The 115,343-nt window shown below is 63.5% G+C and carries 92 protein-coding genes and 1 pseudogene (1 of these 93 running past the window's edge); 45 read left to right on the top strand and 48 right to left on the bottom strand.

The features are described 5' to 3' along the window. Nucleotides 1–1,154, top strand: partial view of an RCC1 domain-containing protein gene (locus CSQ85_RS09230; RefSeq protein WP_150383825.1) — the 3' portion only. The gene continues 5,701 nt to the left of window position 1, outside the view; 1,154 of the gene's 6,855 nt are visible here — the last part of the coding sequence; its start codon lies beyond the left edge, outside the window; it ends in the stop codon at nucleotides 1,152–1,154. Nucleotides 1,155–1,267: 113 nt separating this feature from the next. Here CSQ85_RS09230 and CSQ85_RS09225 read toward each other — a convergent pair whose 3' ends face one another. From CSQ85_RS09225 to CSQ85_RS09210, 4 genes are all read right to left on the bottom strand, one after another. Further along, nucleotides 1,268–2,473: a prealbumin-like fold domain-containing protein gene (locus CSQ85_RS09225; RefSeq protein WP_223846924.1), complete on the bottom strand. Its 1,206-nt coding sequence runs from the start codon at nucleotides 2,471–2,473 to the stop codon at nucleotides 1,268–1,270. Nucleotides 2,474–2,708: 235 nt separating this feature from the next. Then, complete coding sequence (locus CSQ85_RS09220) at nucleotides 2,709–5,105, bottom strand: prealbumin-like fold domain-containing protein (protein ID WP_150383823.1); 2,397 nt, start codon at nucleotides 5,103–5,105, stop codon at nucleotides 2,709–2,711. Then, nucleotides 4,996–5,769: a hypothetical protein gene (locus tag CSQ85_RS09215; protein ID WP_150383822.1), complete on the bottom strand. Its 774-nt coding sequence runs from the start codon at nucleotides 5,767–5,769 to the stop codon at nucleotides 4,996–4,998. Before CSQ85_RS09215 ends, CSQ85_RS09220 begins: the two co-directional genes overlap by 110 nt. Then, nucleotides 5,766–6,701 carry an HTH domain-containing protein gene (locus CSQ85_RS09210; protein WP_150383821.1) on the bottom strand — a complete coding sequence of 312 codons (936 nt, stop codon included), beginning with the start codon at nucleotides 6,699–6,701 and terminating at the stop codon, nucleotides 5,766–5,768. The genes CSQ85_RS09215 and CSQ85_RS09210 overlap by 4 nt, the downstream gene beginning before the upstream one ends. Before the next feature lie 234 nt (nucleotides 6,702–6,935). On the opposite strand from CSQ85_RS09210, the gene CSQ85_RS09205 reads away from it, so the two are divergent. Then, nucleotides 6,936–7,313 carry a hypothetical protein gene (locus CSQ85_RS09205; protein WP_150383820.1) on the top strand — a complete coding sequence of 126 codons (378 nt, stop codon included), beginning with the start codon at nucleotides 6,936–6,938 and terminating at the stop codon, nucleotides 7,311–7,313. Between the two features lie 21 nt (nucleotides 7,314–7,334). On the opposite strand, the gene CSQ85_RS09200 is transcribed toward CSQ85_RS09205, so the two are convergent. Together CSQ85_RS09200 and CSQ85_RS09195 are read right to left on the bottom strand one after the other, a co-directional pair. Beyond that, nucleotides 7,335–8,213 (bottom strand): DUF6710 family protein, encoded by an 879-nt coding sequence (locus CSQ85_RS09200; RefSeq protein ID WP_150383819.1) that lies wholly within the window; start codon nucleotides 8,211–8,213, stop codon nucleotides 7,335–7,337. Nucleotides 8,214–8,265: 52 nt separating this feature from the next. Continuing rightward, nucleotides 8,266–8,655 carry a hypothetical protein gene (locus tag CSQ85_RS09195; RefSeq protein ID WP_150383818.1) on the bottom strand — a complete coding sequence of 130 codons (390 nt, stop codon included), beginning with the start codon at nucleotides 8,653–8,655 and terminating at the stop codon, nucleotides 8,266–8,268. A gap of 488 nt (nucleotides 8,656–9,143) precedes the next feature. On the opposite strand from CSQ85_RS09195, the gene CSQ85_RS09190 reads away from it, so the two are divergent. Both CSQ85_RS09190 and CSQ85_RS09185 read left to right on the top strand, forming a co-directional pair. Beyond that, the gene (locus CSQ85_RS09190) at nucleotides 9,144–14,744 is read left to right on the top strand and encodes a hypothetical protein (RefSeq protein WP_150383817.1); all 5,601 of its coding nucleotides are present in this window, start codon (nucleotides 9,144–9,146) and stop codon (nucleotides 14,742–14,744) included. 8 nt (nucleotides 14,745–14,752) lie between these two features. Beyond that, on the top strand, nucleotides 14,753–15,328 hold the full coding sequence (locus CSQ85_RS09185; protein ID WP_150383816.1) for a DUF5067 domain-containing protein: 576 nt from the start codon (nucleotides 14,753–14,755) through the stop codon (nucleotides 15,326–15,328). Between the two features lie 101 nt (nucleotides 15,329–15,429). Here CSQ85_RS09185 and CSQ85_RS09180 read toward each other — a convergent pair whose 3' ends face one another. The 3 genes from CSQ85_RS09180 to dcm are packed head-to-tail and all read right to left on the bottom strand — an operon-like array spanning nucleotide 15,430 to nucleotide 18,710. Continuing rightward, a complete protein-coding gene (locus tag CSQ85_RS09180; protein WP_150383815.1) occupies nucleotides 15,430–16,062 on the bottom strand; it encodes a hypothetical protein in 633 nt (210 codons plus the stop codon). A 50-nt stretch (nucleotides 16,063–16,112) separates the two neighbouring features. Next, on the bottom strand, nucleotides 16,113–17,330 hold the full coding sequence (locus CSQ85_RS09175) for a type II restriction endonuclease (RefSeq protein WP_150383814.1): 1,218 nt from the start codon (nucleotides 17,328–17,330) through the stop codon (nucleotides 16,113–16,115). 45 nt (nucleotides 17,331–17,375) lie between these two features. Next, nucleotides 17,376–18,710, bottom strand: coding sequence for a DNA (cytosine-5-)-methyltransferase (gene dcm, locus CSQ85_RS09170; RefSeq protein WP_150383813.1), 1,335 nt, complete (start codon nucleotides 18,708–18,710; stop codon nucleotides 17,376–17,378). Nucleotides 18,711–18,852: 142 nt separating this feature from the next. Here dcm and CSQ85_RS09165 point away from each other — a divergent pair, with 142 nt between their 5' ends. The 4 genes from CSQ85_RS09165 to CSQ85_RS09150 are packed head-to-tail and all read left to right on the top strand — an operon-like array spanning nucleotide 18,853 to nucleotide 22,649. Further along, entirely contained in the window at nucleotides 18,853–19,062 is a 210-nt protein-coding gene (locus CSQ85_RS09165; protein WP_150383812.1) for a hypothetical protein, read from the top strand. Between the two features lie 4 nt (nucleotides 19,063–19,066). Next, nucleotides 19,067–20,980, top strand: coding sequence for a hypothetical protein (locus CSQ85_RS09160; protein WP_150383811.1), 1,914 nt, complete (start codon nucleotides 19,067–19,069; stop codon nucleotides 20,978–20,980). A gap of 2 nt (nucleotides 20,981–20,982) precedes the next feature. Next, a complete protein-coding gene (locus tag CSQ85_RS09155; RefSeq protein WP_150383810.1) occupies nucleotides 20,983–21,867 on the top strand; it encodes a hypothetical protein in 885 nt (294 codons plus the stop codon). After that, nucleotides 21,864–22,649 (top strand): DUF6339 family protein, encoded by a 786-nt coding sequence (locus CSQ85_RS09150; RefSeq protein ID WP_150383809.1) that lies wholly within the window; start codon nucleotides 21,864–21,866, stop codon nucleotides 22,647–22,649. The genes CSQ85_RS09155 and CSQ85_RS09150 overlap by 4 nt, the downstream gene beginning before the upstream one ends. A 163-nt stretch (nucleotides 22,650–22,812) precedes the next feature. Here CSQ85_RS09150 and CSQ85_RS09145 read toward each other — a convergent pair whose 3' ends face one another. The 3 genes from CSQ85_RS09145 to CSQ85_RS09135 all read right to left on the bottom strand — a co-directional run bounded on the left by CSQ85_RS09145 (nucleotide 22,813) and on the right by CSQ85_RS09135 (nucleotide 25,060). Further along, nucleotides 22,813–23,886, bottom strand: a complete 1,074-nt coding sequence (locus CSQ85_RS09145) for a DNA cytosine methyltransferase (protein ID WP_150383808.1) — start codon at nucleotides 23,884–23,886, stop codon at nucleotides 22,813–22,815. A 203-nt stretch (nucleotides 23,887–24,089) separates the two neighbouring features. Then, a complete protein-coding gene (locus CSQ85_RS09140; RefSeq protein ID WP_150383807.1) occupies nucleotides 24,090–24,548 on the bottom strand; it encodes a hypothetical protein in 459 nt (152 codons plus the stop codon). After that, nucleotides 24,545–25,060 (bottom strand): hypothetical protein, encoded by a 516-nt coding sequence (locus tag CSQ85_RS09135; RefSeq protein WP_150383806.1) that lies wholly within the window; start codon nucleotides 25,058–25,060, stop codon nucleotides 24,545–24,547. The genes CSQ85_RS09140 and CSQ85_RS09135 overlap by 4 nt, the downstream gene beginning before the upstream one ends. A 214-nt stretch (nucleotides 25,061–25,274) precedes the next feature. Here CSQ85_RS09135 and CSQ85_RS09130 point away from each other — a divergent pair, with 214 nt between their 5' ends. From CSQ85_RS09130 to CSQ85_RS09030, 22 genes are all read left to right on the top strand, one after another. Beyond that, nucleotides 25,275–27,482, top strand: coding sequence for a hypothetical protein (locus CSQ85_RS09130; protein ID WP_150383805.1), 2,208 nt, complete (start codon nucleotides 25,275–25,277; stop codon nucleotides 27,480–27,482). Between the two features lie 127 nt (nucleotides 27,483–27,609). Next, a complete protein-coding gene (locus CSQ85_RS09125; protein ID WP_150383804.1) occupies nucleotides 27,610–27,939 on the top strand; it encodes a hypothetical protein in 330 nt (109 codons plus the stop codon). Between the two features lie 128 nt (nucleotides 27,940–28,067). After that, entirely contained in the window at nucleotides 28,068–30,290 is a 2,223-nt protein-coding gene (locus CSQ85_RS09120; protein ID WP_223846923.1) for an ATP-binding protein, read from the top strand. A 2-nt stretch (nucleotides 30,291–30,292) separates the two neighbouring features. Then, a complete protein-coding gene (locus tag CSQ85_RS09115; protein ID WP_150383803.1) occupies nucleotides 30,293–32,260 on the top strand; it encodes a type IV secretory system conjugative DNA transfer family protein in 1,968 nt (655 codons plus the stop codon). Next, entirely contained in the window at nucleotides 32,257–33,642 is a 1,386-nt protein-coding gene (locus CSQ85_RS09110) for a hypothetical protein (RefSeq protein WP_150383802.1), read from the top strand. Before CSQ85_RS09115 ends, CSQ85_RS09110 begins: the two co-directional genes overlap by 4 nt. Beyond that, entirely contained in the window at nucleotides 33,642–34,913 is a 1,272-nt protein-coding gene (locus CSQ85_RS09105; protein ID WP_150383801.1) for a hypothetical protein, read from the top strand. Before CSQ85_RS09110 ends, CSQ85_RS09105 begins: the two co-directional genes overlap by 1 nt. A 44-nt stretch (nucleotides 34,914–34,957) precedes the next feature. Next, entirely contained in the window at nucleotides 34,958–35,791 is an 834-nt protein-coding gene (locus CSQ85_RS09100; protein ID WP_150383800.1) for a hypothetical protein, read from the top strand. Next, a complete protein-coding gene (locus CSQ85_RS09095; protein WP_150383799.1) occupies nucleotides 35,788–36,174 on the top strand; it encodes a hypothetical protein in 387 nt (128 codons plus the stop codon). The genes CSQ85_RS09100 and CSQ85_RS09095 overlap by 4 nt, the downstream gene beginning before the upstream one ends. 78 nt (nucleotides 36,175–36,252) lie before the next feature. Then, on the top strand, nucleotides 36,253–37,002 hold the full coding sequence (locus CSQ85_RS09090) for a CHAP domain-containing protein (RefSeq protein ID WP_150383798.1): 750 nt from the start codon (nucleotides 36,253–36,255) through the stop codon (nucleotides 37,000–37,002). 10 nt (nucleotides 37,003–37,012) lie between these two features. Beyond that, on the top strand, nucleotides 37,013–37,693 hold the full coding sequence (locus CSQ85_RS09085; RefSeq protein ID WP_150383797.1) for a C40 family peptidase: 681 nt from the start codon (nucleotides 37,013–37,015) through the stop codon (nucleotides 37,691–37,693). A gap of 11 nt (nucleotides 37,694–37,704) precedes the next feature. After that, a complete protein-coding gene (locus tag CSQ85_RS09080; protein ID WP_150383796.1) occupies nucleotides 37,705–38,865 on the top strand; it encodes a DUF805 domain-containing protein in 1,161 nt (386 codons plus the stop codon). Between the two features lie 13 nt (nucleotides 38,866–38,878). Next, nucleotides 38,879–39,769, top strand: a complete 891-nt coding sequence (locus CSQ85_RS09075) for an SPFH domain-containing protein (protein WP_150383795.1) — start codon at nucleotides 38,879–38,881, stop codon at nucleotides 39,767–39,769. 114 nt (nucleotides 39,770–39,883) lie between these two features. Beyond that, complete coding sequence (locus tag CSQ85_RS09070; protein WP_150383794.1) at nucleotides 39,884–40,744, top strand: DUF4190 domain-containing protein; 861 nt, start codon at nucleotides 39,884–39,886, stop codon at nucleotides 40,742–40,744. Between the two features lie 269 nt (nucleotides 40,745–41,013). Then, entirely contained in the window at nucleotides 41,014–41,646 is a 633-nt protein-coding gene (locus tag CSQ85_RS09065; RefSeq protein ID WP_150383793.1) for a hypothetical protein, read from the top strand. After that, entirely contained in the window at nucleotides 41,643–42,245 is a 603-nt protein-coding gene (locus tag CSQ85_RS09060) for a hypothetical protein (protein ID WP_150383792.1), read from the top strand. The genes CSQ85_RS09065 and CSQ85_RS09060 overlap by 4 nt, the downstream gene beginning before the upstream one ends. A 156-nt stretch (nucleotides 42,246–42,401) precedes the next feature. Continuing rightward, nucleotides 42,402–42,638 carry a hypothetical protein gene (locus tag CSQ85_RS13150; protein ID WP_190972988.1) on the top strand — a complete coding sequence of 79 codons (237 nt, stop codon included), beginning with the start codon at nucleotides 42,402–42,404 and terminating at the stop codon, nucleotides 42,636–42,638. 249 nt (nucleotides 42,639–42,887) lie between these two features. After that, a complete protein-coding gene (locus CSQ85_RS09055) occupies nucleotides 42,888–43,763 on the top strand; it encodes a PRD domain-containing protein (protein WP_190972987.1) in 876 nt (291 codons plus the stop codon). Between the two features lie 132 nt (nucleotides 43,764–43,895). Further along, nucleotides 43,896–45,824, top strand: a complete 1,929-nt coding sequence (locus CSQ85_RS09050) for a beta-glucoside-specific PTS transporter subunit IIABC (protein WP_190972986.1) — start codon at nucleotides 43,896–43,898, stop codon at nucleotides 45,822–45,824. A 74-nt stretch (nucleotides 45,825–45,898) separates the two neighbouring features. Then, the gene (locus CSQ85_RS09045) at nucleotides 45,899–47,356 is read left to right on the top strand and encodes a glycoside hydrolase family 1 protein (RefSeq protein ID WP_150383789.1); all 1,458 of its coding nucleotides are present in this window, start codon (nucleotides 45,899–45,901) and stop codon (nucleotides 47,354–47,356) included. A 78-nt stretch (nucleotides 47,357–47,434) separates the two neighbouring features. Further along, complete coding sequence (locus CSQ85_RS09040; RefSeq protein WP_150383788.1) at nucleotides 47,435–48,283, top strand: HAD family hydrolase; 849 nt, start codon at nucleotides 47,435–47,437, stop codon at nucleotides 48,281–48,283. Between the two features lie 213 nt (nucleotides 48,284–48,496). After that, a complete protein-coding gene (locus tag CSQ85_RS09035) occupies nucleotides 48,497–49,837 on the top strand; it encodes an ABC transporter substrate-binding protein (protein WP_150383787.1) in 1,341 nt (446 codons plus the stop codon). A 234-nt stretch (nucleotides 49,838–50,071) separates the two neighbouring features. Then, nucleotides 50,072–54,808: an RCC1 domain-containing protein gene (locus tag CSQ85_RS09030; RefSeq protein ID WP_150383786.1), complete on the top strand. Its 4,737-nt coding sequence runs from the start codon at nucleotides 50,072–50,074 to the stop codon at nucleotides 54,806–54,808. A gap of 33 nt (nucleotides 54,809–54,841) precedes the next feature. Here CSQ85_RS09030 and CSQ85_RS09025 read toward each other — a convergent pair whose 3' ends face one another. The 3 genes from CSQ85_RS09025 to CSQ85_RS09015 are packed head-to-tail and all read right to left on the bottom strand — an operon-like array spanning nucleotide 54,842 to nucleotide 58,631. Beyond that, a complete protein-coding gene (locus CSQ85_RS09025; RefSeq protein WP_150383785.1) occupies nucleotides 54,842–57,379 on the bottom strand; it encodes an HsdM family class I SAM-dependent methyltransferase in 2,538 nt (845 codons plus the stop codon). A 6-nt stretch (nucleotides 57,380–57,385) separates the two neighbouring features. Next, on the bottom strand, nucleotides 57,386–57,556 hold the full coding sequence (locus CSQ85_RS09020) for a type II toxin-antitoxin system RelB/DinJ family antitoxin (RefSeq protein ID WP_150383784.1): 171 nt from the start codon (nucleotides 57,554–57,556) through the stop codon (nucleotides 57,386–57,388). Between the two features lie 52 nt (nucleotides 57,557–57,608). Then, nucleotides 57,609–58,631 (bottom strand): IS1595 family transposase, encoded by a 1,023-nt coding sequence (locus tag CSQ85_RS09015; RefSeq protein ID WP_150383783.1) that lies wholly within the window; start codon nucleotides 58,629–58,631, stop codon nucleotides 57,609–57,611. Nucleotides 58,632–58,726: 95 nt separating this feature from the next. Here CSQ85_RS09015 and CSQ85_RS09010 point away from each other — a divergent pair, with 95 nt between their 5' ends. The 6 genes and pseudogenes from CSQ85_RS09010 to CSQ85_RS08990 all read left to right on the top strand — a co-directional run bounded on the left by CSQ85_RS09010 (nucleotide 58,727) and on the right by CSQ85_RS08990 (nucleotide 64,974). After that, the gene (locus tag CSQ85_RS09010; protein ID WP_150383782.1) at nucleotides 58,727–60,154 is read left to right on the top strand and encodes an RCC1 domain-containing protein; all 1,428 of its coding nucleotides are present in this window, start codon (nucleotides 58,727–58,729) and stop codon (nucleotides 60,152–60,154) included. 37 nt (nucleotides 60,155–60,191) lie between these two features. Further along, nucleotides 60,192–60,968, top strand: coding sequence for an SdrD B-like domain-containing protein (locus tag CSQ85_RS09005; protein WP_150383781.1), 777 nt, complete (start codon nucleotides 60,192–60,194; stop codon nucleotides 60,966–60,968). 252 nt (nucleotides 60,969–61,220) lie between these two features. After that, nucleotides 61,221–61,379: pseudogene (locus tag CSQ85_RS13645) on the top strand (hypothetical protein); the annotation flags it as partial. A 60-nt stretch (nucleotides 61,380–61,439) separates the two neighbouring features. Beyond that, nucleotides 61,440–62,063, top strand: coding sequence for a MurR/RpiR family transcriptional regulator (locus tag CSQ85_RS09000; RefSeq protein ID WP_223846925.1), 624 nt, complete (start codon nucleotides 61,440–61,442; stop codon nucleotides 62,061–62,063). A 73-nt stretch (nucleotides 62,064–62,136) separates the two neighbouring features. After that, entirely contained in the window at nucleotides 62,137–63,555 is a 1,419-nt protein-coding gene (locus CSQ85_RS08995) for a 6-phospho-beta-glucosidase (RefSeq protein ID WP_150383779.1), read from the top strand. A gap of 117 nt (nucleotides 63,556–63,672) precedes the next feature. Further along, nucleotides 63,673–64,974, top strand: a complete 1,302-nt coding sequence (locus CSQ85_RS08990) for a PTS sugar transporter subunit IIC (RefSeq protein ID WP_150383778.1) — start codon at nucleotides 63,673–63,675, stop codon at nucleotides 64,972–64,974. 114 nt (nucleotides 64,975–65,088) lie between these two features. On the opposite strand, the gene CSQ85_RS08985 is transcribed toward CSQ85_RS08990, so the two are convergent. From CSQ85_RS08985 to CSQ85_RS08965, 5 genes are all read right to left on the bottom strand, one after another. Next, nucleotides 65,089–65,826, bottom strand: a complete 738-nt coding sequence (locus CSQ85_RS08985) for an amino acid ABC transporter ATP-binding protein (protein WP_150383777.1) — start codon at nucleotides 65,824–65,826, stop codon at nucleotides 65,089–65,091. A gap of 37 nt (nucleotides 65,827–65,863) precedes the next feature. After that, nucleotides 65,864–66,571: an amino acid ABC transporter permease gene (locus tag CSQ85_RS08980; protein WP_150383776.1), complete on the bottom strand. Its 708-nt coding sequence runs from the start codon at nucleotides 66,569–66,571 to the stop codon at nucleotides 65,864–65,866. A gap of 1 nt (nucleotide 66,572) precedes the next feature. Further along, the gene (locus CSQ85_RS08975) at nucleotides 66,573–67,244 is read right to left on the bottom strand and encodes an amino acid ABC transporter permease (protein WP_223846922.1); all 672 of its coding nucleotides are present in this window, start codon (nucleotides 67,242–67,244) and stop codon (nucleotides 66,573–66,575) included. A gap of 36 nt (nucleotides 67,245–67,280) precedes the next feature. Next, on the bottom strand, nucleotides 67,281–68,141 hold the full coding sequence (locus CSQ85_RS08970; protein WP_190972982.1) for a transporter substrate-binding domain-containing protein: 861 nt from the start codon (nucleotides 68,139–68,141) through the stop codon (nucleotides 67,281–67,283). A gap of 114 nt (nucleotides 68,142–68,255) precedes the next feature. Further along, nucleotides 68,256–69,632 carry a lanthionine synthetase LanC family protein gene (locus CSQ85_RS08965; protein WP_190972981.1) on the bottom strand — a complete coding sequence of 459 codons (1,377 nt, stop codon included), beginning with the start codon at nucleotides 69,630–69,632 and terminating at the stop codon, nucleotides 68,256–68,258. Between the two features lie 226 nt (nucleotides 69,633–69,858). Between CSQ85_RS08965 and CSQ85_RS13145 the strand changes: the two genes are divergently transcribed. After that, entirely contained in the window at nucleotides 69,859–70,176 is a 318-nt protein-coding gene (locus CSQ85_RS13145) for a hypothetical protein (RefSeq protein WP_190972980.1), read from the top strand. 167 nt (nucleotides 70,177–70,343) lie between these two features. After that, nucleotides 70,344–71,393 carry a hypothetical protein gene (locus CSQ85_RS08960; RefSeq protein WP_150383772.1) on the top strand — a complete coding sequence of 350 codons (1,050 nt, stop codon included), beginning with the start codon at nucleotides 70,344–70,346 and terminating at the stop codon, nucleotides 71,391–71,393. 9 nt (nucleotides 71,394–71,402) lie between these two features. Here the strand turns inward: CSQ85_RS08960 and CSQ85_RS08955 are convergent, their stop codons facing one another. From CSQ85_RS08955 to CSQ85_RS08945, 3 genes are all read right to left on the bottom strand, one after another. Further along, complete coding sequence (locus tag CSQ85_RS08955) at nucleotides 71,403–71,822, bottom strand: hypothetical protein (protein WP_150383771.1); 420 nt, start codon at nucleotides 71,820–71,822, stop codon at nucleotides 71,403–71,405. A 171-nt stretch (nucleotides 71,823–71,993) separates the two neighbouring features. After that, the gene (locus CSQ85_RS08950) at nucleotides 71,994–72,809 is read right to left on the bottom strand and encodes an LOG family protein (protein ID WP_150383770.1); all 816 of its coding nucleotides are present in this window, start codon (nucleotides 72,807–72,809) and stop codon (nucleotides 71,994–71,996) included. Beyond that, the gene (locus CSQ85_RS08945) at nucleotides 72,806–75,127 is read right to left on the bottom strand and encodes a hypothetical protein (RefSeq protein WP_150383769.1); all 2,322 of its coding nucleotides are present in this window, start codon (nucleotides 75,125–75,127) and stop codon (nucleotides 72,806–72,808) included. Before CSQ85_RS08945 ends, CSQ85_RS08950 begins: the two co-directional genes overlap by 4 nt. 307 nt (nucleotides 75,128–75,434) lie before the next feature. On the opposite strand from CSQ85_RS08945, the gene CSQ85_RS08940 reads away from it, so the two are divergent. Beyond that, nucleotides 75,435–75,737, top strand: a complete 303-nt coding sequence (locus CSQ85_RS08940) for a hypothetical protein (RefSeq protein ID WP_190972979.1) — start codon at nucleotides 75,435–75,437, stop codon at nucleotides 75,735–75,737. A 75-nt stretch (nucleotides 75,738–75,812) separates the two neighbouring features. Here CSQ85_RS08940 and CSQ85_RS08935 read toward each other — a convergent pair whose 3' ends face one another. The 9 genes from CSQ85_RS08935 to CSQ85_RS08895 form a co-directional block, all read right to left on the bottom strand. Then, nucleotides 75,813–78,200 carry a hypothetical protein gene (locus tag CSQ85_RS08935; RefSeq protein ID WP_150383767.1) on the bottom strand — a complete coding sequence of 796 codons (2,388 nt, stop codon included), beginning with the start codon at nucleotides 78,198–78,200 and terminating at the stop codon, nucleotides 75,813–75,815. 167 nt (nucleotides 78,201–78,367) lie between these two features. After that, a complete protein-coding gene (locus tag CSQ85_RS08930) occupies nucleotides 78,368–78,940 on the bottom strand; it encodes a hypothetical protein (protein WP_150383766.1) in 573 nt (190 codons plus the stop codon). A gap of 149 nt (nucleotides 78,941–79,089) precedes the next feature. Continuing rightward, nucleotides 79,090–80,808, bottom strand: a complete 1,719-nt coding sequence (locus tag CSQ85_RS08925) for a hypothetical protein (RefSeq protein WP_150383765.1) — start codon at nucleotides 80,806–80,808, stop codon at nucleotides 79,090–79,092. A gap of 158 nt (nucleotides 80,809–80,966) precedes the next feature. Then, nucleotides 80,967–83,141: a hypothetical protein gene (locus CSQ85_RS08920; protein ID WP_150383764.1), complete on the bottom strand. Its 2,175-nt coding sequence runs from the start codon at nucleotides 83,139–83,141 to the stop codon at nucleotides 80,967–80,969. Nucleotides 83,142–83,308: 167 nt separating this feature from the next. Beyond that, entirely contained in the window at nucleotides 83,309–84,649 is a 1,341-nt protein-coding gene (locus tag CSQ85_RS08915; RefSeq protein WP_150383763.1) for a hypothetical protein, read from the bottom strand. Between the two features lie 161 nt (nucleotides 84,650–84,810). Continuing rightward, the gene (locus tag CSQ85_RS08910; protein WP_150383762.1) at nucleotides 84,811–86,511 is read right to left on the bottom strand and encodes a hypothetical protein; all 1,701 of its coding nucleotides are present in this window, start codon (nucleotides 86,509–86,511) and stop codon (nucleotides 84,811–84,813) included. Between the two features lie 202 nt (nucleotides 86,512–86,713). Then, on the bottom strand, nucleotides 86,714–88,567 hold the full coding sequence (locus tag CSQ85_RS08905; protein ID WP_150383761.1) for a hypothetical protein: 1,854 nt from the start codon (nucleotides 88,565–88,567) through the stop codon (nucleotides 86,714–86,716). 161 nt (nucleotides 88,568–88,728) lie between these two features. Continuing rightward, entirely contained in the window at nucleotides 88,729–90,084 is a 1,356-nt protein-coding gene (locus tag CSQ85_RS08900) for a hypothetical protein (protein ID WP_150383760.1), read from the bottom strand. A gap of 161 nt (nucleotides 90,085–90,245) precedes the next feature. Continuing rightward, complete coding sequence (locus CSQ85_RS08895) at nucleotides 90,246–91,811, bottom strand: hypothetical protein (RefSeq protein ID WP_150383759.1); 1,566 nt, start codon at nucleotides 91,809–91,811, stop codon at nucleotides 90,246–90,248. Nucleotides 91,812–91,988: 177 nt separating this feature from the next. Between CSQ85_RS08895 and CSQ85_RS08890 the strand changes: the two genes are divergently transcribed. The 6 genes from CSQ85_RS08890 to CSQ85_RS08870 all read left to right on the top strand — a co-directional run bounded on the left by CSQ85_RS08890 (nucleotide 91,989) and on the right by CSQ85_RS08870 (nucleotide 97,693). Then, nucleotides 91,989–92,567, top strand: coding sequence for a hypothetical protein (locus tag CSQ85_RS08890; RefSeq protein ID WP_190972978.1), 579 nt, complete (start codon nucleotides 91,989–91,991; stop codon nucleotides 92,565–92,567). Nucleotides 92,568–92,695: 128 nt separating this feature from the next. Beyond that, a complete protein-coding gene (locus tag CSQ85_RS08885) occupies nucleotides 92,696–94,366 on the top strand; it encodes an LPXTG cell wall anchor domain-containing protein (RefSeq protein ID WP_150383757.1) in 1,671 nt (556 codons plus the stop codon). 306 nt (nucleotides 94,367–94,672) lie between these two features. Continuing rightward, nucleotides 94,673–94,840 carry a hypothetical protein gene (locus tag CSQ85_RS13140; protein ID WP_190972977.1) on the top strand — a complete coding sequence of 56 codons (168 nt, stop codon included), beginning with the start codon at nucleotides 94,673–94,675 and terminating at the stop codon, nucleotides 94,838–94,840. Between the two features lie 13 nt (nucleotides 94,841–94,853). Continuing rightward, entirely contained in the window at nucleotides 94,854–95,369 is a 516-nt protein-coding gene (locus CSQ85_RS08880; RefSeq protein WP_150383756.1) for a hypothetical protein, read from the top strand. A 99-nt stretch (nucleotides 95,370–95,468) separates the two neighbouring features. After that, the gene (locus tag CSQ85_RS08875; RefSeq protein WP_190972976.1) at nucleotides 95,469–97,091 is read left to right on the top strand and encodes a helicase-related protein; all 1,623 of its coding nucleotides are present in this window, start codon (nucleotides 95,469–95,471) and stop codon (nucleotides 97,089–97,091) included. Between the two features lie 77 nt (nucleotides 97,092–97,168). Continuing rightward, nucleotides 97,169–97,693 (top strand): hypothetical protein, encoded by a 525-nt coding sequence (locus tag CSQ85_RS08870; RefSeq protein ID WP_150383754.1) that lies wholly within the window; start codon nucleotides 97,169–97,171, stop codon nucleotides 97,691–97,693. Between the two features lie 270 nt (nucleotides 97,694–97,963). Here CSQ85_RS08870 and CSQ85_RS08865 read toward each other — a convergent pair whose 3' ends face one another. The 16 genes from CSQ85_RS08865 to CSQ85_RS08795 all read right to left on the bottom strand — a co-directional run bounded on the left by CSQ85_RS08865 (nucleotide 97,964) and on the right by CSQ85_RS08795 (nucleotide 115,241). Then, entirely contained in the window at nucleotides 97,964–98,212 is a 249-nt protein-coding gene (locus tag CSQ85_RS08865; protein WP_150383753.1) for a hypothetical protein, read from the bottom strand. Between the two features lie 92 nt (nucleotides 98,213–98,304). Next, nucleotides 98,305–98,808 (bottom strand): DUF4234 domain-containing protein, encoded by a 504-nt coding sequence (locus CSQ85_RS08860; protein WP_150383752.1) that lies wholly within the window; start codon nucleotides 98,806–98,808, stop codon nucleotides 98,305–98,307. Between the two features lie 173 nt (nucleotides 98,809–98,981). Then, nucleotides 98,982–99,323, bottom strand: a complete 342-nt coding sequence (locus CSQ85_RS08855; RefSeq protein WP_150383751.1) for a hypothetical protein — start codon at nucleotides 99,321–99,323, stop codon at nucleotides 98,982–98,984. Further along, nucleotides 99,260–103,540 (bottom strand): MobF family relaxase, encoded by a 4,281-nt coding sequence (gene mobF, locus CSQ85_RS08850; RefSeq protein ID WP_190972975.1) that lies wholly within the window; start codon nucleotides 103,538–103,540, stop codon nucleotides 99,260–99,262. The genes CSQ85_RS08855 and mobF overlap by 64 nt, the downstream gene beginning before the upstream one ends. A gap of 2 nt (nucleotides 103,541–103,542) precedes the next feature. Beyond that, complete coding sequence (locus CSQ85_RS08845) at nucleotides 103,543–103,956, bottom strand: hypothetical protein (protein ID WP_150383749.1); 414 nt, start codon at nucleotides 103,954–103,956, stop codon at nucleotides 103,543–103,545. Nucleotides 103,957–104,060: 104 nt separating this feature from the next. After that, nucleotides 104,061–104,504 (bottom strand): hypothetical protein, encoded by a 444-nt coding sequence (locus CSQ85_RS08840; RefSeq protein ID WP_150383748.1) that lies wholly within the window; start codon nucleotides 104,502–104,504, stop codon nucleotides 104,061–104,063. Nucleotides 104,505–105,977: 1,473 nt separating this feature from the next. Then, entirely contained in the window at nucleotides 105,978–106,427 is a 450-nt protein-coding gene (locus CSQ85_RS08835; protein ID WP_150383747.1) for a hypothetical protein, read from the bottom strand. A gap of 399 nt (nucleotides 106,428–106,826) precedes the next feature. Then, nucleotides 106,827–107,270 (bottom strand): hypothetical protein, encoded by a 444-nt coding sequence (locus tag CSQ85_RS08830; protein WP_150383746.1) that lies wholly within the window; start codon nucleotides 107,268–107,270, stop codon nucleotides 106,827–106,829. A gap of 691 nt (nucleotides 107,271–107,961) precedes the next feature. Next, a complete protein-coding gene (locus tag CSQ85_RS08825) occupies nucleotides 107,962–108,510 on the bottom strand; it encodes a hypothetical protein (RefSeq protein WP_150383745.1) in 549 nt (182 codons plus the stop codon). Nucleotides 108,511–109,015: 505 nt separating this feature from the next. Further along, nucleotides 109,016–109,309 (bottom strand): hypothetical protein, encoded by a 294-nt coding sequence (locus tag CSQ85_RS08820; protein ID WP_150383744.1) that lies wholly within the window; start codon nucleotides 109,307–109,309, stop codon nucleotides 109,016–109,018. Nucleotides 109,310–109,983: 674 nt separating this feature from the next. Continuing rightward, entirely contained in the window at nucleotides 109,984–110,160 is a 177-nt protein-coding gene (locus CSQ85_RS13135; RefSeq protein WP_190972974.1) for a hypothetical protein, read from the bottom strand. A gap of 352 nt (nucleotides 110,161–110,512) precedes the next feature. Further along, nucleotides 110,513–110,911 (bottom strand): hypothetical protein, encoded by a 399-nt coding sequence (locus tag CSQ85_RS08815; protein WP_150383743.1) that lies wholly within the window; start codon nucleotides 110,909–110,911, stop codon nucleotides 110,513–110,515. A gap of 645 nt (nucleotides 110,912–111,556) precedes the next feature. Then, nucleotides 111,557–111,946 (bottom strand): hypothetical protein, encoded by a 390-nt coding sequence (locus tag CSQ85_RS08810; protein WP_150383742.1) that lies wholly within the window; start codon nucleotides 111,944–111,946, stop codon nucleotides 111,557–111,559. Nucleotides 111,947–112,400: 454 nt separating this feature from the next. Beyond that, entirely contained in the window at nucleotides 112,401–112,823 is a 423-nt protein-coding gene (locus CSQ85_RS08805; RefSeq protein WP_150383741.1) for a hypothetical protein, read from the bottom strand. A gap of 1,313 nt (nucleotides 112,824–114,136) precedes the next feature. Beyond that, nucleotides 114,137–114,589: a hypothetical protein gene (locus CSQ85_RS08800; RefSeq protein ID WP_150383740.1), complete on the bottom strand. Its 453-nt coding sequence runs from the start codon at nucleotides 114,587–114,589 to the stop codon at nucleotides 114,137–114,139. 409 nt (nucleotides 114,590–114,998) lie between these two features. After that, nucleotides 114,999–115,241 (bottom strand): hypothetical protein, encoded by a 243-nt coding sequence (locus tag CSQ85_RS08795; RefSeq protein WP_150383739.1) that lies wholly within the window; start codon nucleotides 115,239–115,241, stop codon nucleotides 114,999–115,001. Between the last annotated feature and the right edge of the window lie 102 nt (nucleotides 115,242–115,343).

Here is a 115,343-nt window from a genome sequence, read left to right as displayed (position 1 = left end):
CTGCTATAGCTGACTCTACCGTGCAACACTTCCCGGGTGTGTCCACGGATCCTACTGCTGTGCCGGTGGAGCCGGTGTCCACGACGAGTGATGGTTCGGATACGATTCGCGTGTACAACCTGCCGTACACGGTCAATCCCGGCGGGTACGTGATCTACCACTTCAACGGCACCGTCGACCGCACCACAGCCGAACAACTCATCCACAACCAGGCATGGTTCGACAGCCCCGACACCCCATACGCGGTAGCCTCGGGCGGCAAGATCACGCAGGGTGTCCCCCACGTGCTCGGCCGCACCACCACGGTCCCCGATAAGCCTGATGATGCGAAGCTCGACAGGAACTCGCATGATGTGACGGGCAACCAGTCGTGCATGACCGGCAGCGACTACAGCAAGCCGGACATGGAGCACTGGTTCAGCACCAGCGCCGAAGACTCCTGTGACCAGGTGGGCGCGGTCATCCCCGCCACCAGCAACACACCCGTGTTGGGTTCAATCAGCGGCCTGTACTGGAGGGACCTCAACAAGGACGGCATCCGACAGGACACCGAGACGGACCGGATCCCCGGTCAGCAGGTCATCCTCGAAGACACCAATGGCAAACAGCTCGCCACCACGGTCACCGACGGCAACGGCGAATACAAGTTCGACAAGTTGAAGCTCGACACGTACCGTGTCCGGTTCAGCCGTGTGACGCGAGCCGACTTCACCGAGGTCGACGCCAACGATCCCACCACGGCCACCGCAACGAACACGGATGGGTCGTCGACGGACTCGGACGCCGGCACGAGCGACGATGACTATGGTATGGGCACGCCCACCATCACCCTCACCACAGAGAACCGGAACAAGGAGCATGTCGATGCGGGCGTCCTGCCGGACAAACCCTACACGAGCATGCTGCCCTTCACCGGCGTGATCATCCTGCCCCTCGTGTTGTTGCTGTCCATCGGATTCCTCATCGGCGCGATCATTCTCCTACGCCAACCGAAGACCGGTGGTCATGATCCTTCACCCGAACTCACGTCCACGGTCCAATCGGACGATGACCCGTCCACGGGCACCATGGATGAACAGCCTGTCCCGGTTTCGACCGGAACAATCCAGCACCTTGAACCGGACGGTAAGGGAGGTGATCCTATAAGCAACTGACCGGACTCATTTTTCTTCCAAGGCAAACAGGGGGCGTCCCACACGAACCGTGTGGGACGCCCCCTGTCAATCACCACAACCTATCAAACTTCTGTCATGGCGATAGTCACTCGCTAGCGGAGCATGGCCTTCGTCCTACGAGACTTCACATACACCACACCCGCAGCGCCAGCCAACAACGCTGCAAGCGCGACGAACAAGGCGACACCCGCAGCACCGGTCTTTGGCAACTCAGTGGTATTCGTGATGTTCATGTACCGGTAGGTTCCATCATTCTTCTGATCCAACAGTTTCTTGTGATCTTCATCGCCGATGACCGTGATCGTGAGATTACCGTTGTTGTCGACCTTCACGTATAGGTTCGCCGCATATTCGGACAGGTACCCGTTGGGGGTCTTGGTTTCGACGACAATGTAGTCGGCGCCGTTCTTGATGCCGTTCAGATGGACGATACCGTCAGGGCCGGAGACGATCGGATCCTTGTTGACCTTGGTGACGTTTCCGGTCTTCAGCGCGTCGGTGGTGAAGTCCGCTTCGGTGGGTGCGTCGGCCTTGTTCCATTCGTACAGGTCAAACTCGGCGCCGGCCAGAGGCTTGTGGTTGTCGTCGGTCTTCTCGAACTGTCCGTTCGTCGGCGTGCAGTTGTTCTCATAGTTCTGCTTGACATCGACCGTGCCCTTGTCGCCGAGCGACACGAGAACCGTGCCCTCACCACCGGTAACGCCGGTCAGCAAGGTGCCCATGAGGATGGGGCTGATCTTGGTGTACGTGACCGGACAGTCGCCGGCAACCGTGTATTTGCCGCTCAGGTCGACGATCATATACAAGCCATCATGTTCCAGATTGAGCTTCAATTGGTTGCCGTCAAGCGTCTCGGTTTGCACGTTCGTGGTGGGGAGACCAGCTTGGGAAAGGGCGGTAATGAACGCGCGGAAATTCTTACTGGCCATCGCCTTTTCGCTCTGGGAGCCAAGCCATGTGAACGGGTCGGCGTTATCCTTCGTGGAGTCATAACCAAGAGCCTTGAAGGCTTCCATGACCTTCGCGTTGCTGGTGATGCCGGTTGCTGAGACGAGGCTGGTACCGGAGGCATTCGTCGAGTAATCGGCGAGCTTCACGTACGCGAACTGACGCAGATTGGTGCCATCGGTTGTTGTGAACTTGTTTGTATCGTCTACAGCGGCCTTGAACTCGTCACCCGGTTGGGTGACGCTGCTGCCGTTCAACACGACTTCCGTTGCGGATGGTGTTTGTTCCGCGTTGGCGGTGCCGGCGCCGATCATCATGCCACCGAGCAGTGTGGCCAGGGCGGCGATCATGGCGAATGGTTTCCTCATACGCATGAGGGGTTTCCTTCTTCCTGTTCCTTGTTGATTCCTGATTACTGATGTTTCCCTCACGGAACCGAGACCGCCGTCATCGGCGGCACGATCCCGCACAATCCATTAACTTGCGGCTTCCTTACCTCGGGTCTCCGGCATCCGCAGCCCGGAAGGGGTTGGCCGGGTGCCGGAGGCTCAGGATCATGGGTCGCCGGTGGCGTGGACCCGTCGGTCAGAGTTCCTCACGACGCCTCGCCCTCCCCGTGACCAGTCCGGCAGTGGTGGCCGCCAAAGCGAGCCCGCCGCCGACCACCAGCCAGTCCAATCCGGACCTGCCACCGGTGAACGGCAGGGCCGAGACCGGCGTCTTCGAATTCGGAACCGGATTACCCTCATCGAGAACGGAGTTCTGCTTGTTCTTGATGGAGATCCTTACGTCCGTGATCGTGTGCTGTCCTTCTTCGATCGTGAACGTGTAGGTCGTAGTCGACAACTCGTAGCCGGCCGGAGCCTTGGCCTCCTTGAGCTCGTAGGTTCCTGACGTGAGCCCGGTGACCTTGAACTCGCCTGCGACGGTATCCTGATCGGCGGCCTCGTTCTCCGGAGTCGTGCAACCTTCCGTCTCACAGTCAGACACCGTCCACGTCTCAGTCTGCGCACCCGCAGCTCCGGTCTTGGTGATCGTCCACTGGGAGCCGGCGAGCAGACCGTGGTCGGCGGCGTCGATCTTCGACCATGCCACGCCCATCACCTCATCGGTCATGTCACCACCCTTGCCGTCATTCCATGTAACCGTACGATCCTGGTTCACTGTCGCGATGGTGAACGTGCGGTCGGCAACCTTCCAATACCCGGCCGGCGCCGTCTCCTCATGAAGCGTGTACGAACCGTCAGGCCATGCGTTGGTGTCCGCGATGGGGATGTCGAACTCGCCCACAGCCGGATCAGTGTCATAGATGTTCGCGTCACATGTCGTCGAGACACAGTCGGAGACCGTGACGTTCACGTCCTTGTTGTTGACCTTGTGGGTGATGGTCCATGTGGTGTCGTGGAGACGCTTGCCTTCGGCGTTCTTGGTCCACGCCAAATGGCCTTCGATCGGCTTGTTGCCGATCGCGTTCGCGGTGGAGTCAAGCGGACCAAAATCGTCATTCGTCGTCCCCGTTTTGAGGGTGAGGGTCGGGGTGGGAGGCAACTGTCCGTCGGCACCCTTCTCGATCGTGAACGTGTACACGTTCCTAGTGGAGTGGTATCCGGCGGGCGGGGTCTTCTCCGTCAACTCGTACGTGCCGAGAGCGAGGTTCTCCACACCCAGACCGCCCGCGAGCGGGTTGTTGTCACGTTTGCCGTTGTCCACGATGTCCACCGACCACTTCTCAGTCGTACCATCGGTGACCTTGTGCCAGCAGTCCTCGGAGACTTCCCCGTCCGAGACGGCCGGGCAGTCGGCGGGGCGCATGTCCGGATCGTTGTACGGGGTATCGCCATCGTAGGTGAGGGTCCATGTGGAGCCCGCGAGCGGCTTGTCCGTATCGGGCTTGCCGTCGACAGTCACCGAGGTCTTGCTCCACTCCATGGAATACGGGGTGTCGAAGATCACGACACCATCCGAACCGAACGCGCCACCCGACAGACGCGCCTGATTCTTGGTCATGGTCACGCGGGCGCCATTCCTCGCGCCATTCTTTGCGTCATCGTTGACGACCTTGGCCTTCAGACCCACGCCCGTACGGATCCACGTATGCGTCGCGTCATCATCCACGTCTGTTTTGGCCTGCAACTGGAGCAGCTTGCCGGTCGTCGGGATGTGCGACACATCAAGCGCGCCCGTCGTGTCCTCGGTGGCGAGCACCGCCCTGATGCCCTGCCGTTTCAAGTTCGCGGTGGGAATCCATGAATCATGGTATCCGGAGGATTCGCGCAACGGCACGTTATCCCACTGCCAGGTGACCGCGGCCTTCGAACGGTCGGTGAACCACGTATCCAACAACAGGAACTGATTCGAGGAGACACCAAGCCACCCGTTCGCCCACTTCCAGTACGGGTTCATGATCGCCAGATCCGAACCAGCCTGTGTCGTGTTCGCGCCCGAGTCGGTGGGGATCTTCGACTGGCCGTTGTCGGGGTTGCCGTCGATGTCGGGCTTTGTGTGGTTGTCGAAGAGGGCGATGTTGCCGCCCTTGGACGCGGCCGAGTTGCCCGACGGGCAGAACCACAGGCCACCGCCGAAATGACCCGCCGTGTTCTCGAAGGCGACCGCCTTCCCCACATACGTGGTCGACCCATCCTCCGTGTAGATCGCACCACCCAAGTACCCGGACTTGTTGTTCTGGTAGTCGCCGCCGATGATGTACGCCTCGCCCTTGTCGAAGAAGATCGCGCCACCAGCGCCGCCCTTGCCGAGTTTACCGTCCGTGAGCTCTTGGACGAGGGCCTGATTGTTGATGAACTTCGGCTTGCCCTCCGTGTCGTTCTTCACGTGCAGTTCGCCTGTGGCCCAGATCGCGCCGCCACCCGAACTATAGCTCCGCAAACTCAACGGGTCGGCCTCGGCGTGGTTGCCATCGAACGTGACGTTGCCGCCCCAGACGGTGAGCTTGCCGTTGGATACGATCGCGCCGCCGTTCATCGTTGCGGTGTTGTTTTTTGAACATGCCGCCGGTAATGGTCGTCGAACCGGACGCCTGATGGATGACGCCGCCGTTCGTGGCCCTGTTGCCCGTGAACGTGCCGCCCTTCACCGTGACTGTGCCGCCCGCGTTGTAGACCAGCGTGCCCATGTCGTGGTCTTTGCTGCCGGTCGTGTCGTTGTCCGTGTACGTGCCGCCATCCACGGTCAGCTTGCCATTCCTCTGCACGTAGACGAGGAACCTTTTGGACTGCTTGAACGAGAACTTGTCCGTGAGCGTCAAGGACGCGCTCGGGAACACGTTGAGGATCGCATCGCCGTTCTGGCCGGAGGTCAGCGCGCCCGTGTCGGAATTCGCGTCCACAGTAGAGTCCAGTGTCTTCGACCCTTTCACACGAATCGGGTCATTATTCTCCGCCTTAATCGGCGAGGTGATCGTCACCGAACCACTCGCATCTGCCTGAAGACACGTGGACAGCGCATCCCACTTGGTCACGTGCGCGCAATCCACGCCATCCGCAACGACCGGGGCGTCAACCGCATCCGTCCCAGTGCTCGTGTCCCCGTCCGCGCCGTTGGCGGGCATGGCGGCCGCCGCGCACAACGCGGCCGCGACCGCCATGCCGGCCGCGCCCTTCAGTACGCGCTTCCAATCGATGCTCATGCACATGCCTCTTCCCTCAAGTCCCTCAAGTTCTTCGGTGTTGTTTCCTGTGTGTCGTGTATGTCCATGACGGTGTTGTTGTCGATGGGTTCATCCGCTGTCAGGCCGAGGCGTTGTCGCAGGATCCGGTTCTCGCGTCGCAATAGGTTGTTGCGGCGGGCCAGCCGGTCGACCATGTGGGCCAGTGTCTCCATGTCGGGTGCCTGTCGGTCGGTCAAACCCATGCCGGTGTCGAGGTCGTGACGTCCGGTCTGGCGTCTCCAACGGTTGACGCCGCCCCGTTCGGTCTCGACCGGCTCCCCGTACGGGAAGAACCGTTCGTCGTCGGGATCGTCGCCCAGGTCCGTCGTGGTTTTGGCCCTCCAGCGGGCGAACGCGCGTTCGATGCGTTTCTTGCCCACGATCTCGGGGCCGAGCCCGGCCTTGCGGAACAGGTCGGTCGGATGCGCGCCTTTGAGGTAACGGCGCATGCACGCCTTGCGGAACCCTTCCGTGTAGCGGATGCGGTTCGGTCCCACGCCCGCCACCGCCGGCAACGAGCCCAAATAGGCGACTTGCTCGGGGGTGAACGTCTCCTCGTCCACCGGATATGCATCCAAGGGCGCGGGCCGGAGTGGTTCCGTACCTGTCTCGGGTGCGATGGCGAGGATCCGGTCGGCGTCCCGTCTCCAGTTGCGGAACGCTAGGGCGATGCGTGACCTACCGATGATCTCCGGGTCGAGTCCCGCCTCACGGAACAGGCTCGTGGGATGTTCGCCGGCCATGCTACGCCGCAGGCAGGCGGCTTTGAACGCGGGCTTGTAGGTGATGCGGTGCGCGTCCGCGCGTTCGACCGCGTCCAGACTCTCGAGGTAGGCGATCCGTTCCGGGGTGAACGAGATACCGGGATGCCGTTGACGGACTCTGACTTGGCTTGTGGACGCCTCCGGCATGAACACCTCCTCGCTGCGCCGTTGAAGACACGACCCCGGCAGACGGCCACCATGGTTCGTGAACGCTCACAACACACGACATGCAAATCCTTTAGGGTCACACAAAGGAATACCCCCCCCCCGTGGTGTTTGTCAAATCGGTGGGAAACGTCAGGTTACCGGGTTGTGTGTCATGGTCCATGGTCCGGGATGGGACGTGTCCGTGCCGGCCGGTGGCGGGTATGGTGTGGAGGCATGTCCGAGATGCTCCTGACGGCCGTGTTCCCCGATGAACAGTCGGCCCATGCATGGGCGGAGGCCGTGCGTGCCGTAGGACTCGAACCGCCTCGCATGCGGTTCACCGTCCAGGGGCGTGGGAAACGTAACGGGCCGAAACTGGCCCGATGGTTGGCCGCGCATCCCGGCTGGCATGCGATCGGCGAGGCCGCGAACCGTCGGGCCGCGCTCAAGGCCGCGTACAAGATCACCTCCGGCGTGCGGCGAGGGTTCGAACTCGGCGGCTACGAGGCCCGGGTCCGACAGGTCAAAGGCACATGGCTGGTGGAGGCGAGGGCCGTGCCGAAACGGCCTGCGGTCGCGGACGACGCGGCCAGCATGCGCCCGCTCTTCTGAACAGTCCCGGTCTCCAACAGGTCAATTGACCGTGATGCCATGGAAATTGACCGGATGCCTGGCCTTGGCGATTTCCTGTCCGATGATGTACAGGGCGGCCAGACGACGGTCCGGCGCCGGCGCGTACGGTTCCCCGCTATCCCAGTGGTAGCCGTCCTCGTCGTACTCGACATGGTCGAAGATGCTCGGCATGCTCGCTCTCGGGTGCGGGATGTCGATGACGGTGGTGGGGGTCACTTTCCCGACGCCGTTCAGGATGTTCGCGATGGTCGCATGATTGCCGCCTTCGACCACGATCGTCACGCCGAACGGCAACAGCAGCGTTTCGGAAGCCGCCGGCGCCTGACTGTTGCTACCGATGGCCGGGTTGGTCAATGCCTTCAACAGCTGTTCGTCGTTCCATGGGCATGCGATCACGGGATCCGCATACGGCCGGATGGGATATTTCATGAGAGTCGGGTATTTTTCCGTGACGGTTTTCAATTGTCGATTGTTGCTCGAATCCGATGCGGTCGTGAATTCCATCGCCCCGAAGTCGATGCCGTTGATTTTCGGGGTGCCTCCGTTGCCGGGTTGTGTTGACGTGTCCGGGATGATCCATTGCAGCAGATCCTTTTCCCCGAACGTATTCACGACGGCCCCATATGAGTCGGATTGGGTTCCTTCGGTTGTCTGCATATTGTAGAGGATCGCTGCGATGGCGTATTCGGCTTGGATGGATCGGGCGAACGCGTTCACCAGCGCGTAGACCGGATGCGTGCACGGCGTCGACGCGTGGGTTTTGTCGAGCACTTCCCTCGCTGTCTTCCTGAGCGTGTCGGCCTGTTCGTCCGTCAGGATGTTCGCCTTGTCCGGCCTGCCGTCGCCGCAGAGTTTTCCTATGAGTTCGCTGAAGCCCATGTTGCTATTCCTTTCCTTGGATTCCTTTTGTCGAGGGGGTTGTCGTGGTCGTTCAATCACACAGTTGGACATCGCGGGCGAGGACCTGGATCGCGTCGGTCGGATGTTCGCACCACCATGCGGGGTCGCCGATGCGCAGGATCCGGGATTCCAGGTACCGGTAGGCGTCGCGCTCGTTCACGCTCGTCGCATGCCGGGCGAGACCGCGCGCCTGTTCCAGGGTGCGGCGTCGGATCAGCTCTGCCCTGCCCTTGAGCATCGGATCATCACCCCACAAGGGACGGAAACCGTCATGGTCCGTGGTGGCGGGGTCGTTGGCTATGCACATGGCGCACCGGCTGTGCTCGATCCGTTTGACCCGCGCGTCCACGACCCGGTACGGTCCGTCGATGCTGATCCGTTCCCCGTGTCCGCAGGAGTGCATGATGTTCCGGTACGCCATAACCCTCAACCCCTAAAGTAGAACGTTTGTTCGAATATTGGTGGTTTGATTATGCGTCACGGGGGCGACCCTCCCCCACCGTTGCAACCGGACGCACGTTAAGGTGTGCGACGTGCGAGGGCGTGTCAACCGGCCGCAGCCACTGTGTCCCACCTTCTTCACTGTCGTGTTCCAAGACGTGACCGCCCACCTGCCTCACGGTCGCTCTCCTATTCCCTGATGCCATGCCGATCTCCGTTGGCTTCCTGGCGTGGAGGCTGGTCCGGTATCGGTGTCGGTTTCCCACGGGGCGGGTGTCGGTGATGGAAATCCGTCCCGCCCCGGGACGGTGGATACAACCCATCCGGGCTCACGCTCCCGGTATCGACATCGGTTTCGTCCGATACCGGGAGCGGGTCCCGGACGAGGCGTGTCCGATCGGCTTTCCACCCTCGACACCTCAGACAAGACGAGCGTTCATACGGGTGGGGGAAGGAACAACGAGGAGAATGATCGGGAAACGGTTCCCTGTGGTCATGACCGCAGGACTGCTGTCCATTTGCATGACCGCCGCCATGGCCGTCACACCGGCGACAGCAGCCACGTCAACGCCGCAATCCAATGTGACGGCTGCCGCCGTGACGCAGTCGAAGTACAGCATCGATGATCTGAGGAATATCGTGCCGTTCTATGAGTATTACAGCGGTCCGAACATGGACAAGATCTACCATTTCGACGGGTTCGACTACAGGAACCCCGGCCCCTGGTACATGCCCGACGGCGACACGCATGCCGGCATCCAGTCCGGCATCCCCGCCGGATGGAGTCAGAAGCTCTACTCCGACGGTGACGTGCACGTCGACCTCATCGCCCCCGACGGCACCAAGATCATCACCTACACATTCAAAGTCCGCACCTACTCGTTGAACCAGGACCAGTTGAAGTCGACGTTGGTGACGGTGGACGACAAGGTGTGGAATGGTTGGAAGCCGTTGGAGAAGACGTCGTACGACATGCGCAAGGAGTATCCGAACGGTGCGCGGATCCGGTTCGGCGCGATCCCGCGCGGTTGGACCGTGACGGTGAGTAACACGGAGTATAACGGTATTCCGTTCGCGAACGTCACGTTCAAGGCCAAGGATGGTGACACGTCGGTCGCGTCGAAGGATTACACGTTCATGGGCGCGACGGTCGCGGAACCCGGCTTGGGCAATCTGGCCGGCGTGAAGGCGTACCGTGACGGCAAGCCAGTGTCCGGGTTCTCGTATCTGACCGCGGATTATAAGGCGGATCGTGGCGGCGACTACACGATGGATGGTGTGCCTGACGGGTGGACGATGACGTCGAAGCGTACCTTGTATCGGCGTGAGTTCACGTATACGAGTGGTGATGGCAAGTATTCGCGTACGTTCACGTTTGATACGCCGGTCGCGACGCGTACGTTGATCGTGCCTGGTTGGGCGGGCGCGGAGAAGGCGCCGGCGGATCTGATCGGCAAGTATCCGGAGTCGACCGGGTTCGCCGAGTTGACCGCCCCGGACAAGTTCACGTGGCGTCTGGCCGACGCGCATGGTGGCGCGGACGCGATTCCCGCGGTCACGTCCACGGACATGCCTCAGGAGTTGAAGGTGTTCACCGTGTACCAGAAGCCGGATGGTTCGCGTGCGACCGCCGAGGAGTCGATCCCCCGTTTGAAGGATCCGTCGTCGATGGAGACCGGTATGGCCGACCCGTTGACGGGCTCCCGTTGGGATTCGACCTTGTGGGCGTACCGGTCCGCGGATGCGAGCGTCGACATGGGTCAGTCGAAGAAGGTCATGGTCGAGGCTCGTACCGTGACCGTGAACGGCTTGATCTACCCGTTGACCCGGGATTCAGGGACGGGCGTGTGGTCGGGCAAGGCCGTCCTGTCCCGGACGCCGATCCCGGACAGGCTGACCGTGAGCGTGCTGAACAACAGCAAGCTCGACTCGTACCAGTTGACGCGTACCGCGCAGACCGCGAGCACCGTGACGTATACGGGCGAGGGCCATGACACGACCGTGACCGCGGTCGCCGACGTGCCACAGGACGCGGGCAGCACGATGACCGTGACCCTGACCGGCGCGGCCGCCGACCCGTTGCAAGCGTTGAGCACGGTCACCGCGAAGGTCGACGGCAAGCCGGTGCCCGGGTTCGACCCGGTCAAGGGCGGCACGTTCAAACTGCCGGCCGGCATGACCGGGACGGTCACGCTCGACGGCATCCCCAGCTCGTGGAAGGCGCAGACCCAGGATGGGTTGTCGTTCACGTTGACCGACGGGACGAACACGGTTACGTACACGTTCACCCGCACGTATTCGCTCGACGACTTGAAGAACGTGAATGTCAAGCTCGGCGGGAAGGACGTGCCCGGTTTCGACTACAAGGGCGGCACGTTCACCGTGGACGACGCGTCCGGTAAGCTCGAGGTGTACGGCATGCCGGCCGGCTGGAGCATGACGAAGCTCAATGACGGCATCCGTCTGACCAGCCCCGACGGGTCGGTGAGCGCCTCGTATCATTTCAAGGAGCCGAACCCGACGTATTCGATCGACGATTTGAAGGACATCATCGTCACCGCGGACGGCAAGCCCGTGCCCGGTTTCGACTACAAGGGCGGCACGTTCCAGGTGCCGGCCGGCACCAAGACGATCAAGTGGGGCGGCATCCCTCAGGATTGGGTTGATACGAAGCTGGCGGATGGTCTCGGGTTCACCGTGACCTCGCCGGACAAGAAGATCACGGTCACGTACACGTTCGTGGAGAACAAGCCCCAGTACAAGCTCGACGACCTCCAGGGATTGTCGGCGACCGCGGACGGCAAGACCGTTGACGGGTTCGACTATCACGGCGGCACGTTCACCGTGCCCGAAGGCACCACCACGGTCGAACTCAACGGCCTGCCCCAGGGGTGGACCAGCAAGCCGTTGGCCAAGGGCCTCGGGTTCACGGTGTCCAGTCCGGACGGGGTCGAGATGGCCACGTACACGTTCACGCCCGAGAACTCGAACCCGGATCCTGAGCCGGGCGACGGGACGGCGAACGCGTTGACGAACGTGATCGCGTACGCGGACGGCATGCCCGTCGACGGGTTCGACCCGGTCAAGGGCGGCACGTTCGCGATCCCCGAGAACACGCTGAACGTGGACCTCGACAACGTGCCCTCCGACTGGTCGTACCAGCCGGTCCCGAACCAGAACGGCTGGTTCATCTACGACATGGTCAACGGTCAGGGCGAGACCGTGGTCCGCTACACGTTCAAGCCCGCTTCCACGACGCAATCCTATTCGGTCGAGGATCTGAAGAACGTGACCCTGAGCGCGGACGGCAAGCCCGTGGAGGGCTTCGATTACAAGGGCGGCACGTTCACCGTGCCGTCGACCGCGACCCTGCAACTGGCCGGCGTGCCGGTCGGCTGGGACATCCAGGAGAACACGGACGGGTGGACCGTGACTTCTCCTGATAAGAAGGTCGTCGTCGTGTACAAGCTCGACCGGCAGCTGCCGCCCGCGTCCGCGGATGAGCTCAAGAACGTGACCGCGTGGGTCGGCGACAAGCAGGTCCAGGGGTTCGACCCGGTCAAGGGCGGCACGTTCCAGGTGCCGTCCGGCACCAATTCGATCACGTTGAAGGACGTGCCCGAAGGGTGGACCAGCACCCGGTTGGATCCGGGTCTCGGGTTCACACTCACCAGTCACGACAAGAAGGTCACCGTCACCTACCGGTTCGAACCCAAGGCGCCCACGTATTCGGTCGATGATCTGAAGAACGTGACCGCGACCGCCGGCGACACGCCTGTGGACGGGTTCGATTACAAGGGCGGCGTGTTCACCGTGCCCAACGGTTCGCGGATCCGCCTCGACCACATCCCCGAGGGATGGTCCACCGACAACAGTCAGAAGACCGAGGAGGGCGGCACCATCATCACCGTGACCTCGCCGGACAAGAGCGTGACCGTGTCGTACACGTTCAACCCGAAGCCCGTCGACCATTCGGTCGACGACCTGAAGAACGTGACCGCGACCGTCGACGGCAAGCCGGTGGAAGGCTTCGACTACCGGGGTGGTACGTTCACCGTGCCTGCGGGCACGACGAGCGTCGAACTCGGTCACGTGCCGTCCGACTGGACCAGCACGCCGCTCGAGAACGGTCTCGGTTTCACCCTGACCAGCCCGGACAAGAAGATCACCGTCACGTACACGTTCACGCCGGCCAAGCCCACGTACAAGGTCGACGACCTGAAGAACGTGACCGCCAGCGCGAACGGCAAGCCGGTCACCGGCTTCGACTACAAGGGCGGCACGTTCACCGTGCCCTCGGGTACCACGCAGGTCACGCTCGGCAACCTGCCGGCGGACTGGACGAGCACCCCGCTTGAGACCGGTCTCGGGTTCACCGTAACCTCGCCGGACAAGAAGGTCACCGCCACGTACACGTTCGTCCCCGAGAAGCCCGTGTACAAGGTCGACGACCTGAAGAACGTGACCGCGACCGCCGACGGCAAGCCCGTCGACAAGTTCGACTACAAGGGCGGCACGTTCACCGTGCCGGCCGGCACGACCGGCGTCCACCTGGACAACATCCCCGCCGGCTGGAGCACCGCGCCCTTGGCCAACGGTCTCGGGTTCACGCTGACCGCGCCCGACAAGAGCGTGACCGTCACGTACACGTTCACGCCCGCGGCAACGCCCAAGCCCACGTACACGGTCGACGACCTGAAGGGCGTGACCGCCAGCGCGGACGGCAAGCCGGTCACCGGCTTCGACTACCGGGGCGGCACGTTCACCGTGCCCTTCGGCACGTCACGGGTCGCGCTCGACAAGGTGCCGCAGGGGTGGACCAGCACGCCCGCCGCACAGGGCCTCGGGTTCACGCTGACCGCTCCCGACAAGTCGTTGAAGGTCACGTACACGTTCACGCCCGCAGCGGCCCCGTCCAGCATGGACGAGCTCAAGGACGTGACCGTGGGCAACGCCACCGTGCCCGGCTTCGACGCCACCCGGGACGGGTCGTGGACCCTGCCCGACGGTGTCAAACCGCAGCTCAAGGGACTGCCCGCCGGATGGAACCAGACCACCGTGGCGCAGGGGCACGGCTGGACCGTCACCCTCACCAAGGGTGATCTCAAGGTCACGCTCACGTTCACCAACGCGTACGGCCCGTCCGACCTCAAGGACGTGACCCTGATCGACAACGGCAAGCCCGTCACCGGGTTCGACCCGGCCAAGACCGGCCCGTACACGGTCGGCAAGACCGGCGAGCTCGTGCTGTCCGGAATCCCCGAGGGATGGAAGGGCGAGGGCCTGACCCTGACCAGCCCCGACGGCAAGTACACGATCACCTACCAGGTGAACCGCGCCTGGTCGCGCACCGATCTCAAGGATGCGACCATCCGGTTCGACGGGCGCACGCCCGACGGGTTCGACCCGACCATGGACGGCACGTGGAACATCCCGCATACCGGCCAGCCGACCATCACCGGCCTGCCCCAGGGCGTGACCGCGTCCACCGTGGAGAAGGACGGGCTCATGACCGTCACCGTCAAGGACCCGGACGGCGGCCTGCTCGCCACCTGGCGTTTCAAGCGCCTGCCCGCCACGTCCCTCGACCAGTTGAACGGCATGACCGTCACCATCGACGGCAAGACCGTGACCGTCAGCCCGGACGCGACCATCGACATCGGCGAACACGCGAAGGTCACGTTCGACAAGCTGCCCCAAGGCTGGACCGCGACCCGGAGCGTCCAGGGCGATATGGAGACATGGACCGTGACCGGCCCCGACGGGAAGACCACCGCCGTCTACCGGTTCCGCCACGTCAAGGGCCAGACCGAACCCGTCAAGGGCGAGGGCATCCTGTCCGGAGGCAAGCTGTCCCAGACCGGCATGGACGCGGTCCGCACCCTCCTGCTGGCCCTGCCCCTGATGATCGTGGCCGCGGCGGGCATCATCCTCGCCCGGCTGCGCGGCCGCAAGACCACGGACGGCATGGGTGCGGGCGAACCCGAGACCATGATCGGCGACGCCCCCACCACCCCGCTGCCGGACGCGACCCGCATGGACGACGGTCAGGACGAAACTAAGGAGTGAACACACCAATGAGTGAAGACAGGAACACCACGCCCAAGGCCGGGAAGGTTCCGAACCCGGCCCTCACCTGGATCACCGGGCATGCCAGGACGCTGATCGCCGCGCTCGTCGCGGTCATGGTCATCATCCTGGCCGGCCTGGCGATCCACGACTCGTGGCAGCAGAGCGTGAACGCGAACGGCGACCCCATCCGGGTCCTGCGCGACAAGGGCGACGTGCCCGGCGCGCACATCGAGTTCACCGGCAGCCACATCACCTCCGACCACCAGTACCTGCTCGCGACCCTGCGATGGACGAACAACACGAAGGAGACCACGATCTTCGACAGGCTGCTCACCATCCGCGCGTACGTGAACGACACGGCCATCGAACGCGCCGACACACCCGCCACACCGATCAAGGGATACAAGACCGGTACTACGACCGTCGAGGTCAAGCCGGGCGAGACCGGGACCGTGACCGTCCCGTTCGCGCTCGACCCGAGTTCGAACGCCATCATGGCCAAGGTCAGGGTCAACGCGTCGTTCAACACGAAACCCATCACCGTCGAACACCTCGCCCGACTCACCGTCACCGGCAAATAACCCGACGGCAATGCGACAGGCAAACGGGGTGGGCCCCGGACCATACAGGTCCGGGGCCCACCCCGTTTGACGTCTCCCCTGCCGGGATCAGGCGCCGGCGACTACCGTCTCGCGTTCGGCAGCATGCCGCTGAGATCCGGTTTCAACCCGTACTGCCACGGCTGCGGACGCGGCCCCAAGCCTTGGAGGACCCGCCCATGCCAATCCCGGCACGTGTCGTTCACCCAGTCGGACACCTGGTTGACATACAGCACGTCCCGGATCCCGTTGTGCGGCCCGTAGGCCACGCGCATGCCATCCCGCGGCACCGCATACCAGCATCCCGCCGACACTCTGCGGTCACGGAACCACGTGTCCTGATCCTTCCTGACCGACAGGTCCGGCGTCAGCGTGGGCAGCCCGTCATCCCCAAGGCGGTTGTTGTCGGCCCAGTAGGATTCGGTCATGCACTTCGTACCGGACACGGCCATCTGATAGGCGGACCGCACATACACCAGCCGGTCGCCACGGTCGGCGGCACCCGTCAGGAACCTGCGCCACATGGCGTCCCGCTCACCCGCCCGGTCCCATTCGTTCACCGCCCGCAGGAACCGGTTCCGGGTTTCAATCAGATCGCCCTTCCTGTTCTGATATTTGATCCAACACTGAATGGCCACCAGCGGACCGAAGGCGACGAGCACGAACGACGACACCCAGATCAGCGTGAGCAGCTTTTCCCCCAGATCCCACAGCATGATTCCACGCTCCTTTCCCCGTGTCCTGCGGTCTTGTCGGAACCGTCGGGTCACTGGTCCTGTTGTTTCTCTTTGACGTAGTCGACGAACGTGCCGAGCGTCCAGATGCGGTCGCGCCTGGACGGCGGGTAGGCGCCGATGTACGGTTTGGGCACGACGAGCGTGACCTTCTCGTCCTCCATCTCGTCCATCTGGGTTTCGCTGATGCCCTGCTGCAGCGTGCACAGGTAGATGCGCCCGCCCTTGAGCCGTTCCGCCTCGACGAGGATCTGCCGCCACCGGTCCTTGCAGGTCGTTTTCGCCGCCAACGACGTAAGCCCCTCCACCCGGAACATGGGGTCATGGTAGGCGGCCTGGGACGGGAAGATGAAATCCGGACGCCGGTTGCCCTCGGTACGCGCCTGCGGCGTGTAGGAGATGTCGTTGCCGTCGAACACGGCGGCAAGCTGGTTCTCGAGGCTCTTGCCCGCACGGCTTTTCCTGCGGTTCAACACGGTGTTGGCGAGATCAAGGAACCCGTCGAGACTGTCGAACCCGGTGTGGATCGCCTTGTCGTAGTGCGCGTGTTCGATGGCGCGGAACAACGCGTACTCGGTTTCGGTCCATGCGACGAGCTTGCCGTCCGGATCGGTCCTGACCCGCTCCCCATGGTCCCTGACCTTCTCGTCGATCACGCGCGCCGCCCGTGAGACGAGGTCTGAGGCGGGGAAGTCGCCGCCGAACGCCTCGACCTGTTCGAGGATCGCCTCACGCTCCAACGTCTCCGGCGCCATCATGTTCGTGTCGATGAGATGGCCGGTCTCGGTGGGGCCGAGCGCGAACGCGTCGAGAAACGCGTCGATGTCCATGCCGTTGTCGAGCACCCATCCCCGGTAGGATTCCGGATCGTCCTTGACGATGACCATGAGCGATCCCGTGAGCTCCGGTTTCAGGTACGGGAAGCCTCGCCCGAACCGGGTGATCCGGTATTCGCTGCGGCTTTTCGACCCGTACCAGATGAACCGTGCGGGCGTCTCCAACCCGCCCGGCCACGTGAACCGGACCTCGCGGCTCTTGTTTTCGCCTTTCATGCCGGGCGTGTCGAACAGGAGCCGGTACGAGTCCTTCGCGATGTACAGGCCGGACTGGTGGGCGCCGGTCAGGCCGGTGTCGTTGGCGGACAGGAACTTGCAGTACGCGACCCGCGCGTGCGCGACGGCCCGGATCGCGTCCCGCGCGTCAGGCCCCGGCTCCACGGGGTCGAAGAGGCTGGGTGTTTCAACGTCCATGCCTCCCGATTATCCCACGGACAGGGGGCCGCCTCCCCCGGCGGTTCAGTCCTCGCCCGCGCCGGCGACGGCCAGCTCACGCGCCTTGTCGATGTCGTCCGCGGACGTGGAGTCGTCCGACAGGACGCCCTGGTCGGCCTGGGCCATGACCTTGAGTATGTGCGGGCGCATGATGCGCGCGACCTCGGCGACGGCGGGCACGACCACCGAATTGCCGAACTGCCGGTAGGCCTGCGTGTCCGACACGGGGATGCGGAAGTCATCCGGATAGCCCATGAGGCGCGCGCATTCGCGCGGCGTGAGCCTGCGGGGCCGCTGCCCGTCCTGGGCGACGAGGATCTCGCTGCCGTCCTTGTGATACCGGGCGGACAGGGTGCGCGACACCATGTCCGGGGTGACCAGACCGTAGCCGAACCCGTGGCCCAATGCCTCGTGCTTCCTCCTGTAGTCCTGCAGATACTGCCACAGGCGAGGGGTGAGCGTGTACTTGTCCTGGACTTTCCGGTGTTCGAAGTCGAAATACTTGTCGCCGTCCCACGGCAGGTAGGGTTCGGTGCCGTCGGTCCTGTGCAGGATGTCGGCCAGCACGGGCTGGCGGTCCGGGTATCTCAGGTCGTCCCACGTGAAGTCGGTTGCGGAACGGAAGCCGACGATGTAGATGCGTTCGCGATGCTGGGGCACGAAATGCTGGCCGTCGATGACCTTCCAATGCACCTCGTAGCCGAGCTCGTGCTGCAGCGTGTCGAGGATGACCTTGAACGTGCGCCCCCGGTCGTGGCTGGTGAGGTTCTTCACGTTCTCCAACAGGAACGCGGCGGGCCGTTTGGCGGCGATGATGCGCGCCACGTCGAAGAACAGGGTGCCCTGCGTCTTGTCGCGGAACCCGGTCTCCCGCCCGAGGCTGCGTTTCTTCGAGACGCCGGCGAGACTGAACGGCTGGCAGGGGAAGCCGGCGAGCACCACGTCGCAGTCCGGGATGTCCCCGGCGTCGACCTTGGTGATGTCGCCCGTCACGGTCTCGGCGAACCCGTAGTTCGTCCGGTAGGTGCGCGACGAGTACTCGTTCCATTCGGACGCGAACACCGCGTGCCCGCCGGCCGTGGCGAACCCGCGGCGGATGCCGCCGATGCCCGCGAACAGGTCGACGGTGCGGAAATCCTTGCCCGTCTCATGTGTGGTCCCGTAGTACAGTTCCTTGAGGCCGGCGACGTACGCCTTCTTGCACTTGGCCTTGCCGGTCTCCCATCGTTCCACGGTCGACGTGGACAGGCCCAACGATTCAGCCAACTGGCGTCGGGTCATGCCCTCCCGCAGCCTGGCGATCAGCTCCCCGGCCTCACCGGTGTCGTCGATGTCCTCATGCTCAAACACTTCACTCATAGGGACGATCGTATATCAGGATGATGACAGAAATTCCCTTTTCGCACATCTTTCACAATCGACCACCCCGCAGCCGAACATATCGAAGAAGACAATCGTCGGATATTTGACGGATATATATCCGAAATGTAGTATTGGGGGTATGGTCGAAACGAAGAACGAACGGTTCCGCCGGCTGGCCGACAGTCGCGGGATGCGTCTGATACGCGAGATCCGCATATTGGGAAACCTGTCCAACAGGAAGAACTACTCATACACGGCCGAGGAGGTCGAGACGCTGTTCGCCCCCATCGAGGACGAGCTGGCGAAAACCAGGGCGCTGTTCGTCACGGACGGCGGGAAGGAACGGTGACACGTTGATCAACGACAAGGAATACGGGTTCCTGTTCAAACCGAACGGGAACACCGACCAGGGGCCGTCGGACGCGGGCGAGGAGAACTTCAACGGCAGTTCCGTCGCCCGCGCCCTGGCCAGGGAGCTCGGCCAGAACTCATTGGACGCGATCGCCCGCGAGGGCGGGTGGCCGTTGCGCATGGAGTTCGAACTGCGCCGCATGCCCGTCAAGGACATCCCCGACGTGGACTCCCTGCGCCGGCATCTCATGGCGTCGCTCGACTCGTACGGCGACAGCCCGCGCCTGCGCCACGCCGTCGAAGCGCTCGACGGTGAGGAGATCAGCGTGCTGCGCGTCGGCGACTACGGCACCAAGGGCCTCGAAGGCGGCGAATCCATCCTCGACGCGTCCTCGACGCTCAACGCGTTGACCCGCGGCTCCGGCGTGAGCGTCGGCAAGACCGACGCAGGCGGCTCCTTCGGCATCGGCAAGGCCGTCGGCCTGCTCGCCTCCCGGATCCGCACCGAGTTCTGGACCACACGCACACGCTCCTCCGACACGACCGTGTTCGCGGGCTGCTGCCAATTGACCACCCACCACAACCCCGCCAGCGACAGCCCGCTCGACCGTCTCGGCCCGATGGGCACGTACACGCGACTGGATGACGGGACCGACTACCACTACCTGCGCTCCCCCGGCCCGTTGGGCCCGTTCGGCGAACGCGTCGAACCCGGCACGGACGTGTACATCATGGGCTACGTCGACGCCGACGAGGATCCCCGGCTCGAACGGGTCAGGGACGCGCTGATCGACAACTTCATGGCCGCGATCATGCGCGGTCACCTCGTCGCCGTGGGCGTCAACGACGACGGCGAGGTGTGGACCCTCGACCGCGACCATCTGAAACAGGCCATCGACTCCATCACCGACCGGGACGTGAGGACCGAACTCAACGCCTTCCACAACGCGCTCCTCCAGGAGCCCGTCGTGACCACCGACCCGCTGTTGGGCGAGATGCGCCTGTACATCAACATCGACGACCAGCTGCCCCGCCGGCTCAACACGGTCGCGATGCGCCGCCCCCTGATGAAGGTCTGCACGTTCGAACACCGCAGCATCCCCGTACGCTACGCGGCCGTCCTCGAATGCTCCTCCCCGCAAGGCAACCGGATCCTGCGTGACATGGAGCCCGTCCAACACAACAAGTGGATCGAATCCAAACGCCCGGAGGGACGCAAGGTCCTCAAGGCCATCAAGACGTTCATCCGCGACGAACTGCGCCGCCGCGTCGGCCAGGAGCTTGGCGAGGAGATCCGCATCAAAGGACTCAACACGCTCCTGCCCGCCGGCCTGTCGTTCGACGGCGACATGTCACCACGCGGCGGACGCCCCACGAACGGGCCCGGCACCATCAAGGAGTCCTCGTCCACGCAAGGCGCCGAACAGCACGCCCAACCCGCCACTGAGGACAAGCCGCAATCCGTACGCGTGTCCCTCATGGAACCGGCCGTCGCCACCGGCGACGGCGACCAGGCGTCCACCGGGCGCAAACGCGGCGGCACCTCCACACGCGGACGCCACGCGGCCGGCCTGCCCGCAGCCGGCACGCCCGGCGACGGCGGGTCCATCATCCCCGCGGGCGCCCTGTCGATGCGCTACTGGTACGAGGCGTCCACCGGCGGCTACATCCTCGTGCTCCGCTCCCGCGACGGGCGTGACACCACCGGCGGCCTGCGTTTGACCGCGGCCGTCAACGGCGAGTTCGGCGACTACATGCCACCCGTCACCGCCGCCGAACTCCTCGACCCGACCGGCACCCATCCGCTCGAGATCGACGACGGGACCATACGCGGCGTGACCGTCTCCGGCACGCATCCGACACGACTGCGCGTCCGGGTCGCCAGCGGCGCCCGACTGCAACTGGGGGTGAAATGAGCATGGCCAACGCATCGTATCCGATCCCGGTCCTCGGCAACGGCGAGGGCGCGGACAGGGACGTCGCCTCCGAATGGAGGGTCGGCAACGTCGTCTCGGAGTCTGGCACCGAATACATCACCATCCGGTTCCGCGTGTTCACCGACGACCCCGACCTCGACCGTCTCATCACAAAGGGTTCCGCCCGCATCATGGCCCGATGGCAATGCTCGTCGACGATCTCCACCGGCTACCTCGACCTCACGGAAAAGGTCCGTCACGCCGACGGTCTCACCTACGAGGCGACCCTCGACCAGCGGACCGTGTCCGGCGACATCCTCGTCGACGTGTTCGCCGCCGCCGTCCAACCCGATCCCGCGTTCCGGTGGACCCGCCAGCACGAGGACTACGGCGACGGCACGTTCGATGTGCGCGTCGGCGACCTGCTGACCACGGTCCAACGGTTCAGGGTGTCCACGGTCAAACTGTACGACCCGCAGAACCCGCCGCTCGACTCGATCTTCCACATCGTCGCCGACTCGTCCACGCCGAACATGAAAGGCATCCGCACCGACTACTCCGACACCGACCAGATCATCGTGAAGATGAGCCCCACGCTCCTCGCCCACGTGCAACTGATGGGATCCGAAACGCTCAAACTCTCCACGCTGGTCCTGCCCGCACTCGTCGACGCCATATCGTTCATGCGCGCCTGCGACAACGACCCCGACAACACCGACGACCTGTCCGACAGGGAATGGCATCGCACCCTGACCAGGCTCATCACGGCCAACGGCCTCGAACACGAGGACAGCCCGCTCGCCATAGCCCAACGGCTGCTCGCCGACCCCATCGGCCGGTACGCCGACGAAACCACGCGAGCCAACGACACCGAGGAGGAATCATGACCTCGACCACCTGCTCCAAACAATTCACCCAGGACGCCGTACTCCTGCTGCGCAGCCGCCTGAACGACGCCGACTCCCCCGCCGACTTCCTCACCCAGGCGGACGAGCTCGCCTCGAACCCCGACATGCTGCTCGAACGCGAACCCGTCGAACTCGCCGACCCGCTCACCGGCGGGCCCGCCCGTGACGGCGACAACGCGATCAGCCTGTACGAGGCCGTCGGCCCCATCGACCGGGCCAACGCCGCCATGCCGGGACTATGGACCTACATGGCGTTCACCACATGCCGCGCGTACATGACGGAACGCTGGCCATTGAAGGAAGACGGCAACTGGAAGAACACCGTCCAATCCCGCTGGCTCCTGCCCCGCACCACCAGCCGAAGCCGCCTCGTCCGCCAGGGACTCTCCCGCCTGTGGTGGGGCGCCGAACTCACCTACGACGGCACGCTCTCCCACACGCTGAGCGCCCGCAAACACGACCCGTACGCGTACACGCGGCTCGTATTCGCCTACCAGAACCTCTACCAGCAGCTCTTCGACCGCGGCGTGGGCGACGACCCGAAAGTCATGTGGGCGTTCATGGACGCCGCCGCCGACTACAAGGGTCCGGAAAACCCGTCCGAGTTCGTCGCCGCCCTCGGCAGGGACACGCTCCTCGAAATGTCCTCCAGACAACTCGGCCTCATGGACGACACGTCGCTCGAAACGTTCGTCACCCAAGTCGGCGCGACCACCATCGTCAACCGGCCCCGCCGGAAACCCAAGACAACCGCCGCATAAGTCACCGCACATCATTGAGGTCCCATGCCGCATCCACCGGCTTGGGGCCTCTGCCTATGACCGGTTCTTGCAATACTGGCCGACCACCCACTCACTTAAGGAACGCATCACGCGCCCATACCCACCGACACTAGACAATCGGCATGGGACTGGACGCATGGTGTTACTGCCGTCCATGCATGAGGTATCGCGCGAAGCAGCGCGCCAGATGGTACGCGAACATGGGCGGCACCGCGTTGCCGATCTGCGTGAACCGGCTCGACTGCGAGCCGTGGAACTCAAACCAGTCCGGGAACCCTTGGAGCCGCGCCGCCTCGCGGACCGTGAGCCGTCGGCGTCGCCCGTCTGGCAGTCTGATGCGTTGCATGTCGCCGGTCGCCCCGGCGAGGTTCCGGCATGTCAGCGTTCTTGCCGGACGATCGAGATGTAGATCCCGTGGGTTTCTGCATTTCGATGCCGCCTCGTATTTGGCGATGTACTCGTCCATCGATTTGGTGAGGAACATGGCGTCCTGTGGTATCTGAGTGGCGAGTTCACCCAAGGCTTCGCCTGCGGTGATGCGGTAGTCGTTCGGTTCCGGGAACCGGAATCCCCCATGATGGCCGACCATGATGAGACGTTCCCTGTTCTGGGGCACGTCATACTGGACCAGTCGGAACACCTTGTATTCCACGATGTATCCCAGACTTTTCATCTCGTCGATTATTGTCTGGAAGTATCCATCGTTCTGTTCCGGTAATCCTTTCACGTTCTCGCACATCCAAATGGCGGGCCGGATCTTGCGTATCGCCTCGATAAATGCGGGGAATCCGTTCCTTTCGTCGGATTGCCCTTTCCTCTTGCCGAAACGACTGAACGGTTGGCATGGCGGTCCGCCGATCACCACTTCCGTCCGGGGAAGTTCCGTATCAACGGTGATCTTCTCCTGGACGCAATCGGATCGGAGATTTGAACTGTAGGTGTCGCAGCAGTCCTTGACCATCTCATATCCGATGGTCCTGAACCCTGCCGCCTCAAACCCCAACGACAATCCCCCGCATCCGGCGAACAGATCCAACGCTTTGAACGGTCGAGCATCCGGGAGTCGGATCGTTTCATTGAGATGTTCCACCCAGTCGCCGTAGGATCGCGTTCCACCACGCCGGCCGACACCACCTTGCCGCCGGCCCGTTCGAACCCGAGATCGAAACCGCCGATCCCCGCGAAGAAACTGGCGACCCTCACCGGATTCTGCCATACAAGCCGATTTCGAGGCGATGCTTGCCGATACGTCGTGTTTAGGGATGTCCTTGATCCCGTCATCATGACCATTCACATGCGGGACACGCGTCCGCACGGCCAGCCCCGTGCGATAACGCCCAACCACCCGCTCCTGTCGCCGACACAAGGCCACGCCTCGATACGAGGGTCGGTACCGTTCGCTTTCCCTTGTTGGTTGTCTTAAGTCAGCAGGTTGTGGATGTCGGCGAGGACGCGCAGGAGCATGTTCCGCCCGTAGACGGTTCCGTCCGGGTCGTGGAGCCGGATCCGCAACGCCTCGCGTTCGACCGTGACGTCATGTCCATGGGCTGTAGCGTTCAACCGGGCGTATATGCCCGCGGCGACGGTATCCGCGGGCTCGTCCGTCTCCCCCGTGTCAAGCGTCAGGTTCATGGTGTCCGAACCGTCTTCGCGGGCGAGGATGCCCGCCAGCATGGATGGGACTCCTGTGGCGTCGCTTTCGCAGCCTTTGAGCGTGTCAAGCAGGTCCCAATCCATGGGGGCGATTTGGTCCGTGTAGGTGAACACCCATGCCACGTCACGCCGGGTCAGGCCCATGCCGGTCTCGACCATGATCTGTTGGCGCAACGCCATGACGAGCGTGCACCCCACCTGCAACGACCGGTCCGGGGTGGTCACCGGTCTCCCGTGTCGTCACGTCGTTGTTCGAGGGCGAGTTGGATGCCGAGGACCGCGTGGATCGTGTCGACCGCGTCAAGGAGCACGCCATGCAGGTATGCGGGGTCGTGTTCCTGTTCGATATGCATCATGTCGCGTTCCAACGCGTCATCGGACCGTAATCCCAAGGCTTTCATGCGGGCGACGAGCCCCACGGCGAGCGTGTCCGTGTCGGTTTTGGCCGGTCTGTCGTTGGGCGCGTATTTGGAGCCTGCGGGATCTTCGGTGGCGAGGATCCATGCCAGTGTGCCCGCAGTGTCCCCCTGTTTGGCGCAGTGGTCGAGCGTGGCGGTCACGCCGTTGGTGTCGGGCAGTGCGGTGACGCGCTGCCGGAGCGTGTCCACGTCTTCGGGGGCGAGTTCCATGCTCTGGGTTCGGAGGCGGCGTCGCATGTCGGCCACGAGGATCATGGCGAGCATCGTGGCCTTGCCTTTGTCCGGCGCCTCATGGTGTGGCGTGCCTGTTCCTGTCATGGTTCCGAAGTGTACGCGGTCCGGGTGTCGCGCATCACCCTCCCGCGTGCCGATACCGGTGTCGGGTTCTTCTCGGGCGGGGTGTCTTGATTGGCCGGTGTATCCCGCCGCCTGTGTCCGCCGCCCCTGTTTCCGGACGGCACCCATGTCACACGGGTTCGCGGGCCGCCGGCATGTTCGCATCAGGTCATGAAAAGGCAAGGAGAACACCGACATGGGTCATGAGCGTTTCACACGGCTGGTCGCCGTGGCCGCGATCATCGCGGCATTGAGCCCGGCGACGGCCGTCGCGGCTCCGCTGGGTCCGGACCAGACCATCACTTCCGGATCCACGGGCACGTCACGTGCCGCGGAATCCGGCACCGATACCGGTTCGACCGATCAGGGCAAGGATGATGGTAAGACGGACGGTTCGACCACGGATCCGGGATTGGGCGGCGACCCGGTCATCCCGGAGGGGGCCACGGTCACGGCCCGGTGGAAGAAGTCCGATTACGCGATGGAGCAGGACGATAAGGGCGTGTGGCGCGCGTCCGCGACCGCCGTGACCGAGAAGGACTGGGAGGAACTGCCCGTGGTCACGTGGAGCATCGGCCAGGGCAAGGACCGCAAGACCGGCACGGTCGGTGTCAAGCCGGGCGCCACGTCGCTCGACACGAAGCAGTCCGACACGTTGGGCGTCAAGCAGGTGTCCGGCACGAAGACGTATACGGGCGAGACCAGCGGCAAGCAGAAGGTCGAGTTCACCGCCGCCCTGTCATACAAGACCGGCACCGAGCAGAAGGCCGGGTGGGAGCGCGGCAAGCAGACCGTAAGCCTCACGCGCGGCGAGAACGGCGTGTGGACCGGCGTGCTGCCGACCGACGGCCTGCACACGAACAACGGCGTCTACCATGACAAGGCCACGGTCGGTGACCAGGAGTTCACGGCCGAATGGTCCGATCCGACGATCACGACCAGCGACAAGGGTCTGCGTATCTGGAAGCGCACGATGAGCGCGAAGGGTCGTGTCGGCGACCAGGACGTGGTCCTGACCGGTGACGCGATCCGCCTGTACGACGCGCATGTGAGCCTGTCGGTCACGCGCACCGACGCGAAGGGCAACACACAGCTGATCGAAGTGCCCGGCACGAAGCTCGAGGACCCGTCCGGCTTGCAGGACGAGTACACGTTGGACGCGCAATCCTGGGATCACGTGTCCGACCAGTTCACGCTGGGCGGCGAGCAGGGTCCCGACTCGTCCGTGGACAAGCCCACGTACGGCCTGGGTTCGGGTGCGGAGCGTGTCATCACGCAGACCGTGCATTGGACCGACGCGTCCGGCGCCGCCCAGTCGAAGACCGTGACGATCCGTATCCCGTTCGACCGCAGCACGATCGCCCCCGACTCGGCGGCCAAGCTGACCGGCATCTACGTGAACCGTAGCGGCGAGAAGACCAAGGGCGCGCTGATCGACGGCTGGGATCCCGACATCCTCAAATACGTGGTTCAGGTCGGCGAGAACGATCCCAGCCCGTACATCCTGCCCGAGGGCGGCGAGAACGTGACCATCACCGCGGGCGACGTGATCCAGACCGCGTACACCGCGACCCAGACGTGGACCGTGACCGTGAAAAACGGCAAGGACACGCGCTCCTACGAGGTGAGCGTGATCCGCGCCCACGAGACCCCGACCGCGGACGAGGCGTTCACGCCTGCCGAGGCCAAGCCCGAAACGCCGAGCGTGGACGCGCCCGACCCGTCCGACACCAGCCTCGTGTCCTGGGGTTACCGGGATTCCGCGGGCGAATACCATCCGGTCAAGGACACCGAGTTCCAGATCCCCGAGGGCGGCGAGATCGCCTGGGAGGCCAAGAACATGCAGACCGTGACCAACAGCGTCGAGAAGACCGCGCCCATGCGCTACACGCACCTGCTGGGCGTGCTTGCCCCCGACGGGCTCACGTTCAAGCCGGTCGAGCTCAAGGTCACGTACATCACCAAGGCCACGACCACCGCGGCATTGACCGGCCTGACCGTCAACGGCAAGCCGGTCCCCGGCTTCCAGCCTGAGAAGACCGACTACCGGGTCGAGGTCGACGACCCGACCTCGTGGACTCTGGTCCCCCAGTACGACAAGCAGCTCGGCATGGCCATCAGCACCCACAAGGACGAGAAGGACAAGACCAAGGCGTCCGTGACCGTGACCAGCGCCGACGGCATCAACACGCGCACCTACACCGTCACCGCCGTCAAGCAGCAGCCCAAGGCGAACACGCCGGGCGCGACCAACGGCCAGCAGGGCACCGGCGCGAACGGTGCCGCAGGCGGCCGTCTCGCCCAGACGGGCGTGACCGCATGGCTGTTCGCCTTGGTCGGCGCCCCCATGATGCTGGCCGGTATCGCCGGCCCGCTCCTGCGCCGCCGCCACGACAACGACTGACCCCGATTCCTCACGCCGGCCCTCCTCCCGGATGCTCCGGGAAGGGGGCCGGCGCCCCGGCCGGAGGGCCTCCGGCCAGCCCCATAATCCGATACCAAGTTTTCCCTTCTCCTGAAAGGAGCATCCCATGGATGCGTTGTTCCCCCTGATCGTCCTCGTCGTCCTGTTCCTCGCCGCGTCGCTGATGTGGAGCGGATGCGTGTACAAGTTCTTCCGCGACCCGCGTTCCGGCAACGGCACGTACACCGACATGCGCGGCCGCACCCGCCCCAAGGCCCTGGGTCTGAGCCAGGTGATCGCCCCGTTCAGCCGGCGCAAGGCCGAGAAGATCCTCGCCCTGTCGCGCACGCAGCGCAACCGGGCCGCGCTCGTCCGGTTCCTCGGCGGCATCGCGATCATGGTGCTCATGGTCGTCGGCATCGCGTTCCTGAGCACGCAGGGCGTGGCCGGCATCTGACCGGCCGGTCCGCCCCATGGCCGCGCGCCCATGGGGCGGGCCTTACCATTCGTTTCCGTTCCGCCCCGCGTGCGACGCGGGGCGCGCGCGTGTTTTCCCTTCCCGACAGTTTCACCGGAGGTTCCACCATGAGCGAGACAGGATCCATGCCGTCCCGTGGCCGGCACGGCCGGCACAGCATGCCGCCGGTCCCCATGCCGCCCTTGCCGCCGCGTCCGACGACGCCCGCCGGCGGGGATGATCCCTTTGAGGACACCAACCGGATGCCCGCGATCCGTGTGCCCCTGCCCGACCGTCCCACGCCCGCCACGCCTGCCACGACGCAACCATCCGGCCCCATGCCGACGCCCGTCCCGCCCGTCACCCCTGCCGGCCGTGACGACGATCGGGCCAGTCGCACCGTCGACGAGCCTGTTCCCGCCATGGACGACACGGATCCCCATGACGACCGGGATGACCGCTTCGACAAGGATGACGATCTCGACGACGAGGACGATGATCTCGACGACGATGATCTCGACGACGAGGACACCGATAGCGACGTCGATGATGACGATGACGATGAGTCGGGTGAGGACGACGAGTCCGAAGACGATGATGATGGTGATGGTTCGTCGGATGGGGAGGATGATGGTCCGGACCCGTTGGCGGGCGACAACCGTCTGGGCGTGAAAGGCCGCATGTCGGTCGCCTGCCTGGGGTTCGTGCCGGTGAAGACGGTGTGGAACCCGCAGGAGGCGTTCTGGTACGACCGGATCCGTCCGATCCTCGCCCGCGAAGCCGCCAAGGCGCGCGACAAGGGCCTGTCCGAGGAGAAGGTCCGCGCCCGGTTGGAACGCAAACGGCGTGAACTGCCGCCGGCGCCGCCGCACCGGACCGGCAAACCCGATCTGCGTGGCATCGACGACGCCCGCGGCGTGGGCCGGTTGCTCGCGAACCGTCAGTTGGACGCGCAGCGCAGGGTGCGCCGCGCCCGCCTCGACGACCAGGAGGGCATGCTGCCCTTGTCGGCCGCGGGCCCGTTGGACCGGCTGATGCGCGACTGCAACGAGCGTCCCCTCGTCCCCTGGCATCAGACCAGCGCGGGCCGTGCGGGCGTGTTGACCACGATGGTCGCCGGATCCGGCGCGCCGCCGATCCCCGGCCCGGTGCTCGGCGTCGACCTGCTGTCCGGCGAACCGTACACGTACGACTCGTGGGGCACGTTCGACGCGGGCATGACCCGCAGCCCGGACATGTTCCTGTCCGGCCAGCGCGGCAACGGCAAATCCTTCTTCTGCAAGACCCTGGCGGTGCGGGAGATCGAATGGGGTCGTCATGTGATCGTCCAGTCCGACCGTCAGGGCGAGTGGGCGAGGATCGCGGGCAACATCGGCGGGCAGATCATCAGCCCGGGCGCCGGCGTGTACATGAACCCGTTCGAACTGCCGGCCACCGACCCCGCGTGGCGTGACGCGCACCTGGACGAGTGGGTCAAGGAGATCCAGGTGGGCCGGCGTAGCGCGTTCCGCACGATCGCCGAGGCGTTGCCCGACCGTGACGGCCTGTACCCGTTGGACCGTGACCAGGAGAGCATCATTGACGCGCTGGTCACGGATTTCGGCACCGGGGAGATGACGTTGACGGACGCGGTCGACCGGCTCGCCTCCCGCGAGTGGATCGACCGGGTCGGCCCGCACATCAAAGGGTTCGAGAACTATCCGGAACAGGCCGCCGAGGCGGCCGCGAGGACGGCGCGCGTGTTCAACCCGCTGATCGGCGAGGGCGCGTACGCGGGCATGTTCGACCGGGAGTCCACGATCAGCCCGGACCCGTCCAGCCCCATGATCGTATTCGACACGAGTTCCCCCTTGTTCGAGGACGAGCAGTTGAAGCACATCTACACGGCGTGCGTGAGCGCGTGGATCGACCGTTTGCTGCAGCGGCGTGACGGGTTGCGCAGGATCGTCGTGATCGAGGAGGCGTGGGACGTCGTCAAGGACGCGGGCCTCGTGGACAGTCTGCAGACCCGGCAGCGGTCGGCCGGCCACTGGGGGTGCGCGACCTGGCTGATCGTGCACGGCGCGTCCGATATGAGCGAGGTGTTCGACCAGGGCAGCGCGTTGCGCGGCCGGGTCGAAATGCTCATGAAGCTCATGGAGACGAAGGTCACGTTCCAGCAGAACGATCTGGCGGTGTTGGAGCGGATCATCCCCGACATGAGCGAGGACGAGATCGCCACGATCCCCCGCCTGGAGAAAGGCGTGGCGATCGTCCGGGTCGGCCATGAGCATCCGCGCATGGTCACCGCCCTGGCGGGCGCGAGCATGGGCGCCCTGTTCGATACGAGCGCGTTGAGACGAGGAGCATGACGATGAGACTATGGGACGACAACAAGGACGACCGTCGCGACGAGGATGGCGAATGGTATGAGCGGCTCATGCCCGACGGGGACCGGAAGATCAACGGGTTCGACCGTCAGGAGCTGCTCGACGACGACCGTCGCCGCGTCATGGCGAAATGGCGGGCGTTCGAGGAGTCCGATCCGGGACGGTGGGTCATCGACCACACCGACCTGCTGCGCCGGCTGACCGACGAGGAGTCGCACACGTGCGTACGGCTGATCGTCCTGATCGCCGGCGTGAGCGCGGTGTGGAGCGTGCTCGCCTGGGGGTGGAACGACGGCAACCCGTTCATGTACGTGTTGGGCACGCTGCCCTTGTGGATCGTGGCCGTATGGCTGTGTCTGCTGGTGTGGATGTTCTGGGACTCGTACCGGGATTCCGGGGAGCGGGCCGCGGACCGGCTCAACATCAAACCGGGGTTGGCGACCCGACGGCAGGTCGCCGCCCAGTTGGGCGCCCGCGCGGTCATGCGTGACGTGGTGCCCAGCGTCCTGCCCAAGACGCTTGACGATTGGCGGCATCACCGGCGGGCGACCCCGCCGATGCCATGGGATGCGGCCATGCTCGTGGGCGACTGCCACGGGATCGACGTGTGGTTGGATTGTGAACGGCACGCGTACGTGCTGGGCCCGACACGAAGCGGCAAGACCGTGTGCGTCGTGATCCCCGCGGTCGTCGAAGCGCCCGGCTTCTGCCTGGTGACGAGCACGCGAAGCGACATCATCATGGCCACCAAGGCGATCCGCGAGCACGGGGTCCGCGACCGGGTGCTCGGCGCCAAGTTCGGCGGGCACGGCAAGGTCGCGATCTTCGACCCGGAGGGCATCGGCGCCGACGACCCGTACACGCGGCATGATCTGAAATGGACGCCGCTCATGGGCTGTGACGATCCGACGACCGCGCGCCGCCGTGCGCAGACCCTAGTGTCGATCGGCGGTTTCGGCGACGGCAGCAACAACCAGGAGTGGGGTGTGTCCGCAGGCGGGTTCATCCAGGCGCTCCTGTATGCGGCGGCGATCGGCGATCTGACGATCCGCTCCTGCTACGAGTGGAGTCTGAGCCCGGAGAAGGCCGTGAAGGCCGCGGAGATCATCGAACGCAAGGCGCCCCAAGGGCAGATGGGCTTGTGGGCGGACACGATCAGCGCGTTGAAGACCATGGACACCAGGCTTCGTGAGAACCAGTGGATGGGCGTGAAGAACGCGTTCGCGATCATCGCGGACCCGAAGGTCGCCGCCCGCCTAGACATCAGCCCCCATGACCCGAGGCTCGCGGACATCAAGGAGATGGTGCGTCGAGGGGACACGATCTACGTGATCAGCCGACCCAAGGACGGGTCGGGCGGCGGCAACGCGGGCATGCTCGTCGCCCTCCTCCTGGACACGTTCCAGGAGGCGTGCCAGCAGCTCGCCTTCTCCAAGGAAACGGGATCCCGCCGGAAGATCGAACCCCCGGCGAGGTTCGTATTGGACGAATTGTCGAACATCGAGAAATGGCCCGCGTTGCGTAACGCGGTCACGCAGGGTGGCGGCAACGGCTACCAGCTGATCATGGTCGAGCAGGCGCGCGCCATGATGCAGAAGGATTACGGCAAGGATGACGAGGAGACCATCTGGGGCAACTGCCATCGTCTCCTGTTGAAGGGCGAGACCGGTTCGGACACGCTCAAATGGTGGGTCGAACAGGTCGGCCGCCACCAGCATACGCGGCAGGACCGCAACTGGAATCCGGGCCAGGGCCCGTTCGGCGGGTTCAGCGAGCATCGGGAGAACGAGGACAGCATCCAGCCGAGCGAACTGTCGCGTCTGCCGCGAGGCTACATGATCTGCTATCCGCTGGGCGCGGACGCCCCCGCCTTCTGCAGGACCCGCCACTACCAGAAGCGCGGCTGGTGGACGCCGGACGCGGCCGACCGTGACCGGAAGGACGTGCGATGAGCGGACGACAGGATACGGATGAGGGGCGGCGGCGCGATTCGACCGCGGCCATCGACGGGTTCATGCAGGGGCTTGACGGGCCGCTCGCCAAGGACGGGACGCGCATGCCTCCCCGTCCCGGCGTGAAAGGGCCCACGCCCGCCCCGGTCATGGTGGATCGTGACGACTGGCCGGGCGGTTTGGATTCCGCGCATGCGAACGCGCGCAACATCAGCCTGTGGCTGCAGCAGGTGTTCCGGGAACGGCAGAACCGGGAGCCTCCGGCCGACCTGATCAAACAGTTCGACGCGATGGCCCTGCGTGCGACGGGCGAACAGCCCAGGGAGCCCGAGTATGGTCCGGGCCGGTGGGCGAGCATGCCGCAACGGACCGCGGACATGGTCGTCATGGCCCGACCCCTGGACCTGACCGGCGCGCCGAGCCGGATCGAAGTGGATCTGATGATGCTGCACGCGATCCGCATGGGCGAACGGTTGTGCCGCGTGTACCCGGATTGGGCGCAGAGCCTGCCCTGGTGTTGGATCCGACACGATTACATCATCGAGGAGACGTTCGCCCTCGCCTGCTACCAGGATCTGATCTGCGCGGGCGCGTCCGGCGGCTTCTACGCGCCCGTCATGCAACAGTACATCCAGCAGGCGCTGTCGCGCATCAAGGAGCAGATGGCCCTGGACAACGCGAGCAAGGCCGATCACCGGCATCACATGGACGACCCGGAGGCGTTGGCCATGCGCGCCCGACGCCAGGCCGAATACGAGCGGTGGGCCGACAACAAGGACCCGTGGAACGGCGAGAAAGGCAAGGGGTGGCGTGGCGGCCACGGGTTCGCGGCGGTGATGACCGACTTCCGGCAGTGGCCGCCCCGTCCGGCCGAACCATGGCGGCCCGACGATGTGAACCTCGGCAAGGAGGCGTCCGACGCCGACAGCGCGTTCGCGACGATCGACGGCCGGCTCGACGAACTGCGCGCCACACGGACGGGACGCCTGTCCGACGGGACGGACCGTCCGCAGCTCGTCAAGGAGGCCGAGGCGAAGACCGAACTCCTCGAAGGCCGGTTCAACGAGTGGCTGCGCGCCGAACGCACCGCGCACATCGACCTGGACCGGACGGTCGCCGCCGCACGCCGCGCACACCCGGACCTCGACCGGCATGCCGATGGTCGTCTCGCCGGTCTCATCACCGAAGCCGAACGACTGCTCAAGGAGGCGGGCGACCCCGATTACGCGGACGAATACCATCCGCAGCGGATCGCCGACCAGATGCGCCTGCGCGTCGAGATCGACCGGCTCTCCCAGGGTGACGCCGACCCGACCGCACACGGGCGCGGCATCCTCGCCCGCATCCGAACGATCCTCGGCGCGACCCGGAAGGAGGGGTGATGGCCGGCCTGTACGACACCGACGGCGACGACGAGACCGCGTTCTGGCGGCTCGACGCCCCCGATCCCGACACCCGTCCCCGGACCGGGGACAAGCGCAGGCGTGGCGAACGCCATGACGACGGGAAGCCCCATGCCCGCGGGTCGAAACGCGCGCCCGAACCCGACAGGGAGGAGCATAAAGGCCGCAAGGACCGTGACCGTGGTCGCGGCGACCGGCCACGCCGGAACCCTGACATGGACGTGGAGGATCCGCTTGTCGACGACGCCCCGGCGGGCGGCGACCTGTGGTCGCAGAGCGACCTGCTTGACGCGGACGGCGCGTTGAGCGCCCCACCGAAACGACGCATCCGTGTGGGGCGGATCCTCCTGCTGATCATCGTGATCCCCGTGATCCTGTTCGTTGGCGCTGCCGGTGTGAGCGCGGTCGTCGACACCATGCACGCGCGCACCCTCCAGGCGTCCGTCTCCCGGCTCGACGCGGACATCACCGCGTTGCGCAAGGCGAATCGGCGGCTGACCGCGATCACCGGCGACAAGACCACCGCCGGTCTGCTCGACAGCAAGCTCAAAACACAGGCAATCGCACGTGAGACCGCCAACCGGCGGATCCTCGACGAGGCCACGCCCGCCCGCAACAGCGGGGACACGCGTCGCATCGACACGTTGGCCGGCAAGGCCGGCGACGCGTTGGCGCCGACACGCAAACTCGCCTCCACCCTGGAGGCGCGCACCGAGAAGGCACGGCTCGCCAAAGCCAAAACCGGGCTCGAGAACAGCGTGAAAACGGGCCGGGAGCTCGTCAAGGGCACCGGCGTGGACGATCACACGCGCGACGCGCTCGACACGTTGAACCGGACGCTTGACGACGCGGCCACGATCCTCGAGGACACGACCAGCACGGTCGACACGTTCGATGAGGCGAAATCCCGCGTCGACAAGGCCATCGACCAGGTCAAGGCCAAGGCCGAGGAAAGCCGCAAGGCCCAGGAGGAGCAGGCGCGCAAGGACGCCGAAGCCAAAGCCCAGGCCGACGCCCAAGCGCAGGCGGAGGCGGAGGCGCGGCGCAAGGCCGCGGCCACGCCACGACGCAGCACGACCAGACGGTCCACGGGCGGCACCACCCGCCGTCCCAGCGGCGGCTCCTCGTCCGGCGGCGGCACCACGTACACGCCCGCCCCCACGCCGGCACCCGCGCCCGCGCCCACGCCGAGCCCGTCGCCGGCGCCGACCACGCCGAAACAGGACAACAGCGGCGTCACCATCGGCTGACCCGACACTTCAAGGAAAGACAGTCACAAGGAAAGGACCATCTTATGGGCACTCGAAACCACCGGAACCGGCACGACAGGACTCCTCTCGCCGCATGGCGGCGCCTGGACGACACGAAACGCGCCGTCATCCTCCTGATCGCCGGCATCCTCGCCTGCGTCGCCATGCTCGCCCTCAACCCGTTCCAACACAATGAGTCCACGACCGCATCCACGCAGACATCCGCCTCTACCCCGTCCAAGAACGAGACGAAGAAACCGTCGACCAAGACCATGCCCAAGGATCAGACCGATCAACAGGAGGAGGACGAGCAGGCCTCCAGTGACGATCCCGGATTCGACGGGGACACGGACGCGATCGGCGCCAAAGTCCAGGAGCTCCTCGACTCGCCCGCGGACGGCAGCGTCGACAGCCTGTCCACGCTCCTGTACCGGTACGGCGACAAGGAACTCGCCGACGGACGCCAGGTGTTCGAATCGATCGGCGCCGGCGAAACCCGGCCGCGCGTGCTCGTCCAGGCGCGCGACTGGTGGAGCAAGGCCAGCAAGGTCGGCGCCGCCGCACGCCTCAAGGATCTGAAGGCCAGCACGCCCGGCGCCCTGGAGGCCGCGTCGAACGCGGCACGCCTCGACGGCGGCACCCCCAAGGCGTGCGCGACGCTAGCCCCCACCGCGCGTAAGGCCCAGCAGCTTGTCGACAAGGGCGCGAAAGCCACGTACGAGGAGCTCACCGACATGCAGGGCCAGCTCGACACGGCCATCCAATCGTGCACGCAGGGCATGGACGCCGACACCGTCACCAAGGTGTTCGGCCAGCAGCAGGGCACCACCGACGCCACCACCCCGGCCGACGGCGCCCAGGATGGGGAGGGGAAATGAGCGTGAACGTCACCCGCGTGCCGCGCACCGGCATCGGCAACGTCAACGGCGTCGCATGGATCCCCGTCAGCGGACCGTCCCGCACGCGCCGCGCCGACGGGGCGCGCGTCCCCGTCTTGAGGGGCAGCCTCCGGTTTGGAACGGACGGGCCCGAGATCACCGTCACCCTGATTCCCCGCGACCGTCACGCCCTCGACATGATGAACGCCGTCCACCCGCCCACCGCGGTCCGCTTCCACGGGCGTCCCCGCCCGTGGAAGAGCGGCGGCGACGAAACTGTCATGGCCGTGATCTGCGACCTCGTCGAACCGTATCCGGACAACGTCCAATCCGATCCTGCGAGAACCCCCGATACCGGTATCGGTTCGAACCGGGAGGGGTGAACTCGTTGGGCGTCGGCCGCGGACGTCGAACCCCCTATCTCCTATCGTCCGCGATTTCTGTTTCCCGGGAGGGGTCGGATGGCATCCCATAAACGACAGGCCACCAGAAGCCAGGCGCGCAGGTCGCGCCGCCGCCAACGGAGGGTCGCGCTCCTGCTGCTCATGGCCATGGTGTGCGCGTTCGCGTCCACGCTCATGGTCAACGGCACCAGCATGACCGCGTATGGCGCGGCGCCCGCGTTCGACACCACGCACGCCGTGACGGCCGCATCCCTCGCGGCCACGCCCACGGCCACGCCGAAGACGGCGAGCCGTAGCGCGGTGCGTGAACCGCAGGGCACGTGGAGTCTGGGCGAAACCGTGAACAAGGACGACATGGTCGGCATCCAGGCCGACAACCCGCTCGTCCAGGATCTCATCAACCACCGGGACAAAGGCCAATACCCGACTGGCCTGGACCCGAACCACGCGACCGGCGACTACGGCAACGGGTACGCGTTCAGCCAATGCACGTGGTGGGCGTACAAGCGCCGCCACCAGTTGGGGTTGCCGGCCGGCACGCGCATGGGCAACGGGCGTGACTGGGCCAACTCGGCCAGGAAACTCGGCTATTGGGTCGACCGGACGCCCCGTCAGGGCGATGTCATGGTGTTCCGCGCCGGCCAGGACGGGTCCAGTCCCATGTACGGGCACGTCGCCATCGTCGAGAACGTCAACGAGGACGGGTCCGTCGACACGTCCGAATGCGGGGCCGCCTGGGCGGGCAAACCATTCACCAGGCATTTCACCGCCAGCCAGGCGGCCGACCACGAGTTCATCCACTACTAGGAGCCATCCCATGCGCCACCCCACCATCCGGCCGCTCATCCTTGCCACGACCCTTATCCTCTCCGCCAGTCTCATCACGCCCGTGACCGCCACGGCCGCGCAGACGGTCGTCTCACCGGTCTCGTCGGTCCGTTCCTTCCCCGCCAGCACGCCGCGACGGAACCTGCTGGCGGAAAGCGTGTCCACGACGGTCGACGGCCAGTGGGGCGGCATCGAATCGCTTGACATCCCCAAGACGCAGAGTCCCGCCGAACAGGCCGCCAAGGCAGCGCAGGCCAGCCGTTCCACCCGCTCCTCGTCCCGGTCCGCGTACCGTCAGCCCGTCACGTTCGACCCCGGCACGCTCACCGGGTCCGGCGCGGACGTCGCCCGGTACGCGATCCAGTTCACCGGCGTCCCCTACCGGTACGCGGGCACCACGCCCGCCGGCTGGGATTGCAGCGGGTTCACCAGCTACGTGTTCCGCCGGTTCGGCGTGAACCTGTCCCACAACAGCGAAGCCCAACGGTTCGCGGGCACCGAGGTCAGCGCCGACCAAGCGCAGCCGGGCGATCTCATGTGGAAGCCCGGCCATGTGGGCATCTACCTGGGCAACGGGCTCATGGTCCACGCATCCACCCCGCGCACCGGCACCATCATCGCGTCCGCCGGCTACGCGCACTTCCGCTACTACCGCATCAACCACCAGTAAAGGAACACACCATGACCGACACCGATCCGCAACCACACCCCATCGACCCCACCCCCGACCACCAGCCGGCCCAGCCGGTCGAATCATGGACCCCGACCAACCCGTCACCACAGTCCACGCCGCCGAAAACCATCGAGCCCGTAACGCCGGAACCCACGGCCCCCATGCAACAGGGTCTTGCCACAGGGAGTGAACCCGAATCCCCGTCATGGCCGTCCACGGCAACCGGCACGTCGACCCCGTCATCCGGTTCGCCCTCATCCCCCACCGGCCCATGGGCGCCCGCCTCCACGCCGGTGACCGCGAACCCGCAACCATACGCCCAACCGGCCCTGCCCTCCGGCACGCCGGTCCAGTCGGCCACGGCGCAACCGGAATACGGCCGGCAGCCGGCCGGCGAACCGTACGGTACGCCGCAGCCGACAGCGCAACAGTCTTCCCCCATGCCGGCGGACCCCCGGTTCCGACCGTCCATGCCGCAACCCCAATCGGCATCCCAACCGTATGTCGCGCCCGACTATGGTCCGTCCTGGCAGACGCAGGGCTACACCGGCACGCCCCAACCGCCGGCGGGCATGACGTCCATGCCCGCCCCCATGAACGGGTACGCGCAGTACGGGCCGCAAGCGTATCAGGGGGCGCCCGCGTACGCGTACGACACGCCTCGGGTCCCGGACCGGCTGCCGTGGCCGGGATGCCCGTTCGGTGACGCGATCCGCCGCTACTGGACCGGGTACGTGCGGTTCGACGGGCGCGCCTCGCGCAGCGAGTTCTGGTTCGCGATGCTGTTCCTGTTCCTCGTGGGCCTCGTGGTCTCGTGGATCCCGTTCATCAACGTCATCTGGGGGTTGGCCACGTTCCTGCCGTCCCTCGCCATCGCGGTCCGCCGCCTGCACGACGCCGGCAAGCCCGGATGGTGGCTCGCGCTCCTGTACGCGGGCGGGTTCGTGTCCGGGATCCTCATGGGCGTCGGACTGGCCGGGCTGATCGCGTCGACCGCCTCCTACGGGTACGCGTACGAGCATGATGGCCAGCCCGTCATGAACCCGGCGACCCCGTTGACCGCGGGCATGCTCATCGTCGGCCTGCTTGGCGCGATCACCGTGACCGTCGTATGGATCCTGCTCATGACCCGCCCGTCCGACCCGACAGGCACCCGATTCGACCGTTGACAAGGAACCAATCATGCCCATCATCATCGTCCTGCTCCTGCTGATCCTCGCGACCGTGTGCGCGGGACTGTACGTCGTGCCCCAACAGTCGGCGTTCATCATCGAACGGCTCGGCAAATACCACACCGTCTCGTACGCGGGCTTGCACGTGAAGATCCCGTACGTCGACCGGATCGCCATGAAGACCAACATGCGCGTCAACCAGCTCGACGTGAAACTCCAGACGAAAACCTTGGACAACGTGTTCGTGACCGTGGTCGCGTCCACCCAGTTCCGCGTCGACCCGAACAACGTGGCCACCGCGTTCTACGAGCTGCACGACCCGGCCGCCCAGTTGCGCTCCTACATGGAGGACGCGCTGCGCAGCGCCGTGCCCGCGCTCACCCTGGACGACGCGTTCGCCAGGAAGGATGACGTCGCCAGCGACGTGCAACGCACGGTCGGCGCCGAAATGGCGAAGTTCGGGTTCACCGTCGTCAAGACGCTCGTCACCGCGATCGACCCCAGCGACGAGGTCAAGAACTCGATGGATTCGATCAACGCCGCCCAACGCGAGAAGGAGGCCACCCGCCAGCGGGCCGAAGCCCAGCGCATCCAGATCGAGACCGAGGCTACGGCCGAGGCCGAACGCACCCGCTTGCAGGGCGAGGGCCAGGCCAACTACCGGCGTGAGATCGCCAACGGCATCGTCGACCAGATCAAAAGCCTCCAGGCGGCCGGCATGGATATCCGGGACGTGAACACCGTGGTCCTGTTCAACCAGTACCTCGACGTGATGCGCACCCTGGCCGAGTCGGACAACGCGAAGACCGTGGTCCTGCCCGCGTCCACGCCCGCCGGCTACCGGGACATGTACGGGCAGGTCGTCGCCGCCATGGAAACCGGCTCACCGTCCGGCGAATGACCAAACTGGCCTCCCCGAGCGGTCCAGGCCCGGTGTAGCGCGTGCGAGGCGCGCGGGAGGCCCTCCACCATCCGCATATTCCGTGCGGAGTCGACAAGGAAGGGAACACATCTCATGTCCGATCCACAGCAGTCGTACGACGGCCGTTACCCGCAGCCGCCGTCCTACAATCCGACCCCGTCCAGCTCGTTCCCGGGCCCCCGGCAACCCCGCCCGACACGCGACGAGGCGTGGAGGAACCCCGCTCCCACGGGCGCGCCCACGCCCGGCGGATGGGACGACCCGCGGAACCGATCCGACCACCGCGCCGGCAAACCCAAGATGAACACGTGCGCGGTCGTCGGTTTCATCCTCTCGTTCCTCCTGTGGCTGGTCGGCCTGATCGTGTCAATCGTCGCGCTCGTCCAGATCAACCATCGCCGGGAACGCGGCAAGGGCCTCGCCGTCGCCGGCATCATCATCAGCATCATCATGGGCGCGTTGAGCGTCACGGCCGGCGTCGTCATGGGCCAGTCGGTCCTCCAGGCGTTGAAAGACCCGTCATCCGTCACCGCCACCGTCCCCAGCTCAAAGCCGAAACAGACCCCAGACGCGGGCTCCACCGGCACGGAAGGCGAGTCGAAGAAACAGGAGCTGTCGGCGAAACCGTTCCCGTCCATGCAGGCATTGGCCGAAAGCCAGTTGTTCCAGGCGCAGATGAAAACCGCGATCGGCTCCTCGTTCGACGGGACCGGCGCGCAGATCACCTACCGGGGCGAAGGCGACACGCTCGTCATGGACATCGCCCTGCCCGCCGGATACGACCAGGTCGCCGCCCAGCTCGGCTCCCAGATGGATTCGCTCGACCAGAGCGGCATGCAACAGTTCGTCGACACGCTGCCGTCCATGGTCGCCACCCAGTCCAGTCCGAAACTGCGCATGCTCATCCACACCAGCAACGTCACCGTCTGGGACCACACGTGGACCGCGCAATAAGCCGTGAATCACAGGAAAAAGGTCGCGTGCGGCCGGTGTGACAGCACAACCGTGAACGGCCGTACGCGACGGAGCGAGGACAGGCCTGCCGGCGAATATGAGCGTCACACCGGCCGGACCCGTCCAAAACAGGCATCATATCGTCCCCGACCCCCGTCCGGCCCGCCATATTCCCATCCGTGAGACCATGAGCCCGTATCAGCGGGGCATGGTCTCTTGTTCACTTTCATGACACCATGCCGGCATGTTCGGATGGGATGATGGAAGGCATGGGTTCAGAGTGGGTTGACGGGAACGCGCAGTATGCGGCCCGCATATGGAGGAACGAGCACAGCAACAAGGCGTGGGCCGCGCCGGTCACGCTCGTGCTCGGCCTGGCCGCATGCCCGTTCATCCCCGGCCCCGCACCGGTCAGATGGATGATGTACGCGCTGCTCGTCATCGCATTGCCGATCCTCATGGCATTCCTGTGCGACCGGCTGGCCCGCAGGAGCATCCATCCGCCGGAAGGACTGACCGCCGTGCGGACGGGCATGCTGCTGGTCCTGCCGATCGCCTCGGACCATTCCGGGGACGGGCCCGTCCCGTATTGCTCGATCCCGACGATCCTGTGGACCGTCGGCCAAGCCGGTTCGTTCACCCTGCCCGTCCACGACAAGGACGGTAGGCTCCTGACAGGCGTGTTCGAAATCCACGACACCCGCATCCGGCTGGTCGATACGCGTCCCGTGGCCACCGTCACGGCATACCGGGCGGAACACGATCCCGACGAATTCGACCTCCTGTACCCTCGGTCCGCGGGCGTCATCCTGGATGACGACCGCAGGTGGCTCCTGTATGACCCGGACCACCGCATCGACCTGACCGGACAAACCGGTGGACGAACGAAGGCGGCATCATGATGACAGGCACATGGTTCGACGGGGACCGGGATCTCGCGGTCTCCACATGGAAGACGGAACAGGCCCATGCCTCGCACGTGGCCGCCGCCGCGTTCGTCGTCTCCCTGATCGGCTGCCTGTTCATCCCCGGCCCGTCGCCCGTCATCTGGATCATTCGCGTCCTGATCGTCATCGGCGTCACATGGCTGGCGTCCAGACTCACCAGTCTCATCAGGGAGCCTAGGATCACGGTGCCCGAACCGGTGACCGCCGTCCGCGCGACCGTGTTCGACGCCCCCATCGTCACCCGCAACCGGTATAGCGACCCGAATGACGACGAGCTGGCTCATGCGTATACGGTCCTGTGGGACCGGGACGCGCGCGGCACGTTCGACTGGCCGGTATACGGCCACAACGGCACGCTCCTGCTGGGCCGGTTCGAGATCCAGGGCAACCGCATCCGCCTCGCCTCCGCCACGCCCCTCGACCCGGGTCTCGCCGACGAATTGAACCACTATCCGAAAGACTTCGACAGGCTCCTGCCGCATCCGACCGTCCGCATGGACGACAACGGGGCATGGATCATGTTCGACCCCGCCAGCCGACTCCACCAGGCGTAACGCTCATTCCATCTCTGTCACTGGGGTTGTCCACAACATTCTGGGGGTTATGCACACCATCGGCCCGTCGATTCGCCACTGACAGCGCCTTCCGCTTATGGTGGGGGTCATATCCCGTCCAAGGACGGACGGGGCCAATCCGATTGGAGGCCAAGGATGCCCCTTTACACGACCACACGACCGACCGGCGTCACGCGACACCATCCCAGGCACGCCCCGTCCCCGCCACTGCCCGTCCACGCATGGCGGTGCGCCGACTGCGGACGCCCCCTGACCATGCACCATGATCCCGACGGGCGTATGGACGGGTGGGCGTGCACGCACGACCACGTGTGGTGGCCCGACCCCGCCGACCCGTTCAACCTGTGGTTCCCGGACGACGACCCGCACTAAAACGGCCAGTATGCCGTCCTCCCCATGCGGACACGCCGGGATTGCCCGATATCGGCGTTCATGCTATATTCACTTTCGAAGTTGCTGAGAATTGTTACCTTCAGTGGGCGTGATCTGGCTTCTTGAACAGAAAGATAACGAGGTCTTTTTGACGAGGAGGTGAGTCATGCCGAACATCAACCCTGTGTCTCCCGGTATGCCATGTGCGGTCGTCCGCGTCTCCCCTCTTGGTGGAGAGGAGGTCGCCCGATGAGGATTCTCAGGGTCTGCAATAACAACGTCGCGGTGGTGCTGTCCGAGGACGGCCAGGAGATGGTCGTCACCGGCAAGGGCATCTGCTTCAACCGACGCAACGGTGACGAACTGGACGAGTCCAAGGTGGAGAAGCGTTTCCTGCCCGAGGACAAGACGGTGCTCAACCGGGTCGAGGAACTGCTCGACACGGTCCCGGACGTCTACTTCACCATCACCGAGGAGATCGTCGCCATGATCCGACGGGAGTCCGATCTGGAACTCAGCGAGAACATCTACATCACGCTGATGGACCATATCTGCCTGTCGTTGGAACGTGAGAAACGCGGCCTTGTCCTGCAGAACCCGTTCCTCATGGAAATCAAACAGATCTACCGGCGGGAGTACGCCCTGGCCTCGAAGGCGAGGGCGATCATCGAACGGCACATGGACGTGCGCATCTCGGACAGCGAGGTCGGGTCCATCGCGTTGCACATCGTCAACGCGTCCATGAACCACGATTTCGACGTGACCATGCGCGCCCCGAGGCTCATCGCCACGATCCTCGAGATCATCCGCGTGCATTTCTCGATCGAGTTCGACGAGACGTCACTGCACTACGAGCGGTTCATGCGCCACCTGCAGTTCTTCGTCAAACGCGTGCTCGACAAGCGCGAATCCCAGGAGAACACGGACACCATGCTGTACCGGCTCTCCCTGACGGAGTACCCGCAGGCCGCGGACTGCGCGTCGAAGATCGCCCTGTTCATCGAAATGAACTACAAGGCCAAGGTCACCGACGCCGAGAAAGGCTACCTCGCCTACCACATCGCCAACGTGGTGCGCGACGTACGCCCCGACGCGTTCGACTCCCCCACCGCCCAACCGGCATAAGGAATCAACCACACCCCTTGTCCCCACGCGGTCCGAGCGCATGGGTTGGCGCAAGCCATGCCCGAACCGGGATCGGGGCAACCGACAGACAAGCAAAACAGCACAACCATTCCACGAATAAAGGAGTTCGTCATGGATTACCGTAAGACAGCGTCGGCCGTCGTCGAACTGGTCGGCGGCACAGGCAACGTGCAGCAGCTCGAACACTGCTCCACCCGACTGCGCTTCACCCTGAAAGACCAATCCAAGGCCGACCCGGAGGCCATCAAACAAGTGCCCGGCGTGCTGGGCGTGGCCATGGGAGGCCAGTTCCAGGTCATCATCGGCAACGACGTCGTCGAAGTGTACGACGAGATCATGAAAATGCCCGGCATCGGATCGGACTCCCCGTCCGACGCGGCCGTCCCCGCGGACGCGAAGCACAACCGTTTCGACATGAAGCGTGCGGGCAGGGCCGCGCTCGACTTCTTCATCGCCGTGTTCCAGCCGCTCGTCCCGGCCATCGCCGGTGGCGGCGTGCTCAAGGCGTTGCTCTCCCTGTTCTCCATGCTCGGCTGGATGGACTCCAAGAGCTCCGTGTACACGATCTTCCTCGCGATCGGCGACGCGCCCCTGTACTTCCTGCCGCTCCTCGTGGCGGCGACCGCGGCCAAGCGCCTCAAGATCAACCAGCTCGTCGCCATCTCCGCGGTCAGCGCGCTCATGATCCCGAACATCACGGCCGCGTTGAGCGCCGAAGGCGGCACCAAGCTGTTCGGCTTCACGTTGCAGAACATCACATACGCGTACCAGGTGTTCCCCGCCCTGCTGTCCGTGCTGTTCCTGTACTTCGTGGAACGCCTGTTCAACAAGTACACGCCGAAGGCGATCCGCATCTTCTTCGTGCCGATGATGTGCTTCGTGATCGTCGTGCCCGTCACCCTGCTCCTGCTCGGCCCGCTCGGCTACAACGCCGGCACCCTGCTGACCGCGTTCATCCTCGCCGTATACTCCAAGCTCGGGTTCATCGCCGTCGCGCTCCTGGCCATGGTCCTGCCGTTCTGCATCGCCATCGGCATGCACAAGGCGTTCATCCCGTACGCCCTCGCCGCCCTCGCCCAGGCCGGCAGCGAACTGCTGTACATGCCCGCCTCCCTGGCCCACAACATCTCCGAATCCGGCGCCTGCTTCGCCGTGTTCCTGCGCACCAAGGACCAGAACCTCAAGGCCACCGCACTGTCCGCCGCGATCAGCGCCCTGTTCGGCATCACCGAACCCGCCCTGTACGGCGTGACCCTGCAGCACAAGCGCGCCATGACCGGCGTGGTCGCCGGCTCCGGCATCGCCGGCCTCACGATCGGCCTGCTCGGCGTCCAGGCGTTCACCGCCGTCGGCCCGGGCCTCGCGAGCATGCCGATGTTCATCGACCCGAACGGCAAGCTCACCAACAACCTCACGTACGCGTTCATCGGCTTCGCCGTCGCCATCCTCGCCTCGTTCCTCATCACGCTCATCCTGTTCAAGGATCCCGCCAAGACGCCCGTCGCCGCCACCGTGTCCGCCGGCGCCCCCTCTGCCGCTTCGACCCCTGCGCCCACGGCCACGGTCATGCCGGCCTCCGATGTGGTGGACGTGCAGCTCGCCAGCCCGATGGACGGCACCGTCATCCCGCTCGACAAGGTCGCGGACGACGTGTTCGCCGGCAAGGTCCTCGGTGACGGTCTCGCGGTCACGCCCAGCACGGGCGAACTGCGCGCCCCGGCCGCTGGCACCGTGTGCATGGTGCCGGACAGCCGGCACGCGATCGGCCTCACCCTGGACAACGGCGCCGAGATCCTCATGCACGTCGGCCTCGACACCGTCAAACTGCAGGGCGAGCATTTCGACACGAACGTCAAGGTCGGCGACCGGGTCAACACGGGCGACCTCCTGCTCACGTTCGACAGGGACGCGATCACGAAGGCCGGCTACGACCTGACCACGCCGATCGTCGTCGCCAACGGCGGACGCTACGCCGTCACCGGCACGCACGAAGGCCCCGTCAAGACCGGCGACGCCCTCTACACCATCATCACCAAGTAACCATCCACCGCATCAGGCCGCAGGGGCCACTCCCCCTGCGGCCCCGCATCACCTACCATGAAAGGACATTGATCATGGGATTCCCCGAAGGGTTCCTCTGGGGCGGCGCCGTCGCCGCCAACCAGCTCGAAGGCGCATGGAACGAGGACGGCAAAGGCATGTCCGTCGACGACGTCGCCACCTACAAGCCGAACGTGGACGTCAAGGACTACAAGCGGAACGTGCACGTCAGCCTCGACGGCATCAAAGCCGCCATGGCCGACAAGGACGACACGTACTATCCGAAACGTCGCGGCATCGACTTCTACCACACGTACAAGGATGATCTGAAACTCATGGCCGGCATGGGGTTCAAGACGTTCCGCACGTCCATCGCATGGACCCGCCTCTACCCCACCGGCGAGGAGACCGAACCCAATCCGGCCGGCGTCGCCTACTACAAGGACCTGTTCCACACGATGCGCGAGCTCGGCATCGAACCGCTCGTCACCCTCCACCACTACGAGATGCCCCTCCACCTGGCCCTCAACTACAACGGTTGGACCGACCGCCGGGTCATCGACATGTTCGTCCGCTTCGCCCGCACCTGCTTCGAAGAGTTCGGCGACGACGTGAAACTGTGGCTCACGTTCAACGAGGTCGACAGCATCATCCGCCACCCGTTCACCACCGCCGGCATCATCCCCGAACTGTGCGACGGGGAGGAGACCCGCTGCTGCTACCAGGCGCTCCACCACCAGTTCGTCGCCTCCGCGATCGTCACCAAACTCCTCCACGACATGGTCCCCGGCGCGAAGATGGGATGCATGCTCACCAAACTCGAAACCTACCCGCGCACGTGCGCGCCCGAGGACGTGGCCGCCACCCAACACAAGAACCTCGACAACCACTTCTACTCCGACGTGATGCTCACCGGCGCGTACCCGCGTCTGAAAAGCGTGGAATTGAAACGCAACGGCTGGTATCCGGTCATGGAAGCCGGCGACGAGCAACTCCTGCGCGAGGGCACGGTCGACTTCCTGTCGTTCAGCTACTACATGAGCATGACCGAATCCGTCGACCCGAACGCGGAACGCACGCCCGGCAACACCGTCCTCGGCGTGAAAAACCCGTACCTGGAGAGCAGCGACTGGGGTTGGCAGGTCGACCCGGTCGGTTTACGCATCTCCCTGATCGAACTGTACGACCGGTACCGCAAGCCCCTGTTCATCGTGGAGAACGGCATCGGCGCCAAGGACACGCTCACCGAGGACGGGCACGTCCACGACCCGTATCGCGTGGACTACTTCCGACGCCACTTCGAGGAAATGCGCAAGGCCGTCGACGAGGGCGTGGAACTCATGGGCTACACCGCATGGGCGCCCATCGACCTCGTGAGCGCGGCCACGTCGCAGATGACCAAACGCTACGGGTTCGTGTACGTCGACCTCGACGACATGGGACAAGGCACCGGCCGGCGCATCCGCAAGGACAGCTACGACTGGTACAAGCAGGTCATCGCCACCAACGGCGAACACCTCGAGGACCTGTAAAACCACGGACATGAGGGGCCGTCGATCCGAAATGACACGGACCGGCGGCCCCCTCCCATAGGAAAGGACATCACGGGCATGACAGGCAGACTGGTGTTCCTCGACATCGACGGCACCCTGTGCGACAGCAGCAAACACATCCCACCATCGGCCGTGGAGGCGATCCGCACGGCCCGAACCAACGGATGCCGCGTGTTCATCGACACGGGGCGCGCCCTGCCGCAGATCGGCCGGAACATCCTCGACATCGGGTTCGACGGGATCATCTCCTCGGCCGGCGCGAGGATCGACATCAACGGCACGCTCCTCCAGGACCGGTTCCTTGACAAGATGACCGTGACCCAAGTCGCCGACATGTTCGACCGGCTCGGCATCAACCACCTGTGGCAGTCCTCCCAGGGACTGCGGGCGTCACCCGGATACCTGCGACTGATCGAACGCATCCGACGCGACATCGACCCCGAATACGGGGGCGACCAATGGCGGTCCCTCACGATCGCACGACAGGAAGCCATACGATCGGGCGTATCCTTGGGCGAGATCATGCCGGCATCGAAATGCACATTCCACGCCCCACCCGGCTCCACGATCACCCTCGACCGGATCCGCCGGCTCGTCGGCGATCGGCTGCACATCGTCGAAGGATCCATGGGCCTTGACGCGCCCGCCAACGGGGAAGGCATGATCCCCGGCATCGACAAAGGCACCGGCCTGACCACCGTCGCAACCCACTACGGTACCCGGGTCGAGGACACGATCGCCTTCGGCGACTCCGAGAACGACCTTGAGATGATCCAAACGGCCGGCATCGGCATCGCCATGGGCAACGCCACACCGCAACTCACCCACGTCGCCGACCTGACCGCCCCACACGTCGACGACGACGGCATCGCCCGCATGTTCGCCCAACTCAGACTCACCCACTGACCAAACCCCGCCACCGTCCTCTCCATCCGGGAAACCCCGCCACCGGACAGGACGGACAGCGAAATATTCGTAGCAATACATCCTGTTTTTTCAAGCCGTGAAGACTATAATCGGAAAACAACCGTATCGGACGCGACGACGCAACCGGGACGGCGCGGCATCCGCTTGTCAGGGATACCGGGATCACGATGAAGTGAAGGCAAGGAGCACATCATGAACACAGGAGGACGGGCCGTCGCACTCGTGGCGGCCATGTCGATGATCGCACTGTCGGGGTGCGGCACATCCCAACAACAGTCGGCGGACACGGAAGGCGAGGCGAGCGGCACGGTGACCGTGTGGGCGTGGGAGCCCGCGTTGAAACCATTGGTCGCGAAATTCGAGAAGAAATACCCGAACATCAAGGTCAAGCTCACGAACGTGGGCACCGCCCCCAAGACGACCTCGTCGTTCACCAACGCGTTCGAAGCCGGATCGGGCATGCCCGACGTCGTCCAGTTCGAATACTCCACACTCCCCCAGATCGTCTACGGCTCCCAAGGCGCGTTGGAGAACCTGTCGTCCTATCCGATCAGCGGATGGAAGGACGACTACACGTCCGGCCCGTGGAGTTCCGTGAACGTGGGCGACGGCATCTACGGCGTGCCCATGGACTCCGGCCCCATGGCCCTGTTCTACAACAAAGCCACGTTCGACAAAGCCGGCATCAGCGAACCACCCACGACATGGGACGAGTTCTACGAGGACGCGAAAAAGATCCACGCGCTCGGCGACAACTACTACATCAGCTCCTACGGCGGCGACACGAACGACTCGAACAGCATCGTCGCGTTCTGGGCGCAAGCGGGAGCCAAACCATTCGCCATGGACGGCGAAAACCTCACCATCAGCCTGACAAACGACGAGACCATCAAGAAAGTCAACGCCTACTGGCAGCGCATGATCGACGAGGGACTGATCGCCACGAACATCCCCAGCTGGTCCGACGAATGGTTCCGCAGCTTCGCCGACGGCACCAACGCCGCCGTCATCACCGGAGCCTGGATGCCCGCGAACCTCGCCGGCAGCTCCGCCGCCGCAGCCGGCCAATGGAGGGTCGCCCCCACACCCGTCTGGCCCGGAGCCGACACCATCAACTCGTCGAACGGCGGCTCCACGCTCGCGCTCGTCGCCTCGTCGAAAAACAAGAAGGCCGCATGGAAATGGCTCGAATTCGTCTCCCATGACGAGGAAGGCATCGCCGCCTACACGGACGCCGGCGGATTCCCGTCCAACAAGGCGCGCCTCGAGGACGAGGACTTCCTCAAAGGCAGCGACGAACTCTCCTCCTATTTCGGCGGACAGGAATACAACAAGATTCTCGCCCAGTCCGCGCTTGACGTGAAGGAATCCTTCACGTTCCCACCGTTCTGGGGATACTCCATGACCGCGTTCGGTGACGAATTCGGCCCCGTGTTCCAAGGCAACGGCAACCTCGATGACGCGGTCGCCAAATGGCAGACCAAACTCGTCGACTACGGCAAACAACAGGGATTCACCGTCACCGAACAGTAGCCACATGGTAACGGCGTACCCCTAGGGCGAGGGCCGGCATGGATTCCACACCATGCCGGCCCTTTTCCATGCCCCGCCTTTCGAACGGCGGTTCCCCTTTTCCCGGTCCGATATCGGGTCGGGTTTTCCTTCGGGTCGCGTGATGCGGTTGATGCCCGCCCCATGCCACGGAACCCATCCATCCACGGGTGACCGCAAAACGGACGGGATCCGCCTATCGGAAGGAAGCCGTCCATGAACCCCACACGTCCCCGCACCCGCATCATGGCATTGATCGCCACGGCGGGCATGCTCCTGACCGGACTCGCCGCCACCACCAACACACCTCCCACACCCGCCGCCGCGGCCGAACCCCGTCCTGCGTACGTGACGGCGAAGCTGACCGAGACGCGTGATGGTACCGGTCATGGGACTTCCGCCCAGACGTTCGTCAATTCGGATAACGGGTTCCCGGTCGGCGACGACGACCCCAAAGACGGGGTCGTCAGCTCCGGGGACACGGTCGAATACTCGCTGAAACTCAGCTTCACCGCCGCCCAGAAACGCCAGGTCAAAGTCGCCTGGGACCTGAAAGACGCCCCCTACCTTGAAGCGGGTGACGTGGTGGCCGGCTACTGCCAGTCCGGCCAGTTGGTCACCGCCGCCCGTGAGGGTGACGCGTGCGTGTACACCGTGCCCGCCGGCGCGGTCGAAACCCTCGACCAGAAGCTCGTATTGACCGCCAAAGACACCGGCGGCGTCGCCATGAAAGGCCAGAAGCCGAAACTCACCGTGAGCCGCGTGGGCGAAACCGGGTCGGAAGTCAACTACCCGTCGGACGACGTCACCGTCGTCTCCGCACCCGCAGCCGACCTCGTGTTCGACAACGGCGGCATGCGCGACAACTCCTACCCACGCGAGGCGTCCACCACTTGGCAGAACTCCGGAAACCTCACCGGTTCGCTGAGGATTCGGCCGCGGCAGCTCACGTATCCGGGGTATTCGACCACGCACGGCGCGTCCACGACAGGCGTCTGGTCGACCAAGATCAACGTGTCCGCGTTCCCCAAGGAAACCACGTTCACCATGGACGGGCAAACCCTCACCCGCGACAAAAACGGCATGCTCACCGTCACCGGCAAAACCGGATCACATAGTCTGAACTGGAGCCTGCCCGCGACGGTCGTCAAAGACATGGAGGAGGGGTCCACCGTCTCCTATGACGCGCAGATCATCCCCGACACGACCGTGTTCTCCACCGGCAGCGGCGACAACGTCCTGCTGAACATGGGCAAGGGCTCCGAACCCGGCATGGGCCAGGACAAGAACACGAACACGGACTCCTCGGACACGGGCGCAATCTCCGGCTACCCGTACCCGAACAACGACTGGACGCGCGCGATCATCAAACGATACCGTCCCTCCACCGAAACCCACATCCCGCCGGGAACCCACTACATCCCCCTGTGGGACAAAACCCTCGACCACCCGTACACGCCCGGCAAGACCCTGTTCGACCCGGAAAGCCTCGACTACGCGAAAGCATCAAGCAACCAACAGGTCTACCATTCCTCCACGGACGCCGTCGCCTCGGGCACGCAGGTCAGGACCACGTTGACGATGATGCCGGCCGGCGCCGACCTGCTCGACTTCGGCTATCACCCGTACATGAAGGACACATGGGACCCCAAACAACAGCAATGGGAAGGTGGATTCACCCTCACCCAAGGATCCAAGACCCTCGTCATGGGCGATCTGGACAAAGGCGCCGACTACACCATGAAATGGACCTCTGACGACCCCGACGACGCGAAAGCCGTATGGCATCAGGGCGTACCCGCGGACACACAGCATGACGTGCGCGCCATCTACATCGACCTCAACCAGACCACCATCGACCTGACAACCAGCGCACCGGATATCAACGCACGGTTCACGATGCGCGTGCTCGCCAAGGCCGACAACGGCAACGTGACCGTCAAGGACACCATGACCGGCGGCATCTACAAGAAAAACGAAGGATGGAGCCGCACCATCGTCCCTGAATACGTCACCGTCATCGCACCCCGCGACCCCGAAGCACGTATCAACGACGCATACCATCAATCCTCCGTCAAGGTCACCGATCCGGACGGACAAGAACGCGAGAACGGCTCCTTCCCCGGCGACACCGCCTCCTACACGCTGTACCCGAACATTCGCAACATTCAGTTGTCCGGTACGAGCATGATGCCCACCGTGACCATCCCCTACCCCAACGGGCTCATCAACCCACAGGACACGGACGGGTCGTGGAAGCTCACCGTTACTGGTTCGGGCAAGGACAGGAAACTCGTGTTCACGTTGAACACCAAGGACGGGAAGACCACACCCACGTTGGACCCGAACGGCAATTCCACGTTCCCGACCATCACATGGAAGGCCACGGTCGGTAACAAAGCCACCGGCACCATCACCGCCGCGGCCACATTGAGTGTGGATGTCGACAAGAACGGCGTCGTCCCCGCACACAAGGACGTCACATCAAACACCGTCACCCTGTCCTTCCCTGTCAACGACAGATCCGGCGAATCCGGCATCCTCACCGCGGATCAGCAGAAAGTCGAGATCAACGACCCCGTGTCGTTCACGTTCAACCTGTACGCCAAAGGCCAAGGACGCAAAGGTACGGCCACCACCGTCATCCACGCACCATCCAACAACGACTCGAACCTCCTCGGCGACAACAACACTGGTCTGGACGGCTCGTGGAACGAGTACGACCGCGGCAGCTCCAAGTATGCGGGCACGTGGAAACTCGACAAACCCGTCAGCCTGAACGAAGAGAACAGCACGGCCACCACCGTCATGTACTCCACCACCGTCACATGGACCGACGACCCCAAGGACTACCAGTGGAAACCATGGGAGCAGCTCTCCGACAGCGAGAAAGCGTCGATCACCGCCATCCAAGTCACCTCCACGTTCGAGCAGGAGGGCACGGGGAGCATGCCGGTGGCGGCGGCCAATGGACAGATCACCATCACCCCGACAGAGAATACGAAGGATGACCAGTACAACATGTGGCCCGGGCGCACCAGGTTCTCGGACGGGCATGCCATGGGCAACCTCCCCTGGCCCGACCGCACCCTCGTGGTCGCCGGCAGCATCTCCGGTACCGTGTGGTGGGATAGGGACGAGAACACCATCATGGACTCGAACGAGGAGCGCATCCCCAACATCCAAGTGTCCCTCTGGCAGGTCGACCAGAACGGCAACCATGTCGGCGATAAGCCGTTAAGGACGACCACGACCGACGGCAACGGCTACTACGAGTTCGACACCCTCCACTCCGGCTCCTACAAGACCGAGGTCAAGAGGAACGAGGGCGAGACCACGGGTGATGGCGTGCAGACGAAGGTCACCACCTACTACAACCAGCAGAAGGACGTCACCAACACCTACAGTTGGAACTGGCAGTTGCGCAAACACGCGCGAGACGACAGCGACCGGATCCAACTGTACATTGGCCAGAACCAGACCAAGGTCGATTTCGGATACGCGAAACCCGACCCCAAAGCCACACTGGACAAAACCCAAACCAAACTCAACTGCGACGACACCTCCTGTGAAGTCAACTGGGACGTGAAAGTCACCAACAACGGCAAGTCGACCGGCAAACTCCCCAACGGCGTCCAGATCGAAACCCTCAGCGCCGGCGACGGTCATTCTCTTGCGATTGGGGATGACGGCAACACCTACGCATGGGGATACAACGGTAACGGTCAGTTGGGCATCAACAGCACCACCAAGAGCAGTGTGCCGGTGAAGGTGAAAACACCGGATGGTGTTCATTTCACTCAGGTGAGCGCCGGCAGCGATTATTCTCTTGCGGTCGGGGATGACGGCAACACCTACGCATGGGGATGGAACTATTACGGTCAGTTGGGCAACGACAGCATCGTCAAACTAAGCAGTGTGCCGGTGAAGGTGAAAACACCGGATGGTGTTCATTTCACTCAGGTGAACGCCGGCAGCATGCATTCTCTTGCAATCGGGGATGACGGCAACACCTACGCATGGGGAAACAACGAAGCCGGTCAGTTGGGCAACAACAGCACCAACTCGAGTAGTGTGCCGGTGAAGGTGAAAACACCAGATGGTGTTCATTTCGCGCAGGTGAGCGCCGGCAGCATGCATTCTCTTGCAATCGGGGATGACGGCAACACCTACGCATGGGGATCCAACAGTAATGGTCAGTTGGGCAACGACAGCACCCACTCGAGTAGTGTGCCGGTGAAGGTGACAATACCGGAGGGCGTCCATTTCACGCAGGTGAGCGCCGGCGGCCGTTATTCTCTTGCGGTTGGGGACGACGGCAACACCTACGCATGGGGAGACAACGAGTACGGTCAGTTGGGCAACGACAGCACCAATAAGAGCCGTGTACCGGTGAAGGTGAAAACACCAGATGGTGTTCATTTCGCGCAGGTGAGCGCCGGCGGCGGTCATTCTCTTGCGATTGGGGATGACGGCAACACCTACGCATGGGGATCCAACAGTAATGGTCAGTTGGGCAACGACAGCACCGAGGATAGTCATGTGCCGGTGAAGGTGACAATGTCGGATGGTGTTCATTTCACGCAGGTGAGCGCCGGTTGGGGTTATTTTCTTGCGATTGGGGATGACGGCAACACCTACGCATGGGGATACAACGGTTACGGTCAGTTGGGCGATGAGACCACCGATGAACATCACACGCCCGTCACGGTGCACATGCCTGCCGGCGTCACCGTCAAACCCGGCACCCACACCCCAGACGACACCAGCAACCCAAGCGCCGGAACCAGCAGCTTCCCAACCAGCAGCAGGCTCAGCGATAGGATGTCCAACCTGGTGAAAAACGTCACCACCACAGCAGGCACAGTCAGTAGGACACCAGACCAACCCGTCCAATTCAAACAAGTGGCCACCGGCTATCAGTATGGCTCTGTTAAACCAGAATTGACATAAAAATGGGGGCGGTTCATTGGCCGCCCCCTCAACTTACTGGTTTTGGTCGGCGCGTGCTTTCAGATAAGCAGACCGTGACCGTGCGATGGTTTGATAGTACTCCCGGTAATGAAGCGAGGCTCGTTCCCCGTCCTCTCTGGTATCCGGGATCGGAATCAGTATCTCGCGATAACGGGTTCCCAGGTCCTCGCGATTCGTCTGCATGAATACGACACGCGCCCATTGACGGCGTACGACATCAAGATCAAGTGCCCATCCCAGATAGAAGTTGTCAAAGTCGGCTTTATCCGTGGTATTCATGATCAGGGTCTCTTTAGTGAACACCGCCTGTTCCTGACCGGGAAGAAGCATGGATGGCTCGCCTATGTTCTTGGAGGCCCGTGATGGTGTGACTATGCTCCACGGAGACAATCCACTATCCGTTCCATGCCAAAAGCGCTGTGCCACGGATAAGGGAACCATGTTGGTGGGATTGAAGTTGACCATGCCCGCACGGAGATCGGAAACTTTCACATATGGGATGGTTCCATTGCGCGTGTCAGCCGAGGGACTGCCATGACCGTTTTCCAAGGTGATGATTCCATCATCGACCAAATCACCCAATGAGCGTGTTGAGAAGTTTCCAAAGTGAGTGCCAACATACCTTTCAAAATCAAGGACACTGGTCTGGTCATAGTATTGCGGCACTCCGAGGAAAGTCAACGACAACGAATCCGGAGTAGGAACGAAACGCGATGTCTCCGTCTCCTTTTCACCATTGATAAGCGCCTCAACGTCGGACAGCACCTTGTCATCGATTTCCGTAGTCCGGGTTCCGTTCTCGGTCACTTTGAACAGGGTTTTGCCGTCCTTGTTGATGCCGATCGTCGGAGCATAGGTAATCCAGGTGCGCCCCGTTTCCGCCCATGATGGAAGTGGTAGCGCTGGCTTGTCTCCCACTGGTCTTTTACGCATGACGTAGAAATTCGTCTTCGCTCGGCAGAAATCTTGGAACGCTTCCATGGGAACGTTCATTACGGCGAGCAGGTCGAAGCGTTCATCGACCCACGTTCGGAACCAGCGGTAGGACGTTGAAAAGAAGTATGTTTCCGGAAGGACGATGCCAAGGCGTCCGCCGTTGGCAAGCAGTCGATAGGCCCGTTCCATGAATACCAGCCCAAGTTCCGTGTCGGCGTATTTGTCGCTTGCCGCACCACCGCTTGTGTGCTTGCAGATGGAGTATTCAGCCGCTTTGGCATCCGTGGCCTTGATCTTCAGCTTCTTCCCGAATGGAGGATTCGTGAGGACGACACTGTACGAACCATCGGCTTCATGGCCTATAACCGGGGCAAGTTTGGGAAACTCCAGCCATTTGCCTTCTCTCAGAGAATCCCCGAGCACGATGTTCGTGGAGCCGTCACGAGCCCCGATCATCAGAGCTCTGGACAGTTTGACGTTGATGGAATCCAAATCGACCCCATACAGGTTATGATGCGCCCACGTCCGGATTTCATCCTTTTGCTCGGAGGTCGCCTGGGAAAGAAGGTTGCTGTACGACTCAAAGAGAAAACCGCCCGTACCGCACGCCGGGTCGATGACTTTGTCGTGATAGTCGACCTCGGTAAGTTTGACGGCAGCTTCGATGATGCGCTGAGGTGTGAAATACTGTCCTTCGCCTTGTTTGACGTTGGCCGAGCGGAATACCTGAAATGCCGCCGACAGTGTTTCCGGTGCCGCTGCCTTGAGATTGATGTTCTGCAAGCGGTAGACGATGGCGTGTATCGTCTCGTCGTCGAACTTGATGGTCTTTGGCGTATTGTCCTCGAACAGGAACGGGTATTTATCCACGTACTCCTCGAAGCAGGCGTTGATGCGTTTCGCTGTTTCCTGCGGGGTGGCGAGAATCTGGAATTCCAGAACCGCCTCATCGGGATTGCGCGCCATCTTGCCATTGGTGTCCGAATCCATCTTCAGGAGCAGCATGTCGCACATGTTGTCCAAACGGTCGTCCGCCCTCGTGGATTTGGAATCACCGGCCACGATATGGTCCAGCAATTCCGAGAACAGATGATTCAGACCCTTCCCACTGATTTCCTCATGGTTTCGGAGTTCACCATAAGTAAGCGGTTCATCGCCTGCAAACAGGATATTGTCGGAAGGAGACGGCAATGCGGCGTCGCGAATGACTTTGTAATGAAGATCGACCTGCTTGTATACCAGTGAAATCGACGACCCGTTGGACCATATGCCAAGCACGGCATTTGGTTCCAGTCCGAGATACGTCTCCAGCTGCGAAATGCCTTCCTCGTGTGTGGGAGCCTTTGTCTCGACCAAAGCTATGACATGGTCCCATTCCCCCCGATGCTGAGGTTCGTCGAATATGGCCATATCAACAGGGAACCCAGCAAAACGTCTTCCGGATTCCCTTACGGAATTATCCGAGGGAGTCCTAGGCACTTGCCATTCCCTATCATCGCTATCAGGAGAGGGACAGATGATCTGGTCTCGGTTCCATCCCTTGTCCAACAGCTGTTTAAGCAAAGGCAACCGTACCTCATGATGTTCTTTGTACCGAGTGTCTTCGTAAGGCATCCTGTCTCAGTTCTCCTTGTTCTTCACTTCGAATGGCAGTCCGTTTTCGCGAATGACGGCCTTGAGGAATATGGTGACGGCCCCGGTCATGCTCAATCCCAGCGGTTCGAGTATCCGCATGGCCTCGTCCTTCAGCTCTGGGTCGAGGCGCATGGTCGTGGTGGGTGTGTTCGCCATACCCGTCTCCTTCCTATCTGATACGTAGATATGTACAGTGTACTTGCATCCGTCATGCGGCCATGCCCAAGTAGTCCATGTACGGCGGCATGATGCCGTTCCAGTCTCGCGTCGCGCCGGGGCACGGCTGGGCGTCCACCTGACGGATGATGCTATCGTTCCGGTCGTCGCGGAACGAACGCCGCCACAGGAACCACGTCAGATACGATTGCAGGTGCTTCGTGCTCACGCCCTTGAATCCGGCGAGGAACCCGTCGAGGTTTGAGTGGAGCGTGTTGATCCGGTTGATGCGATGCGACTTTGCATCCACCTGTTCGAACACAGCTCCCAGCACTTCCATCGCGCCCGGATAGGCGGCGGCCTCGTCGGCCATGACGAGAGCGCCCTTGCCGACGCGGCCGGCGAGCGATTCAAGGGCCCGCCTCTTGGAGACGACGCCGCGCCCGCTCAGCACGGCGAATGCGGTGCCGGAATCGGCGATGCCGGTCATGACGCAGATCTGCTCCTTCGACAGTCCACGCTTGCGCAGGGAACCGCCGCGATGCCGGGCGGGGCGCGGAAGCCGGAACCTGCCTTTCCTGTGGTTGCCTTTGAAGCTCTCGCGCAGATACGTCTCGTCCAACTGGACGGACACGCCCGCGCCGGCCGTGAACCTCGGCAGAAAACGTTCGAGACACTTAAGGAGTCTGCGGCGCATGAGCCATGCGGTGCGCAGTGACACCTTGCAGCGCGAGGCGCATTCTCGCAATGCGAGGCAGTCCACGAAGCATTCGACGTACATCATCCACTTGACTACCGGCAGCTTCGACCGACCGATCAGCGTGTCCCTCGTCTGCGAGAACGTGCGCCGACAGCCCTTGCACATCCAACGCTGGGAGCCGTTCGGATCATGGCCCTTCCTGACGATGGAGACGGAACCGCAACGAGGACAGGCGGGCACGTCATCGCGCGCGGTGATCGTGTCGTAGGCGTCCTCGTACAGGACCTCACGCAGTTCACGCACTGCGTTCTCACGCTCGACCGGGCTCATGCCCTTGAGCTGTCTGCGTACCGCGTCGGCAAGCCTCATCGCCATCACCTCCAATACTGTAATCTCAGTGTAACTACAGGATTGGACTTTTGGAGGTCATGTCAAAGCTGGTTTAACAGAGCCATCAGTATTCCCTTGCGATCGGGGACGACGGCAACACCTACGCATGGGGAAGCAACAGCGGCGGTCAGTTAGGCAACAACAGCACCATTAGCAGCAATGTGCCGNTCGGGGACGACGGCAACACCTACGCATGGGGAAGCAACAGCGGCGGTCAGTTAGGCAACAACAGCACCATTAGCAGCAATGTGCCGGTGAAGGTGACGATGCCGGAGGGCGTCAAGAAGTTCACGCAGGTAAGCGCCGGCAACTATCATTCTCTTGCGATTGGGGACGACGGCAACACCTACGCATGGGGAAGCAACAGCGGCGGTCAGTTAGGCAACAACAGCACCATTAGCAGCAATGTGCCGGTGAAGGTGACGATGCCGGAGGGCGTCAAGAAGTTCACGCAGGTAAGCGCCGGCAACGGTCATTCCCTTGCGATTGGGGACGACGGCAACGCCTATGCATGGGGATACAACACTTGGTCCCAGTTGGGTGATGGCACTTCTATTAGCCGTTCCGCGCCGGTAAAAGTGCAAATGCCAGATAATGTCCACTTCATTCAGGTGAGCGCCGGCGGCTGGTATTCACTTGCAATTGGGAATGATGGCAACGCCTATGCATGGGGAGGCAACAGTAACGGCCAGTTGGGTGACGGCACTGACTACTTCAAGAAAATGCCGGTGAAGGTGACGATGCCGGAGGGCGTCAAGAAGTTCATGCAGGTAAGCGCCGGCGACTCTCATTCTCTTGCGATTGGGGACGACGGCAACGCTTATGCATGGGGATGGAACAGTTCCGGCCAGTTGGGTGACGGCACTACTAAGGATAAGACCGCCCCTGTGAAGGTGACGATGCCGGAAGGTGTTAAGACGTTCACGCAGGTAAGCGCCGGTAGCTATCATTCTCTTGCGATCGGATCCGATAATAACGCCTACGCATGGGGGAATAACAGTGCTGGCCAACTGGGTGCTGGTGCTATTCACAATAAGAGCACTCCAGTAAAGGTACAGGTCCCAGCCGATATTCACCAAGTGAGTGCGAGCGTTTCTCATTCCCTTATGATTGGATCCGACGGTACCGCTTATGCATGTGGAGATAACGGTTCTGGCGAGTTGGGTGACAGTACCATTGACGGCAACAGTCCTACGCCGGTTATGGTGAAGACACCGACTGTTCTGGGTGTGTCTGTGGATTCGACTGCTGTTCCGGTGGAACCGGTGTCTACGACGAGTGATGGGTCGGATACGACGCGCGTGTACAACCTGCCGTACACGGTCAATCCCGGCGGGTACGTGATCTACCACTTCAACGGCACCGTCGACCGCACCACAGCCGAACAACTCATCCACAACCAGGCGTGGTTCGACAGCCCCGACACCCCATACGCGGTAGCCTCGGGCGGCAAGGTCACGCAGGGAGTCCCCCCACGCGCTCGGCCGCACCACCACGGTCCCGGATAAGCCGGATGACACGAAGCTCGACAGGAACAGCCAAGATGTGACGGGCAACCAGTCATGCATGACCGGCAGCGACTACAGCAAACCGGATATGGAGCACTGGTTCAGCACCAGCGCCGAGGACTCCTGTGACCAGGTGGGCGCGGTCATCCCCGCCACCAGCAACGAACCCGTCCTCGGCTCCATCAGCGGCCTGTACTGGCGAGACACGAACAAGGACGGCATCCGACAGGAGACCGAGACGGACCGGATCCCCGGACAGCAGGTCATCCTCGAAGACAACAACGGCAGGCAGCTCGACACCACGACCACCGACGGCAACGGCGAGTACAAGTTCGACAAGTTGAAGCTCGACACGTACCGGGTCCGGTTCTCTCGTGTGACGCGCGCCGACTTCACCACGCCCGACGCCAACGATCCCACCAAGGACACGGATGGGTCGTCGACGGACTCGGACGCCGGCACCAGCGACGACGACTACGGCATGGGCACGCCCACCATCACCCTCACCACAGAGAACCGGAACAAGGAACATGTCGACGCGGGCGTCCTGCCGGACAAACCCTACACCAGCATGCTGCCCTACACCGGTGTGATCATCCTGCCCATTGTGCTGCTGGTGTCCATCGGATTCCTCGCCGGCGCGATCATCCTCCTACGGGGACCCAAGCATGGGGATGTTTCCAATGGCGTGGCCACGGCTGAAATGTCGCAGGACTCCGATGTTGACGGCGTTCCTGCTGATGATGTCGGGTCGGTGCCGGACAGGCCAGTTCGTTCTTCGACGGTGGATGCGTCATCCGGCGGAACGTTGTAACCGTACTGTTGCCGTCATTGGGAATCCTCGTGTGAAGTATCTCCTCATACGGGGATTCCCTGTTTCGTGACGTGTCTTCCATACCGTGTGGCGGGGAACTGATTGGGAATCGGTTCCAAATGCCGGTTGTAGGGAGCCTTTTGGTTGGAAACCGTTACCATATCGTCGTTTCCGCCGGTTTGACTGGTTTGCACGGGTATACACTCAAGTCATCGGCGATTGGCAGCGAGGCTTACCGGTGAAGGCGAGGTGATGATCATGATTCTGGATACGATCCGGTCATTGAACGATCTGACTCCGCAGGAGCGGTATCTCGCTGATTATGTGCTGTCGCACCCTCAGAAGGTGATGCGGTTGACGATCAACGAGTTGGCTGCGGAGAGTTTCACGAGCACGTCGACCGTGAGCCGGTTGTGTAAGAAGGCGTGTCCGGGAGGGTTCGGCGAGTTCAAACTGTTGCTTGCTTCGGACATGCCTTACATTCTCGAGCTTGGAGGTGACTTGGGGGCGCGCCCGTTGGATGCGGGCGAGTCGTTGACCGGGATCCTTGAGAAGATCGAACAGGTGCGTCGCAGGTCCGTGGATTATACGCGTTCGAATCTTGACCCCATGGTTCTGGAACGGGTCGCGGGGTTTATCCGGGATGCGGAACGTGTCGAGATTTTCGGCGAGGGTATCAATTTCGCGTTGGCGCAGACGTTCTGTCTGAACTTCGAGGAGGTCGGGTTGACCGCCGGGGCGTATAGCGCGTTGAATCCGATGCACGCGAAGATCATGGGCCGGGACCATCCCGGACGGACGTTGGCTTTCGTCCTGACGCATACGGGCGTGAACCCGAGGATGGTCGACATCGCCTGCCGCCTGTCTCATGAGGATTACCGTCTGATCGTGATCTGCGACAGTACCGAACGTGACATCTGCAGGTATGCGGACGAGTCGATGGCGATCATGTGCACCAAGGACACGATGGAATTGAGCAACATCGTCTACCAGTCCGCGTTGCATTACCTGTTCGACGTGTTCGTGTCCGTACGCATGGTTAGCGACCATGCTCGTCTTTCCCGTGTCAACGAGGACGTGGACCGGGAGAAATAGGTTTTCCGGCTCGTATTGCACGGGCCGGTCATCATCAGTTCAGAACCCCTGTGAAAGGAGGGTCAGGATCATCATGCCCGAAAACGGTTTCCTCTGGGGCGGCGCGTGGGCCGCGAACCAGTATGAGGGCGCCTGGAACATGGGAGGCAAAGGCCCGTCGGTTTCCGATGTGATGACACGGGGCGACACCAGCCATCCCCGTCGCATCACCCCGGATGGCATCGAAGCCGGCGAGGAGTATCCCAACCATGTTGGCACCGGTTTCTACGATCATGTCGACGAGGATCTCGCCTTGTATGCGGAGATGGGGTTCAAATGCGTGCGCATGAGCATCGCATGGAGCCGTATCTTCCCCCAAGGTGACGAGGAGTCCCCGAACGAGGAGGGGCTGCGTTTCTACGATCATGTGTTCGACGAATGCTCCAGGTATGGGATCGAACCTGTCGTCACCTTGTCGCATTTCGAGATGCCCCTGGGTTTGGCGAACAAGTATGGGGGTTGGCGGGATCGGAGGATGATCAGTTTCTTCCTCAGGTTCGCGACCGTGTGCTTCGAACGGTACAAGGGCCGTGTCACGAAATGGATGACGTTCAACGAGATCAACAACCTCATCGACGTGGACAATCCGTTCAACGCGTGGACCGGTGCCGGCGTTCTGTACCGGGATGACGAGGATCCCGATCTGGTCATGTATCAGATCAGCCACTACCAGTTCACCGCGGCCGCTCTCGCCACGCTACGAGCAAGGCAGGTCGACCCCGCGAACATGGTGGGATGCATGCTGCATTTCGGTCCGATCTATCCGGCGTCCTGCGACCCGTCCGATGTCATGGCCAGTGTCAAGGCCATGGACCGGCGTTACTTCTTCAGCGACGTGCAGGTCCGCGGCCATTATCCTCGGTACGCGTTGAAACTGTGGGAGCGGCGAGGCTACGATCGTCTGCTTGACATCACCGACGGGGATCTTGATGCGATCAGCCGCGGCAACGCGGATTTCATCGGGTTCAGCTACTATTATTCGACCGTCGCCCATGCCGCGGACAACGCCGACGGGTTCGAACAGGCACCCAACCCGGTCCTGCCGAAAAGCGACTGGGGGTGGGCCATCGACCCGACCGGATTGCGTATGATCCTCAACACCGTGTGGGAACGGTACGAGAAACCCCTGTTCATCGTGGAGAACGGGTTCGGCGCGTATGACCGGCTCGAGGACGGGCATGTGGAGGACGTGTATCGTATCGACTATCTCGACGCGCATGTCGCCCAGATGCTCAAGGCGATGGACGATGACGGGGTCGAGGTCATGGGGTACACGCCATGGTCCGCTGCGGACATCGTCTCCGCGTCGACCGGGGAACTCGCCAAACGGTACGGTTTCATCTATGTGGACATGAACGACGACGGTTCCGGTGACGGCTCCCGTTATCGCAAGGCGTCGTTCCGCTGGTATCAGGAGGTCATCGCCACCAACGGCGAATGCGTACGCTCCTGACCGGCATCATTATCCCCGTATGTGTTCTCATGGTCCCGTTCCCGCCGTAATGGTGCGGTACGGGGTGGGGCCAACAGTCAACTCCTTATTGTTTCAACGAAGAAAGGAATCAAGGTCATGAACGGCCTGCTCGACGACCGCATTATTCCCGCGGTCATGAAGTTTACCAATACGAAGGCGATTCAGGCGATGAAGGACGGCATGCTCCTGGTCATCCCGTTCCTGATCACGGGATCCCTGTTCATGCTGCTCGCGAACCTGCCGTATCAGCCGCTTGCCGACGCGATCACCGACTGCGGTCTCGCGGCGGTGTTCTCGCAGATCTCCTCATCGTCGTTCTCGCTCATGTCCCTGTTCGCGGTCACCGGCATCGCCCACACGTACATCAAGAACGAGAACATTCCCACCGCGTTCGTGGGCAGTCTGATCGCCTTGTCCTCGTTCGTGATCCTCATGCCGCCGTCCCTGACCAGCGAGAACGGTGACGTGGTCGGTTCGATCATCTCGAAGGACTGGACGGCAGGCAAGGGAATGATCTGCGCCATCGTCGTGGGACTGCTCGTCGGCTGGTCGTACAGTGCGATGATCCGCAAAGGGTGGCGCATCACGATGCCCGCCGGCGTGCCGCAGGGTGTCGCAGACTCATTCACGGCGCTTCTGCCGACCGTGGTCATCATCACCGCGACCGGCGTGGTGTGCGGCGCGTTCCGTTTCATTGCGGACACGAGCTTCCTTGAGTGGATCTACACGGCCATCCAGACCCCGTTGCAGGGTGCGGGCGACTCGTTCGGCGGCGTGATGCTCATGACCGTGGTCATGTCGGTGCTGTGGTGGTGCGGCGTGCATGGCGGGTCGATCTGCGGCGCGATCCTCTACCCGATCCTGCAGTCGAACATGAGCGACAATCAGGCGATCCTCGATGCCGGCAAGGAACTGACCGTCGCGAACGGCGGACGCATCTTCACCCAACAGTTCTGGGACAACTACCTGTGCATGACGGGCGCCGGACTGGTCATCGGCATCGTGGTGTACATCTGCTTCTTCGCGAAGGCGAAGAACCTGCGCGAGTTGGGCAAACTGTCGCTGGTGCCGAACCTGTTTAACATTTCCGAACCACTCGTGTTCGGAGTGCCCATCGTGTTGAACTTCTATCTGCTGATCCCGTTCATACTGGTTCCCGTGATCACCGCCGCGTCCAGCTACCTGCTGATGAGCATCGGCGTACTGCCCCTGTTCTCCGGCGTGATGGTCCCGTGGACCACTCCGCCGATCATCTCCGGGTTCCTGGTCGGCGGCTGGAAGGTCGCGTTGTGGCAGTTGATCCTGATCATCATGTCGGTCATCGTCTACTTCCCGTTCATGCGTAAGGTCGACAACGACATCTGCCGTCAACTGGAGGCCGCCGAACAGGACTCCTAAACAGCCACCGTATCCGATCATCCTCTAGGTCTTTTTATCGTGGGAGTCCCGCACCCCTTTCAAGGGATGCGGGACTCCCACGATATGTGTTCTCGTGATGTTCCCCGGCATCCATCAATGGTTGTCGAGGAGTCGGAGGAATTGTCGGGTGCGTTCCTCTTTGGGGTGGTCGATGACGTCGGCGGGGTCGCCTTGTTCGACGATGACGCCGCCGTCCATGAACACGACGTGGGTGGCGACTTCTCGGGCGAAGTGGATTTCATGGGTGACGACGATCATGGTGACGCCTTGCTGGGCGAGGTCGCGCATGACGTCGAGCACGCCGCCGATGAGTTCGGGGTCGAGGGCGCTGGTGGGTTCGTCGAAGAAGATGACTTCGGGGTCGGTGACCATGGCGCGTGCGATGGACACGCGTTGCTGCTGTCCGCCGGAGAGTTGGGACGAGTAGTGGCTGGTCCTGTCGGACAGGCCGACCTTGTCGAGCGCGGTTCTGGCGAGTTGTTCGGCTTTCGTCTTGTCCACTCCCCTGGCGGTGACGAGTCCTTCGGTGACGTTCTCCAAGGCGGTTTTGTTGGCGAACAGATTGTAGTTCTGGAATACGAAGCCGGTGCGGCGTCTGATGTCGAGGATTTCCTTTCTGGTGGCGTCGTGCAGGTTCACGGTGGTGTTTCCGAGGGTCATGGTGCCGGTGTCGGCGCGTTCGAGGAAGTCGAGGCATCTGAGGAACGTGCTTTTGCCGGAGCCCGAGGGTCCGAGGATGGCGACGACGTCGCCTTTATCGAGATCAAGACTGACGCCTTTGAGGACTTCGAGGCTGCCGAAGCGTTTCCTGACGTCCGTGATGGTGATCATGGTTGGATTGTCCTTTACGGTGTGTTTCATGGTGTTTTCAGCCGATGGTGTTCCTGAACCTGCCGGCGTGGCGGGCGAGCAGACCCATGAGCCGTTCGATGATGATGCTCATGGCCCAGTAGATGACGGCTGCGGCGATGTACGCTTCGATGATGTCGTAGGCGGCGCTGGCGTCGCGGATGGACGCGCTGAGCACGTCGGTGACGCCGACGGAGTAGCCGAGCGCGGAGCCTTTCATGATGCCGATGAGCATGTTGGTGACGTTCGGGATCGCCGCTGGGACGACCTGCGGGATGATGATCCTGCGGAACGTCTGCCCGGTGGTGAGTCCTGCCGTGGCGGCGGCCTCGTATTGGCCTTGGTCGACGGATAGGATCGCGCCCCTGAGCACGTCGCTCATGGCGGGCGTGAACGCGATCGACAGGATCACCGCCGCGAACAGGAGCGGGCTGACGTTCTTCTGCCTGATCGGCGAACCCAATGATTCCATGAACGGGTTGAAGTACATGGTCATGAGCAGGAACGAGAAGATCAGGAACAGGTAGATCGGGATGCCCTTGAACACGGCGACCACGATGGTGAGCAATTGCGCGAGGACCGGGATCTTGAGGACGCGGACGATCGCGATGAGCCCGCCGAGCACGAGGGTCACGAGGAACGGGACGAACGTGAGCACGAGGGTCTGCGGGACGAACGAGAGCGCGAACAGGAAACTGTCCCAGATCTGACGGGTGTCGAGGTTCATGTCAGAGCACCTTCTTCCGGTCGTGGTCCACGGCAAGGTCGAGCCGGTGGACCGTGTATTCGAGCAGGATGCTGATGACCGTGAAGATGATGGTCGCGCACGCCATGGGTTCGATGCTGTGGTACGTGTTGGCGCCGATGGCCTGTGCCTTGCCGACGAGGTCCATGACGCCGATGGTCGCCGCCAGGGACGTGGATTGGAACAGGTAGATGAGGTTCATGCCGAGTCCGGGCAGGACCATGCGCGCCGCCTGCGGGATGATGATCCTGCGGAACGCCTGGCCGCGGGTGAGGCCCACGGTGTACGCGGCCTCGTATTGTCCTTTGGGCACGGCCTCCAGGGCGCCGCGGAACAGTTCCGCATGGAAGGCGGCCTGGTTGAGGCTGAAGGTGACGAGCACGAAGAACAGGGGCGCCCATGTGTCCATGGACAGGTGGAACACGTTGCGTACGAGGATCGGCAGCCCGTAGTAGACGAGGAACAGTTGGACGATTTCCGGCGTGCCTCGCATGAACGAGATGTACGCGACTGTGAGCTGGTCGAGGACGCGGATGTGGAACACGCGGATGAACGCGAGCCCGATCGCGATCAGGGATCCGGCGACCATGGCCACGGCCACGATGAGTAGTGACATGGGCAGGGCCCCGAGGACTTTCGGGAACACTTGCACCATGCGGTCGAACGAGAAGTAGTCTCCCATACGATAGGGTCAGTTCTCGTATTCGGCGAGCAGGCCGCCGTCGGTCTGGACCTTCGTGTAGTCCTTTCCGAACGCGTCCTTGCTCAACTGGGCGAGCTTGCCGTTGTCGCGCAGTTTCTTGATGGACTTGTCCATGGCTTCCTGGAGTTTCGTGTCGCCCTTTTTGATGAAGAAGTGCATGTTGTTCGTCTCCAGTGGTTCGCCGGCGTACTTGAGCTTGTCCCCGTAGTTCTTGTTCAGCGTGTCGAGCAGGATCGGGGTGCCGTAGTAGGCGTCGAGGGTGCCGTTGTCGAGGGCGGCGACGATCTGCTCCAGGCCCATCTGCGCGTACTGGATCTTGACGGCCTTATCAGGGTTGGCCTTGTTGTAGTTCTCCAACGCGGAGGCCACCGCCTCACCTTGGGAGCCGTACACGGTCTTGCCGGCGAGATCATCGAGGCTGTTGATCTTGCTGTCCTTGGCGACGATGAGCTTGTTGACCAGGCTCAGGTGGGTTTCGTGCGTGTAATCGTGTTTCTCCTCGCGCTCCTTGTTCAGGGTCAGGCCGAATCCGACGGCTTCGACCTTGCCGCTGTCGAGGCTGGCGAACAGGTTCGAGAAATCGTAGCTGGTGAGCTTGAACGAGTATTGGGGCAGGTCGTCGTCGATGGCCTGGAGGACCTTGACCTCGTAGCCGTCGAGTTGGCCGTCCTCGTTCACGTAGTCGAATGGCGCGACGTTGCCGACGCCGATCTGGACCGTGGTCGCGTCCGCGTTGTTGGGCGCGGATTTGGCTGACGTGTCCGTGGAGCCGCATCCGGCCAGGGTCAGGGCGAGTGCGGTGATGGCCGCGATCGCGATCGCGGCGCGCGTGCGCATACGGGTGTTCATGATGGTTTCCTCTCTTGTTCGGTTGGGTTGGTGCATGGTCGCCGTCGTCCGATGGTGTTGTGAACGTCGTCGACCGTCATGCGAAGTCGTGTTGCCCGTTTGTCTGGCTACCGGTCAGGCGTGCCAGTGTGCGGGGAACGGGTCGTCGATGAGCCGGTCCCATGTGTAGGATCCGGTTTCGAGCATGTACAGTTCGAGCAGTGCGGTGGCGATGCCGGCGGCGCCGCGGAACAGGGTGTGGGGTCGGGTGATGTCCTGGGGTTTGACACGCCAGAAGGCGATGGGCCACGCCCATGATCCGTCGTCCTGTTCCTCGCGCATGCCGAGGAGCACGTTACCGCAACGGATCGCGAGGTCATGCCAGCGTTCCTCCCCGTAGGCGAGGTACAGGCCGGTGAAGTAGTGGGCGAGTCCGGCGTGCCCGCAGCAGAGGGTGTCGATGTTCCACAGGCCTTTCGACATGCGTTCGGGTGCGCTCACGGATTCGGCGCCGTCGGCGAGGTCGATGATGAGTTGTTTCGCGTCGGGGGTTCCCGTGGTCTTGTCGAGCAGGTGGAGGAACTTGCCGGTGCCGGCGATGCCATGGCAGTGGCCGATGTAGAACACGTCGCTTTCGTCGGGGGCGAGGGTGCGCGGGATCAGCACCCCTTTGGTTTGGGGTACGGCCACGGAACGCAGGTAGGCGAGCTGGTCCTCGGCGGCCTTCACATAACGGGGGTCGCCGGTGAGCTCGTGGAGCGCGAGCAGGATGTATCCCGAGCCGGCGGCGCCGAACTCCCAGTTGGGCATGTTGTAGTCCATGTGGAAGACGACGCCCTCCCATTCGGCGGTGCCGCCGAGCTTGCCGTCGAACACGATCCGGCCGTCGGCTCCGGTCTCCCCTTCGGACAGGTATTGTTCGCCCGCCCGGGCGGTGAAGTCGAGGATCGTCCTGTCGTCCAGTGTCCGCCCCAAGTTGAGGAGGAAGAGGATGATGCCACCGTCCTTGGCCCACGCGGTGTTGCCCGTCCATTTGGGACCGTGGGCTCCTGGCGTGGAGGATTCGACCCATTGGTTGGCGAACGCGCGGGCCGCGTCCGCATACGTCTTGTCGCCGAACGTCCTGTACGCTTCGAGCAGCATGTTGCCCAGGCAACTGTCGAATCCTTCGAGCGGCGTGCCCTGCTCGGGACGACTGTTGTTCCAATGGGCGAGCACCCATCGGGCGGACTGTTCGGCCTCCCTATGGAAACGCGGGTCCCCGGTGACGCGGGCGAGCTGGATGTAGAAGTACATGATGCCGGATACGGCGTCCGGGTAGCCGGGCGTGGGCGCTCCCCCGTCGGGATTGTCCCACCATACGCCGTTCTCGTCCTCATGACGGAACCGGGCCACGTACCGTTCGGCGTGGAGCGCCGCGTCAAGCCAGTCGTCCGGCGTACGGGCCTGCCGCGTCCGGTAGGGTTTGCCCTCCTCGTAACCCCATTCGTCGTGTTCGCCGTCCACACCCATTTCAGTCTCCCCCTGTCCGCGGCCGGTTCCCGTTCCGGCCGATCGGAGCCCAATGATCCTCCCCGGGGGTGTGGACACGCAGACCGGGATATACGTAAAAGCGATGACGCGCACAACGGGAGGCTCCGGCGTGGGGTGCTCCTGTCCCCTGTATCGGCCGGTTCGGGTGCGGGGTGGCGTGGGATGGGTGGAAACCGTTTCGGCTGTGGTATGGGAGGTTCGCGTGATGGTCGAAGCTGCGGATACGGGTTCGTTGACGACGGTGATGCGGCCGGTGCGGGTCGTGGAGGGCTCCCCGACACCGGGCGTGAGGCACGCGAGGCGTCGTATGGTGGCGTTGACGCGGCGCATGCGCCTGCTGATGCTGCTTGTGGCGGTCGTGTACACGGCCGGCATGTGGATGATCGTACGCATGGTCGGCGCGCCCGAACGCGTGCTCCTCATGGTCACCGTCATGGCGGCCGTCACGGCCATGCTGTCGGTGATCCCGTCGTTCGTCTACGCCCATCTGGCCCGTCGCGGCCGGCTCGACACGGTCGAGTGAACCCGCTTATCACCCGGTTCCGCCCATAGGGTGGGACCGGGTTTTCCAATGCTAGGAGGCCTTGTATGAGCGTATGCCCGTCATGCGGGAACGCATGCCCCATGTCCGCCCGCACGTGTCCCCATTGTGGGGCGTCTTTGGATGTCGGGGACACGATGCCCTTGAGCATGGTCGCGGATCCGGACGATCATACGGATGATCCGGGTGCCGGCCGGCATGGCCGGGGCCGTCACGGTCGTCTCCTGGCCGCATGCGTCGCCGTGCTTCTCGCGTTGACCGGGGGCGGTGTCATGGCGTGGCGGATGCGTGACGCCACGCATGCGCGGGCGCTCGAGGATTGCCGGAACGCGGTGACACGGTTGAGCGCCGTCACCGGGGACGCGGCGCCCGTGGTCGCCAAGGCGAGCGAGGCCGCTTCCCTCTCCCCCGACCAGGTCCAGGATGCCAAGACGGTGGACGCGGTCGGACGGGCGTTGCAGGCGTTCGACACGGGCGGCGACGTATCGTACCGTTGTCCCGCCGCAGTATCATCGGATCTGCTTGAGGAGACCGCACGCCAGGCGGACACGGACCGTTCCCGTCGCGAACGCCTCCTGCAGGACCTGTCCCATGCCATCGACGCGGTGGACGCCTCGAAGCGGGCGAAATCATGGGATTCCACGAAGTCGATGCTGCAGGGGCGGATCGACGACGCGAAAGGCGTATTGGCCGCGTCCACGGGCAAGGTCGACGATGAGGCGACACGCGCCACGCTTCAGACGGCGGTCGACGCCGCGCAGCGGCTCGTCTCCGCCGCACGCCCGGCCAAGGCCGGTGACGTGTCGGCCGCGGAGAAGGCGTTGTCCGACGCGGTGGCCGGGGTGAACGCGAGCATGGACGCCAAACGGAAGAAGGACGACATGACGCGCTGCCAGGGCGTGCAGGGCGTGTACCGGCTGTTGCAGGGCGACGCCACGTTGACCGTGTCCGCGGATTGCACGGTCGGCGACCCGGACTTGGGGACCGGCTCCTATGTGGCCGACTCGTTCGCGCAGAACGGGGACGGGTCCATATCATGGTCGGTTTCGTCAACGGGCGGGGACGTACCGGTCACATGGCGTCCGGCCGGATTGATTCCACCCCTTCTGGCCGAATCGTACGGTCAGGAGGATGCGGCGATGATGACCGCAGGCTCCCCGAGCGTCGAGTTCATGGGCGGCGTGTACACGGCCGGATAACAGTCCGGCTTATTCGTCGGCCGGGAGGAGGTCCTTCCAGTCGCCGGTGGCGAGTTCGGGCGCGTACAGGAGTCCGAAGACCTTGTCGAACAGGGCGGGGTCGGCGAGCATATCCCCGCCGGCGTCCTTGAGGAGTTTCACGGCCTTGCGGAACCGGGCGACCTTGGCCGGGTCGGGCAATCCCTGCCCGTCCGGGGTGAGTCCGAGGAGCTCCCGGTCGTCGACCGCGTGGAAGTCGAGGTCCTGGATGCTGTCGGGGATGCTCCTGTCGGAGTCCATGATGAGAATGAACCGGTGTCGCTCATCCTCGGGCCTGTAGGTGACGCAGTCGACCTGCATCGTTTTGGCGTTCGTGTTGAGCATGCCGATCCTGGGGACGCCGTCCTGCTTGAACCTGCAGACCGCCGTCTGTCCCTTGCCGAGTGCCATATATGATCGCTTGTCCCATCCCACGCCTCGCGCCCCCGGTTCACGGGGTTGCGTCCGGTCGTTTCCGCCGGGCGCCGCGGGGCTTGTCGTTCCTGTTGTCGCGGTCCATCATTGCGCGACGTATGGTCGACCCCGCGTTTCATCCCGCATGATGACATGGGTGGACACCGCTTATCGGGTGAGGAATCCCATGACCCGGCCGGTTCTGGCGAGGATCGCATGATGGAAGCGCCGCTCCTCCGGATCGGTGACCTTATGCCGGTCGAGCAGACGATCCAATTCTCCTGCCGTCACCGGCTCCCCCGGTAGGCCGTTCGTACGACGGAACAACAACTTCGGATCATGTGCCGGGCGGGCCGCCCCCTCCTGGATGAGCAGGTCACAGCCTTCACGCCCATGCGTCCATGATCCCGGCGTCGACGGGCACGCCCACACCACGGCTCCCCTTCCGGCGGCCTGCCGGGCCTCGTCGACGATCGGACCGTCGACGGGCGTGTTCACGATGACGATCCAATCCGCCAACCGCATGCGCACACGCATGGCCATGCCATTCCCGGCAGGAGCATCGGGCAGGGTGATTAGGAGTCCCTGGTCGGCGATGAGACGGGCAAGCCCCATCCGATGCGTGTCATCCGCATACGCGATCCGGGGGTCGGCGTCCACACCGATCATGGGCATGTGGCGTGCGGCGCAGTCACGCAGGGTCTTAAATCCGACGCCCCTGCCCATGCCGGCCATGAGCGTCCACCCCGTATACCGCGCCTCATCAACAAGCCTCGCGGCGAACGACAGGTCCCCGGGATTCGCCGATCGCGGGTCGCCCTCAATGGTCATGATCCGCCGCCCGTCCTCGACCAGCCGCAGGTCGCCGACCATGCCGGGGGTCGGCATGCCGTCGCACGCTTGGGCGAGCCGTCGGGACGGGTCTGTACCAAGTATGGGGAAGCCCGCGCCGATGGCGCGGGCGTTGATCGGGATGCCGGTCATGCGAGCGACGGCCCCATGCTCGTGGAGGGGGCGGGCTTCGGTCCCGGCGTCGGCTGGGGCATGGCCGGGTCAGGCGCCTTGACCGGATTCTCGTACGGGTCCTCGTCCACCGGATTGGGGTGGCCGCCGGTCATGTCCGGTGTGGGGGCGTCCTGTGCGGGCGGGACAGTGAGCCCGGGCATGGGCAGGACGTGGGGTTCGCCGTGAACATCCTCGTACGGGGTCGAACCGGCGCCCTCCGGATACATGTCAGGCAGGGGCATCTGATGCCCCTGGGGGTTGTTGCGCAACGCTTCACGGGCCGGTGTGGTGACCTTGCACCCATTCATCCATTTGAGGGATGATGGTCTGAAGGTCCACTGCGCTTCATCCTTCCAGTAGTCGGCGTCGTTCCAGTGTCCAGCTGCGTTCCAGAGCACTGCCATGGTGGGAGTCAACGGCGCCAGGACGACGTACCGGTCCTGCAGCATCGGGTCGGGCAGGAGCTCATGGAACTGGTCAAGGCCGACGAGTCCCCTGTTGGGCAGTCGCAACGCGACCTCGCCCGGGTCGAGAAGCCGGTCGACGTCATTGTCCCGTGCGACCTGGTCGAGGCGCCCTTCGACCGACTGGCGCCATTCTTCTGCACGCATGGGGGTCACGTTCATGGCGGCCTCGGGGTTCAACCCGAGTGATTGGAGCGTACGAGCGGCCAGGTGTTCCCCGTCGGGGATGTCGCTGACGGCCGGGTCGGGATGCTCGTCGTAGCGGCCGATGAGCGTCGTCGCCTCGCCGGTACACATGAGGGACGCCTGGACGCTGGCGCCTTCCGGACCATGATCGGGGTTCTGGTTGTCGGTGATACGGATCCGCACCTTGGGATCCTCGTCCGTCATGTCGGGGCGGGAGACGATGACACCGCCGTTCCCGGCGGGGTTCAGGTCGACGAGGCCTCGGGTTTCGAGGTCCGCGATCGCGCTCATCGCGTCGACCGTGAACCAGTAGGCGGCGGCGTCGCCCACAGCCGTCATGTCCTGGGCGTGTTCGGGCGTATCCCATGCCATGGCGCGGATGTCGTCCACACGGGCCATTCGCGCCCGCGTGTCGAATTCGGGCGCGGACGGGTCGGTCCACGGGTCCGTGGCGATCAGGTTCGGATCATTGTCCCGCATCCATGCGCGGTGCGTCACACCATTGGTCACAGGCGGGGCGGCGTACAGCTCGGGGTCGATCCACGGGTCCACGCGGTCACGCAGCATCGTGGCCACGACGCGACGGTCTCTGGGTTCCGCCTTCTCGACCTGTGGTCTCAGACCGTAGGCTTCGAGCAGGAGACCGGAGAGCGTGACCGCCCGTTGCATGACATCCTTCGGATCGGGCTGCTCGTCGGATTGGATGTCGCCGGCGAGTTCCGTGTTCCACAATCGCACGTCCTGGTCCAGGAGGATGACCGGCCGCTGCCCCGCCTGTCGCGTCAGCCTGTTCGCATCCTCGAGCGTCATGGCATGCCTGTCGGCTGTGCTGATCGCGTTCAGACGCTCGTCCACCGCCATGGCGAGCCGGCCACGAGCCGCTTCCGCAGCCGCCGTCCTCCGGAATCGCGGGTCAAGCTCCTGGGAGACCATGTCGCGCACGACCCCCAGTTCGGCCCCGGCATCCGCTTCCGGGGTCGGGGGTTCAAGCCCGTACGCCTCGAGGATGAGCCGGCCGCGCAGGTCGCCTTGGTGGCGGCGCGCCTCCTCACGCATCGCATCCGGGTCATCCTGCCTGTAATCGACGCTCGAGCGGCCGAACATGCGCGCGTGCGCACGGATCCGCCGCATGGGATCGTCACCCGGCTCGTCGACGCCCAGCCGCGTGGCGTCCCAGCCTCGTTCATGGATCAGGCCGGTGAGCGTCCGGTCGAGCGTACCGGCCATGCGTTCACGTTCCCGCGTCCCGGCAGGCTCCTCACCCCCGGTGATGATAAGCCCGCCGGACGCCCATGCTGAGTCGATGGTCGCATCATCAACCAGGGGCATACGGGTATCGTCGGGGCGGCGTTCGAATACCGTACGGTTCGCGGAGTCTTTGAGCTTGTCGACGAGATCTCTCGCCGTTCTGAATGCCGGGTAGGTGTATGTCCGGTCAAGGTACGTGTTGCACGCCCGGACGATCTCCGCATCCGACCAGTCCTTGAGCTTCGGCGGCGCGAAACGCCTGTCCTCATCGTGCCCCGCAAACAGGTCGAACACGTCGGCCGCATCGGCATGCTCCCCGTCAACACTGGTGTCGACGTATCGTTCATAGGCGTCGGCGAGCACCCGCAGATGCTCGTCCGGCAGATTCACAGTGGCCATGATCCAGTCTCCCTTTCCCGGCTCCGCCTGTCGGAGCCGACTCAGACCGGTCACAACCCCTCCCGTCACCGACCCGCCGATATTCCACGCCCTTGCCGCCGTTGCCGGACGTCACCGGTTTCTAGGAGACGATGCCGGCATGTCCAATCGGGGGCGCAGGTTTTCGTGGGTTTCGCCAATGCGCCACACCCTTCTCCTCGGCGATGATGGAAGCGTCCACAAGGAACCCAGCCGGAGGAGGTCGAGGACGATGCCGGCACCCAACCCGTACTATCGAAACCAGCCACAAATGATCCCGCCGCAACCCATGCCCGAACCACAACCCACGCCCACGCCCACGCCCACGCCCGAGCGTGCGCCGCGCACGCCGAACGAATTGAGTCGAGGGTTCGCGGTCGCGGGCATCACCCTCGCCGTGATCGCCACGATCTTCGCGCTGATGCCATTGTGGGACCAGGTGAGCGTGTTCGGCGTGGTAGGCCTCGCGATGACCGTGATCGGCGCATGCAGCATGTTCACGGACAAGGGTCGGACACCCGTGTGGATCGGCACGTTGATCGTCGCCGCGCTCCTGTGCGTGGGGTCGATCATCATCGTCGCCGTATACTGATATCAAACGCATACGAAGGGGGGCGGGCCATCCGATTCGTGGATGGCCCGCCCCCCTTGGTTGTCGGAGCCCGTGTCAGGCGAGCGACGGGCCCGACGGTGCGACCGTCGGCTGCGGGATGGACGGGCCGGACCGGTCGGGCGCATGGTCGACCGGGTTCATGTACGGGTCGGCGTTCGCCGGATCCGGATACATGGCCGGACCGGGGTCGATCCCCCGCATCACGGCGGAGTCGATGGCGGGGACGGTGGCGGGTCCGGCGTGCAACGCCTGGTAGAGTTCTTCGCCGGTGGCGTCGGGGAACAACGGTTGACGTTCCTCACGTGGCAGCGCGTTCCGTTCGGGCGTGGTCAGGGCCGCGTGCGCCTGCCGTTCCCCACGATCGCCGGCCAGGAGCGCGTTGGCGGCCCTAGCATGCCAGTACGCGGGGTCGTTCCAGTTGTTCACGGTGTTTTCGGTGATGTTGTCGTGCATCATGCCGATATACCGGTCCTGTTGGATGGTGGAGGGCAACGCCTTGTGGAACTGGTCCAGGCCGATCAGGCTGCCGACCGTCGAATGGAGGGTCAGCTCGTCAGACTGGAATGGCGTGCCGTCGAACCGGGTGGACCCGTCCGGACTGTTGTGCGTGGTGTAGGCGTTCACCCGTTCCTGCGCGTACTGGAACCATGAGGCCGCACGCGTCGGTGTGACGGTCCTGTCCTCGGGCGGGGTGATGTGGAGATCCTGGAGCAGGGTGTCGGCGAGCTGGTCCGAGTTCTCGATGACGGTCTGCTGCGTGGCCTCGTTCCACGACCATTTGCCGATGCCGCGACGCTCGGGGCGTTCCCGGATGAGGTCCATGTTGGCGACGGACGGGTCGGGCGCGTCGGGATGCTGATCGTATGACCCGAGCGGGATGATATCGTCCGGTTTCACGACCGCGATGCCGATGCGAGCGTCGTTGGCATCCACGCCGGGCATGTCGCCGCGCGTGGCCGTCAGCCTGATCGTACGGTCGCCTTGTAGTTCCTCCACGGGTGTGAATCCGATCACCGTCCCCCGGACCCGACTCCACTTTCTTTGCGTCTCCTTCTTTTCGATAGGAGTGGTAGGAGTGGCATTGGCTGCGGTGATGTCGACGCCGCCGATTTCGGCCGGGGTGGGGTGGATCGTGATCACGCCCTTTGATTCAAGGTCCACGAGCATGGACGCCGCGTCGGACACGAACCCTCCCGGCGCGAAATCACCGAACCGTTCCTGCGCGGACCACATCATCCGGCTGACCTCGATGCGCCGGTCCATCTGCGTCTTGTCGACCGGCAGCCAGCCCATCGCGATGACCCCCTTGGGATCGTAGCCGTCGCCCAGCCCCTCGACCCAATTGTCCCCGCCCGGTTCGATGTTCAACGGCTGCAACGGCTCGTTGTCGGTGATGTGGCGAGCGAAGTTGCCGCGTGTGAACGACTGGGAGTGGTCCAATTTCTCGAGGAACGGGGTGACTCGAATGAGCAGGCTCTGGAAGAGCTTCGGATGTTCGAGCATGTCCATGTCATTGGCCCGCATGATGCTTTCGACCACATACCGGGGTGACTGCCAGGAGAAACTGTACTTGTCGTCACCCCAGTGACGGATCAAGTCATAGCCGCGGTTTTCGACGTAAATGGGATTCGGTTCCAAATCATTCCAGGGGTTAAAGAAGAGGTGTTTTTCTTCCGGTGGCCACACGTTTCGGGTGCCCTGCTCTATCTCGCTCCAATAGTCATGGTCGTCCCAATGCTTCGACGCCCAATACGGGTCAGAAGCCGCGGCCTTGGCGAATTCCTCATTCCGGTTTCGCTCGTCATGGCTGTCTATCATGGCGATGAACCGGTACCGTTGGGTTTCGCCCGGGCATACCTTGAAGAACTGGTCAAGGGTAATCCCCAAACCGCTTTCCAAGTTCATCACACCCACTTTCGGCGAGAACAGGTGCGTGCTGCGGTCCGTCCGTATCCTGTCGCGGCGTTGGATGGTCAGTGTAGTGAGGTGTCCGTTCATGGATTCGTACCATGCGGCTGCCCGTTCCGGGGTGACGCCTTGCGGGGCCGGCACGTCGAGCGCCTGGGCGAGGTAGCGTTCCAGCGCGTCCCCGCCGTACATGCCGTGTCCGGCACGATCCGGGTCGGCGGGGAATTCCACGAGATAGCCACGGCCCCCGTTGACCTGCCTGATGGTCTGCAGCCGGTCGCTGTCCGACCCGGCGAACGCGCGGCCGACTCTGACGATCGGATCATCCGGCCCGGCGTCGCGTCTGGTCAAGTTGATCGTGTAATTGTCGTAGTCGATGGTCGCGTTGACGGGCGCGCGGACCGTCAGATCATGGATGGCGGACGCCATGTCCTGCGCGAACCAGGATATTCCTCCCCTGTTGCCGCCGTCGATCAGTTCGGCGAGATCGTATTCGGTTGGTCGGGTGACGTCGCTTGGCTGTGGTTCTGCCATGATCCCTGTTCCTTTCCCGGCACCAACGTTCCGGTGCCGTGTCTCAGCCGGATCACGGTTCGCGTTGATACCACTCTCCCGATATTCCCCATGCCGGAACACACGAGGAAGGCGGACCATCCCGTGAGAATGGTCCGCCTTCCTCGTGTTCGATCGTGGATGGCCTGTCAGGACAGCGACGGTCCGGACGGTGACGGCGACGGTTGCGTCATGCCGACGGCCGTGGGGTCGGGCGCATGGTCGACCGGGTTCGCGTACGGGTCGGCGCCCATCGGATCCGGGTACGGCATGTCGTCCTCGTCATCATACGGGCCGTCCCAATCGATGTCGCACTCCACCGTCGTCGCGTTGGGAACGCCCGAGTCCGGGGGTACCAGCGGTTCGCCGATGAACAGGGAACCAAGCCGGCTCGGATCATGTCCGGGGGTGTTCAGATCCTCCAGGCCGGTGCCGGGGGCGGTCGCCTGCGCAAACGCCTGATCGCGCAACTGGTCCACAAGCTGGCCGGCCGGCGTGCCGGCCGCGTCGGGCACCCGGCTGAAATACGCGTTGCACGCCTGGACGGTTTCCATGTCATCCAACTGTCTGGGCATCATGTGCGCCGTGTACTGGCGTTCCGGGTCGTTGTCCGCAAGTAGGTCGAACACCCGTTCCACGGGCAGCGCCTGCTCCGCGACGCGATCATGGTATGCTTCGGCAAGCGCCGCGAGCTGCCTGTCGGACAGATTCACTCTGGCCATTCCTGTATCCTTTCCCGGTCCCGCTGTTTGGGAACCGTATTCGAACGGTCCACGGTCCGCACGGATACGGGACCATCGATATTCCCATGCCGGACAAGCGAAAAGGGGCGGACCGTCCGGCCCGCCCCTCCTGTGACGTCGGTTGTTTTCTAGAGTGTCGGAGCCGGCCTCGCCGGTGACGGGTCGACGGTCGGCGATGTCGTGGCGGTCGGGTCGGGCGCCTGGTCGGCCGGACTCGCATACGGGTCGGCGTTCACCGGATCCGGGTATGCCGGCGTTCCGACGACGGGTGATTGGACCGGACCGGACGTGTCCGCGCCCTCCAAGTGGCTCTCAATGGCGAGGCGGGCGAACGTGCGGCTGCCGGCGGGCAGGTTCCCGTCGAGCCGGTCGAACGTGGGCGTGATGTAATCCGCGACCTGTGTTTCCAAGTCGGGTTGTTCGACAGGGTCGAGGCCATTGGTTTCGAGGATGCGGTCCGCGATCCGGGTCGGATGGTCGGAGACCATCACATCGTCCATGGTCTCGCCCCATGTCTCCACGAGCTTGTCGAGGTTCGCGGTGTCGACGGGCATGCTGTCAGACGGGTAGGGTTCAAGGTCGTCGTCCATGTCGTCATCCTCGTCGTATGTCCAGTCGTACGAGGGGTCACCGTCCTCATCGGGTTCCGGGTCCTGGGGTTCGTACTCCCATTCGCCGATCATCGCGGCTGCCCCGTCCCACCATGAGGTAAACGCTTGTTCGACATCTTTGCTGATGCTTTTGCTCTGTATCGCCTCCGGCCTAAGGTGTTCCACGATCAGATACCGGACCCAATCCACCTCCTCCGGCGGGTATCCCGCCGGGGAGTTCGGTCCTGCGGGATCGAAGGCGTCCTGGATCAGCACGGAGATGCGATCAGCGTCCAGTTCCGGCTGGTATGCGTGGGCCACTTTGCCGGCAAGGTCGGCGTGTTCCTTGAACTGGACCCGCTCAGGCAGATCATAGGAGGGGCGTTCGTAGCCGGGGATCTTCCGCTCCCGGTCATAGCCGAGCCGCCAAGCGTATATGGCCTTGTTGAGCCGTCCGTACATGCGTTCGTCGCTGAGCCTGTCGATCGTCCTGTCCGTTGTATTCCACCATGCGGTGTCGGGCACGTGGATCCGCATCCATTCCTTCGCATGCTGTTCGAGTTCGGTGACTGCGTTGCGCGGGTCGACGTGTCCGATGGGCCCGTCAAGCAGGGCGGCGAGATGGGAGCGTTCCACGCTTGTGGCGTTCTCGACATAGGGCCCAAGCCCGTACGCTTCGAGGACCAGGTCCGCGATCCTGTCCGGCCGCGAAGCGTCGGCGACCGGTTCGATGTCCGGTTCCTGATCGAGGGCCCAAATGAACTCCTTGGCGGCATGCCGGAGGTTGCCGATCCTATCGAGGTTCTTATCAACGTATACGTCCGATCCGAGCCTTTGGATTTGTTCCTGGAAGTTGCCGAACAGATCCTGCAGGAACCAGTCACGCGCCGTCCTCGACGGCGTGCTGTCCGCGCGGATGACCAGCGTCTCACCATACGGCGCCTCACGCGCCATGTCCGTGACCATATGGGCCAGATCACTGAAACGGTTGTCCCACAACTCCGACCAGCCGATAAACGTGTTCTGGACGTACTCGTTGGCGGCTGCGGCGAGATCCCTCTCGCTCCAGTCTTCATGCCGGGGCAACGCCCAATGGTATTCGGGCACATTCCCGTGCATGTCAGAGGATGACGGCCGCCTGTTCCTGTCGGCCAGCCATTCGCCGGCCTCCAGATCGTCATGCCTTCCGCCACGCCGGACGAGGGCCCATGCAAGCACGTTGATGTGCTCGTCAGGCAGAATGTCGAAGTATGCCATGATCCCGTGTCCTTTCCTAGCCCCACAAGTCGGGGTCGTATCGGAATGGTCACGGCCCGGCATGGATTCACTCCCCCGATATTGTCATGCGGGCGCAAACAAGGGGCGGACCATCCGATACGATGACCCGCCCCTGCTCATGCCTGTCATTTTTATGGTCAGCCAATCGAAGGCCCGACCGTTGCCGGCGTGGGTTCCGGAACCGTGGCGTTCAGGATCGGCGCCTGGGCGGCGGGGTTCAGGTACGGGTCGGCGTTGACCGGATCCGGGTACGCGGATTCGATGGACGAGCGTTCCAGTGTGGCCTGGGTGGCGGCGTGCAGGTCACGGTATGGCTGGCCGTCGGCCCCGTCCTGGTACATGGGGAAGGTCCGTCCGATGGTGGCGGGTTCGCGTGCTGGCGTGGTCAACGCGCATCCCATGCGCGTAGGGTCCGCGTCGTTGTCCATGAGCGTGTCACCGGCCAGTGTGGCCCAATGGGAGGGGTCGTTCCACTCTTTGTCCGGGACCCGGCCCATGTTGCGCGGGTTGCCGGCCATGGCGATGTACCGGTCCTGCTGCAGTGGGTCGGGCAGGATGGTGCGGAACTGGTCGAGGCCCACGAGCCCGCCGGACGGGATGCGCAGCACGGTCTCGTCATTGTCGAGGATCTGTTCGGACTGGTTGTATCGTGCGATCCTGTCGAGCCTTCCCCCCACGTAGGACAGCCATGCAGTCGCACGGCTGCGTCCCGACAGGTTCATGGGCTGGTCTATGCCCAGACCGTTGAGGATGGTTCCGACGAAACGCTCCGACCCGTCGGCCGTCTGCATGCCCGTATCCTCCCCGGGATGTTGGTCGTACCGGCACCAGGGTTGCGTGTTCCCGTCCGCGAAGACCCGTGTCGCCGTGGCGGACAGGTCCGAATGGTCGACGTCGGGGTATCCGCCGTCGCTGAGACTGATGAGGACCTTCGGATCGCCGGGCTTGGCGTCGTGACGGGTGACGGTCATGACCCCATGGGCCGACGCGAGATCGACCAAACCCTGCTGGGAGACCGTGCGCAGCGTCTCCGCGATGTCACGCACGAACCCGTCCGGGTCGATGGTGCTCGCATGCACGGGTTCACTGGGTTCCGGTTCGGGTGTGGCCGGCCGTGCGTCCTGGTTGGCGTGCATCCACGCGTCGTGCGCGGTTCCCCCGTTGACCGGGGTGACGTCCCACCACAGGACGGGGGCGATGTGCGGGTCGATCCGATTCGTGATCAGGTCGGCCATGTTCGCGCGTTCGTCCCACGTGGCGTCATGGACCGGCGTGCGCAATCCGTACGATTCAAGCAGGAGCTCGCCGAACCGGACGGCCTTGCGGATCGTGTCCTTGCCGGTCATGGTCCCGTCGGTGTCGAGGCTGCGCGCGAGGTCGAGGCCGAGCCGGTGCGCGTCCCGGCGCAGTTCCGGGATCGGCCCGCGTCCCGACACGGCCGGCAGGGGCGGCAGGTCGTCGGGAACGATGTCATACCCGTCCTCGACGAGCATGACGTTCACCCGATTGTCCAGCACGGACGCCAGTCGCGTGATGTCCGACATGACGCCACGTCCGGACGGCATATCATCCAACGCCACACAGTTGCGTTCCCACGTGTCGATCGCCGTATGCAGGCCCTCGGTACGCTCCCACGGATGGATGAGCGGTTCGAATTCGTCGGCGCGCAGGATGTCCACGGCCCTGAGCTCGGATTCCGCTTCCTTCCAATGGTTCCCCAAACCGAACGATTCCAAGATAAGCAGGGCACGCATGTCCCCGTGCCTGTTCGCGTCAGATCGCACGTTCGGATCATTCGCCGCTTGAAGTCGCCCGTATGCTCGTGTGCGGGATCGCACCCTGTCAAGCGGGCTCATGGCAGGCGTACCAGTGCCCAGATTCCAACCATGGTCCGCCGCCGATCGGGTCAGGACCCGGTCGAGGGTCCTGATACGGGAAAGCTGGTCACGGATCGGACGCGGGCGGATACGGTCGCCGACACTCCTCGCTCCAAGAAGCTCAGGTGATTCGACGCCCTCATCAGCGAGACCCGACCGTTCGAACGCCTTGCCGCGCAGCCGTTCGACCAGCGTCCGCGCCTCAGGCATGGCGTCATCGGATTGCCCGTTCAGCCACGTCAGATACCTGTTGCACGCCTGGATGATCTCCACGTCCGTCCAATCCCTCACATTCGGCGTCCGGTATTCGCCGCTACCACCATGCGTGGGATCGATCGCGGAGTACACGTCATGCGCGGGCGTGCCGTCGGCGACGATCCGCTCGTAGGTGTCGGCGAGCATCCGGATATGGTTCCCTGTCAGTCGACCGGCCATGATCCTGTTCCTTTCCCGACCCCATGGATCGGGGTCGTCCTTTTGAACGGCCACGAAACCGGTGAAATCCACTCCCCCGATATTCCCGGAAATCGGACATGAAAAAGGCGGGCCACCTTGTGGGATGCGGCCCGCCTCATCGTGTGCGAGAATGTTTTCGGAGATTTTCAAACGAGCGACGGTCCCGATGGTGCGGGGCCCTGCGGCTGTTGTCCAGGATCATTGGGATCAGGCGCATGGTCGGTCGGGTTCTCATACGGATCCTGTTCTGCCGGATTCCAGAAAGGGTCGGCCGTGAAAGGCATCTCAAGGTCCATTTGCATGCTCATGCTGTCCTCTTCCGGCGAGTCGTCCTCCCCCAGAGAATAGGAATCTCTGTTATCGAAGTTGTCGATCTCCCATTGCGTGACCGTGTCCGGGTTGCATCCTTTGATGAGCCCGATACCGAACGCCATGCTTCCCTTGGGCATGTCATGCGTGAGACTCTTGAACGTCGGCTCGACGATTTCCTCCAGTCCCGCCATCAGGCCGGGCCTGTCCAACGGATCGACGCCGCTATTGATTCCGAAGTTGGTTATGCGGTACGCGATATCAGCGGGGGTGTCGGAGAGTCTGATGTCGTCGTTCGATTTCATCCAATACTCGAGCATCAGCTGCATTTGCACATCGACGTTGTCGTCACCGTCGGGATAGAACACATAATACGGGCGGGAAAGCTCATCTGCGGTGTACCCCTTAGGCCTGAAGACATCCCAATACAACTGCGCTTCGGGGTCGTTCCAGTACGCCGCGGGATCGTTCCAGCGTTCCGATACATCATCGGGCAGCTGCTCAAGGTTGAAAATCGGGTCGCTTACTCCAAACCTGTAGTTTGCCACTACGTCCGACATGGCGAGGAACCGGTTCTGCTGATACTCCGTCGGAATCACCCTGTCCACCTGCGCCTTGTTCACGAATGCGCCGTTGGACACGCGCATGGCCCATTCGCCGGGTTTGACGGCGTCCGGTTCCTGTGCCGCGATCATCGCGAGCCTGTGGTTCGTGTTCTCGAACCACCCGTATACGCGTCCCGCGGATACGGGCTCGTTTCCCTGCGGGAGATGAAACGCGTCCCGTAGATACTGTTCCATCATGTCGGTGTCCAGCAACGTCTCATCCGGCTTGGAAGGGTTCTCCGCGAATACCTTCAGCGGGGATCCTTCCGCGCCCGGTCGTTCGAGACACGCCGTGAGTGAACCGTCCTCCTTCCTGCGCATAAACAGCGACAGTGCGTCATCCGCACCGGAACCGATCGGCGACAATCGGACGATCTTGGTCTGTCGGTCGGTGCTCCAGTTGATCGGTTCGTTGTCCGTCAGTTCGAGGATAGTTCTCCAGATGTCGTTCACGAGCGCGAGGTCCGCAAGATGCCTGACGTAATGCCCTTCGTCGACGAACGGCGTCTCGAGTTCAATGGAGTCGAACAAGTTGTAAATTATGCTTTGCGGGTTGTCTTCTTGACTGTCCATGATGTCGATGTCCTTTCCCGGCCCCACGGGTCGGGGCCGTCCTTGAACGGTCACGAATCCGATCGAATCCGCTCACCCGATATTCCCGTCATCGGATATGGGAAGGCGGGCCGTCCTTATGTGGGCGGCCCGCCTTATCGTGTGCGTATGGTTCCGGGATGTCAGCCGAGCGACGGCCCCACCGGTGTCGGAACATGCTGTTGCACGCCTGCGGCCGTCGGGTCGGGCGCCTGGTCGGCCGGGTTGGCGTACGGGTCGGCGTCGGCCGGATCCGGGTACGCGCCCGCCCCATTGGTCATGTCCGGTCTCGGTTCCGCCGGCGCGTGTTCCGCGCCCTCCAGATGGTCCTCGATCGCGAGGCGGGCGAACGTGCCGCTGCCGGCGGGCAGGTCCCCGTCGAGCCGCCTGAACGTGGGGTCGATGTATTCAAGGACCCGCGCCCCCAATGCGACATGCCCGACCGGGGTGACGCCGTTGGCTTCGAGAATCCGGTCCGCGATCCTTGACGGGTCGTCCGAACGCATCACATCATCCATGGTCTCGCCCCACTTCCACACGAGGCCGGCGACGGTCCAATCGTCCACGCCGTACTCCTCGTTCTCCTCATACTCCTCCTCGTACTCGTGCTCGTAGTACCGTTCGGGGTCGGCGAGCAGGTCGTCGCTGGAGGCCATCCAATCGGCGTGGACGCCCCGCAGCATCCCGCTCATGTCATGGCCCGCCACGGGGTCGAGGTCCGTGCGGATGAGGTCCCTCACGGCCTTCACCTCGTCCGACGGGTAGAAACCGGGGTCCCGGTCCTTGCCCGCCGGGGCGCAGTCGTACGCGTTCCTGAGCATTTCGGAGATGTGGTCGGGATGCCGTTTGTCGATCAGCCCTCCGAGCGCGTCGGCGTAGTCCATGAACCGGGATTTCTCGGACAGGTGGAACGGGCCGGACAGCCCGTCCTTGGGCGGCGTGGCCCCGTGCCTGTCGAACACGCCGCGGATCGCCTGGTTGAGTCCGCGGTAGAACCGTTCGTCTCTGATCCCGTCGGTGTCGATCACGATGTACCCCCACCATTGGCGGTCGAAGGGGTTGTCGCGCGTCCACTGCCGTTTCGCCCGTTCGAGCGGACGGTCCACGTTCCACGCGTCCACGTCGCCGACCCTCTCCTGGAGCATGCCCGAGATCCGGGACCGTTCCGTGTCGGTCGCGTCCTCTACACGTGGGCCGAGCCCGTACGCTTCGAGGATGAGCGGCGCGAACCTGTCCATCGACTTGGGGTCATCATCGTCGAGCCCCCAGTCGACGTACATCGCGTTCATGGCCCGATCGAGGGTCCTCCCGTATGCCTCGGCGGCGAACCGGAGCCTGTCGACCGGGTCCGCCGCGTGGGCGAACCGGTCGTCCGTCCGGATGCGTTCGGCCGCGTCCGGGTCGAGCCGGCGGGCCTCGCCCAGGAGGTTGTCGCACAGGTTGTCGAGGAACCTGCCGCGCGCGAGCCGTTCGGGGTCGCTGTCCGATTGGATGACGAGCTCCCTGTCCTGTCTGTATCGCGGGATGCCGGAATCCCGGTGGTATTCCCTCGGCATGGTGGCGATCGTGTAGGCGAGCTCGTCGAGCCGGTCGTCCTCTTGCGTCCGGAGGATCGACGGCGTCCTGTTGACGTACGCGTTGACGGCGAGCATGATGTCGCCGTCGCTCCAGGCCATGCTCCGGGGTTCGGCCCACCGGTAGCCGGCCGCGTCGCCCCCGTTGTCCCGCGCGTTCAACGCGGCCAGCCATTCACCGGCCTGCTCCGGGTTGATGTCCTTGTTTCTGGTGAGCGCCCATGCGAGCACGTTGATGTGCTCGGCGGGCAGGATGTCATGGTCCGCCATGATCCCGTGTCCTTTCCCGGCCCCGACCATCAGGGTCGTCTTAGCACGGCCACGAATCCCTCGTCATCCTCCCCGCCGATATTCCATCTGATCACATACGAGAGGAGCGGGGCACCCTTGCAGGATGCCCCGCCCTTGTGTGGTTTGTCTTGATCCGACTGCCAGCCGAGTGGCTTGCCGTGGACTCGAATATTCGTGGATGTTAGAACTCGGGTTGGAGCGCGTTCTGCCACGGTCCTGCGGACACGTCCGGCTGCTGTGCGGTGGCCGTCGTTGGGTCGGGAGCATGATCGGCCGGACTGGCGTACGGGTCGGCGTTGACCGGATCCGGGTACGCGCCCGCCCCATTGGTCATGTCCGGCTCCGGTTCCGCAGGCGCGTATTCCGCGCCTTCCGAATGATCCTCGATCGCCAGCCGGGCGAACGTGTTGCTGCCGGCGGGCAGATCCCCGTCGAGCCGGTCGAACGTGGGCGTGATGTAATCCGCGACCTGCGATTCCAAGTCGGGCTGTTCGACAGGGTCGAGGCCGTTGGCTTCAAGGATGCGGTCCGCGATCCGGGTCGGATGATCCGAACGCATCACATCATCCATGGTCTCGCCCCACGTCTCCACGAGTGCGGTGAGATCCGGCTCAGCGACCACGGATGCCTCGGCGGAGCCGGAGACCCACGTCTCCACGAGTGCGGTGAGATCCGAGGCGACGGTGTTCATGTTGTCGAGCATGTCATTGACATCGTACATCCACATATTGTGGTTGTAGTACAGATCGCCGCTTTGGGGGGCGTTGTCTATGTCGATCATGATGTCGAGCCGGTCCCTGACGAGGTTCCTGACGGCCTCCGCTTCCTTGGGATTACTTGCGGGGGTGACGTCCGTATGCTTGTACGCTCTCCTATAATCATCAGGGTATGCGTCCTGCAACAATTCGACGACGGCTTCGCGGTCCAGACTGGGATCGTCGGCATGGAGTGCCTTCCCGACGAGACCAACGTAATACTCCTCGAACATCTCATGCTCAGTGAGAACGTCCGCGCCTTCCTCCTCCACTGGCGAGTAGTGTCTCATCCTGCTCCACAGCATGTCCTCGTGACCGTCGTCGATAAGGAATCCACGGATCGACTGATCAAGCCGCTCATAGAACTGTTCGTCCGGCCACTCGGTGAGGAGCTCATCTGTCAGATAGCGATGCCAATGCTCATCAATACCCACTTGGTCGACCCATTGATTACGAGTCTCCTCAGTCGGCACGTCCTCATCCCAGACCTCAACCGCGTTCAAAATCTCATCCCCGAGGATCGAAGCGGCACGCTTGCGATCCGTGTCGGTGGCATCCTCGACCATGGGCCCGACCCCGTACGCCTCGAGCGTCAGGGGTGCGAACCGTTCCAATGTCAGGTTCTTTTCGTCTGCCCAAGTTCCGGAGTAGTCGTGTGCCGTGCGATTGATTGTCTCCTCGAACCGTTCCGCCGCGAACCGTAGCCTGTCGACGGCCGTCGGCGCGTTGGCGAACCGTTCGTCCGTACGGATCTTCCGCGTCTCGTCCCGCCCGAGAATCGGACTGATGCCAAACACCATGTTGTGGCTTACCTTGTTCAGGTACCAGTCGCGGTGTATCTGGTCAGGCGTACTGTCCGCGTTGATGACCATGTCGCCGAGCACGTCCATCGGCCCATACTCGTTGGCTGCTTCCGTACGCAGGAGCGCCATGCTCATCGTATCGGCTACAGCCTCCACAAGATCAACATGCATGTTATAGGTTTCCGCATCCGGTTCATTAGCATAAACATGGTAGGACGGCGTGCTGTGGATGTACGCGCTGAACGCCCTGAAGATGTCGTAATCATCCCAGTCGGTGTGACGGGGTTCGGCCCACTGGTATGCGGACGGGTCACCGCCATGGTCCTGCGTGTTAAGCCTTGCGAGCAGGTTCGCATACTGTTCGGTCTCCTGCTGGAGTTGTTCATCCGCCAGATCGGTATGATGTCGGTCATTTTTGCGGATCGCCCATGCGAGCACGTTGATGTGCTCGGCAGGCAGGATGCCATGGTCTACCATGATCCCGTTCCTTTCCCGACCCCGACCATCGGGGCCGTCTCAGCACGGCCACGAACCCTCAGACATCCTCCCCACCGATATTCCTTTGCGGACATGCAGTGGGGCGGGCGTCCCGTCCGGGATGCCCGCCCCATCGTTATTCCAAGCTGGTTCGTTCTCCGTCAGCCGACCGTCGGCCCTGATTGTGCCGTTGGCCCGTGCGACTGCTGTCCGACCGCGCTCGGATCCGGCGCCTGGTCGACCGGGTTCGCGTACGGATTCCGGTTGGTCGGGTCCGGGTAGGCGGGACCGTCAAGGCTGAAGGATTCCACCGTTTCCAAACCCGACGGTTCCGTTTCACTCCCCATGTTCCAGCTCCATGAATCTGATACCTCTTCTGTTGGATTCACTGCCGTCTCAATCTGTTCTGTCGTGTCGGGGACGTCGGTCCTGTCGTTCACGGCAGTAGTGACCTGGTCCGACTGTGTGACGGTTCCCACGGTCTGATCGTGGTTCTGCGATGGTTGACTTGTTTCCGGATTCCTCTCATGATTTGCCCCAGTGGATTTAAGGTATTCCATGCGAAGATACTCGTCTCTCTCATCACGCATCTGACCTAATTCATCCTGGAAGAATGCCGTCATCTCTTTATCCCCGTAGGTGGATATCCAATCTTCCAATTTGTTCTGAAGTCCAGCATCGATGTCCCACTCGTGGATTTCGTCGAACGGCAACGCGCCCATCAGGCTCGCAGCACACATGCGATCCGCAGGCGTGGCGTCCGCCGCACGCGGTCCGAATCCGAACGCCTCGAAAAGCAAGGGCGACAGATGCTCGAACCGTGCGTCATATTGGTGCTGGTCGTCGGGGTTGTCAGCAAACCCGTGAAGGTTTTCGAATTCGTTGAGTTCATGGCCAAGGACGGCGCTAACTCGTTCCGTCATGAACCGGAATCTGTCCACACCGTCCCCACGCCAGCTCTGTAGATCTTTCCATATTTTATCGTATGATTCTTCGCTGAATCCGCAGCTTATTACCCTGAACGGTTCCCGAAACGCATCCAGATATCTGTCGCGGGAGACCACCGAGGGATCAGTGTCCCAGTCGATGATGACATCACCGATGTCTTCCCAGTCCTCCCATTCCTCCCATGTCTCGTCACATTTATGGAGGTATTCCTCGTAAACGAAATTGAACACCTCTAATAGGCTGGAGCCTTTCTGATCATCGATGGACTTTGTTCTATAGGCGTAGGCGTTGAACGCGCCCATGATATCCGCAGTATTCCAGTCCGTTCGCCGGGGTTCGCTCCATTCGTAGCTGGAGGCATCCCCACCATGCTGCCGCGCGTTCAGCTCTGCGAGTTCCTTAGCCCTTCTTTTCGTGCTTTCACGAATCTCCTCGTCAGAAATGTCTATTTTGATCTCCCCATCAAACACACCCTTTCTGAGCATGTCTGCTTTTTCCTTTACTGACTGTTCCATGACCCATGCGAGCACGTTGATGTGCTCGGCGGGCAGGATGCCATGGTTTACCATGATCCCGTTCCTTTCCCGACCCTGACCATCGGGGCCGTCTCAGCACGGCCACGAATCCTCAGACATCCTCCCCGCCGATATTCCTTTGCGGACATGCAGTGGGGCGGGCGTCCCGTCCGGGATGCCCGCCCCACTGTTTTTCCAGGCTGGTTCGTTCTCCGTCAGCCGACCGTCGGCCCTGATTGTGCCGTTGGCTCGTGCGGCTGCTGTCCGGCCGCGTTCGGATCCGGAGTTTGGTCGACCGGGTTCGCGTACGGGTCGGCGTTCACCGGATCGGGATAGGATTCGGTTTCCGTGGGCGTCGGATTGGCTTGTTCCTGTGGTGCTGGTCCTGTGGTTTCCTGTGGTGCTGGTCTTGTGGTTTCCTGTGGTGCTGGTCCTGTGGTTTCCTGTGGTGCTGGTCCTGTGGTTTCCTGTGGTGCTGGTCCTGTGGTTTCCTGCGGTGTCGTGTCTGCCTGTTCCCGTGTTGTCTGGTCGGTTTGCTTTGACGGGGCCGGATTGGCTTGTTCCTGGGTGGTCGGTCTGGGGGCGGGAGCCGGTGCGCTCGTGTCTTCGGGAGCCTTGCTCCTGAGCGTGACGGCGGCGAACGCGCTGCTGGGGACCGGATGGTCTCGTACGAGCAGGGCCGTGGGGGCGACGCGTCTGGCCAACGCGGCCTCCCAGGCGGGTTGTTCGACGGGGTCGATTCGGTTGAACCCGAGGATGTGGTCCGCGATGGCGGTGGGTGTTTCTCCGGGGCATACTTCGTCACGCCTGTTGCCCCATACCATGATGAGGTTGTCCACGTCCGCTTTCGCGAGGGTCCCGATGTTCGCGTCGATCGCGCCATCGCCGGGGGCGTCGTACAGTTGTGCGTGCGAGGCGGCGTCCTGCCAGTGCTTCGGGTCGTTCCAATGGTCGCACGCCTCCTTGATCGTTTCCGGGTTCGAGTCGAGCATGCCGGTCAGCCCGTGCCCCCACGCGAGGTCGACTTTGGCGGTGAGTGCCGTGAACCGGTCCTGTTCCATGGGGTCGGGGCATACCTGTTTGAACGTGTCATGGCTGATGAACGCGCCGTTGGTCAGCCGCATGCTGACTTCGCCGGGTTTCGGCGGGTTGGTTCTCGCCGCGAGGGCGACCCGGTAGTTCATGGTGTCGAACCATGCGTTCACTCGTTCCACGGTGGCCGGTTTGGTGGGTTGCAGGCCGAACCTGTCGAGGATGAATTGTTCCAGGGCGTGACTGCCGGCCAGTTCGTTGGGGGCGCCCGTCGGCCATTCGGGGCAGACGGGTCCGCGGATCACGGGTGTCGCCATGTTGCGTACCAGCCAGGTCTGGGCTTCGAGGCTGCCGTCAGGCCGTTGCGCGAGAGAGAGGTTGATGGCCGGATACGGGTGTTCGGGCCCGTATTTGAGCAGGCTGACGAGATGCTGCCTGTTGTCGGTCCAGGTGACGTATTTGCCGGGGTCGGCGCATCGGATGTCGATGTCGGTGCCGATGGAGGCGATGTCGTAGAGGAATCTGGAGTGCAGGGCCGTTTGCTGCTGTTGCGTCAGCCTGCTGGGTTCGGTCTGTCCCGGGTAGGGTGGCGCGCTTGACGCGAGGGTTTGCACGAAGGTGTTGAGTCGCATCCCGACATCGTTCACGGGGATCATTTGGATGCGTGGGCGTGCGGGTTGCGCGAGCGTCCGTTCGAGGAGCGTGTTGACGCCGCCGAGGATCGCGTTGAGGTTGTTGAAGAGCGGCATGGTCCTGTTGTCCTTTCCGTGGTTTTCTTGGGTTGGTTGTCGTCGTGTCCACCGTTCGGACGGTTTTCGTGGTTCCGGTATTTGCGGCCAATACCGGTACGGACGGTGCTTCGGGTCGCGTGGCGCGTGCGATCGACGTTCACGCCCCTGTTGATGGGGCCTGTAGTGATTGGAGTGATGATGGCGTCGTTGGAGGATGAGCTGGAGGATGTGGCCGAGGGACGCGAGCATGCCGGCCCGGACGAGGAGACCATGGAATTGTCCAAGACCGTGCCCGCGACGAGAACCGGTGGTACTACGCCGGCTGGCGCGCCCGTCCAGCAGACGGGGGCGACCCAGCCGGTGGGCAGGCCGACGCAGCCGGTGGCCTTGTACCCGTATCGGGTGTATGGGACCGTCAAGCCGATCCTGTCGTTGCTGACGGTCGTGGAGGCGCTGATCGCGGTGTCGATGCTGCTGCTGTTCCCCGGATCGTGGAGGCAGGGCGTCCTGTTCCTCGTGTTCGCGGCGGGCCTGCTCGCGTTGCGCGTGGTGCTGACGCCGCTCCTGGAAGCGGGGCTCGCGTTGGATGCGGCCGCGATCCGCTGGGGGTTGACGGTCATGACGGTCGGCCCGTTCGACCCGTCCGCCCCGTCGGGCCGTCAGGTCACGTTCGTGGACCGACAATCGCATGCTGTGCGGGCACGACTGGTGTTCCGTCGGGGGTACGCGTGGTTGACCGACGCGTCCGGCGAACTGCTGCCGGTTCGGTGGTGACGGTTTCCCATACACCGATATCGGTCTGTCCGGGAACAGGGTGGGGTGGTGCGTTTGCGTACGCCGGCCGGTTTCCGTCGGCATCCGTGTAGACACACATTCATATACATCGAGTGAAAAGGATTTCCATGGTTTCCACTATTAGCGTCCGCCGCCGCGCAGCCGGCGTGATCCTGTCCGCCGCCCTCGCGTTGACGGCCGTCGCCGCCCCGGTCACGATGGCGTTCGCCGCCGACCAGGCTGCCGCGACCACCGCGGAGACCGCCGAAGCCGCCACCTCCCCGCTGACCGTCAGCCAGAAGGATCTGACGGATACGACCGGCTGGTATGCGACCGACGATTCCCACAAGTCCGCGCCGAAGACCAACGAGAACCGTATCCCGGGCGGTCTGAAGACCATCCAGGCCGGCACGTACGTGATCTCGTACTCGTCCACGGGCAACCAGACCAGCGAAGGCAACTACAGCATCATCACCAACACGACCGTTGACAAGGACGGCAAGCTCGACTATGAGGGCGGCAACGACAAGCCGTCCACGCTGGCCGCCGGCGGTTCGACCACGATCACCCTGAACGGTGGTGACGTGATCGTGTTCCCGAAGAGCGACCTGCTGGGCGATTTCACGCTCACTCCGGCGTCCACGTCCACGGTTAAGGGCGACGCGAACGGCGATGGCAAGGCCGACGCCCAGGATCTCAAGGACATCACCGCCTCCGTGAAGGACAAGGACGGCAACGTGCTTGGTCTCGCCCAGGGCTTCGACCCGGTCAAGGGCGGCGAGGTCAAGATCCCGCAGTCCGGCACCGGTATCGACTTCACCCACATCCCGGATGGTTGGACCGTCAAGCAGCAGGACAACAAGCTCGTGTTCGACGTGCTCCTCGACGGCACGGACACCCCGGTCGTCACGTACACGTTCACCCCGTCCGAGGACGGCGCCGTTGACCCGGAGCCGACCGATCCGAACAACCCGGGCACCCCGGGCGAGGTCCCGCAGTCGTTCACCGTGGACGTGCCGTCCTCCGGCGTGATCACCGACACCGCGATCAAGCTCGGCGTTCCGGAAGGCAACTACACGGTCGCCTGGAAGTCCGGCGCGAAGGCCGGTGACGCGAAGCTGAAGATCGGTTCGCGCGCCACCGCCGGCACCATCGCCGACGAGGACGTCCTGTACACGGGTTCCGCGTCCTCCGACGGCGCGTTCACCCTCAAGGATGCGAACGGCAACCCGGTCGACCATGTCGTCATCAACAACGACACCGTCATCAGCGTCGAGGGTCTGGGCTCCGCCGTGTTCACCCACTGGGACGGCAAGGACCCGGTCGCCAAGCCGACCGACGTGAAGGTTGATGGCACGCTGAAGAAGACCGTCGCCGAACTCAACCTCGTCGAAGGCGACTACACGGCCGTATGGAAGGCCGAGGAGAAGGCCAACGAGGCTGCCCCGGCCATCGTCGTGACCGACAAGGACGGCAACGTGGTCTACACGGGTACCGTCGACGACAAGACCGGCGCGTGGACGTCCGGCGCGTTCACGTTCAAGGACGCGAACGGCAGGCCGGTCGACCACGTCACCCTCGCGAAGGACAACGTCCTGTCGATCACCGGCCACGGCACGGTCACGTTCAACCCGTACACCGCGCCGGCCAAGAACGACCAGCAGAACGACGCCGGCACGGATCTGGACAAGCTGCCGCAGACCGGCATGGCCGCCGTGGCGACCCTGATCGCGGGCCTCGGCCTGACCGGCGCCGGCGCGACCGGTGTCATGCTGCGCCGCCGCAACGCGTCCAAGTGACCTGGATACCATTCATGACTCCCGGACCCCCGCAGCATGCGGGGGTCCTCCCGTATCCGGGCATGTTCGCGGCAGGCACCCGTCCCCCGGATTCATGCCCCAATATTCGAGTCTCGTATCGAAAGGCCGTGATCCGCATGGCTCTGTATCCCCTGTCCCGCCGGCATATCCGTGTGATGGCCGTACCGGCTGTGGTCCTTCCTGCTGTCCCTGACGGGGTGTGCGACGGGTGACGCGTCCGACCCGTACGCGTACACGTGGTCGGTCACTTCCGTGCGGTTGAAGGACGGGATGGTCGTGGACTGCGTGTCTAATTTTGGAATCGTCTGCGACTGGAACAATCCACGCCCCGCCAAGGACGACGAGCGTCCCCAAACGGCGAAATACTACCGGCTCAAAGACGGCAGGGTCGTGCCCTGCGCTACCGTGGGAGGCAAGACCTCCAACGGCTTGACCTGTGATTTCGAACAGTAAGACAGGAGGAGTGATGACTGACGGCGGTTTCACCTTCCATGACGACGTCACCGAGGCAGTGCCGGTCGACCCCGTCCCCGATCTGCCTGATGGTGGGCGTTCCGCGCCGGACTGGGATGATCCCGACACGGTCATCGGACTGTTTCATTCATTGCGGGACCAGTTCTCCGGCGAAGTGTCCGATCTCGTGGCGCGGGTCGCGAACGACGTGCTGGGCGGTGGCCCCGAAGCATTGCTCGTGACCGTGTGCGCGTTGTCCGACGCCATGGGCGACGTGTACGCGACGGACGCCGCTGTCCTTGACGGGCTGCTCGCCGCCCACCACCACGACTGGCTACCCGAGGTCAACGGCGAGACTTCCATGGACGGGTTGCGTCGCACACTGCCCGACATGACCGTGGTCGAACGGGCGTTCGCCAAACTGGCCGGGACCGGCGACAGGCAGACCGTTCACCTGCCTGATGCCGGGCATGACGTGGCCATGACGCCGTTGGAGGACGGGTCCGGCGTCGAGTTCTCCATCAGGTAGGCCCGCCCACGCAGTGGGCATAAGTCCTTCACCCTGTTTCAGACCATGCTCCCGTGTGATGCGGGTATCGTGGAACCATCACTGGCAACGGAGGGATTCATGGACCGAGGGAAAGCCGAACGCCGGAAGACCCGTAAAAACGAACGACTGAACGAGCGTCGGGAACGCGAGCACGCCGCGCGCGACTTGGTCATGGTGTCCATGGCGGCGACGGACCCGTTCTCCCATTACGCCTCGTACCGTCACGGACCGCGCCGGTTCACGATCCACGTAGGGCCAACGAACAGCGGCAAAACGCACGACGCCCTGAAGGCGTTGCGGAAGGCCGGGTCGGGCGCCTACCTGGCGCCGTTGCGCCTGCTCGCGTTGGAGACCGGCGAACGGTTGCGTGCCGAGGGCCTGCCGACGGACATCATCACCGGCGAGGAGCGTTCCCTAGACGGCGACGGACGATTCATCTCGCAGACGATCGGCACCCTGGACTTGGAACGCGAATACGCGTGCGTGGTGATCGACGAGACGCAGATGATCGACGACCCGCAGCGCGGCGGATCGTGGACGCGCGCGATCCTCGGCGTGGACGCGCGCGACATCCACGTGTGCTGCTCGCCCGAGGCCGCGGACGTGGTCACGCAGCTCGTCGGCATGTGCGGCGACCGGTACACGCTGGTCCGTCACGAACGCTCCACTCCCCTTGTCGTCGAGGACAGGCCGTGGGACGGCGTGGCAGAGCCGGGCGACGCGGTCATCGTGTTCTCCCGTCAGGACGTGCTGCGCACCGCCGCCCGGATCGAGGAGGAGGGCACGTCCACGGCGGTCGTGTACGGCTCACTGCCTTGGACGGCGCGCCGCAGCGAGGCCATGCGGTTCGCGTTCGGCGAGGCCAAGGTACTGGTCGCCACCGACGCGATCGGCATGGGCATGAACCTGCCGATCCGCCGCGTCATCTTCGGCGCCACCAGCAAATACGACGGCTCCTCGAACCGCCGGCTCACCCCGTTGGAGGTCAGGCAGATCGCCGGCAGGGCCGGACGGCTGGGCATGTTCGACCGGGGACTGGTCACCGTGGACGCGCGTTCGAACGACTGGCTGCGCCGGCGGCTCACACAGCAGGCGCCTTCGATCGCCACGGCCCGACTGCCGTTCCCGTTCGAACTCGGCCTCGACGAGACGGCGCCGTTGACCGCGATCCTCAAGGCGTGGGCGAACGCCCCCACCCGCTACGACCTGCTCGAACGCTCAAGCCTGTCGCTCGAACGGACGATCGCCGCCCGCCTGGAGTCCATCGCCGGCTCACGCACCATGTTCCCCTACGACCGCGAGACGCTGCTGAGGATGTCGTTCCTCCCCGTGGACGGGCAGAAAGAGCTCGACGAGGTCGTCTCCCTGTTCAACGGGTTGACGAAACGCGTCCACCCCATGCTCCCCGGCGGCGCGGAATGGGAGGAGCTGTTCGCCAGCGAACCCGACGGGCTCAGAACGTTGGAGCGGGATCTGAGGACCATGTCATTGCGGTACGCGTTCGCCAACTCGCTCGGCGTCATGGACGACACGATGGAGAAGGCGTTCGACCGGACCCGCGAACGGTGGGAACGCGCCGTGATCGCCAAGGTCGCCGGACCTAAGGCAAGCCTGATCAACTCACGCATGTACGGGCGCCCGGAATGGGACGACTGGGAGGACGGGAAGGACCCGTACACGGACGGCGTATGGCGGTTCTGACCATCCCTGTGCGCGCCGCCAGTCCGCCCGTGCTATCGTTACGGCAACTGGTTTCGCCTGATATGACGGGAGATTATATGGATGTCAGGAGGATCATCGGGGCGATGCTGCTGGTGGCGCTGGCCCTGCCGCTCGGCGCATGCGGTTCGGATACCGACGCCGACGCCGGCAGGGGTTCGGACGGCGCGACGTCCTCGCAAACCACGACCGACACCGACGACGATGCCACCCAGCCCGGCGCGACATCCACACAACCGGCCCCAGACGATTCCCAGACCGGATCCGACACGAACGAAAACAGTGACCAGACAGCCGCGCCTTCGACGGACACGGACTCCACCCTGAGTGAGCTGGACCGGTTGAAGGCCACCCTACCGTATAACGCCAGCGACGTGGACACGGAGGCGTTGAAGGGACTGGATGCCTACAATGTCGTGCATGCGCTCGAATCCAAGCGTTATACGGTGGTCGTCCGTATGACCGGCGTCGAGGACCAGAGCGCGAAGCTGCTCGCCACAGCCAGCGACGGTTATTTCATCGCCGCCGACGTGAAGTACGACAGTCCGCTGAACCGGTTCGTCGTCACCCTCGCTGACATGTGACATCCCCGACGTTCCGGCTCCTACCCGTCGCGTCACCGGACATGCCATGACGGTCCTGCCGCTCGTGGGCTCCCGGCGAGAAGGTGAAGTTCGAGGCGTTCAGCAATGTGGACGCGGCCTCGGTCAAGCCGCATGTCCAGTACTATGACACCGGCGAGTGACCCGGCTCATATCATGTTGACGACGGGCGGACCCCGTAGGATCCGCCCTTTTTCATGCCGATTGCGCCGGGATACCCTGTCTCGCCTGTACGGGTTTCCGCAGGATCCGTCAGCCGCGTCTGCCTGTGGTGCGGCCGTTCTTCCTGCCGTTCGTCGCCGCGTTCTGTTCCGCGGAGGGATTCCAGACGCCTTTGAGGTCGGGTTCGAGGAACAACGGCCTGTCCACGCGATCACCCTTGACCGCCTTGCGTACCGTCTCGAGCGGCAGGTTGTGTTTGCGGCTGATCTCCGTGCAGCTCATGCCTTTGGCGTGCAGGGCTCGGATGGCCCGGATGTAGTTGTCGTTGTCGCTGCTCATGGTCATCTCCTTATAGCGGTTGATGCGGACGATGGCATCATTTGGGGCCGGCCCCATCGGGGTCGGCCCCATGTCGTGTCTGTTGTCGTGGTTCAGCCGCGCGCGTTGTAGTCGGCGCAGATGTCGTTCATGGCGTGCAGCAGTTTGTACGTGTAGATGAACGGTCCGATGAGGATGAACGCTCCGAGCACGTTCCACAGCCAGTACGTGGAGGCGGTGACTGTGACCGGAAGGCGTCGCGCGGCCTGTTCGACGCCGATGCGTGCGGAGATCCGGTGGCCCCAGACGAAGTAGCCGATGCCGAAGGTGATCCAGCCGATGAGGAAGAACAGGAGCAGGTAGTTCATGGTGCGTTTGCCGTCCCTGCGGGTGGCGATCAGGTTGATGGTCGTGCTGATCTCGGTCATTTGCCACAGGTCGTAGATGCCGAACGTGATGATGCCGAGCAGGATGTACTTCGTCAGGCTGCGTTTCGTGTTCAGGGTCGCGTGTGTGGCGTGGTGTTCCGGTTGCGGTCCGGTCCACGGGTAGGTGGTCGGCGCCGGCTGGTCCGGTGCGCCGATGTTCACGTTGACGGTCGGTGTCGTGTTGGTCATGGTCGTATGCTCCTTGCTTCTGAGCCCGTCAGGGGACGCTGTTGCGACCCCATGCGTTTCACCCTCGTCCATGCCGTGGCCCGCCGTTATCGGATCATGGGTTTGGCTTGGATATGGGTGCGCCCCGGGTCCGGGATGGATCCGGGACGCACCCGTTCGGCTGGCCGGTGCGGTCACATGGTGGTGATGATACCGGTCGCGTTGGGTATGGGCTTGAGCAGGTGGAGGGTGTTCAGGATCGTCTCGAGCATGTCGACGGGGACGAAGCGGACGACGAGCGCCCAGATGACGGCCAGGGCCATGAGGCTGACCGCCACGGTGACCGTGCCCCACAGAAGCTGTTTGGGCAGGCTCGCGCCGATGACGGCCCTGCCGGTGACGCCGCTGACCGTGATGAGCAGCAGGAGCGCTGCGACCAGGAACGGCGTGGGCCATGCGGCGAACGCGTTCGTCAGGTCGACAAGCCATTGGCTTGTCCGTTGGATGAGCTGGAGGCTGGTGGTTGTTGTGTCCATTGCGGATTCCTTTCTTCGGGTCCCTGCATTCCGGCCACGTCGTCCCATGGCTCCGGCGGGTCGATATCGGCATAGTCCTCGTCGTAGGGGCCGGGCTCGTATTCCGGCTCGTACTCGGGTTCCGTATCTGGCAGGGGGATGTCGTTCCGGTCGGGTTCGCCGGTCGGCTGCGGGGTTGGCGTGGGTTCGGGTTCGGCGGTGCCGTCACCCTGTCCGGTGATGCGGGCGTCGAGGTTGGCCCAATGCTGTCTGTGCAAGCCGGGTTCGGGCTTCTCCCCGAGCGGGGTGTCCTCGTCCGTGATGGTCCAGCGCGCCCGGTAGGCGGCGATGTCGCGGATGAGGTTCAGGTCGTCGTCGATCTTGTCGAGGATCGGGGCGAGCCAATCGGGGTTCGCTTCGAGCAGCTCCTGTTCAAGGTTCCGCGTGACCTGTTCGATGGTCCGTTCGTTCTGTTGGAGGAGATCGAACCGGGTGTCGTGCTCCTTGGCTTTGATGGGTGGGACGATGCCTCCGGGCCACTGGTCGTTGACGACGCCGTTGGTGCGGTCGAGGAGGCTCTTGTTCAATCGTGCGGCCAGCGTCTCGGCGAGGTCGGGGTCCCTGCGGCGTCGCTGGGTGTCGGGCTTGTGGTCGTGTTCGTGCCGGTCCGCGGTCTGGTTGAACGTGTCCCAGTCGTCGAACCGTTCCGGGGTGAGGTTTCGTATCTTCCTCATCATGGTCTCGACGGTGGCTCGCACTGCGGGCGCGTACGCTTCGTCGAACCGGAATTCGACCGACCCGTCCACGCCGTCCTGCCGGGTGAGTGGGATGCCGATCTTGTCGAGGTTGCGTTCCAGATAGTCGGCCTGCGGGAGGTTGCCCTTGTCTGGCCGGAGCGTGATGGTCGTGTTCGTGCCGGCGGTCTCGCCGTTCCTTGGCATGAGGCTTTTCGCCGTGGGGCGTCTTGAGGCGTGATTCCGTGGCTTGGCTCCTTTCTCCCCGGGCAGCGGGTGGCTGAGGATGGCGAGGGCCTGCCGCGGGTCGGTCATGAACGCCCTGGACCATGTGGCGCGCAGGTGTTCGAAGCCGCTGGACTTCTGGATGCGTGCGACGATGTCGGGGTCATGCGTCCCGCCTAGTTTGGCGAGCAGGTGGCGTTGGGCGATGTCGCCGCCCAGTTGCTCGTGCTCGTGGATGAGACGTTTGAGCGAGTACCGGTCCCGCTGCTCGTCCTCCGAGACCTGGTGTGCGGTGCGATCGTCGGGGTGCTTGCACAGGATGTTCAGCATGGACCATGTGGTGTAGGCGTCGGGGTCGATCGGGGTGCCTTCCTTGTTCTTGTTGTCACGCAGGGTCTGCTCGTCGGGCATGCCGAACAGGAAGTGGTTCTCCTCGACGGCTCGGGTCCCGGCCACGTAGGTGGTGTTGCAGTCCGGGGTGTCCTGGGAGCCGATGAGGTATACGCTTCGGGCGACGGTGGCTCCCTGGGAGAGGTGCGCGGTGGTGGCGTATCCCGCCTGGCAGTTCTCTTTGAGATACTCGTATGGCAGCAGGAAGATCCGCCCCTCCCCCGTCTCCCGGCAGCGTACGCCGTTCGGCGAGTAGCCTTCGACGATCATGACCATGCCGTTCTGGACCTGCTTGTCGTCGGCGGAGCGGATGAGCGAGTCGTTGCCCCTGCATAGGATCTGGTCTCCGATGCCGACGTCGAGACCGTCGGACAGGGGCACCCTGTTGTTCCGGTCGGGGTCGGATTCGCCGTTGAGTTTGCGGGCCATGAGGAACCGCTGGTTGAGGTTCTTGACCTGTTCGTTGGTACCGGCGATGGCCAGTGTGGTCTTGCCGATGCTCTGCCATGCGATACACATGTCGTAGGCGAGCTGTTCCATGTCCGAGTCGGAGCCGACATGGATGCGGTCGTGGTCCTTGTATTCGGCGATGAGCTTGAGACAGTCGTCGACCGACGCGATGTTCTTCGGGTCGCCGCCCTGCCGCAGACGGAGCGTGGCCGCCCCCTCCTCTATCCATTGGCGTTTGGCGGCGGTGTCGGGATCATCCTTCGCCCAGCGGTCGCGGAACCGTTCGGGGTCGATGTCGTAGGTGGCTCCGGCGAACCGCCAGAGCTGGTCGAGGTCACTGTGGTATTCGCCGCCTTTGGACACGATGCGGCCGAGCATGCCACCGGGGCCGGCCGGCGTGCTGAGCTGCTTGTTGTCGCCGACGAGCGTCAACGCGGCGCCCGCCCGTCTGGCCCCGTCCACGATGCGTTGGATATCGAACGTGGAGGTCATGCCGGCCTCGTCGTTGATGATGAGCTGGTTCGGTCTGATCCGGCAGGCGTTCGTTTTGGCGATCATGTTCGTGAGCTTGCGCGACAGTCGTTGCGCGTACCCGATGTTGAGTCCGCCTCCCCTGAGGATGTTGTCGATCCGTCGGATCTCCTCCTGCCGTTCGGGTTGGGTCCAGTACGCGTATTGGGCGAGGTTGATGCATTGCACGCCGATGGATGCGGCGAGCTCGTCCTTGGCGGCGTTGGATTGGGTGACGCCGAGGACGCTGTCGGGCCCGTACTTGTCCATCCAGATGTGGGCGAGGGCCCTCATCGTGGTGGTCTTGCCGCTGCCGGCGGGGCCGACGATCGTGGAGACGAGCTTCGGGTTGGCCAGCGCGTAGATGACGGCCCGCTTCTGGTCCGCGGACAGTTTGCCGTCGACGTTTTTGACGTAGTCGTCGACCCGTTGGGTGGCCTCCTCGAGGGTGAACTGCGGCTGCCGTTCTTCGTCGAGCGCGTGTTCGATGTCGGTTTCGGCGTCGAGGATGTCGGTGGTGGTGAACCGGTCGAATGAGGGGTCGTCGAACAGGGAGCGTCCTTCGCCGGACTCGAGTTCGGGCAGATCGTTCTCGTCCGGCAGATCGTATCTGGTCGGGGTCAGTTGGACGCACTGGTCGATGACCCGGTCGGTGATCTCGTCGATGAGCGCGGAGCGTTGTTCCGGGTCGACGCGCAGGCCGCGGGTGATGCGCTGCGCCTCCGCGCGTATGTTGCTGCGTTTCCATGTGGATTTGGAGCGTTGCTTGATGCCGTTGAGCACATCCCTGACCGGATCGTATTCGGGGCCGTCCGGTTGGGTGTTGGCGGTGACGAGCTGATGGAGGAGGATCGTGCCGATCTCCTTGCGTGTCCCCGCGTCGACGTGGATGAGGTTGTCGTGGTGGCTGTTGACGGCCTTGAGCATAGCCTCGGGGTTGATGCCGTGTTCCTTGGCTTTGTGCCTCCATTCCTCGAAGAGCGTGTCGAGCGGCTTGGGTTCGTGGCTTTTGGGTTTTCTGGTCTCCTTCCATACTTCGGCGTGGATCTCCTCCTTGCGCATGGCTGTGAGCGGATGGCCCACGGCCGCCTCCTCCTCAGCGACCCGTTGCGCCATTTTCGTGAGGATCTCCGCGGTTCGGCTGGAGAACAGGTCGAGGGCCTTCTGGGGAACGCCCTCGATGTCGTAGACGACGGCCTTGGTGCCCCGGTTGTTCGGCCGTTCGGTCCACTGCCATCCGAACTCCTTGGTGATGAGGTCCATGAGGATGTTGGTGTGTTGTTCGCTCCAGTCGACGACGCCGTTGTAGAGCTTGCGACCGTCGATGGCGGTCCACTGTCCGTCCTTGGTGCGTTTGACGTAGTTGCTGATGACGACGTGCTCGTGCTGGTGCGGATCGCCGTCCCTGTTGTCGTAGTGGCGGAACATGAAGCCCATGGCACCGTCGCATTGCTCGGTGGCGACGCCACCCGCACCCGACCGGGTGGTCAGGTAGTTGCGTTCGATGTACTCCATGGTCATGTCACGGGCCATGGCCTCGATCCTGTCGATCTTTTCACGCACGTCCCTGTCGGCCATGGCCCAGATGACGTTCAGGCTTTTGGGCACGGTGAAGGTGATGTCCCATCCGCCGACGGTCTTGCTGGTGGAGTCGGTTTTGTCGAGGACGTCCTTGGGGTCGCCGAGGACCTGTTGGGTTCTGGGGTTGCGGCGTTTGTTGATGAGGTCGCGGACCTGTTCGGTGGTGGCCGTCTGTCCCTGTTCGAATCCGAGGTCGTCCACGCCGGATCCGATCCATACGCCTGGCGGGTTGCCTTCCTGCGTGTAGTATTCGACCGGGTCGGCTCCCTCATGCCCTTCGAGGGCGATGTCGTCGATCTGGTCGAGGAAGTAGTTCGCGTCGGCGAGTTTCGTCAGTCGCACTCCCATGCTCATTCCTTCCAGGTGGCGTCAAGGTGTTCGAGGAGCAGTTCGTTGGCGCGCATCCTTCGGGTGGCGTGGTCGAATGTCTCCTTTGCCTGGTCGCGTTCCTTGTCCTGCCGGTCGGCTCGTTTCGCAGCGTCCTCGATGAGCTGGTTCGCTTTGGTGTTGCCTCGGAGGGTGCGCTCCTTGAGCGCCTTGCGTTGTTTGGTCTGGTATTCGCTCTTGCATTTGCGGTCGCAGTATTCGCGCATGGGTCCGCGCTTGGGTTTGGGCAGGTGCTTGCCGCAGTTGCGGCAGATGCTGTACTTGCGGTTGCGTTGTTGTTCGTTACGGCATCGTTGGGAGCAGAGGTTGTCTCCCCACAGGAGCTTCTCTTGGTGGCAGTTGATGCAGATGCCTGTGTGACGTTCTTCGAGTGGCATGATGGTGTGTTCCTTTCCTATGGTGTGGTTGGTTGGGTGCCGGTAGTAGGTGTTTGGATTGGGTATAAGCAGTGGGTGTCCTAGTTGGAGGCCGGTGTTGGGTGTCATCCTTGGGTGTTTGGACTGTATCTGCGTAGTTGTTGTGGTGAGTGGTGTTCGTCGGTGGCGTCCTGCGTCCACATGCGGTCGATGACGTGCCGGAACGGTATGCGCAGATGGGTGTCTTCGAGGTCGTGGTTCCAGTCCATGAAGTTGGACCGGCCGCCAGGGTCTGTGATCTGCCCGCAGAAGTCCTCGCTCATGGTCCCCTGTTGGGTGATGGATCGGTCGAACCGCCAGGGGCGTTCCCCGTTCCATTCGACGAAATCGGCGATCAGGTTGAGGTTGTCCTGTCCGAGTTCGCGTAGGACCTGCCGGAGCGTGTCGATGTCATGATCCAGCAGCTCCTGTGTCGTGGGCTCGTACGAGACGGGGACCGGTATCGGACCGAGGCTGCGCTTGGTCCAGATCGCGCCCAGTATTTGGGCCGGATCCTCGGATTGGTTCACTGGTTCACCGGACCGTGGACCGGTCCCGGTCCGATTCGATGGTTCATGGTCCGATCCTGGTTCATGCCGGTCCTGACTCATGCTGGACCGTTGGACCATTGGTTCATGGTTCACGGTTCGCCGGTGGTCCACTGGTCCGGTCCGGACCGGTATCGGTTCGCCGGTGGTTCGCTGGTTCATGGGCCATGGTTCGCCGGTGGTCCACTGGTCCGGTCCGGACTGGTTCACTGGTTCATGGTCCGTGGCCCACTGATGGTTCACTGGACCATGATTTGGTTCATGGTCCATGGGCCACTGGTTCACTGGTCCATGGTCCGGACCGGTATCGGTCCACGACTGGACCGGCTCATGGCTCATATCCGAACCAGTATGATGGTTCACTTTCGGACCGATACCGGTCTGACGGTCCAAGCCTGAACCACCGGTTCGGCCTGTTGGACCGATGGCCTGGTCCAGCAGGTCCGACCGGAGGTTCATGACCATTGCCACGATTCGAATGTCGCTTCTCATCCACGCAAGGTGAGTCCGGTCCGCTTTCAGGCAGACCTCGTTGCGTTCCCTGATGGACTGGTTCAACCGGTGCCATGCTCTCGTCGTCCGCATATTCGAGACTCGAAGGTTCTCGGACTGCTCGACTACCCTCCGACTACGGCGCAACCTGCGTTGTGCGACTTCACGCTTGTTCGTACACCACGAATGGATTTTCCTCGCCCGCCCCCGTACGGGGTCCAGTTGTTCGACGGGTTGGCCGCATACCGGGCAGATCGGCGGCTCCACGTCCTTGTTTTCCGTGCTCATGCCCCGCCCACACGCCTCAAGCAAGCCCGCGAATCGATACCGGAGCGTCGATATCGTAGCCGAAACCCAGCAGTCGGGTCATCTCCCCGCTCGGCAGTAGGGCCGAAGGCCCACGCGAAGCGTGCGAGTGCAAGACGTCCGTGGTACTCTCTAAATCGTCTTTTTCGCTGTAAAGTTTTCTGCTTATAGCTTCGATTCGTCTTTTTAGTAGATTTCGTCGATTCGTGATTACTTCGATGTCGTTGATGTCCTTTTGGATGCTGTGGTTTTAGTCGATTGTCATTTTTCGATAGATCGGTAGTTTCTTGATTTCATTTTTGTGGTGATCTGATTCTTGCTTAAGTGATTTTCTATGATGTCGGGGTCGTTGTCGTTTGATCCGGGTTTCGGGATGGGATCCTCGTCTGGTCGGCATTGGCGCTGACGGGACTCCCCCGAGGCAGGAGCTCATTGAACAGGGAGCTTCGCCTGGTTCGCAGCAGACCACGGGCCACCGATGGTCCAGTGGTTCACGTGGTCCATGGTTCACTGGTTCATGGTCCATCCGTGGTCCAGTGGTTCACGTGGTCCATGGTTCACTGGTTCATGGTCCATCCGTGGTCCAGTGGTTCACGTGGTCCATGGTTCACTGGTTCATGGTCCATCCGTGGTCCAGTGGTTCACGTGGTCCATGGTTCACTGGTTCATGGTCCATCCGTGGTCCAGTGGTTCACGTGGTCCAGCAGCGGGAGCCTGTCCGTTATTGGTTCGGTCTTCCTGCTGGCTCTGGTTCTGCTCGGCGATGGGGGTGATGGTGATCATGCCGGTTTCCTCGCGGCGGACCTGGTAGTGGCTGGTTTGGTCGAGGCTGATATCGAAGGCTCGGGCGAATGTCTTGAGTCCGATCTGGGCTCGTCCATCGCGTTGGCGTTGGATCCTGATCGTGGTGGGTGTGCGCGTGGATGGCATCAGTCCGATGGTGCGTGTGTCGGCGTCATAGTATGCCTCCACGTCCTGGATGCCGTCGAGGAGTGCGGTCGAGGTGCCTCTGAACTGCAGTATGCCTGAGGTGTACAGGCTTGCGATGTTTCCGGTTTTTCTGGCGTGGGTGTTGTGTTCCGCTCGGTTGTAGTGTTTGAACGCCATGGGTGGTCCTTTCGTTGCTTGGATGTGTGTCTTCGCATGGTGTTCACCTGTGCGTGCTTGTGTTGGCGTGTGGTATCGGCTTCAATGTTTGCGTCTTCGGGAGGATTCACGGCAAGGGTGTTTTTATAGGGGTTCTGTTTTACGGTGTCGGCCTTGACCGCACACGTCGTCGTATGCATGAGGCTTCCGATTCCGCCTTCCTCCCGTGGCTTTTATGTCATGGTGCCCATGATGGGTTCTTGTCTTGGGTTGCGTCAGTGCGTCTTTCGGATTGGGTGTTGGGGGAAGGTTCTTTCTGTGAGTGTGTCGATTGAGTGTGTTCAGCCAGCTCCTTTGTGTGCGATCTGCGGTTGGGCATGAAAAAAGGGCGGGAGCTGTTGCTCCCGCCCCGGAGTGGGGTCACTCCTCGTCGTCGTCCTCCTCGTCATCGTCTTCGTCTTCGCCGAACTCGACACCGGAGGTGGCTTCGTCCCAGAGCTGCTCGTCGAAGTACCAGAGGCGGATCCATACGTCCATGGTCTCGGCGTCCTTGATCGCGTCGATGACCGAGAAGTTGTTGCCTTCGAGCCACATGAGGAATTCCTCCCAGTCGCCGCCGAAGATGAAGCCGCTGTCCTGGATGTAGTGGGCGGCCATCCACCTGCTGAAGGTGTAGGAGCCGTTGTCGTTGCCGGTGACCGTGTTCTCGCAGTCGTCGCGGGCCTCGTCGGCGTCGTCGTAGTTCTGCTTGTTCTCGTCGAGCCAGTCCTCGATGTCCTCGATGATCGAGCTCCTGTAGTCGTAGGGCTGCTTCTCCTGGATGCTGGAGGTTTCGAGGTTCTGGGTGGTGGTCGTGGTGTTCATGTTCAGGTTCCTTTCTGTGTGGATGACGGTTCGTGGCAGGGCGTGCCGGGCGTAGGTTGTCAACCGGGAACACGCGGGGGCCCTTTGGGCGCGTGGGCCCGGTTGACTGCCTGCGTCTGGCGCGTCATGATGCGGTTCGGCATTCACACGGGAAGGGGCCTGGACGTGGGCGCCGCGGTCGCCGCTCGGATCTCGGACCCCGGCGGACAGGTGGAGCTCCCATGACTGCGGGATTCGTTTCTTCTTTGGACGGTCATGGCTGGTTTGTGGAGGACGTGCGTGACGTCGACGCCATGACGTGGCTTTCGCGGATGATCGGGTACTCGGTTTTCGGCGACGATAGTGGCCTCCCCTGCCGTCGGCATGGCCGGCTTCTGCATGTCGGATGTGTTGGCTGGTTTTCGGCGGGGCGGATGAGGATATGTTCTCTTGTGGTTTCAGCGGGGACGGTCGGATTGTCGAGGCGATCGGGTTCCCGTCGGATGCGATGTGGTTCGCCAGGGTCTGATGACCGCTGCGTCGGGCGAGGGCGATCGCCTTGACCGCGTTCGACGGGACCAGGACGGGGCCCGACGTCGGGTGTTCCCGTTTTTCAGGTGCGCGTTCCGCTTCCGTTTTCCATAGGGGCCGGGGAGATTCTTGTGGCATGACAATAGGGCGGGGAGCGATCCCCGCCCTTTGTGGGATGGTTTCACCGCTGTCCGCACGGGTTGGGGCCAGTGGTGGTGACGCTGTTGTCCGGCTGCAGCTGCATGTTCAACGGTTCGAGGGCCTTCGCCGCGTCCTCGCGGGTGAGGAAGTACCGCTGGTCGAGAATCGGGACGATGTCGCGTCCGGTCGTCGTGAAGACCCAGATGCAGTTGAAGGGCAGGTAGATGAGGTGGAGCCTGCTGTCGTGCTCGTAGGTCGTGAACGATGCGTCGTTGATCCGGTAGTAGGTCAGCCCGTTGTCCGGCATGATCCGGGAGACGGGTTCCTCGAGGAGTTTCGCGACCTTGATCACGCCGTTCGTGATCTGGCTGTTGACATCGGTGAGGATGGTCGGGATGGCGAGATTGGCGTTCGGATGCCTCGTCGCGTCGACGGACACGGGCTTCAGGTCGCCGTTCCCGTCCTTGATCCAGGCGCGGTAGCCGTGGCCTTGGGGAAGCCGTTCGAGGTAGAGGAGCCCGTCTACATCGTGCAACGGGCGGAGGGTGGTGTACGTGTAGGCGACAAAGGTGCTGGTCGTGTGGTTCATGGTCGTTGGTCCTTTCTGGTTGGAGACGGGAGCCGAGGGGCACGCCGGACGCGGGTTGTCAACCGGAACGCACCCCGCGTGCGGGTTGTGCGGGCCGGTTGACGGCCGGCGTACGGGGTGCCATGATGGCGGGGTCTTCAACCAGGAAGGGCCGACGGCCGTGGATCATACGGCCGGTTCCTCGGATATCACGACAGCAGCCGTTTCGCTCTGCCGGCATGACGCGTCTCCCCTGTCACGGGGACTGTCCTGCTTCGGCCAGGGTCGTCTTGCATCAGGGTCGCGGACCACGGCGAGCCGCTTTCGCCAGGCACGGTCTTTCTGCGTTCCTTTCCGCGCTTTCTGCATTCGACACCCCCAATCGCTTTGACGCGGTCGTTCCCCTCGCCTGCGGCATCTCCCGGCTTCCCCCGCTGATGCTCGGGAATCTCGCTGCATGCGCGGGTCAGATGGGACGGCAGGAAAAAAGGGGCGGGAGCCGTGGCTCCCGCCCCGCTTGGGACCGTCAGCCGAAGATCAGGCTGGCGTGGGGGTTGATGAGGGTTCGCAGCGCCTGTTCGACGGTGTCGTCCACGCAGGCGCCGGTTTGCGGGTTCGTGCCGTACGAGTAGACCTTGCCGGTGGTGGGCATGCTGGTGATCCAGCCGATCCGGCGGCCCTCGCCGTCGAAGGCGTCCCACGTGCTGCCGGGATTGTCGCCCTGGATCGCGCGGGCGTTGCGGAGCCTGCCCTGAAGGTCGATGTAGCGGTTGGAGATCCTGTCGCGGGTCTGGGTGCTGGGGATGGTGGTGGTGTTCATGATGTTCGTCCTTTCCGGTTGGTTTACGGCCTCCCGCCAAGGCGTGCCGGTCGTGCAGGTGTCAACCGGAACACGCGGGGGCCCCTTTGGGGCGCGTGGGCCGGTTGACGCCTGTGCGGCCGGCATGCCAGGGTGCGCCAGTAAACCGATCGGGAAGGACGGACGGCGTGAATGCCTCCACTGTCCTGCGGCCGGCCCTGCGGCGGGATGTCCGGACGCTCCCCGGCATCGGGACATCCGCTGACGGCCTTCCTGCGGAACAGTGCCGCATCCGGGAACACGTCGGATCCCTCGACGGTGTCAGCCCCGATCGCCTGTGCCCGCCGCCATGGTCGGCTTGTATGGCAGGATCCCCATCGACGCTCCCAGGACGACATCGACGGGCTCCTTTGCTCGACCTCCGTCACCATCCACCGTCTGGGCCTGTCCCGGATCATCGGCCAACGGATGATGGCGAGGTCGCTCACTTACCCTCTCAATGCCTCTCACTGACGGTAAGTGAGCGGTTCACTGACGGTACGTGAGCAAACCTGCGAAAGGCGCCGTGTCCTGACTGCCGATGCTGCCGGCGTTTTTGTGTTCTTTGCGTTTGCCTGTCTAAAGGGGGAAGGTCGTTTTGGCGTGGGGGGTTGACATAGGAAAAGGGCGGGAGCTTGTGGCTCCCGCCCTGTGGGTTACTTGAGCACCTCCTTCCAGGGGTCGATGCCGACCCCCTGCCGTTCGAGCTGGTCGAGGCTGTCGTAGCCGAGGCTGGCGAGGGTGTGGTCGTCTCGTTCGATGCGGTCGAGTTCCGCCACATCCTGCCAAGGGTCGGTGGCGACGGTGCTGTGATCGAGGTTCCTGCTGTCCATTTTCGTTTCCTTTCTGGTCGAAGACGGTTCGCGGCGGGGCGTGCCGTTCGGGCGGTGTCAACCGGAACACGCCGGGGCCCCTTGGGGTGGCGTGGGCCGGTTGACGCCGTCCGGACGGTATGCCATGCTGTGTCGGCTTCGGGCGGGAAGGGAACGAAAATGGGCGGCGGGAACCGGACGGCACCCTTCACCGGTCCTTGGCAGGATGTGGAGGAACGGTGGTGACGGTCCGGACGGGACGGCTCCCCCACCGGATCGTGTGCGCTGCTATCAGGCGTGCGTGCGCCCTGTCGGTCACGGGACAACAGGAAAAAAAGGGGCGGGCTTTGCGGCCCGCCCCGGGAGGCGTGGGTCAGAACCGGGGGTCGGCCGCTTCGGCCGTGGCCAGGTATTCCTCGAACGCCTTGTCGTCGACGCGGTAGTAGGTCAGCCCGTAGCCGCCGGTCTTGCGGCTGCGGAAATCGAAGCCGGGTTCCACATGCAGCATCGTGACGTGGAAGTCGATGTGATGCTGCAGCAGGTCGTTGATCTCGATGTAGATGGTCGGGATGACGAGGTTGGCGCTTTCGGCTCCGGGCTTGAACGGCGGCAGGACGGACACCGGCCAGCGGGTTCCGATGCTGTCCATGATCCATGCGCGGTAGCCGCCCCATTCGGGCGCCGGTTCGAGGATGAAGGTTCCTTCGATGGTGGCCGTGGGCCAGAGCGAGATCGGACTGTAGTCGTAGCAGGTGAGGGTCGTGGGAATCATTGTCGTTGGTCCTTTCTGGTTGGAGACATGTCGGGCCAAGGCGTGCCGGACGGTGGTTGTCAACCGGAACGCTCCCCGCTTGCGGGTTGTGCGGGCCGGTTGACGGCCGGCGGACGGGATGCCATGGTGTCCGCGTCTTCAACCAGGAAGGGCCGACGGCGATGGTTCCTGCGGCCCGGTGTGTCTGCTGCGACTGCAGTCCGGGCTTCGCTTTCCTTGCCCATTGGCTCGACCGTCGAAGGGGCCTTCATGCCTGGACCGGGTTCCCGTGGGCCGCGGGTGCCGTCGTATCCTTGGACATGCATGCGGATCCCCACCGTTCGGGTAGGTCTCGTGGTTCAAGGCCGGAAGCCATGGCGTCAACCGTCGTCCATGACCATAGGCGTTTGAGATCGGCACCGGGGCCATCACATTGCTTTCCACGGCGCGGATGCCTGCCGTGGACCCTCGGTTCCCGTGCCGCCGGACGGCGGGTGCCGGCTGGTGCTTCTTCGCGGCGACGTCATGGAGTCGGGGGGTTACGTGTCAGACGCCGACGGGCGCATTCGTCTTCCCTGCCGCAGGATTCTTTTCGCGTCTGCGGCCTTCTGGCGTGGTAGTAGATCATGGGAAGGGGCGGGCCTTGCGGCCCGCCCGATGGATCGGTCAGAATTCGGGGTCGTTGTCGGTCAGGTCGTCGAACGCCCTGTCGTTGATGCGGTAGTAGGTCAGCCCGTGAACGGGACGATCGTGGGCTTCGTCGTAATAGGAGACGGTATCCTCGAGGACTTTCACACCGTGGATCGGGCCGTGTTCGACCAGGTGGTTGACGTCGGTGAGGACGGTCGGGACGGCGAGGTTGGCGTCCACTTCCCTGGACCACGCGTCCTTGGGGACGGACGCGGTCCAGTCGATGCCGTGTCGGTCGATGACACGGACGCTGTAGCAGCCGTTGGGTGACTCTTCGAGGAGGACCGATCCTTCGATGGCGTTCAGGGAGTTGAAGCTGGAATTTCCGAGGCAAAGGTTGCGGGATTGGGTGGTCGTGCTGGTCATTGTCGTTGTTCCTTTCTGTTTGGAGACGGGAGCCGATGGGCGTCCTGGCTGTCGGTTGTCAACCGGAACGCACCCCGCTTGCGGGTTGTGCGGGCCGGTTGACGGCCGGCGGGCGGGGCGTCATGATGGCGAAGTCTTCAACCAGGAAGGGGCAACGGCCATGGGCGGCGCGATCGCCCGCACCCTGTGGTCCATCGTGATGTCCAGGCTCAGCCCATGGGTGGCATCGATGGGCGTGGCGGATCGGGTCAGGTCGGCTGCCACGTGGGGGTATCGGGGGCGACGGCCGGTGTCGTGTCTGTAGCATGCGAGGTGTCCGGGGTGCGGCTTCGCACGTTTTCTCGTGACGGTGCCTCGCGGCCGTTCCTGTGGCGTGGTCCTGTGAGTCCGTGCCACGGGAGGACGGTTACGAGAAAAAAAAGGGGGGAGGGCCCGAAGGCCCTCCCCCATGGGGTCACTGTTCGACCGGCTGCGGATCGTATTGGTACAGGCTGAACTGCGAGAGCTCGTGGATGGTGAGGGGCTCCCTGTCCCTGAGCATCCTGCGGACATTCAGGTAGGTCAGTCCGATGCCGTAGGTGGGATCCTCCTTGAGCAGTTTGCCGGCGCCGGACAGCATGATCTTGTTGATGAGGTCGATGTAGATGGAGGGGATGGCGAGGTCCCTGCGGACGCCGTGCTCATCCTCCTTGTCGCAGGGCCTGCCTTCCATGTAGATGGAGGCCGGCCAGAGGTCGCCGATCCCGTCCACGATCCAGGCGCGGTAGCCTCCGTCCGGGACCTGTTCGATCACAAGCTGCCCTTCGACGGCGCTCAGGGGGAAGAGGCTGGACGTTCCGAGGGGGAAGAAGAGGGATTGGGTGGTCGTGCTGGACATTGTCGCTGTTCCTTTCTGTTTGGAGACGGGAGCCGAGGGGCGTCCTGGCTGTCGGTTGTCAACCGGGAACACGCGGGGGCCCTTTGGGCGCGTGAGCTCGGTTGACGGCCGGCGGGCGGGATGTCATGATGGCGGGAGTTCCAAACAGGAAGGGACAGCGACAGTGGACAGTGCGGCCGCACAAGCCCGGTGGCGCCTCGGAACGTCCAGGCTCCACCTGAGTGGCGTCGAACGGGCTGCGGTCGACGGGGCCCGGACGGCTACCGCACGGATCGGGGACGCGGGCGGCGTCGGGACGGTGTCCGTCTATATGGATGGCGGGTGCGGCAAGGTGGTGGACATGGTGTCCGCGGCCTCGCCGTCCGCTTCATCTGCTTCGGCTTCATCGACGGGATCGTGTTGGACGGTGTCGGCGGACTGGTCAAGCAGGGTCCGGCTATGGTATTGGACGGTCCTGGCTGCATGTGCGCGGGATGTTCGGGGACGGGGGACGCGAGCTGTCCGCGTGGTCTCGCAATTCGGCGTGTGCCGATGCAGTTCGTGGCCGGACGGACGGTGGCCCTGTGGGGGTGGGTCTTCGGGTCCTCCTTGTGTGCTCGTCACCGCAGGTGTCCGCTGTTCTTTTGCCACCTGTGCTTGTGTCGTGCCGGTGTCTGTGGATGATAGGGGTTTCGGCGGACGAGGTGAACCGGGTCCGCAGGAGAGACGGACCCGGTCGGGTTGCAAGGATGTCACGGCGTGGAGGGGTCATAAGCCGCTCATCCACTTGGAGATCAGGTACAGGGGCTCCACGGCGTGGAGTAATGCGAAGAGGCGTCCGGGGTAGGTGAGGAAGAGGGTCGTGGAAGACATTTCGTGGTCCTTTCTGGTTTGAAGACGGCACCGTGGTCGGCGTGGCGGGTGGCCGGTGTCAACCCGGAACGCTCCCCGCTTGCGGGTTGTGCGGGCCGGGTTGACGCCGGACGCCCGACATGCCATGGTGCTGAAGGCTTCAAGCCGGAAAGGACCATGAAATGGGTTCCACGACGGGTGCCGCGCCGTATCCCGGATGGTTCTTCGCATCACTCCATGCCGGGGAGTCGTGCACCGGTGCTCTCCATGTGGATGGGCCGCCGGCCTCCCATGCCGGGACGGCTGCGGAACCCGGTCGGGCCTGTTCCTTCTTGCGGGCCTGGTTCGTCTGGTGCGCCGGAACCCCGTGATGCGTGTCCCACTGTCGGACACCTCTCCCCTGTTGCCGTCTGTTCGTCTGGTATGCGAAGGGGCCGGTCTCCCTTGTTGGGGAGGCCGGCCCTGTGCCTGTTGCCGTCACATCAGTGTTGCGGGTTGGTGTTGAGCATGTCGATGAACCGTTTGCGGGTTTCGCCGCTGCCGTTGCCGCCGAGCAGGTCGTTGTCGATCCAGTCGTAGCCGATGCCGCTCACGAACCAGATGGATCCTCCGTAGATGTATCCGTCCCTGCGGTCGAGGATCGCGGAGCGTACGTGGTCGATGATGCCCTGGCTGCCTTGGTACCATTCGAACAGGCCGGCCCAGAGGAGGCTGTCGACGCTGAACCGGTGGATGGCGTAGATCTCGGTTTCGTCGATTTCCTGCCGTTGCTCGTCGGTGAGGTCGCTGGTGTCGTCGGGGTCGTATCCGGCTTCTCGGATGCGTAGCTGGTCGAGGATTTCCCAGTTGTCGTCATAGTCGGGGTTGTCGGGGTTGAGGAAGTCGCTGGTGTCGATGGTGTCGATCTCGTTGAAGATCCTGTCGTCGAATCGCATGGTGTGCTCCTTTGGTTGTGTGGAAGGACGATTTGCTTTTTCGACCTCTTCGGTCGAGCGGATGCGTATCCCGCGGTCAAGGCGGTTCCGTCATAAGAACCCACCGACCTTTGGTCGTGTGGGGGCGTTGACGGGTTCGCCGGCGCGGGTAGGCTGTCCGCGTCCGAAGAGGACGAAAAGAGAGATGTGGGAGGGCCCCGCCTTGGCGGGGCTCCGTCGGGTCCCGTCGCGCCCGCGTGGCGGGCGTGCGGGCTGCGGGGTTCGGGGTGTCCCCGTCGGGGGTGCCGGGGGCGGGGCCCCTGGCCCGCCGGGGCTGCGGCCGCGAGGCCATCCCTATTGGGGGTGGCCGATGCGGTCGCATCCGTTCGGCGCGGGGCCCCGTAGGGTCCCGCATCCCGTGGGTTGCGGTTCAGTTGCGGCCTCGGCGTTCGAGGACTCGGGCGCGGCGTTCGGGGCTGTCGTAGGTGGGCGGCATCTCGGTGTCGGAGGCGTGCCTGGCGGTGTGCCGGTACTGGTCGGGGTGGCGGATCATGTCGACGATGGCGGCGAGGCCGAACGGCGCGACCACGAGCGCGGCGAACAGCATGGTGCCGGCGACGGTTTCGCCGTCGAGGTTTTCGGTGAACAGGATGGTGTTGATGAAGTCCCACATGGCGTGTGCTCCTTGACTGGTCTAGAAATGCCGATTGTGTTTTTTGCCCTCTTCGGGCAGCGAAAGCGCATCCCGCGGTCAAGCGGGTTCCGTCATAAGAAC

The organism is Bifidobacterium rousetti (genome assembly GCF_008698235.1).
Lineage (GTDB): Bacteria > Actinomycetota > Actinomycetes > Actinomycetales > Bifidobacteriaceae > Bifidobacterium > Bifidobacterium rousetti.
The sequence above is the reverse complement of the archived record's forward strand: the minus strand, read 5'-3'. Positions and strand labels throughout refer to the sequence as shown.

Bases quoted from the DNA above. Each gene is read 5' to 3' on its own strand.
- CSQ85_RS09225 (WP_223846924.1), bottom strand. From the start codon at position 2,473: ATGATCGCCGCCCTGGCCACACTGCTCGGTGGCATGATGATCGGCGCC.
- CSQ85_RS09220 (WP_150383823.1), bottom strand. From the start codon at position 5,105: ATGAACGGCGGCGCGATCGTATCCAACGGCAAGCTCACCGTCTGGGGC.
- CSQ85_RS09215 (WP_150383822.1), bottom strand. From the start codon at position 5,769: ATGAGCATCGATTGGAAGCGCGTACTGAAGGGCGCGGCCGGCATGGCG.
- CSQ85_RS09210 (WP_150383821.1), bottom strand. From the start codon at position 6,701: ATGCCGGAGGCGTCCACAAGCCAAGTCAGAGTCCGTCAACGGCATCCC.
- CSQ85_RS09205 (WP_150383820.1), top strand. From the start codon at position 6,936: ATGTCCGAGATGCTCCTGACGGCCGTGTTCCCCGATGAACAGTCGGCC.
- CSQ85_RS09200 (WP_150383819.1), bottom strand. From the start codon at position 8,213: ATGGGCTTCAGCGAACTCATAGGAAAACTCTGCGGCGACGGCAGGCCG.
- CSQ85_RS09195 (WP_150383818.1), bottom strand. From the start codon at position 8,655: ATGGCGTACCGGAACATCATGCACTCCTGCGGACACGGGGAACGGATC.
- CSQ85_RS09190 (WP_150383817.1), top strand. From the start codon at position 9,144: ATGATCGGGAAACGGTTCCCTGTGGTCATGACCGCAGGACTGCTGTCC.
- CSQ85_RS09185 (WP_150383816.1), top strand. From the start codon at position 14,753: ATGAGTGAAGACAGGAACACCACGCCCAAGGCCGGGAAGGTTCCGAAC.
- CSQ85_RS09180 (WP_150383815.1), bottom strand. From the start codon at position 16,062: ATGCTGTGGGATCTGGGGGAAAAGCTGCTCACGCTGATCTGGGTGTCG.
- CSQ85_RS09175 (WP_150383814.1), bottom strand. From the start codon at position 17,330: ATGGACGTTGAAACACCCAGCCTCTTCGACCCCGTGGAGCCGGGGCCT.
- dcm (WP_150383813.1), bottom strand. From the start codon at position 18,710: ATGAGTGAAGTGTTTGAGCATGAGGACATCGACGACACCGGTGAGGCC.
- CSQ85_RS09165 (WP_150383812.1), top strand. From the start codon at position 18,853: ATGGTCGAAACGAAGAACGAACGGTTCCGCCGGCTGGCCGACAGTCGC.
- CSQ85_RS09155 (WP_150383810.1), top strand. From the start codon at position 20,983: ATGGCCAACGCATCGTATCCGATCCCGGTCCTCGGCAACGGCGAGGGC.
- CSQ85_RS09150 (WP_150383809.1), top strand. From the start codon at position 21,864: ATGACCTCGACCACCTGCTCCAAACAATTCACCCAGGACGCCGTACTC.
- CSQ85_RS09145 (WP_150383808.1), bottom strand. From the start codon at position 23,886: ATGGCAGAATCCGGTGAGGGTCGCCAGTTTCTTCGCGGGGATCGGCGG.
- CSQ85_RS09135 (WP_150383806.1), bottom strand. From the start codon at position 25,060: ATGACAGGAACAGGCACGCCACACCATGAGGCGCCGGACAAAGGCAAG.
- CSQ85_RS09130 (WP_150383805.1), top strand. From the start codon at position 25,275: ATGGGTCATGAGCGTTTCACACGGCTGGTCGCCGTGGCCGCGATCATC.
- CSQ85_RS09125 (WP_150383804.1), top strand. From the start codon at position 27,610: ATGGATGCGTTGTTCCCCCTGATCGTCCTCGTCGTCCTGTTCCTCGCC.
- CSQ85_RS09120 (WP_223846923.1), top strand. From the start codon at position 28,068: ATGAGCGAGACAGGATCCATGCCGTCCCGTGGCCGGCACGGCCGGCAC.
- CSQ85_RS09115 (WP_150383803.1), top strand. From the start codon at position 30,293: ATGAGACTATGGGACGACAACAAGGACGACCGTCGCGACGAGGATGGC.
- CSQ85_RS09110 (WP_150383802.1), top strand. From the start codon at position 32,257: ATGAGCGGACGACAGGATACGGATGAGGGGCGGCGGCGCGATTCGACC.
- CSQ85_RS09105 (WP_150383801.1), top strand. From the start codon at position 33,642: ATGGCCGGCCTGTACGACACCGACGGCGACGACGAGACCGCGTTCTGG.
- CSQ85_RS09100 (WP_150383800.1), top strand. From the start codon at position 34,958: ATGGGCACTCGAAACCACCGGAACCGGCACGACAGGACTCCTCTCGCC.
- CSQ85_RS09095 (WP_150383799.1), top strand. From the start codon at position 35,788: ATGAGCGTGAACGTCACCCGCGTGCCGCGCACCGGCATCGGCAACGTC.
- CSQ85_RS09090 (WP_150383798.1), top strand. From the start codon at position 36,253: ATGGCATCCCATAAACGACAGGCCACCAGAAGCCAGGCGCGCAGGTCG.
- CSQ85_RS09085 (WP_150383797.1), top strand. From the start codon at position 37,013: ATGCGCCACCCCACCATCCGGCCGCTCATCCTTGCCACGACCCTTATC.
- CSQ85_RS09080 (WP_150383796.1), top strand. From the start codon at position 37,705: ATGACCGACACCGATCCGCAACCACACCCCATCGACCCCACCCCCGAC.
- CSQ85_RS09075 (WP_150383795.1), top strand. From the start codon at position 38,879: ATGCCCATCATCATCGTCCTGCTCCTGCTGATCCTCGCGACCGTGTGC.
- CSQ85_RS09070 (WP_150383794.1), top strand. From the start codon at position 39,884: ATGTCCGATCCACAGCAGTCGTACGACGGCCGTTACCCGCAGCCGCCG.
- CSQ85_RS09065 (WP_150383793.1), top strand. From the start codon at position 41,014: ATGGGTTCAGAGTGGGTTGACGGGAACGCGCAGTATGCGGCCCGCATA.
- CSQ85_RS09060 (WP_150383792.1), top strand. From the start codon at position 41,643: ATGATGACAGGCACATGGTTCGACGGGGACCGGGATCTCGCGGTCTCC.
- CSQ85_RS13150 (WP_190972988.1), top strand. From the start codon at position 42,402: ATGCCCCTTTACACGACCACACGACCGACCGGCGTCACGCGACACCAT.
- CSQ85_RS09055 (WP_190972987.1), top strand. From the start codon at position 42,888: ATGAGGATTCTCAGGGTCTGCAATAACAACGTCGCGGTGGTGCTGTCC.
- CSQ85_RS09050 (WP_190972986.1), top strand. From the start codon at position 43,896: ATGGATTACCGTAAGACAGCGTCGGCCGTCGTCGAACTGGTCGGCGGC.
- CSQ85_RS09045 (WP_150383789.1), top strand. From the start codon at position 45,899: ATGGGATTCCCCGAAGGGTTCCTCTGGGGCGGCGCCGTCGCCGCCAAC.
- CSQ85_RS09040 (WP_150383788.1), top strand. From the start codon at position 47,435: ATGACAGGCAGACTGGTGTTCCTCGACATCGACGGCACCCTGTGCGAC.
- CSQ85_RS09035 (WP_150383787.1), top strand. From the start codon at position 48,497: ATGAACACAGGAGGACGGGCCGTCGCACTCGTGGCGGCCATGTCGATG.
- CSQ85_RS09030 (WP_150383786.1), top strand. From the start codon at position 50,072: ATGAACCCCACACGTCCCCGCACCCGCATCATGGCATTGATCGCCACG.
- CSQ85_RS09025 (WP_150383785.1), bottom strand. From the start codon at position 57,379: ATGCCTTACGAAGACACTCGGTACAAAGAACATCATGAGGTACGGTTG.
- CSQ85_RS09020 (WP_150383784.1), bottom strand. From the start codon at position 57,556: ATGGCGAACACACCCACCACGACCATGCGCCTCGACCCAGAGCTGAAG.
- CSQ85_RS09015 (WP_150383783.1), bottom strand. From the start codon at position 58,631: ATGGCGATGAGGCTTGCCGACGCGGTACGCAGACAGCTCAAGGGCATG.
- CSQ85_RS09000 (WP_223846925.1), top strand. From the start codon at position 61,440: ATGCCTTACATTCTCGAGCTTGGAGGTGACTTGGGGGCGCGCCCGTTG.
- CSQ85_RS08995 (WP_150383779.1), top strand. From the start codon at position 62,137: ATGCCCGAAAACGGTTTCCTCTGGGGCGGCGCGTGGGCCGCGAACCAG.
- CSQ85_RS08990 (WP_150383778.1), top strand. From the start codon at position 63,673: ATGAACGGCCTGCTCGACGACCGCATTATTCCCGCGGTCATGAAGTTT.
- CSQ85_RS08985 (WP_150383777.1), bottom strand. From the start codon at position 65,826: ATGATCACCATCACGGACGTCAGGAAACGCTTCGGCAGCCTCGAAGTC.
- CSQ85_RS08980 (WP_150383776.1), bottom strand. From the start codon at position 66,571: ATGAACCTCGACACCCGTCAGATCTGGGACAGTTTCCTGTTCGCGCTC.
- CSQ85_RS08975 (WP_223846922.1), bottom strand. From the start codon at position 67,244: ATGGTGCAAGTGTTCCCGAAAGTCCTCGGGGCCCTGCCCATGTCACTA.
- CSQ85_RS08970 (WP_190972982.1), bottom strand. From the start codon at position 68,141: ATGAACACCCGTATGCGCACGCGCGCCGCGATCGCGATCGCGGCCATC.
- CSQ85_RS08965 (WP_190972981.1), bottom strand. From the start codon at position 69,632: ATGGGTGTGGACGGCGAACACGACGAATGGGGTTACGAGGAGGGCAAA.
- CSQ85_RS13145 (WP_190972980.1), top strand. From the start codon at position 69,859: ATGGTCGAAGCTGCGGATACGGGTTCGTTGACGACGGTGATGCGGCCG.
- CSQ85_RS08960 (WP_150383772.1), top strand. From the start codon at position 70,344: ATGGTCGCGGATCCGGACGATCATACGGATGATCCGGGTGCCGGCCGG.
- CSQ85_RS08955 (WP_150383771.1), bottom strand. From the start codon at position 71,822: ATGGCACTCGGCAAGGGACAGACGGCGGTCTGCAGGTTCAAGCAGGAC.
- CSQ85_RS08950 (WP_150383770.1), bottom strand. From the start codon at position 72,809: ATGACCGGCATCCCGATCAACGCCCGCGCCATCGGCGCGGGCTTCCCC.
- CSQ85_RS08945 (WP_150383769.1), bottom strand. From the start codon at position 75,127: ATGGCCACTGTGAATCTGCCGGACGAGCATCTGCGGGTGCTCGCCGAC.
- CSQ85_RS08940 (WP_190972979.1), top strand. From the start codon at position 75,435: ATGCCCGAACCACAACCCACGCCCACGCCCACGCCCACGCCCGAGCGT.
- CSQ85_RS08935 (WP_150383767.1), bottom strand. From the start codon at position 78,200: ATGGCAGAACCACAGCCAAGCGACGTCACCCGACCAACCGAATACGAT.
- CSQ85_RS08930 (WP_150383766.1), bottom strand. From the start codon at position 78,940: ATGGCCAGAGTGAATCTGTCCGACAGGCAGCTCGCGGCGCTTGCCGAA.
- CSQ85_RS08925 (WP_150383765.1), bottom strand. From the start codon at position 80,808: ATGGCATACTTCGACATTCTGCCTGACGAGCACATCAACGTGCTTGCA.
- CSQ85_RS08920 (WP_150383764.1), bottom strand. From the start codon at position 83,141: ATGGCCGGTCGACTGACAGGGAACCATATCCGGATGCTCGCCGACACC.
- CSQ85_RS08915 (WP_150383763.1), bottom strand. From the start codon at position 84,649: ATGGACAGTCAAGAAGACAACCCGCAAAGCATAATTTACAACTTGTTC.
- CSQ85_RS08910 (WP_150383762.1), bottom strand. From the start codon at position 86,511: ATGGCGGACCATGACATCCTGCCCGCCGAGCACATCAACGTGCTCGCA.
- CSQ85_RS08905 (WP_150383761.1), bottom strand. From the start codon at position 88,567: ATGGTAGACCATGGCATCCTGCCTGCCGAGCACATCAACGTGCTCGCA.
- CSQ85_RS08900 (WP_150383760.1), bottom strand. From the start codon at position 90,084: ATGGTAAACCATGGCATCCTGCCCGCCGAGCACATCAACGTGCTCGCA.
- CSQ85_RS08895 (WP_150383759.1), bottom strand. From the start codon at position 91,811: ATGCCGCTCTTCAACAACCTCAACGCGATCCTCGGCGGCGTCAACACG.
- CSQ85_RS08890 (WP_190972978.1), top strand. From the start codon at position 91,989: ATGATGGCGTCGTTGGAGGATGAGCTGGAGGATGTGGCCGAGGGACGC.
- CSQ85_RS08885 (WP_150383757.1), top strand. From the start codon at position 92,696: ATGGTTTCCACTATTAGCGTCCGCCGCCGCGCAGCCGGCGTGATCCTG.
- CSQ85_RS08880 (WP_150383756.1), top strand. From the start codon at position 94,854: ATGACTGACGGCGGTTTCACCTTCCATGACGACGTCACCGAGGCAGTG.
- CSQ85_RS08875 (WP_190972976.1), top strand. From the start codon at position 95,469: ATGGACCGAGGGAAAGCCGAACGCCGGAAGACCCGTAAAAACGAACGA.
- CSQ85_RS08870 (WP_150383754.1), top strand. From the start codon at position 97,169: ATGGATGTCAGGAGGATCATCGGGGCGATGCTGCTGGTGGCGCTGGCC.
- CSQ85_RS08865 (WP_150383753.1), bottom strand. From the start codon at position 98,212: ATGAGCAGCGACAACGACAACTACATCCGGGCCATCCGAGCCCTGCAC.
- CSQ85_RS08860 (WP_150383752.1), bottom strand. From the start codon at position 98,808: ATGACCAACACGACACCGACCGTCAACGTGAACATCGGCGCACCGGAC.
- CSQ85_RS08855 (WP_150383751.1), bottom strand. From the start codon at position 99,323: ATGGACACAACAACCACCAGCCTCCAGCTCATCCAACGGACAAGCCAA.
- mobF (WP_190972975.1), bottom strand. From the start codon at position 103,540: ATGGGAGTGCGACTGACGAAACTCGCCGACGCGAACTACTTCCTCGAC.
- CSQ85_RS08845 (WP_150383749.1), bottom strand. From the start codon at position 103,956: ATGCCACTCGAAGAACGTCACACAGGCATCTGCATCAACTGCCACCAA.
- CSQ85_RS08835 (WP_150383747.1), bottom strand. From the start codon at position 106,427: ATGGCGTTCAAACACTACAACCGAGCGGAACACAACACCCACGCCAGA.
- CSQ85_RS08830 (WP_150383746.1), bottom strand. From the start codon at position 107,270: ATGAACACCACGACCACCACCCAGAACCTCGAAACCTCCAGCATCCAG.
- CSQ85_RS08825 (WP_150383745.1), bottom strand. From the start codon at position 108,510: ATGAACCACACGACCAGCACCTTTGTCGCCTACACGTACACCACCCTC.
- CSQ85_RS08820 (WP_150383744.1), bottom strand. From the start codon at position 109,309: ATGAACACCACCACCATCCCCAGCACCCAGACCCGCGACAGGATCTCC.
- CSQ85_RS13135 (WP_190972974.1), bottom strand. From the start codon at position 110,160: ATGGACAGCAGGAACCTCGATCACAGCACCGTCGCCACCGACCCTTGG.
- CSQ85_RS08815 (WP_150383743.1), bottom strand. From the start codon at position 110,911: ATGATTCCCACGACCCTCACCTGCTACGACTACAGTCCGATCTCGCTC.
- CSQ85_RS08810 (WP_150383742.1), bottom strand. From the start codon at position 111,946: ATGACCAGCACGACCACCCAATCCCGCAACCTTTGCCTCGGAAATTCC.
- CSQ85_RS08805 (WP_150383741.1), bottom strand. From the start codon at position 112,823: ATGTCCAGCACGACCACCCAATCCCTCTTCTTCCCCCTCGGAACGTCC.
- CSQ85_RS08800 (WP_150383740.1), bottom strand. From the start codon at position 114,589: ATGCGATTCGACGACAGGATCTTCAACGAGATCGACACCATCGACACC.
- CSQ85_RS08795 (WP_150383739.1), bottom strand. From the start codon at position 115,241: ATGTGGGACTTCATCAACACCATCCTGTTCACCGAAAACCTCGACGGC.